This window comes from Butyrivibrio sp. MC2013 (assembly GCF_000424585.1).
Taxonomy (GTDB): domain Bacteria; phylum Bacillota; class Clostridia; order Lachnospirales; family Lachnospiraceae; genus Butyrivibrio.
Map to the genome: position 1 here is coordinate 1 of NZ_AUKE01000007.1, position 115,343 is coordinate 115,343.

Annotated in this window: 88 protein-coding genes, 1 tRNA gene and 1 rRNA gene (1 of these 90 running past the window's edge); 12 read left to right on the forward strand and 78 right to left on the reverse strand. The window is 45.0% G+C overall.

Annotation, left to right across the window (positions count from 1 at the left end):
- From G636_RS0104665 to G636_RS0104750, 18 genes are all read right to left on the reverse strand, one after another.
- Positions 1-156: ribosomal RNA gene (locus tag G636_RS0104665) — 16S ribosomal RNA — on the reverse strand; the annotation flags it as partial.
- Positions 157-528: 372 nt separating this feature from the next.
- Positions 529-1,752, reverse strand: a complete 1,224-nt coding sequence (locus tag G636_RS0104670; protein ID WP_026507087.1) for a DUF5711 family protein — start codon at positions 1,750-1,752, stop codon at positions 529-531.
- Positions 1,753-1,846: 94 nt separating this feature from the next.
- A complete protein-coding gene (locus tag G636_RS0104675) occupies positions 1,847-2,914 on the reverse strand; it encodes an aldose epimerase family protein (protein WP_026507088.1) in 1,068 nt (355 codons plus the stop codon).
- A 12-nt stretch (positions 2,915-2,926) separates the two neighbouring features.
- A complete protein-coding gene (recR, locus tag G636_RS0104680) occupies positions 2,927-3,526 on the reverse strand; it encodes a recombination mediator RecR (protein WP_026507089.1) in 600 nt (199 codons plus the stop codon).
- Positions 3,526-3,888 (reverse strand): YbaB/EbfC family nucleoid-associated protein, encoded by a 363-nt coding sequence (locus G636_RS0104685; protein ID WP_026507090.1) that lies wholly within the window; start codon positions 3,886-3,888, stop codon positions 3,526-3,528. Before G636_RS0104685 ends, recR begins: the two co-directional genes overlap by 1 nt.
- Positions 3,889-3,901: 13 nt before the next feature.
- Positions 3,902-5,797, reverse strand: a complete 1,896-nt coding sequence (gene dnaX / locus G636_RS17320) for a DNA polymerase III subunit gamma/tau (protein WP_081668268.1) — start codon at positions 5,795-5,797, stop codon at positions 3,902-3,904.
- 176 nt (positions 5,798-5,973) lie between these two features.
- Positions 5,974-7,194, reverse strand: coding sequence for a GGDEF domain-containing response regulator (locus tag G636_RS0104695; protein WP_026507091.1), 1,221 nt, complete (start codon positions 7,192-7,194; stop codon positions 5,974-5,976).
- Positions 7,195-7,527: 333 nt separating this feature from the next.
- Positions 7,528-8,043: a flavin reductase family protein gene (locus G636_RS0104700; protein WP_026507092.1), complete on the reverse strand. Its 516-nt coding sequence runs from the start codon at positions 8,041-8,043 to the stop codon at positions 7,528-7,530.
- 73 nt (positions 8,044-8,116) lie between these two features.
- Positions 8,117-8,203: transfer RNA gene (locus G636_RS0104705), tRNA-Ser, on the reverse strand.
- Positions 8,204-8,251: 48 nt separating this feature from the next.
- A complete protein-coding gene (locus G636_RS0104710) occupies positions 8,252-11,611 on the reverse strand; it encodes an SbcC/MukB-like Walker B domain-containing protein (RefSeq protein ID WP_026507093.1) in 3,360 nt (1,119 codons plus the stop codon).
- Positions 11,608-12,306 (reverse strand): DUF4194 domain-containing protein, encoded by a 699-nt coding sequence (locus G636_RS0104715; RefSeq protein WP_026507094.1) that lies wholly within the window; start codon positions 12,304-12,306, stop codon positions 11,608-11,610. The genes G636_RS0104710 and G636_RS0104715 overlap by 4 nt, the downstream gene beginning before the upstream one ends.
- A 5-nt stretch (positions 12,307-12,311) precedes the next feature.
- Positions 12,312-13,778, reverse strand: a complete 1,467-nt coding sequence (locus tag G636_RS0104720; RefSeq protein WP_026507095.1) for a Wadjet anti-phage system protein JetA family protein — start codon at positions 13,776-13,778, stop codon at positions 12,312-12,314.
- 20 nt (positions 13,779-13,798) lie between these two features.
- Positions 13,799-14,878, reverse strand: coding sequence for a hypothetical protein (locus G636_RS0104725; protein ID WP_035778812.1), 1,080 nt, complete (start codon positions 14,876-14,878; stop codon positions 13,799-13,801).
- A gap of 18 nt (positions 14,879-14,896) precedes the next feature.
- Positions 14,897-16,240, reverse strand: coding sequence for an MBOAT family O-acyltransferase (locus tag G636_RS0104730; protein ID WP_196803032.1), 1,344 nt, complete (start codon positions 16,238-16,240; stop codon positions 14,897-14,899).
- A gap of 186 nt (positions 16,241-16,426) precedes the next feature.
- Entirely contained in the window at positions 16,427-18,196 is a 1,770-nt protein-coding gene (locus G636_RS0104735) for a glycoside hydrolase family 2 protein (protein WP_026507098.1), read from the reverse strand.
- A 34-nt stretch (positions 18,197-18,230) separates the two neighbouring features.
- Positions 18,231-19,157 carry a carbohydrate ABC transporter permease gene (locus tag G636_RS0104740; RefSeq protein WP_035778814.1) on the reverse strand — a complete coding sequence of 309 codons (927 nt, stop codon included), beginning with the start codon at positions 19,155-19,157 and terminating at the stop codon, positions 18,231-18,233.
- 27 nt (positions 19,158-19,184) lie between these two features.
- The gene (locus tag G636_RS0104745; protein ID WP_026507100.1) at positions 19,185-20,132 is read right to left on the reverse strand and encodes an ABC transporter permease; all 948 of its coding nucleotides are present in this window, start codon (positions 20,130-20,132) and stop codon (positions 19,185-19,187) included.
- A gap of 125 nt (positions 20,133-20,257) precedes the next feature.
- Positions 20,258-22,033 carry an extracellular solute-binding protein gene (locus tag G636_RS0104750; RefSeq protein WP_026507101.1) on the reverse strand — a complete coding sequence of 592 codons (1,776 nt, stop codon included), beginning with the start codon at positions 22,031-22,033 and terminating at the stop codon, positions 20,258-20,260.
- Positions 22,034-22,457: 424 nt separating this feature from the next.
- On the opposite strand from G636_RS0104750, the gene G636_RS19870 reads away from it, so the two are divergent.
- Together G636_RS19870 and G636_RS0104760 are read left to right on the forward strand one after the other, a co-directional pair.
- Positions 22,458-24,053: a glycoside hydrolase family 43 protein gene (locus G636_RS19870; protein WP_242826919.1), complete on the forward strand. Its 1,596-nt coding sequence runs from the start codon at positions 22,458-22,460 to the stop codon at positions 24,051-24,053.
- 249 nt (positions 24,054-24,302) lie between these two features.
- Complete coding sequence (locus G636_RS0104760) at positions 24,303-24,968, forward strand: ThuA domain-containing protein (RefSeq protein WP_035778817.1); 666 nt, start codon at positions 24,303-24,305, stop codon at positions 24,966-24,968.
- A gap of 31 nt (positions 24,969-24,999) precedes the next feature.
- Here G636_RS0104760 and G636_RS0104765 read toward each other — a convergent pair whose 3' ends face one another.
- From G636_RS0104765 to G636_RS0104785, 5 genes are all read right to left on the reverse strand, one after another.
- Entirely contained in the window at positions 25,000-26,307 is a 1,308-nt protein-coding gene (locus G636_RS0104765) for a glutamate-5-semialdehyde dehydrogenase (protein WP_026507103.1), read from the reverse strand.
- A gap of 59 nt (positions 26,308-26,366) precedes the next feature.
- Positions 26,367-27,779 carry an AAA family ATPase gene (locus tag G636_RS0104770; RefSeq protein ID WP_035778850.1) on the reverse strand — a complete coding sequence of 471 codons (1,413 nt, stop codon included), beginning with the start codon at positions 27,777-27,779 and terminating at the stop codon, positions 26,367-26,369.
- Positions 27,780-27,922: 143 nt separating this feature from the next.
- Positions 27,923-28,939, reverse strand: coding sequence for a UDP-glucose 4-epimerase GalE (gene galE, locus G636_RS0104775; RefSeq protein ID WP_026507105.1), 1,017 nt, complete (start codon positions 28,937-28,939; stop codon positions 27,923-27,925).
- Positions 28,940-29,080: 141 nt separating this feature from the next.
- The gene (locus tag G636_RS0104780; RefSeq protein ID WP_026507106.1) at positions 29,081-30,310 is read right to left on the reverse strand and encodes a UTP--glucose-1-phosphate uridylyltransferase; all 1,230 of its coding nucleotides are present in this window, start codon (positions 30,308-30,310) and stop codon (positions 29,081-29,083) included.
- 127 nt (positions 30,311-30,437) lie between these two features.
- The gene (locus G636_RS0104785; protein ID WP_026507107.1) at positions 30,438-31,598 is read right to left on the reverse strand and encodes a GH25 family lysozyme; all 1,161 of its coding nucleotides are present in this window, start codon (positions 31,596-31,598) and stop codon (positions 30,438-30,440) included.
- Positions 31,599-31,951: 353 nt separating this feature from the next.
- Here G636_RS0104785 and G636_RS0104790 point away from each other — a divergent pair, with 353 nt between their 5' ends.
- Both G636_RS0104790 and G636_RS20460 read left to right on the forward strand, forming a co-directional pair.
- Positions 31,952-32,353, forward strand: a complete 402-nt coding sequence (locus G636_RS0104790) for a hypothetical protein (RefSeq protein ID WP_026507108.1) — start codon at positions 31,952-31,954, stop codon at positions 32,351-32,353.
- A gap of 6 nt (positions 32,354-32,359) precedes the next feature.
- On the forward strand, positions 32,360-33,037 hold the full coding sequence (locus G636_RS20460) for a hypothetical protein (protein WP_026507109.1): 678 nt from the start codon (positions 32,360-32,362) through the stop codon (positions 33,035-33,037).
- Between the two features lie 103 nt (positions 33,038-33,140).
- Here G636_RS20460 and G636_RS0104800 read toward each other — a convergent pair whose 3' ends face one another.
- The 5 genes from G636_RS0104800 to G636_RS0104820 form a co-directional block, all read right to left on the reverse strand.
- On the reverse strand, positions 33,141-34,019 hold the full coding sequence (locus G636_RS0104800) for a carbohydrate ABC transporter permease (RefSeq protein WP_026507110.1): 879 nt from the start codon (positions 34,017-34,019) through the stop codon (positions 33,141-33,143).
- 74 nt (positions 34,020-34,093) lie between these two features.
- Positions 34,094-35,002, reverse strand: coding sequence for an ABC transporter permease (locus G636_RS0104805; RefSeq protein ID WP_026507111.1), 909 nt, complete (start codon positions 35,000-35,002; stop codon positions 34,094-34,096).
- An 18-nt stretch (positions 35,003-35,020) separates the two neighbouring features.
- On the reverse strand, positions 35,021-36,649 hold the full coding sequence (locus G636_RS0104810) for an extracellular solute-binding protein (protein WP_081668270.1): 1,629 nt from the start codon (positions 36,647-36,649) through the stop codon (positions 35,021-35,023).
- Between the two features lie 15 nt (positions 36,650-36,664).
- On the reverse strand, positions 36,665-37,699 hold the full coding sequence (locus G636_RS17330; RefSeq protein ID WP_051226529.1) for a cellulase family glycosylhydrolase: 1,035 nt from the start codon (positions 37,697-37,699) through the stop codon (positions 36,665-36,667).
- Between the two features lie 10 nt (positions 37,700-37,709).
- Complete coding sequence (locus G636_RS0104820) at positions 37,710-39,215, reverse strand: sulfatase-like hydrolase/transferase (protein ID WP_026507113.1); 1,506 nt, start codon at positions 39,213-39,215, stop codon at positions 37,710-37,712.
- 128 nt (positions 39,216-39,343) lie between these two features.
- On the opposite strand from G636_RS0104820, the gene G636_RS0104825 reads away from it, so the two are divergent.
- Complete coding sequence (locus G636_RS0104825; protein WP_026507114.1) at positions 39,344-40,180, forward strand: helix-turn-helix transcriptional regulator; 837 nt, start codon at positions 39,344-39,346, stop codon at positions 40,178-40,180.
- A gap of 26 nt (positions 40,181-40,206) precedes the next feature.
- Complete coding sequence (locus tag G636_RS0104830) at positions 40,207-41,346, forward strand: anaerobic sulfatase maturase (RefSeq protein WP_026507115.1); 1,140 nt, start codon at positions 40,207-40,209, stop codon at positions 41,344-41,346.
- A gap of 25 nt (positions 41,347-41,371) precedes the next feature.
- On the opposite strand, the gene G636_RS0104835 is transcribed toward G636_RS0104830, so the two are convergent.
- Positions 41,372-42,928, reverse strand: a complete 1,557-nt coding sequence (locus G636_RS0104835; RefSeq protein WP_026507116.1) for a carboxylesterase/lipase family protein — start codon at positions 42,926-42,928, stop codon at positions 41,372-41,374.
- Positions 42,929-43,110: 182 nt separating this feature from the next.
- On the opposite strand from G636_RS0104835, the gene G636_RS0104840 reads away from it, so the two are divergent.
- Positions 43,111-43,944: a DNA-3-methyladenine glycosylase family protein gene (locus tag G636_RS0104840; protein ID WP_026507117.1), complete on the forward strand. Its 834-nt coding sequence runs from the start codon at positions 43,111-43,113 to the stop codon at positions 43,942-43,944.
- 40 nt (positions 43,945-43,984) lie between these two features.
- Here the strand turns inward: G636_RS0104840 and G636_RS0104845 are convergent, their stop codons facing one another.
- From G636_RS0104845 to G636_RS17340, 9 genes are all read right to left on the reverse strand, one after another.
- Complete coding sequence (locus tag G636_RS0104845; protein ID WP_026507118.1) at positions 43,985-45,877, reverse strand: substrate-binding domain-containing protein; 1,893 nt, start codon at positions 45,875-45,877, stop codon at positions 43,985-43,987.
- Between the two features lie 3 nt (positions 45,878-45,880).
- A complete protein-coding gene (locus tag G636_RS0104850) occupies positions 45,881-47,653 on the reverse strand; it encodes a sensor histidine kinase (protein ID WP_035778820.1) in 1,773 nt (590 codons plus the stop codon).
- A gap of 80 nt (positions 47,654-47,733) precedes the next feature.
- On the reverse strand, positions 47,734-48,744 hold the full coding sequence (gene yjfF, locus G636_RS0104855) for a galactofuranose ABC transporter, permease protein YjfF (RefSeq protein WP_026507120.1): 1,011 nt from the start codon (positions 48,742-48,744) through the stop codon (positions 47,734-47,736).
- Positions 48,741-49,778 (reverse strand): ABC transporter permease, encoded by a 1,038-nt coding sequence (locus G636_RS0104860; RefSeq protein ID WP_026507121.1) that lies wholly within the window; start codon positions 49,776-49,778, stop codon positions 48,741-48,743. Before G636_RS0104860 ends, yjfF begins: the two co-directional genes overlap by 4 nt.
- Positions 49,778-51,277 (reverse strand): sugar ABC transporter ATP-binding protein, encoded by a 1,500-nt coding sequence (locus G636_RS0104865; RefSeq protein ID WP_035778823.1) that lies wholly within the window; start codon positions 51,275-51,277, stop codon positions 49,778-49,780. Before G636_RS0104865 ends, G636_RS0104860 begins: the two co-directional genes overlap by 1 nt.
- 147 nt (positions 51,278-51,424) lie before the next feature.
- A complete protein-coding gene (locus G636_RS0104870; protein WP_026507123.1) occupies positions 51,425-52,462 on the reverse strand; it encodes an ABC transporter substrate-binding protein in 1,038 nt (345 codons plus the stop codon).
- A 507-nt stretch (positions 52,463-52,969) separates the two neighbouring features.
- Positions 52,970-54,187 carry a response regulator gene (locus G636_RS0104875; protein WP_026507124.1) on the reverse strand — a complete coding sequence of 406 codons (1,218 nt, stop codon included), beginning with the start codon at positions 54,185-54,187 and terminating at the stop codon, positions 52,970-52,972.
- A 552-nt stretch (positions 54,188-54,739) separates the two neighbouring features.
- Entirely contained in the window at positions 54,740-58,594 is a 3,855-nt protein-coding gene (locus tag G636_RS20465) for an FIVAR domain-containing protein (RefSeq protein ID WP_035778824.1), read from the reverse strand.
- A gap of 129 nt (positions 58,595-58,723) precedes the next feature.
- A complete protein-coding gene (locus tag G636_RS17340; protein ID WP_051226531.1) occupies positions 58,724-63,520 on the reverse strand; it encodes a CBM35 domain-containing protein in 4,797 nt (1,598 codons plus the stop codon).
- Between the two features lie 258 nt (positions 63,521-63,778).
- Here G636_RS17340 and G636_RS0104895 point away from each other — a divergent pair, with 258 nt between their 5' ends.
- Entirely contained in the window at positions 63,779-65,239 is a 1,461-nt protein-coding gene (locus G636_RS0104895; RefSeq protein ID WP_026507126.1) for a methyl-accepting chemotaxis protein, read from the forward strand.
- 175 nt (positions 65,240-65,414) lie between these two features.
- Here G636_RS0104895 and G636_RS17345 read toward each other — a convergent pair whose 3' ends face one another.
- The 3 genes from G636_RS17345 to G636_RS0104910 form a co-directional block, all read right to left on the reverse strand.
- Positions 65,415-67,970: a glycoside hydrolase family 3 N-terminal domain-containing protein gene (locus G636_RS17345; protein WP_051226532.1), complete on the reverse strand. Its 2,556-nt coding sequence runs from the start codon at positions 67,968-67,970 to the stop codon at positions 65,415-65,417.
- 77 nt (positions 67,971-68,047) lie between these two features.
- Positions 68,048-68,329, reverse strand: coding sequence for a TIGR03905 family TSCPD domain-containing protein (locus G636_RS0104905; RefSeq protein WP_026507127.1), 282 nt, complete (start codon positions 68,327-68,329; stop codon positions 68,048-68,050).
- 62 nt (positions 68,330-68,391) lie between these two features.
- Positions 68,392-69,264 (reverse strand): TIGR01212 family radical SAM protein, encoded by an 873-nt coding sequence (locus tag G636_RS0104910; protein WP_026507128.1) that lies wholly within the window; start codon positions 69,262-69,264, stop codon positions 68,392-68,394.
- 406 nt (positions 69,265-69,670) lie between these two features.
- Here G636_RS0104910 and G636_RS17350 point away from each other — a divergent pair, with 406 nt between their 5' ends.
- Together G636_RS17350 and G636_RS0104920 are read left to right on the forward strand one after the other, a co-directional pair.
- The gene (locus G636_RS17350) at positions 69,671-71,830 is read left to right on the forward strand and encodes a cellulase family glycosylhydrolase (RefSeq protein ID WP_026507129.1); all 2,160 of its coding nucleotides are present in this window, start codon (positions 69,671-69,673) and stop codon (positions 71,828-71,830) included.
- Positions 71,831-72,179: 349 nt separating this feature from the next.
- Positions 72,180-72,464, forward strand: coding sequence for a hypothetical protein (locus tag G636_RS0104920; protein WP_026507130.1), 285 nt, complete (start codon positions 72,180-72,182; stop codon positions 72,462-72,464).
- Between the two features lie 359 nt (positions 72,465-72,823).
- Here the strand turns inward: G636_RS0104920 and G636_RS0104925 are convergent, their stop codons facing one another.
- The 5 genes from G636_RS0104925 to pgeF form a co-directional block, all read right to left on the reverse strand.
- Positions 72,824-73,840 (reverse strand): sensor histidine kinase, encoded by a 1,017-nt coding sequence (locus G636_RS0104925; RefSeq protein WP_026507131.1) that lies wholly within the window; start codon positions 73,838-73,840, stop codon positions 72,824-72,826.
- On the reverse strand, positions 73,840-75,498 hold the full coding sequence (locus tag G636_RS0104930) for a hypothetical protein (protein WP_196803033.1): 1,659 nt from the start codon (positions 75,496-75,498) through the stop codon (positions 73,840-73,842). Before G636_RS0104930 ends, G636_RS0104925 begins: the two co-directional genes overlap by 1 nt.
- 84 nt (positions 75,499-75,582) lie before the next feature.
- Complete coding sequence (locus tag G636_RS17355; protein WP_051226535.1) at positions 75,583-76,236, reverse strand: response regulator transcription factor; 654 nt, start codon at positions 76,234-76,236, stop codon at positions 75,583-75,585.
- A gap of 12 nt (positions 76,237-76,248) precedes the next feature.
- Positions 76,249-78,609 carry a hypothetical protein gene (locus G636_RS0104940; RefSeq protein ID WP_026507133.1) on the reverse strand — a complete coding sequence of 787 codons (2,361 nt, stop codon included), beginning with the start codon at positions 78,607-78,609 and terminating at the stop codon, positions 76,249-76,251.
- The gene (pgeF, locus tag G636_RS0104945) at positions 78,599-79,471 is read right to left on the reverse strand and encodes a peptidoglycan editing factor PgeF (RefSeq protein WP_026507134.1); all 873 of its coding nucleotides are present in this window, start codon (positions 79,469-79,471) and stop codon (positions 78,599-78,601) included. The genes G636_RS0104940 and pgeF overlap by 11 nt, the downstream gene beginning before the upstream one ends.
- A gap of 164 nt (positions 79,472-79,635) precedes the next feature.
- Here pgeF and G636_RS0104950 point away from each other — a divergent pair, with 164 nt between their 5' ends.
- Positions 79,636-80,403 (forward strand): DUF4886 domain-containing protein, encoded by a 768-nt coding sequence (locus G636_RS0104950; RefSeq protein ID WP_026507135.1) that lies wholly within the window; start codon positions 79,636-79,638, stop codon positions 80,401-80,403.
- Positions 80,404-80,536: 133 nt separating this feature from the next.
- Here G636_RS0104950 and G636_RS0104955 read toward each other — a convergent pair whose 3' ends face one another.
- The 19 genes from G636_RS0104955 to fumC form a co-directional block, all read right to left on the reverse strand.
- Positions 80,537-81,715: an aldo/keto reductase gene (locus G636_RS0104955; protein ID WP_026507136.1), complete on the reverse strand. Its 1,179-nt coding sequence runs from the start codon at positions 81,713-81,715 to the stop codon at positions 80,537-80,539.
- A 231-nt stretch (positions 81,716-81,946) separates the two neighbouring features.
- Complete coding sequence (locus G636_RS19340; RefSeq protein ID WP_051226536.1) at positions 81,947-84,763, reverse strand: Ig-like domain-containing protein; 2,817 nt, start codon at positions 84,761-84,763, stop codon at positions 81,947-81,949.
- A gap of 390 nt (positions 84,764-85,153) precedes the next feature.
- The gene (locus G636_RS0104965; protein ID WP_026507137.1) at positions 85,154-86,158 is read right to left on the reverse strand and encodes a helix-turn-helix transcriptional regulator; all 1,005 of its coding nucleotides are present in this window, start codon (positions 86,156-86,158) and stop codon (positions 85,154-85,156) included.
- Positions 86,159-86,220: 62 nt separating this feature from the next.
- On the reverse strand, positions 86,221-87,582 hold the full coding sequence (locus G636_RS0104970; protein ID WP_026507138.1) for an MATE family efflux transporter: 1,362 nt from the start codon (positions 87,580-87,582) through the stop codon (positions 86,221-86,223).
- A gap of 190 nt (positions 87,583-87,772) precedes the next feature.
- A complete protein-coding gene (locus G636_RS0104975; RefSeq protein ID WP_035778825.1) occupies positions 87,773-88,186 on the reverse strand; it encodes a hypothetical protein in 414 nt (137 codons plus the stop codon).
- Between the two features lie 217 nt (positions 88,187-88,403).
- Positions 88,404-88,874, reverse strand: coding sequence for a MarR family winged helix-turn-helix transcriptional regulator (locus G636_RS0104980; RefSeq protein WP_026507140.1), 471 nt, complete (start codon positions 88,872-88,874; stop codon positions 88,404-88,406).
- Between the two features lie 54 nt (positions 88,875-88,928).
- Positions 88,929-89,390, reverse strand: a complete 462-nt coding sequence (fabZ, locus tag G636_RS0104985) for a 3-hydroxyacyl-ACP dehydratase FabZ (RefSeq protein ID WP_242826920.1) — start codon at positions 89,388-89,390, stop codon at positions 88,929-88,931.
- 100 nt (positions 89,391-89,490) lie between these two features.
- On the reverse strand, positions 89,491-90,759 hold the full coding sequence (gene fabF, locus G636_RS0104990) for a beta-ketoacyl-ACP synthase II (protein ID WP_035778868.1): 1,269 nt from the start codon (positions 90,757-90,759) through the stop codon (positions 89,491-89,493).
- A gap of 23 nt (positions 90,760-90,782) precedes the next feature.
- Positions 90,783-91,526 carry a 3-oxoacyl-[acyl-carrier-protein] reductase gene (gene fabG, locus G636_RS0104995; protein ID WP_026507143.1) on the reverse strand — a complete coding sequence of 248 codons (744 nt, stop codon included), beginning with the start codon at positions 91,524-91,526 and terminating at the stop codon, positions 90,783-90,785.
- Complete coding sequence (fabD, locus tag G636_RS0105000; protein ID WP_026507144.1) at positions 91,519-92,472, reverse strand: ACP S-malonyltransferase; 954 nt, start codon at positions 92,470-92,472, stop codon at positions 91,519-91,521. Before fabD ends, fabG begins: the two co-directional genes overlap by 8 nt.
- 1 nt (position 92,473) lies before the next feature.
- A complete protein-coding gene (locus G636_RS0105005; protein ID WP_026507145.1) occupies positions 92,474-93,379 on the reverse strand; it encodes a nitronate monooxygenase in 906 nt (301 codons plus the stop codon).
- Positions 93,376-94,356: a beta-ketoacyl-ACP synthase III gene (locus G636_RS17365; RefSeq protein ID WP_051226538.1), complete on the reverse strand. Its 981-nt coding sequence runs from the start codon at positions 94,354-94,356 to the stop codon at positions 93,376-93,378. The genes G636_RS0105005 and G636_RS17365 overlap by 4 nt, the downstream gene beginning before the upstream one ends.
- A gap of 2 nt (positions 94,357-94,358) precedes the next feature.
- Positions 94,359-95,363: an acetyl-CoA carboxylase carboxyltransferase subunit alpha gene (locus tag G636_RS0105015; protein ID WP_026507146.1), complete on the reverse strand. Its 1,005-nt coding sequence runs from the start codon at positions 95,361-95,363 to the stop codon at positions 94,359-94,361.
- Between the two features lie 42 nt (positions 95,364-95,405).
- On the reverse strand, positions 95,406-96,257 hold the full coding sequence (gene accD / locus G636_RS0105020) for an acetyl-CoA carboxylase, carboxyltransferase subunit beta (protein ID WP_026507147.1): 852 nt from the start codon (positions 96,255-96,257) through the stop codon (positions 95,406-95,408).
- 59 nt (positions 96,258-96,316) lie between these two features.
- Positions 96,317-96,547 (reverse strand): acyl carrier protein, encoded by a 231-nt coding sequence (locus G636_RS0105025; RefSeq protein WP_026507148.1) that lies wholly within the window; start codon positions 96,545-96,547, stop codon positions 96,317-96,319.
- Between the two features lie 187 nt (positions 96,548-96,734).
- Positions 96,735-97,112 (reverse strand): hypothetical protein, encoded by a 378-nt coding sequence (locus tag G636_RS0105030; protein WP_026507149.1) that lies wholly within the window; start codon positions 97,110-97,112, stop codon positions 96,735-96,737.
- Positions 97,113-97,180: 68 nt separating this feature from the next.
- A complete protein-coding gene (locus G636_RS0105035) occupies positions 97,181-97,669 on the reverse strand; it encodes a hypothetical protein (RefSeq protein ID WP_026507150.1) in 489 nt (162 codons plus the stop codon).
- Between the two features lie 188 nt (positions 97,670-97,857).
- Positions 97,858-98,223: a hypothetical protein gene (locus G636_RS0105040; RefSeq protein ID WP_026507151.1), complete on the reverse strand. Its 366-nt coding sequence runs from the start codon at positions 98,221-98,223 to the stop codon at positions 97,858-97,860.
- Positions 98,224-98,366: 143 nt separating this feature from the next.
- On the reverse strand, positions 98,367-99,755 hold the full coding sequence (gene fumC / locus G636_RS0105045; RefSeq protein WP_026507152.1) for a class II fumarate hydratase: 1,389 nt from the start codon (positions 99,753-99,755) through the stop codon (positions 98,367-98,369).
- Positions 99,756-99,902: 147 nt separating this feature from the next.
- Here fumC and feoB point away from each other — a divergent pair, with 147 nt between their 5' ends.
- Positions 99,903-102,284 carry a ferrous iron transport protein B gene (feoB, locus tag G636_RS0105050; RefSeq protein WP_026507153.1) on the forward strand — a complete coding sequence of 794 codons (2,382 nt, stop codon included), beginning with the start codon at positions 99,903-99,905 and terminating at the stop codon, positions 102,282-102,284.
- 2 nt (positions 102,285-102,286) lie between these two features.
- Here the strand turns inward: feoB and G636_RS0105055 are convergent, their stop codons facing one another.
- The 13 genes from G636_RS0105055 to recD2 form a co-directional block, all read right to left on the reverse strand.
- Complete coding sequence (locus tag G636_RS0105055; RefSeq protein ID WP_026507154.1) at positions 102,287-103,213, reverse strand: aldo/keto reductase; 927 nt, start codon at positions 103,211-103,213, stop codon at positions 102,287-102,289.
- Between the two features lie 17 nt (positions 103,214-103,230).
- Positions 103,231-103,635: a (deoxy)nucleoside triphosphate pyrophosphohydrolase gene (locus G636_RS0105060; protein ID WP_026507155.1), complete on the reverse strand. Its 405-nt coding sequence runs from the start codon at positions 103,633-103,635 to the stop codon at positions 103,231-103,233.
- A 141-nt stretch (positions 103,636-103,776) separates the two neighbouring features.
- A complete protein-coding gene (locus G636_RS19345; protein ID WP_051226540.1) occupies positions 103,777-107,556 on the reverse strand; it encodes a starch-binding protein in 3,780 nt (1,259 codons plus the stop codon).
- Positions 107,557-107,852: 296 nt separating this feature from the next.
- Positions 107,853-108,635, reverse strand: coding sequence for a sugar nucleotide-binding protein (locus tag G636_RS0105070; RefSeq protein ID WP_051226541.1), 783 nt, complete (start codon positions 108,633-108,635; stop codon positions 107,853-107,855).
- A 230-nt stretch (positions 108,636-108,865) separates the two neighbouring features.
- Positions 108,866-109,702, reverse strand: coding sequence for a DUF3737 family protein (locus G636_RS0105075; protein WP_026507157.1), 837 nt, complete (start codon positions 109,700-109,702; stop codon positions 108,866-108,868).
- A gap of 158 nt (positions 109,703-109,860) precedes the next feature.
- On the reverse strand, positions 109,861-110,841 hold the full coding sequence (locus tag G636_RS0105080; RefSeq protein WP_196803034.1) for a hypothetical protein: 981 nt from the start codon (positions 110,839-110,841) through the stop codon (positions 109,861-109,863).
- A 64-nt stretch (positions 110,842-110,905) separates the two neighbouring features.
- Positions 110,906-111,409 (reverse strand): hypothetical protein, encoded by a 504-nt coding sequence (locus tag G636_RS0105085; RefSeq protein ID WP_026507159.1) that lies wholly within the window; start codon positions 111,407-111,409, stop codon positions 110,906-110,908.
- Between the two features lie 86 nt (positions 111,410-111,495).
- Positions 111,496-111,843 carry a hypothetical protein gene (locus tag G636_RS17375; RefSeq protein WP_196803035.1) on the reverse strand — a complete coding sequence of 116 codons (348 nt, stop codon included), beginning with the start codon at positions 111,841-111,843 and terminating at the stop codon, positions 111,496-111,498.
- Positions 111,844-112,046: 203 nt separating this feature from the next.
- Positions 112,047-112,562: a hypothetical protein gene (locus tag G636_RS0105095; RefSeq protein ID WP_026507161.1), complete on the reverse strand. Its 516-nt coding sequence runs from the start codon at positions 112,560-112,562 to the stop codon at positions 112,047-112,049.
- A gap of 16 nt (positions 112,563-112,578) precedes the next feature.
- Complete coding sequence (locus G636_RS0105100; protein WP_026507162.1) at positions 112,579-113,148, reverse strand: MotA/TolQ/ExbB proton channel family protein; 570 nt, start codon at positions 113,146-113,148, stop codon at positions 112,579-112,581.
- A gap of 15 nt (positions 113,149-113,163) precedes the next feature.
- Positions 113,164-113,961 carry an AIM24 family protein gene (locus tag G636_RS17380; RefSeq protein ID WP_051226543.1) on the reverse strand — a complete coding sequence of 266 codons (798 nt, stop codon included), beginning with the start codon at positions 113,959-113,961 and terminating at the stop codon, positions 113,164-113,166.
- A gap of 61 nt (positions 113,962-114,022) precedes the next feature.
- Positions 114,023-114,496 (reverse strand): Cys-tRNA(Pro) deacylase, encoded by a 474-nt coding sequence (gene ybaK, locus G636_RS0105110; RefSeq protein ID WP_026507163.1) that lies wholly within the window; start codon positions 114,494-114,496, stop codon positions 114,023-114,025.
- On the reverse strand, positions 114,493-115,343 hold the 3' end of the coding sequence (gene recD2 / locus G636_RS17385) for an SF1B family DNA helicase RecD2 (protein WP_035778829.1). It continues 1,411 nt past the right edge of the window; only the last 851 of its 2,262 coding nucleotides appear in the window; the start codon falls outside the window, past its right edge; its stop codon occupies positions 114,493-114,495. Before recD2 ends, ybaK begins: the two co-directional genes overlap by 4 nt.

The window sequence follows — 115,343 nt, forward strand, 5'->3', positions numbered from 1 at the left end:
CAGTACGAGGCAGGTTACCCACGCGTTACTCACCCGTCCGCCACTAAGTTACTCAAGATTCTGCCGAAGCTTCATCAGCGAGCAACTCCGTTCGACTTGCATGTGTTAGGCACGCCGCCAGCGTTCATCCTGAGCCAGGATCGAACTCTCACTTTAAAATTCGATTCGGTTCAGAATTACACTAGCTGTAATTCTGCTTTCCGTTTACTTTTGGTTTTGGTTCTCTGAAAATAACTTTGCTTCTTACTAGAAGCTTGGAATCTTCAGGGTTGCATTGCTGTTCAGTTGTCAAAGATCATTCTGCTTTGCTTTGTCTTGGCTCTTGTTTCTCGTGAGCCGCAACGTGTTATATCTTACCTCGCCGTCAGCTGTGTGTCAAGAACTTTTTTAATATTTTTTAAAAAGTTTTTTCACACCGTTTTTATCGGCGAGTGATGTTTAGTATAGCATCTGGATAATGCTTTTGCAAGAAGAAATAAATCAAATCATATGTCTTTTTTTAATCCCTCTCAAAGCCTGCTTTTGGGCTCACCTAAGTTCAATCTCTTCTATACTATTCGCGGAGATCATAGTGAACCTGCTCCTGCTCCTACCCGGAAGTAGAGCCTGGATGGGCTTATCAAAACTCCCCTCATATTTCTTGCTTCCATCTAGTCCATATAGTATCCAGTCCCTATCGTTATAGATAACGAACTGATCGTCAGAAAAGAACATTCCTGTATAATTTATATCAAAGGGCATCTCCAAGATCTTGCTACCCTTTGTATTATATACAGACAGCTCATATTTACCCTCTAGACTCCTGCCGGTGCCTATGATCCCTGCATATTCAGAGCTGTAATATATGCTCAATATCTCCTTTTCACCTGTAAGCTCAGTAACGGGATTATTGGGCACATCAGAACCCTTGAAGAAGAGCACTCTGTCATCGGTAACAGCCATATTTGTATCTTCATTAATAAATACATTGAACGGTATCACGTTACCCGGGTACTTAAAAGAGCTGACCATATTATCCGTTTCATTCTGGCCCACATCTCCAAAATTATAGAATGTCATCCTGCTCTCAACGTCATCACCGTTTACACCCAAATATGCGCAGCCTACCAGCTCTCCATCAGGAGAAATACTCACGGAAAGAGGGTATCCGCTATTGGGCATTGTGGCCTTTATGGCAGCCAGCTCATTACCTTTAGAGTCATAGAGTCTGACCCTGCTGATCTCCCCGTCCGAGAGAGTAGCAGCTACTACCCCCTTTGCAGATACTGTAAAATCGTTAATTGGCAGATTAGTAGAGATCTGACCCATGCTGCCTTCTTTGCCTGCCACATATATGGTATTGCCACCGTGGTCTCCCACTGCAGCTGTTTCACCGCAGGTCCTTACAATAGGAGACTGCATCTCATAAGTCACATCCCACAACACACTCCCATCGGGAGCAATACAGCTCATACCATCTTTACTGTATCTGATGGCGTTCTTACCTAGTGCCAACACGGTGGATCCTTCCATTCCGCTAAGAGGGCTTGTGCGAACTACACGCATTTCCGTATAGGATCTGCCTCTCCAATTTATATATATAGCCGTAATAATGGCGACCGTAGCGGCCGCCATCAGTATTCCACGGTAAAAAACCATTACCCTATGGCTTCGGATCTTCTCTTTATAAGAAGGTTCCCCGGCATCTAGTGTTTCTTCCTCTTCCAGTTCCGGGTCTTCTACATAATCTCTGAAATTTCTAACCTGCGCCATTATCATCCTCCATGCCCGCATCAAAGGGTGCCGGCATATATAGCATGGGACCCTGCATTTATTATCTCAGGATCCCACGCCTTAGTTTTTATTCTCAACCGAATTTATATACAGTCTCAGAGTCATAGGGCTTATCAGGGCCAAATACAGGAGTCACAAAATTCTCCTCATTGATAGCGTTGGGATAAAACTGACTTTCAAGACAGAAACCATCTCTTATGGAATATGTCGCCCCATCCTTGCCCTTATGAGTCTCAATAAAGTTACCAATATAGAACTGAAAGCCGGGAAGAGTGGTATATGCATGCATGGTGATCCCTGTTACAGGATTTGTCACACAGGCAAAGCTTCTGAGCGCACTCTCATAACGCCCCTCTTTGTCCACAGCTCCATCCACGCAGAAGTTATGATCATAGCCTCTGCCAAAACGCAGCTGTTCATAGTCTTCAGCCGCATCCCTTCCAATGGGCTTAGGCTGAGTAAAGTCCATAGGAGTACCTTCAACAGGCAATATCTCGCCTGTAGGGATAGCTTCTTCATTATGTACAGGAGTAAAATAAGACGCATTAAGCTGCACTACATGATCCAGTATCTTGCCGCTGTCATGACCGCCCAGATTGAAATAGCTATGGTTAGTCATGTTGATAAGAGTATCCTGGTCTGACTCAGCATGATAATGGATCCTGATCTCGTTATCCTCACTCAGGCTGACTTCAACTGTAAACAATCTGTTTCCCGGAAAGCCCATCTCGCCATCTTCCTGTTCAAGGCTAAATATCACGCCGTTATTGGTCTCTTTAGCTTCCCATACCCTCTTATGAAATCCCAGGTCAATATCTGTGTGCAGATTATGCTTGCCGGAATTATTAACAGACATATGATATGTTCGGCCGGCAATCTGGTACTGGGCACCGTTTACACGGTTAGCACTGGGTCCAATAGTAGAGCCAAAGAAAGGCTCATTGACATAATACTCGTCCAAACTATCATAGCCAAGGACCACATCCCTCTTTGCCCCATCCTTATCAAACACATAGACATTACGAAGTATAGCACCAAAATTAGTCCATACCATTTCCATGCCATTGTTGTTGCTGACATGATACAGATATACCGGTGCTCCGTCTTTGGTTTCTCCAAAAAATTCTCTTTTAACTCCCATATTCCCCTCCAATTACAGTTCTGTCCTGCCCTCTAATGCACGGAGCAGTGTTACCTCATCAATATATTCCAGGTCCCCTCCCACAGGGACACCACTGGCTATCCTTGTCACCTTGATACCTGAAGGCTTGATCAGTTTACTGACATACATCGCAGTAGTCTCCCCTTCCAGACTCGAGCCCGTCGCCAGGATCACTTCCTCTGTATCCTCGGTTTCCAGTCTGGTGATCAGTTCCTTTAACCTGATATCTCCCGGGCCTACGCCCAGCATTGGTGATATAACGCCTTGAAGCACATGATATAAGCCCTTGTATTTGCCCGTCCTCTCATATGCAGCCAGATCTCTGCTGTTCTCCACCACCATGATAGTTGAATGGTCCCTGTTCTCGTTTGAGCATATAGGGCACAGAGCAGAGTCAGTAAGTGTACAGCATTTTTCACAATAATGCACATGCTCTCTGGCATCCGATATGGAATCCGCAAGGCGCTTTACCCTGTCCTTTGGCATATTGATTATGTAAAAAGCAAGTCTCTGGGCAGTCTTCCCCCCAATACCCGGAAGAGAAGACAGCTCATCCACCAGTCTGTTTACATGACCGCTGTAGAGATCCATCAGAAACCAAAACCTCCGCCCAGTCCGCCAAGGCTGCCAAGGCCGCCTGTCATCTTACTCATAGCTTCTTCGCTTGCCTTTTCAGCCTGAGTCATGGCTTCATTAACTGCTGCCACGATCATATCCTGGAGCATCTCCACATCTTCAGGATCTACTGCATCAGGTAATATCTTGACAGCCTTTAACTGCTTTGAGCCTGTCACTGTAGCCTCTACTGCGCCGCCCCCTGCAGCTGCAGTAAATTCTTTGGTCTCAAGCTCCTTCTGATTTTCTTCCATCTGGCGCTGCATGCGCTGTGCCTGCTTCATGAGATTATTCATATTACCCGGCATTCCTCCCGGGAATCCACCTCTTTTACTCATTTATAAATCCTCCTTAATCTTCTTCCTGATCTTCCATTTCTTCTCTGGCCATTTCTTCTGCCAAGAGAACAGCCTCCTGGTCCGGCTCTTCTTCGTCGCTTTCAGAGTAACCAATGATATCTTCTTCCTCGTCCGTCGAAGGAGCTTCTTCATCAGCCATGTCATATCCCTTTAGTCCGCTCAGATCTTCATCAGGAACATCTTTAGTATCATCCGGCTGAGTAGGCGCATCTTCTGCAGCAGCAGCATTCTGAAGAGCCGTATCCTCCTTACTGTCATTTACAGGATAGGCTTCCTCTTCTTCCATCACTATCTCAGCATTGATAAGCCCCTTATCCTGCAAGGTCTCAAGATCTACATAATAATCTTCAAAGGCTTCGCCGTTTCCTAGCACCTTGAAATCCACAGGGACCTGCTTGCCGGTGATATTGCCCAGTTCCTCCATCAGTGCCTCTTTGTGATCCATGATCACCTTGATGCTACTGGTCACATCCCCTGACTGGAATACTACAAGGAGCGAGTCATCTGCTCCCAGGGACAGCCTTGGTCTGTTCTTTACAAACATAGACTTCAGCATGGGATCTTTTAGCTTCTGGGTGATGGAATGAAACTCAGCTACGATCTTTTGTATATCTTCAGGCACTGCCCTGTCAAGCCTTGGCGGCTCTTTACGAGCGATAACAGCTTGGCCTGCTGCCGCAGAAGGCGCTATTGCAACACCCTCCTTCTCAATCCTGGCAACCTGATTTCTTATCTCCCTGTCATGGGACTCCAGGATTCTGATCCTGTCTGTAAGTGCCTCTGTATCATCTCCGTCAGACTCAGGCTTGCAGAGCCTTATGATCGCCATCTCTATGAGTATCCTCTTCTGAGCTGCCAGCCTGATAGACGCAGATAGCTCAGAGAATATCCTGATATATCTCATAATGGTATCTATATCCGCATCCTGGGCCTGCTGCTTTAAAAGCTTTAAATTATCTCTGGATATATCTACAGCATCCTCCATCTCATCAGAAGCCGATACCAGCATCATGTTTCTAAGATACCATACAAAGTCATTGACGAACTGAGTCAGCTCTCCTCCCTGAAGCACCACATCTGCCAGTATGCTGATAGCAGCTGACGCATCAGATCTGTACAGAGCATCAAAAAGAGAACCAAAGACCTGTGTATCTACGGCTCCCAGTACGTCCAATACTCTCTCATAGGTCAGCTCTTCGCCATAATGAAAAGCAATGCACTGATCAAGAAGACTTAAAGAGTCTCTCATAGAGCCGTCAGCAGCTCTGGCTATAAATGACAATGCCTTATCCTCGGCATTGACATTCTCAGCTCTGGTAACCTCCGCCAGTCTGTCCTTTATGGTATCCATGGTGATTCTGTGGAAGTCGTAGCGCTGACATCTGCTGAGTATGGTAATAGGTATTTTCTGTACTTCAGTAGTAGCCAGTATAAAGAGAACATATTCCGGAGGCTCTTCCAGCGTCTTGAGCAGCGCATTAAACGCTCCGGTAGACAGCATATGGACCTCGTCTATGATATATACCTTCTTGCGGGCTACAGAAGGAGAATAGGATATCTCATCAATGACAGTCCTGATATTCTCCACACCGTTATTGGATGCCGCATCCATCTCCACTACGTCCACACACCTGCCCTCAGCTATAGCCCTGCAGGTCTCGCACTCGCCGCAGGGATTGCCTCCTACAGGATTCTCGCAGTTGACCGCTCTTGAGAGGATCTTGGCAACAGAAGTCTTACCTGTTCCTCTTGTACCGCAAAAAAGGTATGCATGACCCACTCTGTCAGAGAGGATCTGATTCTTCAAGGTCGTAACAATATGATCCTGTCCTTTTACATCATCAAATGTAGGCGGACGGAACTTTCTGTATAAAGCTGTATATGCCATTTATTCACCTGTATCTGTAATGGGATTCCCCAGTTAACCTTTCATTCCCAGTCAGTAAATTATAACACATAAGGGGCTCCTAATCGAGTGATAGCCAAAAAGAACAGGCCGCCTTATATATTATTATAAGACGCGCCTGTTCAAATAATTGTCTTTGCTTATTTTATAACAGTTTTTCAGCCTTTAACGATCCCAAGTTCATAATCCTTATGAGTCTTGGACCAGAGAAAACGGATCCTCTTAATAGCCAGATCCCTGTTACCGCCGTCGGTTCCGGTCAGCAATACTGTATATGTGGAATTATCGGACTGGGTGATCACATCGGCCGTCCTCAGATTCTGTTTTAAAAATGACAGAAGCTCCCCCCGGCACTTGTCATTGTTGCAGCCAACATTGGTGACAAATAACACCGACTTGGATATATGGACCCTGTCATTGCTGCGTCCCAAAAACTCAACAATATTATCAAAATCACCATTGCTGACCAGCATAGCTCCGGAATCAGCGTCATCCTCCGAATCCCCCTCGTCAAAGAACTTATAAGAGCCTCTGCCTGATCTCTTAACATCATAGAGTGCTTCGTCAGCACGCTGATAAAGCTCAGCAAAACTCGTAGCATCAGAAGGGCGAAGAGAAACACCAATGGAGACAGTAACATCATATTTTTCCAGGTCTTCATTGGTACGCTCTATGATCCTGCGAAGCCTGGGGACTATGATCCTCCTGTCCACGCAGCCCTTGAAAAAGAGCACAAACTCATCTCCACCAATCCTGGCTGTAATATCATCGCTTCTGCTGAGCCTGCTGATAGTCCTGGCAAATATACAAAGTGCCGCGTCACCTGCCTCATGTCCGAATCTGTCATTAACATTTTTAAAATGATCCAGATCCAGCAGACAGAAGGTCCCTTCCACATCATCAGCAAGAGAGTCAATCTTATTCTCAATATATCTTCTGGTATATACACCTGTCAGATCATCGGTGACAGCCATGGTCCTGAGACTGTTCTGAGCCTTTACCACCCTGATCACATTGTTGACCCTCTGTAATAGTACTTCTGCATCAAAAGGCTTGCGTATATAGTCTGATGCACCATCCTTGAGCACCTTACTCTCAGCATCAGTCCCATCAGAGGATGTAACAGCTATATATGGTATTCCCTTTGTCTTCTCCTCTTCATCAAGCCTGGCCATCATCTCAGTACCGCTCATCCCGGGCATCATTATATCTGTCACTATGAGCATGGGTCTGTGTTTAAGGGCGATCATAATACCTTCCTCGGGAGAAGCTGCGCATTGGCACTCAAAATGATCCTTCAGCTTATTTTTTACATAGTTAAGCTGAACAGGATCATCATCTACTATTAGTATGTAATCACTTCTTCCGGGTATATACATATAAGACCTCACCAGTGCTATATTCTGTCCACACTTATTATTTTATAATCAGCAATATAGATTTCAAGTGTTTTGTCGCGAACAAAGCTTAAGTCGTCTTATAAGAGCACTTACTTGCACCACATTTTCATTATCCACATACAAGTTTTCTACCTTACTTTTTTTCGGATAATTTTTCATCTACTTTAGTTTCCAAAACCACCAATTATATTTATTCAAACATGTTAAATATTTACAAGAAATATTCATTTTCAATACTGGCCATTTAGCCATTCTTTTATAGTCAAAACAGAGCATTAAAAAACGGGCAGCACTCGCTGCCCGCCGGATCATTCATCTCACCAGTATCTTGACTACTTCACCCATGTATATATTGTGAGCATCTCTGTCTGCATAAAACTGATCCGCAATACTCTTGTCCAGAATATCATCTATATCCATGGGAAGCTTGATCAGTTTTCTGCAAAGGATGACTGTCCCCGCTTCATCAATATAGGGAATGTCCTCATCCTCATCAACATCCACTCCAAACCTGCACCCTGAGAGCTTGTCTTCATTTCTGCCCGAAGCCGTTCCCAGATATTTGTATTCCCTGCGATAATTCTCATAATTGAGGAAGCTTATGGAGAAGCCATCGGTAGCATCAAGGAGTTCTCTGGTATACCTGCTATCCCTGATATATATAGTCGCAACATAACGATTCCATATATAACCAAATCCACCCCATGACACAGTCATGGCATTGGTCTTGCCATCAGCAGCTGCTGTTACCAGCGCCATATTATGATCTGTAAACTTGAACTGATTAGGGATTGTATCCTCGACATTAACGGGCTGAAAAAAATGCATGTAATACCTCCTGACAGAAAACTGTTCTTAAGAGAATATATTTGTAGCTTCACTCCAAAAATCATGCATAAAGCGGAGTGGGTGGGATTCGAACCCACGTGCCGGAAACCGACAACCGCATTTCGAGTGCGGCTCATTACGACCACTTTGATACCACTCCCCCTCAGAGTCTGAGCTATTTTATTATATAACCCTGGCCCAGCCCTCGTCAATTCATTTCAGCAAGAGCCTCCTTGTCAAAAAAGCTCTCTACATAGCTGCTCTTATCGTTATACATCATCACAATATCAGTAATATCAGCCTTTGGAGCGATCACCTTTACTTTCTCGGGAACACAGCAAAATATAGGTTGCAGGTCAAAACTCCTTAGCAGATCTATGGAGGCTGCTATCTTGTTTTCATCCATCTTGTTAAAGGCTTCATCCAGTATGACTATTCTCAGCGTATTCTCCTTGTCCGCAGCCCTTACCTTCTGTGCTATAGCAGCAAACATAACAATATAGTAGGGCGTCTGGATACCTGAACCCGACTCATCTCTGATAACATCAGACATATATTTGGTAGAGCCGCCATGATCTATGGACGCCAGATCCAGATGCAGATATGTGCGGTAATCAGTATACATCTCCAGCTTTTTTTCCCTGGATATACGCTGCTCCTGGGTCAGATTCTTCTCGTCCATTATCAGCTGCAGGAGTTCATCCAGCTCCTGCCTGTGAGCCTCTTCAAAGGCACCTGAGAATATGGATATTCCTCCATAGCCCGGCATATCAGGCTCCACTCTTACCAGATTGGGATCCATGAACATATCATAGAAGCGCTCATAGCTCTTTTCTTTTTCGTGGATCAGCTTGTATTTCACATTACCAAACCACCTGGTAGTCAGCACCTCATTTACCGCATCGATCTGCTCCTGAGCCTGCTGGATATTGGCCTTGAGCTTGCCTATAAATTCCACCTTGAACTCGCTGGTAGCCCTTTCTGCAGCTCTTGCTATCTCATCTTCAAAGTTCACAAAGCCGCTTTCTCTGAGCCTTATCAGCTCAGTATCAAACTCTTCATTGTCAAACTCTCTGTCAGGATCAAAGCCTGCAGTCTCCTCCTGATTGTAGAGGCTCCTGAGCCTTCTGACCAGAGAGAAGCGCTTCTGGGAAGAAAGAAGAGCATCCTCTCTCATCTTGTTATGCGCATCCCTGATCTTTTTCAGATTGCCTCGTCTGTTCTGACCGGCATCCTCTCTGATCCAGGGGTCTCCCTCATTTGTCCTCCAGCTTGCGGAGAACCTCGAAGCATCCATAGCTTTCTCTTCCAAAAGCTCATATTCCTCTTTGGCTATGCGGAGCTTCTTTTCTTCGGATTCAATCCTGGCTGCTCCTCTTCCAAGCTCTGTGCCTGCAGCCTCCATCTGAGAGCTTACTTCTTCCATCCTTGCATTCAGACCGGCCAGTTCGTTCTTTAATTCAGCATCCCTTGTTGTATCCACGCTTCCTATCTGACGCAGCAGTTCAAGGGACTCTTCTTCAAGTTCCCTGATATCCTCAGCATGAGATATGGCAGCCGCATAGAAATCCTCATCCGCAAGATACCTCTCCAGCTTGCCCGGGCCTGTTATGGTCATACTGGCTGTGATCTCATCTATTTTTTCTTCAAGCTTTGCGAGCTCTTTTTCAATCTGCTCTGCCTGCTGCTGGGCAGCCCTTCCGCCTATAAAGAGTGCGGGAACAGAATTTTTGCCTCTGGTCACAAAACCCTTGTAGATCAGAAGGTCCCTGGTAATAGAGCACTTGTGTTTATACAGATCCGTAGCAATATCTACCTTGATGATGTAGCCCAGCTTATAGTCCACATAAAGCCTTGCATCTTCATTATCTGTAACTACCTCTTCAGAAAGGGCACCCTTCTCTACATTTCTCTTCCAGCCGCTCCTTATCCTCTCTGCGTCTATGAGTCCGGATCTGTATGCTCTGAGCCTGTCCTTATTTGCCCTGTATATCTCCAGAGCCTTGTCGTAGTATTCTGATGGAATAAGAAGGTCAAACCTTTGGTTATCCAGATAGCCCTCCACGGCATTTTGCCACTCAGGGTCCCTGATCTCCAAAAGGTCTGCCAGGATGTCTATCTTTATTTCCTTATGATAAAAAGAAGATAATTCCTTTTCCAAAAGCTCCTTCATAGCAAGGCTCTCCTTGGGATAGGGCTTTTTATTATCCAAAAGGGCACTTTTCTCCTCCTTAAGAGCCCTTTGCCTCTCCTTAACTTCCTTAAGCTCGGCACCCAGCCTGCTATGATAAGCCACTATCTCCTGGTAGAGTTCGCCCAGCTTCTCATTGGCATCTGCCAGGTCAAAAGATGAAAGAGCTTCTTCAGAAATATTCTGCGCCTTGTCAAGGAGCTCCATATATTCAGAGCCCACTGTAAATCCAGCATTTTCAGCCTGCATCAGGAACATAATAAGACTTCCTGCACGGGATGTGATGGTCTTATGGACTGCTGACAGATTGTCCTCGTAGCCTTTTCTTTTTTCATCCAGATCTTTTTTCTTCTCTTCAAGACTCTTCCTGATCTGGGCAGTATCAGACCTTCCCAGCTCCTCATGTACGTGGCCTATCTTGTCCCTGAGCTTTGTGAGCTTCTCGCTCCTGACCTTGTTCATAGCCCTGGCCTGCTCCATATCCATGGACAGCTGCTCTATAAGCTGAGTGGAAGCCTCCATCTGGCTTTCCAGGATTTTCTCTTCATCTCTTATAAGGGCATAGTCCAGTTTTTTGGTAAGCTCCACGTCCTCGTGATAAAGGGCGTAGCTCTCGCGAATCTTCTCCAGCTTTTCTATACGCCTTCTGGAAGACTCTGCCCTGTCCTTCAGGTCATAATAGTCATGTATGGTGCTGCGGATAGAGCTCAGATCTACATTTTCCGTCACCGAACAAATAGAGTCTGTGATAAAAGAACCTATGTTGAGATTCTCACCTATACTGCAGGATACAGCAGCCTTAAGAAGGGCTATATAGTCAGATCTCACCTGACCATAGGATGCCATGATATATTTGGAATACTCTGTATCTGTATAGAAGCTGTAATTCTCCTCGCCAACATAACTCTTTAGATAGCGCTTTAGCTCCCCTATGGACATGACCACATCATCAAAGATAAACTCATTGTCCGGGATCCCCTTGCCCCTGTATGAAAACCATCTCTCACTTCTTCTGGTATGATCCTGAGGGCAGTCAGCCACAAAGCCGTTGCAAAAGTACCTGTCCTTAACATCATCCTTAAATTCCAGTACAACATAAGAAGTAAAGATGCCTTCGTGACGCAGGAACTTCTCCTGATTATTTGCAGCCCAATAACCATAGAGATACTTCTCTACGTTTCTGGCTGAATGCTTGTCCGCTGCCTTGTTGAAGATACCCTTTTTTCGTCCTGTCAGCACCATCATGGCAGCATCAATGATCTGCGATTTACCCGCCTGATTGGCTCCCGAGAGTAGTGTCACATCTCCCACCGGTATCAAAGTAGGCTCGTCAAACTTGCCCCAGTTATATACAAAAATCCTAGTTAATCTGATCAATTCTCTTCCTCCAATACTTCCATGAGCAGCTCTTCAACCTTTGCAGAAGAGACAAGATGCAGGATCGCCGGAGTGATCCTAAAGACAGTAGCGGGATCCTTCCATTCGCCCTTGCCCTTATCAATGATATTAAAGTGCACCAGGGTCTTGAAATCCGCAGCCATCTGCTGCTTATTGGAGGAGATATCCACCCCCAGATTATCCTTCAAAAAGCGCACAGTCTCTCCCACAGAGGAGGTAATCTGGGAGGCAGTTATGCTGTCAGAATATTTCTTTTGATATATACAGCGCAGAGCCAGAGCTATCCTGGTACTGTTAGTATTAAAATGATACCTTGCTTCGTCAGATTCATTCTCCAGGGCAAAGAGTCCGTTGTCCTTATCATGGACAAGGTTAAAGCCGCCCATCTCAAAATACAAAGACAAAAGGTCATAATTTGCCAGGATAAAGATATAATCCGCATTCCTTGACATCAGTCCCGTCTCTGTCTCATAATCCATCTGCAATACATAGGTGCCGGACAAGAGAATCCTGACCACCCTTTGAAAATACTCTCTGTCAGAAGCCTTAAGACGTGTATAGAGCTCAGTCACTCCTCTGCCTTCCACTTCTTCTATATATCCGCCCCCGGATGAACTGCTCCCCGGAACATCAAAGCCATACTGGCCGTCATCATTGTCCATATAAGTGCTCATCTGATCTATACGACTCCTTCCTTGTCTTCCTTCCTCTCAAAGATCATGTCAGGGACACAGTAGCCCCCTACTTCTATAGTCCTCTCCGATTTTTTGCAGCTGTAGCTGCCGCTGGCAAAGCCGTAGAGCCCGGCCATGATCAAAAGAGTATAATCTTCCTGGGTAAAATCCTCCATCTCCTTTATGATCTCGCCTGTCTCCATGCGTTTTCTTCCATGCATCTTCTCAGCCACATATTTTCTGGCATCTGCCATGGTATAGCCGCCAAAGCTCTTCTCAAGAAACTTCCTGCTGGCATTTTCATTCTTCTCATGATGAGGACGAAGCAGAAGCTTTGGAGCCTCATCTGACTCCTTAGGCCTTGCCACATCACTCCTTAGCGATCTTTCATCCACAAATACACTGTCTGTAGCTGACAAGCTGCCGCAGACTTTCTGCTTGTATTCCTCATCTTCATCCATATGTTTCATGACTCTCACGATCTTGCTCACAATAGAATGATCGCTCCTGAGATTATGGATGACAGCCTGAGTAAAGCGCCTGTTATAATCCGCATTTCTGTCAGTGATCTCATCAATCTTGTCACCGGCAGTCCTGAAGGTCCTGATGATGTAGTCTATCCTTCTTCTGATCTCCAGTACCGCATCCTCTTCATCCATTCCCCTGAGCTTAAAAGACTGATCGCTCCTTGCCATCTGCCTGATCAGATCAGGATCCTTTTCAATCTCTGCCACGATCTTTTGGATATCGCCTCCATAGAGCGCGATGGAATCGGAAGTCTTGAGGGGATGATACCAGGCGTCAATAACACTCTGCTCGCCACCCTCTTTAAACCTGGCTTCCAGCATATCCCTTACATGCTCATCCATTGCATGCTCCCGGTAATATTTGCCTATGAAATAATAGAGATTCCTAAAAGCCTTATTAAGCTCACCTGCATTGTCAGATGCTATCTTAAGGGCCCTTCCCATGATCCCTGCCCTGTGCTCAGATCTTTCGCCCTCTGCAATCCTCAGGACAGCATATGAAGCAAATACATCGCTACCTTCAGCCTCATTCTTGGGCTGAGTCTGATGATAGAGCATCTCCATAAAATCCGAAGCATAATCCGGGATCACAATGCTTTTCTCAAATCCCTGCTTGGAATCCTCTTCCAAAAGCCATCCCCTGCTTATAAGCTTCTTTACGAGAAAAGAAGCCCTCCCCGGCAGGGACGAGAGTTCCTCTGCCGCTTCTACCCCATCCTCTTCATCAAGATCAGCTTCCAGATTGGCAGCCTCAATAGAATTTTCCAGAGAGATCAGTATCTGCTCTTTCAGCTCCTTTTTGTCTATGGTAAGCTTGTCCTCAAAAGCAGCCCTTACCACAAAGAGCGCAGACAGATACAGCTCCTTGTTTGGCGAAGCCAGTATAGTAAAAAAATCCCGCGGAACATTAGAAAAAAAGTTCGCGGACATAGTCTTATAATCCATTCAAACTCCTTTAAATCCCTTTAATAGTTATAGAGCGCGTCATAATCCAGTCCCAGATATAACTCTTCTATATTTGTAAAATAGTCTTCCACATCCTCTTTCATGAGCCTGTGGAAATCCTCTGCCATCCATTCCAGTATCCTGTCGCTGATATCTCCGCTGTAGTGGATAAGATCCGAATAATTATCGTTGTCCATGACAATATCCGTCTCTTCAAAAAATGCAAAGAGATGAACATTATCATATTCTGTCAGCATGGATGCGATCATCTTCATCATCTCAATATGCTTTGTAATTTCGCCGGGCGCCACATGATACACATACCAGTAGGCTCCGGAGAAAGGCGGGAAGAAATAATAGAAATCCACATCAGGATGGGCTTTGACATTGGCAATAAAATTCTGCTCTATACTGTCTTTTAACATCTGCTCTTCCTGATCAGACAGTCCCTTTCCCGACTGAGGGCTCTGCCCCGGATGATCAAGATCCTTCATCACATGCTCTGCTCCCAGAGGCCTGTCCTCCGCAAAGCGCATATAATCATCAAAATCGTCAGGTTTTCCTTCTTTAATAGTCTTCTCCAGGACCCTGGGCACCCATGTGTATATCACCTCTCTGTTGAATATATACTCACAGTCATTAAAAATATTATTATCGTATAAGTAGGAAGGATCCGGAGCATCGGGATTTCTGTAATCCTTGTCCTCCATGGCAAAATTCTGGTCAATGGATCTGATCACCATTTTAAGATCCGGATTCTCTGTAAGGGCTGTCCTTTCCGCATCTGCTATCTCTTTAAAATATCCGCCACCAAAGGTAACCTTGACAAAGTTTCCCCCAAAGAGCCTGTCAGCATCGGAAGCCCTGAAATTCTCGCACATGGAAGTGCCTGTGATAATGGAATCATAATCAAAATGCTTCATGATTCCATCATTCTGACATCTCTCGTTATTCAGGATATAAGCGATCCCTTTTGTGGGCGCATGAAAATGAAACCAGGGATCTATGATGATCACAATAAGAGCCTGAATGATCAGCACTGTCACAAGGACAGTCAGCATATTCTTAAACCATTTCTTCCAGTTAGGATCAGAAGTCATTAGTATTTCTCCACGGAATCAGAATTTAAAATATATAAAGCCTGTAGCCTGGCTTATAAAATTCAGTGACAAAGCAAACAATATGACAGTCCCTGCAGCAAGTAATGCTCCCGGCTTATATTTCCTGTCATATAGATTAGCGGGGATCAGTATCCCTGCCATGACAAATATGTAGATAAGGGGCACCGCATAGTTGAGATGCCTGGTAACTACAGGTATTGAATTAAGACCAAATGATGAATAAAACTCAGGAGACAGATAAAGAGAAAACGCGCCAAACATCTTTTTTAGATATGCCAGAGCATCTCCCATAGAGCCTGCCCTGAAAAATACCCAGCCAATATTTACCATAAAAAAGGTATATAGCCATCTGACAGGAGAGGGCAGCTTATCAGCCCTGTCCCCAAGCAGTCTTTCAAAGACCATAAGGCAGCCATGAAACAGGCCCCATGCAATAAAGGTCCATGCAGCGCCGTGCCAGATGCCGCTTATGATGAATATGATCATGATATTGATCAGAGTCCTTATCATCCCCTTCCTGCTGCCTCCAAGGGGAATATATATATACCTGGTAAGGAAACGGTTTAGTGTGATATGCCATTTCTTCCAGAAATCCTTTATAGACAGTGCCTTGTATGGCGACCTGAAGTTAACGGGCAGATCAATGCCCAGCATCCTGGATACGCCACCTGCCATATCACAATAGCCTGAAAAGTCCAGGTATATCTGTATAGTATAAGCAAGGGCGCAGGCCCAGCTCTCAGCAAAGCTAAGACGCCCTATATCTCCATAGGCAAAATCGGCGGCTCCCGCAAAAACAGGTACCAAAAGGAGCTTCTTTGTCATGCCCACAGTCAGCCATATAAAGCCCGTAGAGAGATCATAGTAATCTGGCTTGCGGCTTTTTTCATCTCTAAGCTGGGAGATAAATTCTCCGTGGAGAGTCACAGGTCCCATGATAAGCGACGGAAAATAAGTGATAAAAAGGGCATATTCCACAAAAGACATATCACAGGTCTCATGCCTGTAAGAATCTACCAAAAAGGCTATCTGTCTGAAGGTAAAATAACTGATGCCCGCAGGCACAAAGATATCCACAGGAGTAAACTCTCTGCCTGATATCATAGCCGCATTTCTTCCTATAAAATCGCTATAGCGAAAAAGTATCAAAAGGACAAGGTCAGCAGATATGCCAAAGAATAACAGTCCCTTCTGCTTCTCTTTTCTCATAAGAGCCCTGCTGCAGATGCCGTTAAACAGCAGGCTGCAGATAAGGACCACAAGCCCCTCCACGGAATAAGTGGCATAAAAAATAAGAGAAGCAGCAAGAAGGACAGGCTCTGCCAGCCTTCTCTGCCCCATTTTATGCAGAACATGATATATAACTACTGTCAGCGGAAACAGCAGCAGCAAAAATCCAAACGAAAGAAAACCCATTTCTCCCCCTTAACTACGGGATTATTTTTTTACCTATCATATGAGTTTAACACAAAAAGAAACGGCTTCCAAATGCCCCCTTCTTAGGGGTAATGGAAGCCGCATCCAGGCTTACTCTACTACTCTTTCATTGATCTCCTTCAGAATAGAAGGCTCAATCTTAAAGTTTCTCTCCATATCCATGAGGCCGTTAACCTCCTGCTGTACATCAGATACCTGAGTATAGCAGTAACCGCATACCATAGGCAGCTCTTTGATGGCTGTTGTGATATCATCAAATCTTTGGATAAATGATTCCTCATCCTTTACCTTATTGCCATAGCCCCAGCCCTGGCCCTTATCAAATGCGATTCCGCCAAACTCGCTTATGATCACAGGCTGTCCCTTGTAGCCATAGCCTTCTGCAAATGCAGGATGGTGACCGCAGTGGAATACCTTGTTTTCAAGGATTTCTTCCCATCGTCCCGCATATCTGTCAAAGAGTACCTCGCCCTTTTCTTCATAATCATGAAGGGTCAGGATATCTGAAATAGTATGCTCCCAGCCGTCATTGACTATTACAGGCCTCATATGATCAAAAGCCTTGGTCAGGTGATAGATAGCCTCTGTGAAGTGCTGCTGCTGTCTGTCGGTCCTGATATGTCTTACGCCCCAGGATTCATTAAAAGGAGTCCAGGTAATGATAGAAGGATGTGAATAATTCTGCTCTACGATCTCCATCCACTCTCTTGTAAACTCAGCTACCTCATTGTCACCAAACTCATACGCTGCTGCCATCTCGGACCATACCAAAAGGCCCTTGACATCACACCAGTAGAGGAATCTCTCATCCTCAGTCTTTTGATGCTTTCTCACTCCGTTATAGCCCATGCTCATGATAGCTTCAATATCCTTTACAAGAGCATTTTCATCCGGAGGTGTAAGATGTGAATCCTTCCAATAGCCCTGATCCAGGATCAGTCTCTGGTATATAGGTCTGCCGTTTAAGAGTATATTGGCATTATCGATCCTGATCTCTCTAAGACCAAAATAAGATTCTACCTGATCTCTTACTTCCTCACCCCTCTTCAGCTCCAAGGTCAGATCATAGAGAGCAGGATTCTCCATACTCCACTCATGTACACCCCAGTCAAAAAGATCGGGACGATTAAGCTCGATCACAAGCCTTGCCTTATTTGCAGCGCATTTTGTGCTTGCCATGTTGATCTCTTTACCCTCAAAGGTCACAAGAGCTGAGAGCTCCAGATCTGAAGTTTCTCTCTTGCAGACAATATCCGCCTCAATGATGACCCTGGCTCCGGGCTGATCAGGAGTGATCTTGAGCCTGCCTATATACTCAGGCGCTGTATATTCCATCCATACGCTCTTCCAGATACCTGTAGTCTGCACATACCAGCATCCAAAGTTCTCTGATATCCACCTCTGCTTGCCCCTGGGCTGACCATCATCATATGTGTCTGCAACTCTGAGGGTCAGGACGTTGCTGCCATCCTTAAGATGATCTGTGATGTCAAAAGAGAATCTGGCATAGCCGCCGGTATGCTGGCCCACATACTCTCCGTTCACCCAGAGGTCTGCCCTGTAATCCACTCCTTCAAAATGGAGCTGGAGTCTGTTGCTCTTATTGGCCTCAAAGTCAATATTTACTGTCTTTTGATACCACACAACACTGTGAGCCTTTTCATCCCCAATACCGGACATCTTGGTTTCATAAGTATAGGGAACCACTATACTCCTGCCAAACTTCTCCTCTCCTGAGAACCAGCCTTCCCTGATTCCCTTGTCCTCATCATCAAACTCAAATTCCCAGCTTCCGTTTAAAAGCTCCCAGTTCTGTCTTACAAGTTGTGGTCTTGGATAGTCCTTTCTGTAAGCGTGCATTTTTTTCTCCTTTATTTTATGATCTTATGATCAGTTATCCTTTAATAGAACCTACGTATACACCCTTAACAAAATATTTTTGAAGGAAGGGATATACACATAGTATTGGCAGAGTAGCTATTACTGTTACGCAATATTTTACAAGCTCTCTATATGCAGTAGCGCCCTGAACGCTATTGATAGATACTCCTCCGGCGCTTCCCACGCTGGACATTGAGGTATCATTCATTACCAGTATCTCCTTGAGCAGAAGCTGCAGAGGATACAGCTCCCTATCTGCCAGGAGCACCATGGCATTGAACCATGAATTCCAGTTACCTACCAGATAATATAGGAAGATAACAGCCAGTACCGGCTTAGACAGTGGCAGTATCACCTTTAAAAGAGTCTGCGCCTGCCCTGCCCCGTCTATGATCGCAGCCTCTTCCAGTTCATAAGGCAATCCCTGGAAACCGGTCCTTAAGATGATCATATTCCATGTATTAAGCGCGGTCGGAAGGATCATTGCAGCCAGATTGTTATACATACCTATGTTCTTCATGATAAGGAACCAGGGTATGAGACCACCACCAAAGAACATGGTTACAGTGATCATGAGCATTACAGGTCCTTTAAAAAGGAGGTCCCTTCTGGAGAGCGCATATGCTCCGCATATTGTAAAAATCATATTTACCGCTGTTCCCAGACCTACATACACAAGAGTATTCTTAAATCCCACAAGAATACTGGAATCCTTAAAGACCAGTCTATATCCGTTAAGTGACGCTTCCCCAAGGGGCTTTAGCAGTATACCCTGATGCTTAATAAGAAGTGACGGATCACTTATAGAAGCAAGTATTACATGAAGTATCGGGTAGAAACATACAAGCGTCAGTATAGTCAAAAAAGAATAATTGATCAGATTAAATAATATGTTGGAAGGTTTATATCTCCCAATCTTGCTCTTTTGCTCTTTTGCCATAATCTATCTCCGTTTCAGCTTCTCTTATCAGAACACATACACATCTGTATGCTTCTTGGCGATCTTGTTGGTGATATACAGCAGCAGGAAATTCACTATACTGCTCACCAGTCCCACAGCAGTAGAGAAGCTGTAGCTGGCCTCCTGAAGGCCTCGCCTGTACACATATGTAGCTATTACATCCGCAGTTTCATATGTAAGTGAATTGTATAAGAGAATGATCTTCTCATGACCTGATGCCATAAGTCCACCTACGGCAAAAATAAAGAGGATCATGATAGTGGGCATGATCTGGGGAATGGTGATATGAATCATCTTTTTAAACCTTCCCGCTCCGTCTATGTCCGCTGCCTCATACAGTCCCGGATCAATAGAGCTCATGGCCGAGAGATAGATGATACTGTCCCAGCCCACATTTTGCCATATACCACTGATGGTATAGATAGGCCTGAACATTGATGCAAATCCTAAAAGAGAACCGTGACTTGTTCCTGTGATCGCATCAACCAGCTGTGTCACAATACCTCCGGGCTGGGTAAAGATGTGGATCATACCACATATTACAACCAGTGAGATAAAATGAGGCATATATGTTATAGTCTGCACCAGCTTCTTGAACTTCATATTCTTAACTTCATTCAAAAGAAGAGAGAGAATGATAGGTGCAGTAAATCCTAAAGCAAGTCCCCAAAGATTCAAAAGGAAAGTATTTTTAACAGTTCTGAAAAAATAAGGTCCCGTAAAGAAGTCAATGAAGTGTTTAAATCCTACATTTTTACTGCGTGCAAATCCAAGAAGGGGTTTAAAATCCTTAAATGCTATAGAGATTCCCCCCATAGGTGCATAGCAAAAAACCAAATACCAAATTATGATGGGTACCAGAAGAAGATAAGCAAACCAGTTCTTTTTAAAGTCCTTTCTGATAGCATCCTTAGTAAATCTCTTTTCCTTTTTCTTTGTCTCGGGTGCTTTCATATCAATCCTTTCATTCAAAGCTGCCCTCCGTTATTTAGCGGCAGCATCAGCTCTGACTGTCCCTTTATTTACGCCCCAAAAGTGCTGCCCGAATTACTTCGGGCAGCACACCCTATTGGCAATAATTAGCGGTTGTTATATCTGTCAAGTGCTGTCTGATAAAGTGCTACAAATTCATCAAGGCCCTGATCCTTTGCATTCTGAAGGAATTCATCATATGCATCCAGATCAAGCTGTCCCATGATGATCTTGGAGAAGTATTCATTTCTCATAGTTGAAAGAACTGTTCCAAGCTCAGCCTCTCTTGCGCTCTCATCTGATGTGAAGCTGATAGGAGGCATGGTAGGTGAATCATCCATAGTTGTTGTCCAGTATTCTCTGATATCTCCGGAGTAGGAGCCTTCAGCTGTGATCAGAGGATTGGAGTTGTGCTCATCACGAATATTTGCAAAGCTGTGGATACGATACTTCCAGATCAGGTTACTAAGAGGCTGATTGTCAGGATCGTTATACATCAGACCTTCTTTGAAGAAATAAGGAAGTCCGTTTTCATCGATGAGATGTACATCACCGTAAGAACCATAGTTGTAGATTTCCCAGCCCTTCTTGGTGTATGCAAAATCCAGGAATGCCATAGCTGCTTCAACATTGTCACACTGTGTTGTGATAGCTGCAGTAGTACCGGTTGACTTAAAGTTCTTATATGTCTGTCTTGACTTGTCTCCCTTATTAAGTACAGGGTTAAGGCATGCTACGAAATCGATATCATTGTCCTCTTTCCAGTAGCCCCACATTGTATCAGGTGAATCCATCATTACAGCACAGTCATCAGAACAAGCCTCAGCCATTCTCTGGTTAAAGTCTGCTGTAGCCCAGTCTGAGTTGAGAAGGCCCTCTTCATACCACTGTCTCATAGTAGCCAGATACTCCTTGGCACCTTCCTGTGCAGGTCCCCACTGAGCTTTGCCGTTATCATCCACAAACATCCAGTCCCAGGCTCCGTATGCACCATTGATGATACCTGTGAAAATCTGGCCATATGTGGAACCATAGTTAAGAGGCTCATTGTAGCCTTTTTCCTTACAAGCTACCAGGAAATCATGAAGCTCATCTACAGTTTCCGGAACAGGCAGACCTGTTGCATCCAGTGCTTCCTGCTTGATCAAAAGACCAAACCAGCACCATTCGTTATAAGGAGCCTCACCGTATACTGCACCGATGATACCGTCATCTGTGATAGAAGTTTTACGTCTGTCTTCATCAGACTGTCTCCATGCTGAATAGTTGGGCATTCCCTCTTCGATAATATCTGTGAGATCAAGGTAAGCACCCTCATTAACACCTGCTGAAATACCACCGGGATATCTGCCTGCATCAATGATGATGTCCGGAAGATCTCCGCCTGCTATCATGGTATTGAACTCTGTTCCTTCTTCACCCAATGTAGGAACAATGAAGTTGAGCTTGATGCCTGTAAGCTCTTCAACCTGTTTAAATACCCTCTGCTCATTAAGATCGCCGCATACAGAAGCAAGGATTGAATTGGAAGGCATCCATACATCCAGTGTTACATCCCCCTGAACAGGGTATGCGGAATAGTCATTAGGGATCACAGTATCAAACACATCTCCCAGATATGTATCATTGAGAGTAGTATTTACAGCAGTGACCTCATCCTCTGTAGGAGCTGTGTTTCCTCTAAGTGAGCTCAGGTCCTCTGCAGGAGCTGCTGCAGGAGTCTCTGTATCAGCATTTGAATCAGACTCAGCTGTGTCCTCTGCTGCAGTCTCGGTCTTTACTGCATCATCCCCACCTTTGTCTGATGCGTCAGAGCCGCATCCTGCTACTGTTCCAATGATCATGGATGATAACAGCAGCATACTGACAAGTTTCTTTTTCATCTTTTTTCCTCCGTTTTCTTAATATGTTGTCTCTACCCGGATACTATCCGGGGCCTTACCTACTGCATTCTTTATCAACACATTTTCTGTTGCTTTATGATTCGATTCTAGAACCCCGGGCATATATTCGTCAATTGTTTAAAACATAATTTTTGTTGTTAGCTTTTTGTGCAATTATGCCAAAAGCCCTTTTTCTTTTTGCGCATTTAAGCTTTTTCCCATCAGTAATTATTGTCCGCCTAACACCGAGCACAAATTTCATGTCAAAAAACTATAGCTTATCGACATATTTTTTGTTATAGTTCTATTATAGCCTTTCAGATACCCCAAACGGCAGATTCAATTTTATCAACATATTTTATGTTTAAGAACACGGGTTACAGACATAATTTCACGCTATATAAGAAGAGGAGCATCTGCTAATATGAAACACAGAAGAAAACGATCCGCTCCTGTCCTTGCAGCAGCACTTCTGATAAGCTGCATGGCAGTCGCCTGCGGCAAAGCGGCGCCTGCAGGGCAAGAACAGCAAAACAGCACGACAGACCAAGCATCTATTAACGAAGAAAGTACATCAGGGGAAAACGATATGGAACAAAGCACCGGAAACTACAACGAAACAATTACACTTCACACAGACTCTTCAGACATTGCATTCAAAAATGATCTGGGCGTTACAGATATAGGAGATCCCTTTATGCTCAGAATCTCCGAAAATGAATATTATATGTACTGCACCTCAGCGCCTAACGGCTTTTACTGCTGGAGGTCCACAGACATGATCCACTGGACAGACAAGAAGATGTGCTATATCAAACAGCCTGATTCCTGGTGTGTAGACTGCTTCTGGGCTCCCGAGGTATGCGAGTGGGAAGGCAGGTACTATATGTTCTATACAGCAAAGAACCAGGGCGGCAGTCTGCGCATAGGTCTTGCCATCTCCGACAGTCCTGCAGGACCCTTTACAGATTATGCCAATAAGCCCCTCATAGATCCCGGCTATGCAGTCATAGATGCCAACATCTTTATAGACGAAGACGGCTCCAAATATCTCTATTATGTAAGGGACTGTTCTGAAAATGTCATAACAGGCATCCATACAAGCCAGATATACGGCGTAAAACTCTCAGACGATATGCTGTCAATCGATGGAGAAGCAGTCCTGCTCACCACTCCTGAGCAGAGCTGGGAGAGAGCTTCCGGCAACTATGTATGGAACGAAGGCCCGGAAATGTTAAAGCATGACGGTAAATACTACCTGGCTTATTCTGCCAACTATTTCGAGGATCCTGCATACTCTCTTGGCTACGCTGTATCTGATTCACCTATGGGCCCCTTTGCCAAAGCCGATCATAATCCCATCCTGACTTCCATCGGCCTTGGCGACGTATCGGGAACAGGTCACCACAGCTTTGTCCCCTCTCCCGATATGAGCCAGATCTGGGCAGCCTATCACAGCCATACCAGTGTCAAAGCACCTTCCGGCAACCGCAAGGTCAATCTTGCCGAAGTCAAGTTTGACAGCGAAGGCAGGATGTTCATAAACGGACCGCTTACCTGCATGCAGCCTGCTCCTTCAGGAAGCCTTGCAACTGATATCTCCACGGACTTCAAGGCCCTGATAGGAGATAAAGAAGCCGGCGCACTTACCGATTCACTCATAGTCAGTCACAGAAAAGGCAAGTACAAGACAGACCCTTCTCTTGTAGCTTCACAGGCTATCGACCTGTCCGGCGGCGAAGGCGAGATTGTGATCAGCAGCAAAGACGCTTCTGCCAAAAAGATCTCAGGTATCGCACTCTATGCAGGAAGCAGTGATATTCCGGAAGGCATTTCCGTGCGCCTGAAATTTTCAGATAACGATTATTCAGATGCATATATTACAGATGATACTAACAGCTCAGTCATAATGCTCTCCTTTGACCCTGTGGAGACAGGTAAGATCACCGTAATACTGAGTTCTGATAACAAAGATATCTTAGAGGTTAGCCTCTCTGAGATCGCAGTTATCGCTAAATAAGCTTTTATCCCTCCTTTGTTAGGTTTACCCCGCCTCCACGTCATGTGCTTTATTGCAAGCTAGTGAAGGAAATACTCTGAAAAAGAAGAAGCCCATCCCATCGGGGACCGGGCTTCTTCTTTTATGCAAAAGCAGCAATAATGCGATATTCTATAATGGCAAAGCTGAGGTATACTATGTATATCATTAGAAAAAATAGTATTATTAAATATGCATTATTAGATGACATTTAAGACTTGGAGAGGAAATATGAGCGAACTGGTTAAAATACTGGTATTATGCGATGACATCTGGCATCCTGCAGAAGTGATAGAAAGAGGGCTGGCAGACCTTGACGGCAAGCTGGCCTCCTTTGACTTTGTCAAAGATCCCAAGGACATTCTGACTCCTGACTTTATCAAAGACTATCCCATTATCATGAACTGCAAGTCACACAATCTCACATCAGGCAACAGCGCAGACTGGTTCGAAAATGGAGTGAGCGAAGTAGGCCCTGCAGAGCTTGAAGAATACGTAAGAGAGGGAGGAGCCATCCTGTCTGTACACGCAGGCAATACCTACAATGATGATCATTCTCCTGACTACGCTGCCCTTATAGGAAACAAGTTCGTCACCCATCCCCCAAGGTGCGAGGTGACCATATATCCGGAAGGAGATCATCCCATCACCCGCGGCATAACACCTTTTACTATCAGAGATGAACATTATGAGATAGAACTCACAGGCGAAGGACACGATGTATTCTTGACTTCCGTTTCAGAGTCCGGCGGCAGGCAGGTTGCAGGTTATACCAAAGAATCAAGAAAAGGCAGGATATGCATCCTGACTCCGGGACACATCCTGTCTGTTTGGAAGGACGAGAATTTCAGGCTCCTTCTTGGAAATGCCATTAACTGGTGCTTAGGCAGTATCTGACAGGGCCCTGCCCCAGGGCATACCAATTATATCAGATCAGATCTTTATGCTTGAAGATCTTCTCTCCCGATGCATATTCAGCTACAATCTGACCATTGCCTGTAAGAGTGTACTTGTAAGTCACAAGGCCGTCCAGGCCCACAGGACCTCTTGCATGAAGCTTACCTGTGGATATGCCCACCTCAGCTCCAAAGCCGTATCTAAAGCCATCGGCAAATCTTGTTGATACGTTCCTGTATACGCCGGCACTGTCCACCATCTGCATGAATCTCTCAGCCTTACGATCATCAGTTGTTATTATGGAATCTGTATGATGTGATCCAAATCTGTTGATGTGACTGATAGCTTCATCAACATCGTCTACCAGCTTAAGAGATATGATCAGGTCATTGTATTCTGTTGCAAAGTCGTCTTCGTTCATGACTTCCATTCCCTGAGCCGCTTCAGGAATGGAAGCTTCCAATATATCCCTGCACTCCTTGGTACCCCTGAGGGTCACTCCTACTTCTCTAAGACGAGCAGCCAGGCGAGGCAGAAACTCTTTTGCGATCTTCCTGTTTATCAGCACTGTCTCTACAGCATTGCAGGCTGCAGGATACTGGATCTTGGCATCTGTGATCACCTTAAGAGCCAGCTCCTCATCCATCTCATCATCTGCATAGATATGACATATACCGGAAGAATGGCCCATTACAGGGATCTTTGTATGCTCCATGATATATCTTACAAAGGAATTGGAACCCCTTGGAATTATCAGATCCACTTCTTCATCACACTCCAAAAGCTCATCTATCTCATTGTGGAGCTCTGCCTGAAGGAGACTCTCTCCGGGAAGTCCTGCTTTCTCAACACTTTCCCTGATTATCTCAAAGAGCACCTTGTTGGTAGCAGCAGTCTCCTTGCCGCCCTTTAATACAGCACAGTTACCGGATTTGATACACAGAGAAGCCACCTGGATCATGGCATCAGGCCTTGCTTCAAAGATAACACCGATCACACCAATGGGCACACTGAGCTTTGTCAGTATGAGGCCTTCATCAAGCTGCCTCTTTAACAGCTGCTTTCCCAGAGGATCAGGAAGCTCACTAAGCTGTTTAAGACCTGCTATGGAATCTCTCATTTTCACTTCATCATATTTCAGACGCTTCATGATAGAGGCCGCAAGACCTGCTTTTGCAGCATTTTCCATATCTATGGTATTAGCATTAAATACTTCTTCTTTTCTCTCCGACAAAAGCTCTGCAATTATCTCCAAAGCCTTATTTCTCTGATCTATGGATGACGCAGCAAGGCCGGGAGCAGCCAGGCTCATCTTCTTTATCTCTTCACGCATATTCATAGGGCAGCTTCCTTTGCTATATCTTATTTTTTGTCATCTGTTATAACATCCGACAGGATTTATTGCAAGAGTTCTCTTACCGTATCCCCATCATAGACCACACTTTTGACTCCTGTAGTCTCAATGAGATAGAGGGCATGAGCTGCCAGATGCTCAGCAGCCTGCTCCAGATCTCTGACGCCTGATACATTCTTAAAGTGTTCTACCACCTGATCTGCGCCATCAGAGCTCACCCTGCATTCATCCTCTGTCAGTTCCATCCTCTTTAAGACCTTTGGCAGGGCAAATCTCAGGAATATCTCCTTTTTCTCTTCAGCCGTATAATCAGGCAGCTCTATAACAGCAAATCGTGTCAAAAGAGGCTCTGATATCCTGCTCTTATCATTGGCAGTAGCCACAGGATATACACCTGTTGTAGGGATCATACATTCCATATAGTTGTCTGTATATCCCAGGTTATCCAGAAGGGTCAGCAGAGCATCGGCAGGATTGCCGGATACCGATTCACTATCTGCCTTATCCAGCTCATTTATGATAAATACCAGATCAGACTGACCTGCCCTTGAAAAAGCTTCCATGATACTGCCGGGTTTGGCATTGGCATAGATACGAGAGCTTCCTGTCAGCTGCTCAGGATCATGGACAGAGCTCATATCAAGGCCTGCCCAGGGAAGGCCCAGTATCCTTGCGACCGCATAAGCTATCTGGGATTTACCGGTACCTGCAGGGCCTATCAGCAATAGTCCATATGCCGGAAGCCTGCCTGTTCTGTTGATCTGAATAATAGTCTCAATGATCCTTTGTTTTACCTTTTCCATGCCATAGAGCTCTTCATCCAGTATTGCTCTGGCTTTAACAGGATCAATAGGCGGGAATAAGCTGCGTCTCCACTGGATATTCATCATCATGGAGAGAGCCCTTTGGGCATGACGCCTCTCTTCCTGGCTCACTTCTTCAGACTTGGCAACGGCAAGATTCCTTCTGGCCCAGCTTCTGATATTTACAGGAAAAGTTCTTCCCGCGCAGTCCAAAAAATCAGTGATACTCTGCAGACTGGTGAGCTTCATGCTGTCATCATCAGCATCCTCCTCTTCAGTCTCCGTATCCCTTACCGCATCTCCGGATAACAGTCTTGCTATCATGTATTGAAGGAAGCCGTCCTGACCGGATAGCTTGCCTGATGGTCCGGACTCCAATTCTCTTATCTTGTATACGCAAAAGACCCCTTCGCGATTCTCTCCTGTCAGCCTGACACTGATCCTGTTGATGCCCAGCCATTTGACAAATTCCACAAACCTGCTGTCTATGCCTGATATATATGCCTTCTCTTCCGGATCCGCACTATCAAATGCAAAAGCCTTTGCAGGATCCATAAATATACCGGTGAGATGATGCTCAAATACCCCATCCTTATCATTCAATGTCAGAATAGGTCTACCCGCATCAACTGTCCTGTCATCGGAATATATCATATTCAAAGAAGGAGCGCTGCCTTTTAAGCCGCGCCCTCCTTTTTTGGAAGATATATTCTTTTTTTCTGAACTGCTGTCATTTGTCTTTGTCTGAGTGTCTTCGCCAAAATCAAAAACTCTTCCCGCCATTCTCTCTCCCAATCTTAGTCTTCATATCCGTTAGGATTATTCTTCTGCCATCTCCAGGAGTCTTCGCACATCTCTCTGATGCCATACTCTGCCTTCCAGCCCAGCTCCTTGTATGCCTTGTCTGCTGAAGAATAGCAGGTTGCAATATCTCCCGCTCTTCTGGGTGCGATCTCATAAGGAATCTTCACGCCATTTGCTTCTTCAAAGTTCTTTACAATATCCAGTACGCTGTATCCCACACCTGTTCCCAGATTGTAGAGAGACAGACCGCTTCCTGCAGCAAGTTTTGCAAGTGCCTTAACATGGCCCTTGGCCAGATCTACTACATGGATATAATCACGCACACCTGTTCCATCGGGAGTATCGTAGTCATCGCCGAATACATTCAGGTGATCAAGCCTGCCCACTGCTACCTGTGTGATATAGGGCATCAGGTTATTGGGGATACCGTTGGGGTTCTCACCAATAGTGCCTGACTTGTGAGCGCCTATAGGATTGAAATATCTGAGCAGTACCACATTCCATTCAGGATCTGCAGACTGGATATCTGTCAGAATCTGCTCCAGCATGTGCTTGGTCCATCCGTAAGGATTGGTGCACACTCCCTTGGGGCACTCTTCTGTAATAGGCACAAATGCAGGATTGCCATATACTGTTGCAGATGAAGAGAAGATGATATTCTTTACGCCATGCTTTCTCATCTCATCTACCAGAGTCAGAGTACCTGTGATGTTGTTGTCATAGTACTCCCAGGGCTTTTTCACAGATTCGCCTACAGCCTTGAGGCCTGCAAAGTGAATAACCGCATCAATACTGTTCTCTGTAAATATCTTCTCCAGATCATCTCTGTTTCTGATATCCGCCTCATAGAAGAGAGGCCTCTTACCTGTGATAGCTTCTATTCTGTCCAGTACCTTCATGGAAGAATTGGACAGATTGTCCATGATAACTACATCTTTGCCTTCAGTCAGCAGTTCCACTACTGTGTGACTGCCGATATAACCTGTTCCGCCTGTTACTAATATTGTCATTTTGTCTCCTCCGTTTGGGATAATCATTTTAATATTACATGGTCACTGGTCACTTACAGCGTTCCCATGACTGTATCCATCTTACTACATATCCCAAACCCTTCAAGATAGCCATGTTATCCAAAGCTGTCATAATGTTGATTACAGTTCTATGCCATTGAGCTTGCAGAGCTCTCTTGCAGTCTCCACAGAATCCACGCCTGTAGCATTCTTGATGGGAGCAAATTCCTTTTCCCTTACTACCTCGTAAGGCAGACAGCTGTCCAGCATATGGATCATATCCAATACCAACTGTTCAAACTTGCATCCGTTGGGCTTTTCAGGCTTTATGAGCTGAGCATTTTCATCTATATAAGGTATCTTTTTCTCCACTACATGGAGAGGGAGCTCCTTTTGAGCTATCTCTTCCAGCTCTTTCTCGTTAAAGAGATAGTTGAGGATAACGCCGTAGTTATATGCAGGATCTCCTGCCTCATCCTTGGCATCCATCATTTCCCCCGAGAGTTCATAATACTCTACTATAGAAGGCTTGCCATCCTCCAGGCACATTACGCCTACCTTTTCATCAGGAGCAGCCTTTCTAACAACCTTGGCACCCACAGATACACCGCTGGATACTGTAGCACCCACAAAGGCGGGATCGCATATCCTCTGCAGCACATTGTCCACTGAGAATATATCCAGCCACTCAATGCCCTCCTCATGTATCAGGGGCAGGAGTCCGGCCTTGATCATAGAAGAGAACCAGCCGGCATTACCATTGGGAGAAGTAGATATACGTCCCTTCTCTTCCATATATACCTTGCCTTCGTAATCAGATGCAGGAGCCATCTCCTGCTTAAAGAAAGTCACCTTATCTTCCGGATAGCCAAAGAAGTCGTGCTCCTTAAGGAATGCCACTGTAGCATCATTATTCTTTTCACTGGTCATGATAAAGAGACGTATATATGTGCCATCCGCAGCCTTTACGCTGTCAAGCAGATTCTCAATGATCCTCTGGAAAATATATACGTGTTTGGTCAGACCTATATCATACATACCCTTGGGATTGTCAGAACCAAGCCTGGTACCCATGCCTCCTGCAAGAAGTACCGCTGCAGTCTTGCCGGCCTTTATCACCTCTATTCCTTTAGCTGTAAACTCAGCTTCTCTCTCTGTGATCTCAGAGCGCTGCATAGCAGCAAGAGGTGTGAATACTCCTCTTTCAGAGCCCTTACCAAGCTCGCTGCATCTCTTAAGAATAGAGAAATCCGTATCCTCGATCTGGGCAAGAAGGGCCTGCTGCCCCGCTGCATCCAGTTCATCATAATATTTCAGGACATGCTCCTGACCATACTTTGCAAGTTTTACCTTAGCTTCTTCAATATTCAAGATGACATTACCCCCTTATTATTTAACTGATCACCTGCAGGCTGCGTTTGACCCTGCAGAGCAACACTGTTTACAATAATTAACCGGCTCCATTCATAATACCATGGTATTGGAGATATGACCAGTTTCAAAGGCCCAGATCCATATCATATGCTATATCCACGCTAAAGCCCTCCGGAAAATCTGTGAGCTTGCCATTTTCATCGAAAGTACACAGAGCCCCCGGATCTTCATAGCTGCCATTTTTCAGCATTCTTCCGTCCCGTCCGAAATAATATACTCCTGTGCCCTTTTTGACAAAGCCGGCGATCATATGGCCATCAGTCTTGTCAAAGGCGTATATATCATCCCCAACCTTCCTGATACCGCCCAGGATCCTACCGCTCTCTGATGCCAGGTAGTTCATGCCTCCTGTGGTAAAGATCCTTCCTCTGATCATCCTGCCATCTCCCCCGTAATAGCAGCCCTCCAAAAAGCCCGTCTGCATCATGCCTTTTTCATCAAAATAGTACTCATCATTTTCAATCAGGCAGCTCCCCACGGCTGCTCGTCCGCCCTTATAAGGGTCCAGATAATAGCTCCCGCTCCCGTCATTGGCCCAGCCCGTCCAGACCTTGCCCGTCGCAGGATCGCAGAAATACCTGCCCCCATCTTCGGGATATACCCATCCCTTTTGCCTGCGAAAATTCCTGTAATAATAACTTCCTCCATCCCTTTGAGCAAAGCCCTCTCTGGGTATCAGACCAAAATAATCAATATACAATCTGTCCAGATCCACCCTGCCCTTTATTCCCGCCACTTCTCCATGGCTGCTGTACTGCCATATGGCATAGCTGTAGGGCATGGTCAGACTGTCAGAATACTGGGCCACCCACTTGTGCCAGCTGGTATCCCCCAGCCTGTTTACAAACCAGTTCCTGTAGGTATATATGACCGGGGTATATCCTGCAGAATATATAACCCTGCAAAAAGTATCCACCAGAGCCTGCAGCTGCGGGGACGATAGGCTCTTTTGACAATCAGCCTCCAGATCCAGCGCCACGGGAAAAGATATTTCAAAAGGCGCCAGCATATTGATGAGGTTATAGCTTTCTGCTTCTATCTGCTCTACTGTCATGGCATAGCTATACCAGTAGGCGCCCACACGCAGCCCTGCCTGCGCAGCTTCTATGAGATTCTCTGCATAATATCTGTCTACAGTTTTAGAAGTCCCCATCCTGACAAAGGCAAAGCTCTTGCCACTTCCTGCCACCTCCCGCCAGTTGATATCACCCTGGTAATGAGACACATCTATACCTTCTGCAATAACTGCCGCCCGGACAGGTAAAGCATAGGACAGCTGAGGGCTGGATATTAGCAGTGCAAACAGAGCGCAGAGTAGCCTCCTATGCCTCTTACACCTATTCCTTAGTAATAATATGCTTTTTATCATATTCCGGCCCAAAGCTATGATATCTCTCGCCCCCCTATCGTTTTAATACATATATTATAATCTATATTTCGTCTGTATTCACCTAAGGTCTCTTACGATAGGCGCCTTCTTTGCAGCCATGTTTGCGCCGGGCCTAATATATCCTGTATACTAATGATAGAGGAGTTTTGCCATTTACTATTATTTTGAAATGGCAAGAAAGGAAGCTTATGAGAAGAAAACCCGCACGAATTCTTACAGGAGTATTTGTAGCTGTTACTGTTCTCTCCATAGGAGGGATCGTATATACATTTGAGGACTTTAATTATGCCAGAGAAGAGATATCCTATGAAAAGGATTATCTTAAGGAATTAAAGACTATGGCCGCCGAAGAAGAAAGCTATATCAAGGAAGAGATCGACGGTCTCAAAGAGGAAAAGGATCAATATCTTACCGACTACGAAGAGCTTGTCAAAGAAAACAAAGAGCTGGAAAAAGAGGTTGAAAAGCTCTATGACAAGGCCACAGTCGAAAACCTCCGCGAGCTCTATACCTATGAAGAGCCGGAATATGACGAAGACGGCTCAGAAGCTGACATGGATGAAGATGATGAGATGGATACGGAGGACTAATATATTATGAGAAAAAGAGATATCAGGGTCCTGGTAACAGGAGTTATTGCAGCATGCTCCTTTGGAGTATGTGCCTATATGGGGATCACAGTACTCACTCTTGACTGGCAGCTTGAGCGCCTGTCAGCCAAGGAGGATTCCTATTACGAATCAGAGATCTATACCGAATATGACAATGTTCTATCCGAGCTGGACAGCGCTTCAGCCAGATATGATAATGAATCTGCTTACAACGAAGAGCTGAATTATTATATAGAAAATATCGGAGAAGAGCTCGATGATGAGGAAGAAGATGATGAACTCTTAGAAGATGAAGAGCTTGAAGATGAGGAAGAAGGCGAGGACGAAGAAGATATAGACGATACCTTAGAAGATGAAGATACAGATGAGGACAAATCTTCCAAAACAAAGTCTAATAGCAGTTCATCCGGTAAAAACACACTATCTGAAGATATAGAAGACGATTCCTACGACGATTCAGACAGCGAATTCTTCGAAGAAGACGAGGAAGACTTCGAAGACTATGATGACAGCGATGATGATTCCGTCTTTGAGGACGATGATGACGATGAGTCTCTCCCTGACGGAGTACTGGACTATGACGAGGACGGATGGCTGGATGAAGACGGCGAATTCCACTGGTTTGAAGAAGAGGGCTATCCTTCCTGGTATACAGGTGCTTAACATTAGGCCCTCAGGCCGCGCATTAGTCTCCGTTATATGATCAAAGGCTCCCGGGCCGCTTATCTTTATGATAAATGCAGTCCGGGAGCCTTTTTATGTCTTATCAGCCCTTTACAGCGCCGACCATGATGCCTTTAGTAAAGTGCTTTTGTATAAAGGGATAGAATATCAGGATAGGTACACTTGCCACAATGATCAGTGCGTACTTCATAGTCTCGCCCTGCATTACCTTCTCGTACATTCCCGTAAGATCGCCGCCCACTGCTTCCAGACTGTTCTGAAGGAGTATCTCTCTAAGGACGATCTGCAGAGGATACAGACTCTCTTTTCTAAGATATATGATGGCATTAAAGAATGCATTCCAATGCTGTACCGCATAGAAAAGAGTGATGACCGCTATGATGGATCTGGACAAAGGAAGCACCACCTTCATAAGGATCTGAAAATGACTGCAGCCGTCAATAGCCGCCGCTTCCTGAAGTTCACCGGGAATGCTGGACTGAAAGTAATTCTTCATGACCAGCATATTATAAGTGTTGAGCGCATTTGGTATGACCATGGCCCAGATGGTGTCAGTAATACCGATATTCTTCACTACCAGATATACTGGTATCATGCCTCCTCCAAAAAGCATTGTAAAAGATACCAGGAAGGTGAGAAGCGTTCTGCAGGGCATATCTTTTCTGGACAGAGGATATGCGCAAAGTGTGGTCAGTACCAGATTGATCATGGTTCCAAGGACCGTATAGAGGATCGTATTGCTATAACCCCTCCAGATCTTGGTCTCTTGAAGCACCATCTGATATGACTTTACATTAAATCCCACAGGCAAAAAGGTGAGCTTTCCTGCCAGCACCGCTTCCGGCTTACTAAAAGAGGCTATGATAACATAATACAAGGGATATGCCACAACAAAGAGTATCAGTACGCTGATCGTGATTATCACCAGGTCAAATACTTTGTCGTTAACGCTCTTTTTCATTTCTACCTCACAGTCAATCCTCCGGCAAGGTCTTCTTATGGCGTATCATTTTGATAGCCGTTTTATCCTGGATCTTACCAAAGGCTTATTTCAAAATACTTTTTGCAGATCTTATTAGTCAGTATGATAAGCGTAAGATTAATTACCGAGTTAAACAGTCCCACAGCCGTTGCATATCCATAATTACCCTGCAGGATACCCTGTTTGTAAACCAGAGTAGATATGATCTCACTGGATCTGATATTCAGATCATTCTGAAGAAGATATGCCTTTTCAAATCCTATAGTCATCACCTGGCCGATCCTGAGGATCAGCAGCGTTACTATAGTAGGGCTGATACCGGGAAGAGATACATGTATGATCCTGCCAAGCCTGCCTGCGCCGTCTATCTTGGCAGCCTCGTAGAGCTCCGGATCTATACCCGCCAGTGCCGCTATATAAATGACCGAATTCCAGCCGCTCTCCTGCCATATATCCGACAATACATACACCGCTTTAAAATACTTATTTGATTCCAAAAAGCCCACAGAATCAAGGCCCAGGAAATTAAGGAATGTATTGATCACTCCGTATTGAGGGGACAGGAATAGATAGAGCATACCGCACAATACCACAGTGGATATAAAGTGAGGCACATAGGTCAGATTCTGCAGGACCTTTTTGAAATGCATGCCGGGAAGTTCATTTAGTATGATCGCCAGTATGATAGGGATGGGGAAGCCAAAGATAATTGAGTAGAGACTTATAGAAACTGTATTCCATATAATATCTCTATTATAATATGAGGAAAAGAACTGTTTAAAATATCTAAGCCCCACCCAGGGACTGCCAAAATATCCCAGCCTTGGATTGTAATTCTTAAAAGCAAGCTGGATACCGTACATCGGTACATAGCAGAACACTATGTACCAGATGAACGGGATCATAAACATCACCAGCAGCTGCCATTTTGAAAGGACTTTTTTTCGAAATGACTTTTTCATGCCGCTTAAGCTTCTCCTTTATTTAAGCTTGTCATATGCTTCCTGATAAATGGAAACCCACTCGTCGATTCCGATATCTTTCAGAGTCTGAACATAAGTGTCCCACTCATCGAAGGAAGCCTCGCCTCTTATAAAGAGCGCTGTCTGAGTCTTCATGTAGCTTTCAAGGTCTGTCCAGAGTACTGTCACTCTGTCATTTACTTCATCTGTGAAAAGGGGTGCGGAATAGATATTCTCAGGAACACAAGGATCCAGTGCCACCTGTGCTGCAAGGGTATTTGCAGAAGCGATAGCTTCGCAGTTTACCTCATTTACCAGCTGAGGAGCTCCGCCGCCGGGCCAGATAGTAAACTTACCAATCTCTGTACCGCTTCCGTCAGGGCTGTCCAGGATACCGTCATTGTATCTGGGAAGACCATCCTCATCAAAGTACATATTCTCACCTTCTACGCCGTAACGAAGGAGTATGGATCCCTCATCACTGTAGAAATAGTCTATCCATCGAAGAGCTGCTTCAGGATATTTGCAATCACAGCTAATAGCGAATACACCATTATCTCTTGCTATGGGAGCTGACTGTACATACTGCTTGTCAGCCACGCCTGTAAAGGGAGCTATGCCTATATAGTCCGTGGAATCAAAAGCATCATCTGCCTGATTAAAGAAGAGTCCAAGAAGCTGTCCCGATGCTTTGGAAATATATTTTGCATATTCCTGGGTAAATATCTCTTCATCAATAAGGCCTTCTGCATACATGTCATGAAGCCACATGAGCTCTTCTTTAAAGGAATCATCGGTAAGATATGTGCTCACAGTATCATTCTCTACTTCAAGCCATGTATCAAACTGCCACTGATGTCCCCATACACCTGCAAATCTCCTGATCAGAGTCTGTGCATCGGAAGCGCTCATAGGCACTTCATCATTGGTACCGTTTCCATTAAAGTCCACACCCTTAAAAGCTCTAAGTACTGCTTCCAGATCTTCTATTGACTTTGGAACATCACAGCCCACCTGATCGAGCCACTTTGTATTGATCCAGAATTTCTCATCTCTTGCAGCTGTCAGATCGATAAGAGCAGGCAGTGCATATATATGTCCGTCAGGAGCTGTGATCCTGGAGAGAATAGCAGGATTCTCTTTGATATGCCTTGACATGTTGGGCGCATACTCTTCCAGCATATCCTCCAGGGGAATTAGGATTCCCATAGAGCCGTACTTTACAATCTCTGAATTAGACAGAAATGCTCTGACAAATACATCATCATAATCGTCGCTTGCCCACATCAGGCTCTTCTTCTCATCATAGCCTTCAGCAGAAAGGACATTGGTAAAGTCCAGTTTAATGCCTGTCATCTCCTGGTACTTTTTCCACATAGCCATTGTATCCCAGGGCTGCTGTACAGAGCCCTGCTGGCCAAATACACGAAGGGTGATCTCTTCGTTTACAATAGGAAAACCTTCCTTGTTGACAAGATCAGCTTCAGCTTCGGTGCCTGATCCTGAGTCTGATGCAGTCTTTGCAGTCTCTTCAGATGAGATCTTTGCATTATCAGCATTGTCAGAGCCGGCATTTCCGCAGCCCGCAAGGCTTCCTGCAAGAATACCCATACATAAAAGCGTCGTTACCAATAACCTTTTTTTCATTTCTTGCCTCCATTCTTACATTTTTATACTATTGCCCTTAAGTTCCAGATCATCCTTGTACCATTTAGGAGGATATGGATACTCCTTCACCTCTTCATTTTTGCCGGATATTTTACTAAAATCCTCACGGCTGTACACTAACCCGTCCTCATGAAAGAGTCCGTTGATAGTACCATTTATCCTCTGCTCAGGCAGATATGCAGGCTTGACCATGAGTGACCAGAAAAAGGACCCTATACCAACTTCACTGATGATATCTGCAAGAGATGCAAGGCAGGGCACTTTGTGCTCATCCGGTATATCTGCCTTACCCCAGCCGGGGCCGCCCTCTCTTAGTCTCTGCCATTCTGTTATCCAGCAGGGCTTTCCTATTACAGATTCCAGGTGCTTTGCATATTCAAGCTCTTTTCTAAAGTCTTTGGTATCACTGGGGAAATTATCATGGAATTCATATATATCAAGAAGGTCTGCAAAATAGAGATTATCTCTAAGGCTTATGCAGCCCATGGTCAGAGGCACAATGCCCTTTTGGTCAAAGACATATTCAGCTATAAACCTTGCAAATTCCAGGTTCCCCTTCTCAATATGAGGCTCGTTCATGATCTCTATCGCCAACAGCCTGTCATCGTCTCTGTATCTGTCCATAAACTCTTTCAGATAAGGAATGACCTCACTAAAGCGTTCCCTGTCATGCTCTATCTCCGCACCCGGAGAACGTACACATACTGCTGTATACGGATCCCTGTTCACTCCTGTCTTATCATTAAATTCCAGACCGCAATCTTCAAATAGTACCGGCATGATCCTGATTCCCTTTCGTTCTGCCAGCTCCAGGATAATATCTATTTTTTGGAAGAAATCCATGGAATTTTCGAGATAGTAATTGTAGCTTAGAAAAAGCCTGAAAGCATTGATGCCTGCCGCATTTGCATAACCCATGTCCCTAGCGATTTCCTTATCATCAAACATGGTAAAAGTCTGATAAGCATTGTATACTCTGGAAGGAAAATATACTGCCCCTTTAACTGAACTATAATAGAAATCCTCCATTTTGATCCCCCTAGTTTTTCTCATCCTTTGTTGTCTTTTTTCTAACAGCCTCCGTCATTTCAAGACCTGTATCATAGTCCAGCTGCCTGGGCTCATATTCCTCATTAAGCCTTTGCCTGGTATAACCATCATTGGCCCAAAGAGGATTTTTATCTTTTCTCCATGTCCTGCAACTCCACTGATAACCTCTGTAGAGATCCCTGGTATCGTTCATGTGCTCCAGCAGAGCATCATGGAGCTTGTCCCTCTCCCTCGCATAGCTCTCATCATTTATGAGATTATTTACTTCATAAGGATCCTTCTCCATGTCATAGAATTCATCAGTATCCAGAAGATGTATGACCAGTTTGAACCTCTTTGATATGGCAGCCCTCATCATCTGCAGACCGCCAAAGCCGTCATGATCCACTTCATATCTGGTAAACTCGGTAAAGACCACATCGTTGATCTCTTTATCAGTGTCATAGATCTGGGATAGGATGCTCCTCCCCTCCAGGCACTCAGGAACAGCGACTCCCATATATTCCAGGATAGTAGGTGCCAGGTCTATGTGAGATGATACTGCCTCCACCACCTTTCCCTTTTCTCCGCCCTTTATGATAAGGGGCACATTGGCGATCTCCTTATATGCAGCAGCGTTCTTCATCTGAAGCTTGTGGTTACCCAGCATATCTCCGTGATCTGAAGTGTAGATCACCATGGCATCAGGAAGCTCTTCCCGGACTTTATCCAGGACCCTTCCTATCTCATGATCTACAAAGCTGTTGCAGCCAAGAAAGAGCGATAGCTGCCTGGAAGGTTTATTGATCTCATCTGCGCTGCTCTTTATAGCATCTCCTGCCCACAGCCTCTGCATCAGGGGCTTATTCGTGAGATCATCCTCATAATTGGGATTGTCATCAAATCTAAAGCCCTGATACATGCTGTTATAAGGAGGAGGGCAGAGGCACGGGCCGTGAGGCTCGTCATAAGAGACAACCAGTAGAAAATCCTCATCCTTGTATTTATCTATAAAATCCACTGCCCTGTTGGAACATCTGTGAGCATATGTAAAATCTGCCGTCATGTCCTCATCAAATGCTGTATCCGATGACCTGGAACGTACCCTGTCCTTTGCCGGAAGCTCATCCAGGTACCTTCTCATGTCATACCAGTACTCTTCATCCCAGCCCTCAGGGCATCTTCCGTTCCCAAAATAATCACTTCCATCCAAGTGCCATTTACCTATATAACCACAGTGAATGCCATTATCACTGAGGCGCTGTCCTATTGTCTTGACATTGTCACCCATAGCAATGCAATTGGTGACCATTCCATTAGTGTGTGGGAAAGTACCTGTAAAGATTGCAGATCTTGATGGACCGCATACAGGCTGAGCAGTATATGCATTTTCAAATCTGATGCCTTCTGCGGCAAGCCTGTCCAGATTAGGCGTATGCATTTTTTTGTTTCCATAACAGCCCAGCATATCTTTTCTGGTAGTGTCAGTCATCACAAAAACAATTTGCTTTTTCACGTCAAAATCCTCTGTTTATGCTGTTGTCACTCATCTCTATATGATATACAATAATCTCTGACAGACTTATATACAATTGATTATTCCGACATTAATATGGACATTTCTGCTGTGAACGGAGAGAGTATATGATCGACATTTCAGGACACCTTAGAGATTACAGACTAGAGATAGGTTTTGAGAATCACACTGTTCCCTTGGAAGTCAACTGCTGTGGCCAGCAAAAATTTCTAACAAAGGATTTCACCAAAGTGAGGCTAAGTGGCAGGCTTGACTATCAGATCATCTATGTTGCCCACGGAAGCGGCATCTTTACAGCCGGCGGAATACAGCAAAGGGTGCCTGCAGGCAATATCGTACTCTATCGCCCCCACGATCCTCAGATATATTCCTATTCATATAAGGACAAGACCTGTGCCTATTGGATCCACTTTACAGGTAATGATATAGAAGGACTGCTGGATCGTTTTAATATCCATTCAGGCTATATAGGAGACAGCATCCAGATCAAGAACACCTTCCAGGAAGCCATACTGGAGCTCCAGCTCAGGAAGACCGGCTACAAAGAGATCGCCAATGCCTGTTTTCTAAAGCTCCTGGCCCTGATCCAGCGCTTTTCGCAAACAGAGAGCTCGGATCTAAAGAGCGACTTCAATCTTGAAAGGCTTATCATCCGCCTGAACCAGAGTTATAATCAGCCCTGGACAGTACCTGACATGGCCAGGTTCTGCAATGTCAGCGAAGGATACTTTTCCCACAGCTTTAAAGAAAAGACAGGGCAGGCTCCCATCAAATACCTTATCAATCTTCGCATGGAGAAAGCCAAATTCCTATTATCCGAAAGTGACATGTCCATCTCTACCATAGCTTCTTCCATCGGCTATGCAGATGAACTCTACTTTAGCAGACTGTTCAAGAATACCACCGGCGAATCACCCAGTTCCTATAGAAGGAATCTGACCTAATATTACAGATAATTATTGAGGATATCATGAAAGCTATTAATCTTTTGGTAAAACCCGCATCAGGCAATTGCAATATGAATTGTGATTATTGTTTCTATTGTGACGAAGCAAATAAAAGGACTAATTATTCCTATGGGATGATGGACATATCCACCTTAAGGAATGTGATCCGAAGGACCCTGCTTCATGCAGAAGGCGCATACTCCATAGCTTTTCAGGGAGGAGAGCCAACGCTCTCAGGAATAGGATTTTTTGAAGAAGTTATCAGACTGATAAAACAGTACAACAAGAACAACTGCGCTATACATATCGCCATGCAGACCAACGGTTCCCTGATAGATGACAAATGGTGCCGTTTTATCAAAGATAACAATATACTCATGGGGCTGTCCGTTGATGGCACAAGGGATATCAACGACCGCTACAGGCATATCAGTTCTTCAAATCAATCTGCCTATGACAGGGTCCTTGCAGCCTCTTCTCTGTTTGATAAATACGGTGTTGATTACAATATCCTGACGGTGGTCCACAGATATACAGCTCTTAATATCAGGGAGATATACAAGCAGTACAGAAATAGAAACTGGCATTATCTCCAGTTCATAAACTGCCTGGATCCCCTGGGCGAAATAAGAGGTCAAAAGGAATACTCGCTGACCCCCGATGTCTACGGCAAATTTCTCCTTGATCTATTTGACCTGTGGTATGAGGATAATAGAAATAATACAGCTCCTTATATCAGACAATTTGAAAACTATATAGGGATCCTCCTTGGATATATTCCTGAATCCTGCGAACAAAGAGGCACTTGCAGCAGTAATTATGTCATCGAAGCAGACGGTTCTGTCTTTCCCTGTGATTTCTATGCCATAGACGAATACAAGCTTGGCAATCTATGCACAGACCGCCTCGCAGATATAGATGAGAGGCGGTCTAAGCTTAGGTTTATAGAACGTTCCAAATATCTGCCCTCCAAATGCCGGGAATGCAAATGGCTGCGCCTGTGCAAAGGAGGCTGCTATAGAAGCAGATTTTCAGATAGCTTTGCCGCAGATAGTGGAAATATCCACGGCCTCAACTATTATTGCGACTCATATCAGTACTTTTTCGAAAATGCTATTGATAGATTAGAAGAAATCGCCAATAAGCTAGTTAACAGAAAATGATCCTACCAGACTAATACTCCACTTATCAATGCTGGATCTCTCCGATCTCCATATGAAGGTCGTGCTCACTGGCCATTGGTATCAGCTCTTTGTCAAAGTCAGGACGCAGCTGCCATCCATCAGCGTTTATGACCATGATATTGTCTGTATCCATGGTGCAGGCAGGCCAGTTACCCGTCTTGTTAGTCTCAGGAGACCCTGTCCTTGCAAATGCCATTACTGCGCCGAATATACTATCTTCAAGCTCCTGCCTCACATCCTCGTCCCAGGTATAAGGACAGAGACATGTATTAGCAAATACATAGGGTATATCCGCGCAGTGCCAGGGAGTCCTTCCTCCGTCTACAGGCATGTCCACATTGAACATATAGCTATAGGTCCCTCCGGGGCAGATAGCTGCTCTGTCCAGGATATATTTCTGCTCACCTTTTCTAAATATTGTATCCAAAGTGTACAGGTCTACAGGATTTCTCTCGGGATAAGCCTTCTCAAATTCTTCAAGGAGTTTTTCCAGAATTTCCATAGGTTCCTTCTTTCTCCTAAAGATCTCTCTTAGAAATGCTCTGCCCTCCTCCGCTGACATATTTCTCTTATCATAGGGCATATGTGCAAAGGAATAGAATTCTCCAAATACGCTTCCCACCATGAGCGGTACAGAAGCAGACTCTGATCTAAAGCCGTAAATAACAGGATCTCCCCTGTAGAAGGAGTTGACATGAGGATTCTGCCCAATGCTTTTCCCTGCCTTCATGAAAGCTCCGCTAAGCTTATTGTAGGAAGAGATAAGAGCATGAAGCTCCACTGTTTCCAGTTCCTTTATATCAGAAAGGCCCAGGTCCTTCATAATAGCCTCTGCAAGTCCTTTCTCGGTGTCAGTGCAATCACAAAGAGTACCTGTGATGACACCGCTCATATTGATACCTCTGGAAAAAAGGCCGTCTGCTTCATGCATCTGAAGAAGGCAGGTGATCTTGGCACCTCCTCCTGACTGTCCAAACAAGGTCACATTATCCGGGTCCCCACCAAAGTATCCGATATTATCCCTGATCCATTTAAGAGCACAGATAATATCATCCATTCCTGCATTACCTGAGTTTTCATATTCAGGTCCAAAATCTGACAGATCAAAAAAGCCCAATATATTCAGCCTGTGGTTAAGAGATACCACTACCACATCTCCCCTCTGGGACATATTGCCTCCCTCATAGGCCAGCTGCTCAATAGATGATCCTGCAAAAAAGCCGCCGCCGTGAAGCCATACCATTACAGGCCTCTTCTTATCATCAGCATCAGGGGTCCAGATATTCAGATTCAGGCAGTCTTCATCCTGGGGCCAATAACGGTGGGGTACCAGCACTTCTCCCCCTGGCCTGTCATTGGTAAGTAGGGGTGCCACATATCCGTAATTACTGGCATCAAATTCCTCTTCATATACATATGGCTGGGGCCTGTGAAACCTCTGTGCCCTGGCATAGGTGATACCCTTGAATACAAGGCTGCCGGCTTCCCTGTAGCCCCTTATTTTTCCCGCTTTGCAGCTTACCAGATTAGCCTTATTATCATATTCAAATGTTCTCTTCACAGATTCTCCTCCATTTTTTCCGGGATTTTTGTTTAATTAGATAATGATATTTTTTCATGCAAACATTAAAATGATTAATCGAAAGGGCCACCAAGGCCTATAATCCATTATACAACCAGGCATCCTCTATGATAAGCACCGCATCCATATAGAATGCTATATATGACAACAAGGGAAACAATATGATAACAATAGATAATGTCAGAGAACTGGATCTTGAACAGATTGCCGACAGCGGTCAGTGCTTCAGGTGGCAGCGCATAGATGAAAACTGCTACCGCATCATTGCCAAAGGGAAGGTCCTGCTGGCTTTTAAGCACAGGGGCTCAAATTCTCTTAGGCTGGACTGCAGTGCTGATGAATACGAGAAGATATGGAGAGGATATCTTGATATGGATACTGATTATGGCAGTATCATATCCTCTATCCCTGCAGGGGATCTTTATCTAAAGAATGCAGCAGCAGCCTTTAAGGGCATCAGGATCCTTCGCCAGGATCCCTGGGAGACCCTGATCACTTTCATCATATCCCAGAGAAAGAATATTCCTGCCATCAAGGCTTCTGTAGAAAAGCTCTGCAGCATAGCAGGCCCTGTCATAGGATATTCCCAGGACGAGGACTTCCACGCCTTTCCCACACCCAAGGCTCTGGCAGCCCTGTCCGAAGAAGACCTGAAGGCCTGCAGCCTGGGCTACAGAACTCCTTACATCCAGAGAGCTGCCAGAGCCGTACTTGACGGAACTTTTGATCCTTACATGGCTTTTTCGCTGCCTGATGAAGAGCTCTTTGACAAGCTCTGCTCACTCCACGGCGTGGGCAAGAAGGTAGCAAACTGCACCATGCTCTTTGCTTACCACCGTATGGACAGCTTTCCCATAGATGTGTGGATGGAGAGGATCAGGGACAGACATTATCCTGAGGGCTTTAACACAGATAGCTACAGACCATGGGGTGGCGTCATGCAGCAGTATATGTTTGCCTACGAGAGGCTCATAGGTCAGGATAAAGAATTTTAATGTTACTATGAGCAGTCGTAAGACTGTGAATAGTAACATTTTAATATATTCTCTTACTGATATAATCCTCTGCTATCAGCTGGTCATATACCTTTTCTTCGGTTATGATCCTGAAAGGCATCTGCTTGTGGCAATGAAGATCTCTGATGGCTTTCATCAGCTGATCTCCGATAACGGGATTACATTCTACAGCACAGCTAAGCTCTCCCTTGACCATAGCCTCAAAGGCATCCTTGGTAGCATCTACAGATACTATCTTTACATCCTCATCAGGCTTTATCCCATGCGCTTTCAGTTCTTCGATCGCGCCCAGGGCCATATCATCATTTTGAGCAAATATGATATCTATATCCCATTCATTTTTTTCTAAGTATTCTCTTACAACCCTGCGTCCACCTTCAAAAGTAAAATCTCCATGAGATGAATAAGCAATGTAATAAGAAGGATTATCTGCCAGAATTTCTCTAAATCCCTTGCCTCTTTCTTCTGTAGGGGATGCACCTTCATTACCCATGATCTCCATGATAGCTTTCTTGCCATCATCAGTCTTAACATTGTCCCTGATCCAGCGCATGGCTCTTCGGCCCTCTTCCATAAAGTCCGCACCCAGGTAAGTTGTAGTCAGATTCTCCTCTCTGTCCTCTACGCTTACATTTCTATCAGACATGATCACAGGTATGCCTGCTGCCTTGGCCTCTCTTAGCACTTCATCCCAGCCTGTCTCTACAACAGGAGACACTACTATCACATCCACGCCCTCTTCTATAAAGCCCCTGATAGCTTCAAACTGTCTCTCCTGGGACTGATCTGCGATCTCCATATGGAGATCTATATTGAATACCTTGGCAGCCTCTTCTATGGATCTGGTATTTGCCAGTCGCCAGTTACTCTCCTGTCCTACTTGAGAATAGCCTACCTTGATCGTTTCTCCGTCATCCGCTACTGCTGCATTCATCAAACTTAGATTCTCATCAATATTTTCCGCTGTTATGAGATAGCTGCGCAGGATCACCTGCTTGGGCACACCGCTTTCCTTATGCAATATGGACAGGGCATAATCTATAGCCTCCTTACCTCCTATGGGGCAGGATACTGTAGCCTTGAGCCTTCCCTTGGATACCAGGTCTATTCCTTCATCTGCGCCCTTAAAGCCGTCACAATCTACGATCATGACTTTGTCTTCAAGCCCCAGATCCCTGACCGCATCGCACACTCCAAGAGCCATATTGTCACTGTAAGCAAAAATCACATCGCTTTTTTCTATTATGCTCTTGGCCGCTATGATCATATCATAAGATGCATCCTTGGACTCAGCACCCAGGTAGAGCTTCTTGACATTGATATCAGGATAGTCACGGATGGCATCCCTAAAACCCAAGAGTCTCTCAGAGCCCTGGATCGAAGTAGGGCTGCCGGAGAGTTCTACAACATTCCCCCCTTTATCTCCAAGTAGCCCTGCAATATAGCTTCCGGCCTGCTGCCCGATCACTTCGTTATCGGGACCTATATAAAGGGTATAATCAAAGCCCTCTACCGCTCTGTCCATTACTATGACCGGTATACCGCTGTCATAGACCTCTTTGATCTTGTCTCCCATTTCCACCTCATCACAGGGAGATATGATGAGGAGATCTATGCCATAGCCTATAAGATTATCTATATCCTGCAACTGCTTATCTACGCTGCCCGTGGCATCTGTGGTTATGACCTGTATATCAGGGCTCTTCTCAGTCTCAGCCCTTAACTCATTTATCAGGGCTATCCTCCACTCTTCGCGCATGTTAGCCTGGGAGACTCCTATGATAGAAGCTACGCCCTCCCTGGAGCCTCCATCCTTGGAAGGACTTACATGACAGCCATAAATGGCGATAGTCATAGCCATTATCACAAGGAGCAATATCAATTTAGTATAATTCTTTTTGCCCTTTTCCATAGATCAGCCATTCTCTCCTTCGAAGGGTATGATGATCGAGATCTTGGTTCCCATATCCTGGGCACTTTCCACATCTACCCTGTAATTATCCTTATACCTGAGCTGGAGCCTTTCTCTTACATAGTAAAGGCCAAAACTCTGATTGTCGTCCACATAGGGAGATTCAGTTCCTGCGCCGGTCCTAAGGAGCGCCCTTAGAGAATCCCTGGTCTGCTCGTCCATGCCCTTGCCGTCATCTTCTACCGACATGCGTATATTGTCATCCACACGATGCACAGATACCTTGATATGCCCGGTTCCTCTCTTTAGCTTGATGCCATGGTAGATAGCATTTTCCAGCATAGGCTGGAGTATGAGCTTGGGAACATAGGTCTGCATACATTCTTCATCTGCATCTATTTCAAAAACGAGTTTATCCTCATATCTTGTTTTCTGAACATACAGATAACTGGATATATAATTGATCTCTTCCTTGATGGTAATATAATCTCTTCCATGACTAAGGCTGATCCTGAATACACTGGTCAGCGCATCTACCAGGTGCACAATATCCTTGGCGCCATGTTCTCTGGCCATCCAGTTGATCGTATCCAGTGTGTTATAGAGAAAATGGGGCTTGAACTGCTCCTGTACGATCTTGAGTTCTGCCTTTCTCTTTTGGTCTTCTTCCTGCCTTACTCTGTCGAGGAGCTCTCTGATCCTGCCTATCATATGGTTAAAGGAAAGGCCCAGATCATTGATCTCATCATTGCCCACGCTTTCATACTGAAGATTAAGATTGCCCTCTTCAGTCTGCTTCATAAGATCTCTAAGTCTCTTGATAGGTCTTGTGATCGTATCCGATACCCACAAAGACAGATACTGCACAAGTATAAGGGTTGCAAGCAGCATAGCGCTGTACAGAGTGATCATCCTGTTGATATCTCCCATCAGTTCATCATAGGAGATCACACTGACAGTCTTCCAACCCGTCTTATCCGAAGTCTTGAACCTGACCAGATAGCGTCTGGGGCCTATGGATACGCTCAAAGTCTCATTCTCATCCTTTAGCCAGTCAGGGCGTATTCTGTATACCACATCATTGATAGGTGTGTATACCATGTGATCCTCTTCATCCAGGACGAATACAAAGCCGTCATTGCCCACCTGAGAATCCATGATAGCCGAAGAGATGATGCTATGGCCGATATCCATCAGCAACACGCCCTCTACTTCATTTGTACCCTCTTTGTATACAGCTTTGACCATTGAGAATACATCATCTACTGAATAGCCCACATCTGTGGTGATATTCCTGCCTGTAACCGTAGATATCATCTTGATGGAAGAGGGATCCTCCAAAGCTGCCCTGTACCAGGTCTCCTTTTGAAACGAATCTCTTGATACCCTGGTCATGCCTGTGCTGATATACCTGTCTCCCGAATATGCATAGAGGATACCTGCTATCTCATCGTACCTTCCCATGATATTCTGCATGGTCCTGCTCACATCCATGATCTCTACAGGTCCGCCATTATCCAATCCTCTGCAGCTTATCTCATCTGACAGCGTCATGACAAGCTTATCCAGATCTTCTATGTAGGTATCCAGAGTCTGGCTGACCTGTGTTACCGTCTGAGAGGTACGTTGAGTCACATTCTTCCTGGCCTCCCTCACGGAAAAGATGATACCCACTATTCCCACAAGCACAAAGGGGATGAGTGCTATGAATACCTGAGACAGAATCAGCTTGGTCCTGATCCTTGTTATTTTGAATCCTGTCTTAGAAATATTCATTACACTCATCCCCGATATTATATTGTTTGCTGCCCCTATAAGATACAGGGGCAGCATTACTCTTTAGTCTGACCTGATGATCAGGCAGCTGCTGCAGCCTTACCCTTTAGGGCCTCTGCTCTTACTGCGATGATCCTCTGTACTACGATAAAGAAGCAAAGGAGTCCTGCAATAGTAACCTTTGTCCACCAGGTGTTAAGGTTTTCATAAGTAACAATGGTCTGGATGATACCCTGGATCATTGCACCCACAGCAGTACCAAATACAGATCCCACACCACCTGTGAGAAGTGTGCCGCCAATTACAGCTGAGGAGATCGCATCCAGCTCCATACCCATATTCTGCAGACCGTAACCTGCCAGTGTATAGAAACTAAATACCACACCTGCAAGAGCGGCGCAGAAACTGCTTATAATATACGCTCCAATCTTGGTCCTTGCAACATTAAGACCCATAAGCTCAGCAGACTGCTCGCTGCCGCCTATAGCATATACTGCTCTTCCAAAGGCTGTCTTTTTAAGGACAAAGAGAGCAACTGCAAGTACCAGTGCGAATATCAATACATAATAGTATATCCTACCGTTAAGCGCTTTGGAATCCCCAAGCCTTATCTGGATCCTTCCCATAGCCATAAACTTAAAGAAGGGATCTGTGATCGGTATTGAAGCTTCACTGATGACCACGCACAAGCCTCTCATCAGGAACTGTCCCGCAAGGGTCACGATGAAGGGCTGAAGCTTGAAATAATGGATCAGGCTTCCCTGCACAGCACCTACCACTATACCGATGATCAGTGCAACAGGAATTACCACATATGAAGGCACGCCATGCTGCAGGCAGTATGCCATAAATACTCCGGTAAAAGCTATGGTTGATGATATTGAGATATCAATGCCGCCGGTGATAAGTACAAATGTGATACCGATACCTGCGATCATCAGGTATGCATTGTCATTAAAAAGATTAAGGAATGTGGATAATGACAGGAAATGCTCATACCTGACAGATCCGAATATAAACATGACCAGGAATAATGCAATGGTCATTGTAAGAGATACATTCTTGATACGGAGTTTTTTTAAGTCTTTCATACCGCAGCTGCCTCCTTTCTCTTACCAGCCAGCATCTTGCCCAAAGAGAGCTTGAATTTGCTGGACTGGGACAGGCAGATCACGATGATGAGCACTGCCTTTAATACTCTGATATATGCTGCAGGAACACCCAGAGCCAGTACTGTTGTAGTGATACTCTGCACTATAAGTGCTCCGATCACGCTGGAGAAGATAGAGAATCTGCCGCCCATAAGATTGGTACCGCCAATGGCAACTGCCAGGATGGCATCCAGCTCTATATTCAGACCTGCATTGTTGCAGTCAGCTCCTTTGATACCTGCACTTTCAATGAGACCGGCAACAGAAGCAAAGGCTCCGGAAATCGTGTAGATCGCCAAAAGATAGATATCTACCTTGATACCTGCAAACTTGGAAGCCAGAGGATTACATCCAATGGATTCAAGGAAAAGACCAAAGGCTGTCTTGGTAACAAATATAAGGAGCAGTCCTACCAGGAAGATCACGATATAAAGAGGAAAAGGAAGTCCCAGTATATATCCGCCGTTGATGAAATAATACGCATCAGAGGTGATAGTGATGATCTTACCATTGGTGATCAGCTGTGCGATACCTCTTCCTGCAACAAGTAGTATCATTGTAGCAACTATAGGCTGGATCTTGATCTTGGATACCAGAAAGCCGTTCCAGAGGCCGCAAAGTATACCGGCGCATACAGCCAGGATGATAGCCATTGCAACGCTTCCATTCAGTCCCGGAAGGAGATTACCCTTGATCACGCTGCAGGCGATGGCTCCGCTTATAGCCATAACTGAACCTACAGAGATATCTGTTCCACCTGTTGCCAGTACCATTGTCATACCTGCTGCCAGGATCATGAGCTTACCGCCGTTTCTGAAGATATCAATGATCCTTCCGTAGAAGTGTCCGTCTACTATAGTGATCTTTAGAAATTCTCCTCCTGTCATTATTGTATTAAAGAGGATAATGGCCAGGAATATCATGACCGGCCAGAAGGCCTGATTTTGTGATAATTTGGATAATTTGCTTTTCATCAGTCATTTCCTCCCGCCATTATGTGCATTACCGCAGCTTCATTTACATCTTCGCCTGTCACTTCACCGGCTTTTTCCATATCCTTCAGTACCACGATCCTTCTGCAGCATCTGAGTTCTTCATCAAGCTCAGATGAGATAAAGAGCACCGCCATACCTTCTGCTGCCAGGTCTATTACTATCTTCTGTATCTCAGCCTTGGTACCGATATCAATACCTCTTGTAGGCTCATCCAGCATAAGAAGCTCCGGTTCTGTTGCAAGCCACCTTGCCAGGATCACCTTCTGCTGATTACCACCTGACAGATTCTTGATCAGCTGATCTGCATCAGGAGTCTTGATCTCCAGCTTCTTTATATACTCATCTGCGATCTTCTGTGCTTCCTTCTTGCTGATTTTCTTGAAGAGCCCCTTCTTGGCCTGCAGGGCCAGTGCAATATTATCTCTGATAGAAAGATCTCCTATGATACCTTCCGTCTTTCTATTCTCAGGACAAAAAGCCAGGTCCTTCCTAATTGCATCAAGAGGGTGAGACAGATGTACTTTTTCTCCGTTTATCTCCAGCTCTCCTCCTGTTACCTGATCTATTCCAAAGAGTACTCTAGCTGTTTCCGATCTTCCGGATCCAAGGAGTCCGGACAGACCCAGTACCTCACCTTTTGCGATTGACAGATCCATATTATTGATGCTGCCCTGGTGGGTTACATTTTTCATGGAAACAAAAACATCCCCTGTTTTAGTCTTTTCCTTATCACTTTGGCCCTTCTGCAGTGTCTGGTTCAGTACTGCATAGTCCTTGCCTATCATCTTGGATACCAGTTCAACCCTGGGAAGATCGCTGGTCTTGTAGGTACCAACATAATGTCCGTTCCTAAGGACTGTTATCCTGTCTGTTACTTCATATACCTGATCCAAAAAGTGAGTTACAAATATGATTCCCATTCCTTCGGATCTGAGTCTCTTCATGATATCGAAGAGCTTGTCTACTTCAACCTTAGACAGCGAGCTTGTAGGCTCGTCCAATATCAGGACTTTTGCCTGAATATCACTGGCTCTTGCTATAGCTACCATCTGCTGTACAGCCACGGAATAATTATCCAGGCTCTTATTTACATCCAGTTTCAGATCAAATTTCTCAAGAAGCTCCTGCGCATTCTTTGCCATAGCATTCCAGTCAATTGCTCCCATTTTGGTCCTGGGGGCCCTACCAATGTAGATATTCTCTGCAACAGACAGATTGGGGCACAGATTTACTTCCTGATAAACAGTAGATATGCCAACCTGCTGAGCTTCGTTTGTGGATTTGGGATATATCTTTTTGCCTTCCAGTTCTACTTCTCCCTTGTCCCTTTCCTCAACGCCTGTCAGTACTTTTATCAGGGTAGATTTGCCCGCACCGTTCTCTCCCAGAAGTGCATGGATCTCTCCTGCCTCCAGCTCAAACTGAACATCATCAAGGGCCACTACTGCTTTACCGAAGGACTTGGAGATGCCTTTCATTGTTAAGAGTTTGGTTTGACTACTCACCCTTTCGCCTCCTTTAAAAAATCCGCTCCATTGAATCAACGGAGCGGATTATTTTAGTTAATAATCAGTAATATTTGATGCAAGAATTGCTCCATTATTCTATCTATCACAATCCTTTTATCAATATGCTCTATCGTCAATAACGTCTGCAGCAATATCTGATGTGAATACTCCGTCAACTGACTTAACCCACTTTTCAACGCTCTCTCCAGCCTTAAGCTTTGCAGCTGTCTCGAAGAAGAGGGGTCCAAGAAGAGGATTACACTCTACTGTGCAGTTAGCTTCGCCGGCTACCATAGCCTCGAAGATACCCTTTACGCCGTCAACAGATACTGTCTTGATGTCTTCGCCGGGCTTAAGGCCTGCTTCCTTGATAGCTTCGATAGCACCAAGTGCCATATCATCATTGTGTGCATATACGCCTACGATATCAGGATTGGACTTAAGGAATGACTCCATAACTTCCTTACCCTGTGCTCTTGTGAAATCACCTGTCTGAGAAGCTACGATCTCGATATCAGGATAGTTAGCTGCGATCTCTTCGTCAAAGCCTGTCTTTCTGTCTGTAGCTGCAGAAGCACCAACAGTTCCCTCAAGCTCTACGATCTTACCCTTGCCGCCGATAAGCTCTGCCATGTTCTGTGCTGCCAGCTTACCTTCCTCGATGAAGTCTGAACCGATGAATGTAGCATAGAGGCTCTCGTCAACATCTGCTGTTCTGTCCAGGAGAATGATCGGGATGCCTGCATCCTGAGCTTCAGCAAATACCTGATCCCAACCTGTCTCAACAACAGGTGCAAGACCGATAACATCTACATCCTGCTCGATGAAGCTCTTGATAGCCTTGATCTGGTTTTCCTGCTTCTGCTGAGCATCAGCAAATTTCAGTTCAACAGTATCAGCATGCTCTTCAGCATATGTCTGGATAGACATTGTCTCAGCATCTCTCCAGCCGGACTCCTGTCCTATCTGAGCAAAACCAACTACCAGCTTGCCGTCTGAAGCAGAATCATCTGCAGTATCATCTGCAGCATCGCCAGCGGGAGTAGCTTCGTTCTCAACAGTAGCTTCCTCTTTTGCAGCTGTGCTGCCGCAGCCTGCAAGTGATGCAGCAACCATAGATGCGCACAGAATAGCGCTCAATAACTTTCTTTTCATGTTACCCTCCTTATTCACCCTTGGCCCCTGGGGCCTTTTGTTTGTTTACAATAGTGATTTTAGGGCAGATAAAGATAAATGTATTTAGAATGGTTTATCGAGATTTTACATTTTTTTAACCAGGGAATTTTATGAGGAAGGTGTCAAAAGTTCCTTTTGACACCTTATGACTAACGGATTGTTCCGTTTCTTCGAAACTCTCACAATCCTAAAACATTCGCAAATCCGCACTACGTGCTACTTTGCTCATGTTTTGCGGGTCATAAATTCATATTCGATTTCGAGCAAGCTCGAATCGAAATGACTTTTGACCCTTACGTCATTTTATAAAAATGATTAATAAAGTGAAGGATTTGATGCAATAATACTAGCGGATCACGATTTTTCACGTAAAAAAAGCCTCTCGGGATATTATCTCCCGAAAGGCTCCTATAAGTATATTTATATAGTATTTTTAATGATATAGCTATGAACTGCTTTTTGTACCTGATCCTTTCGGACAAGAATCTAGTTCTTATCCTTGATAGACTGTCTGTAATCAATAGGGCTGATGCCCAGCTTCTTTTTAAATACAAGACTGAAGTACTGCTGAGAAGTATATCCCACTCTTTCTGCCACTTCATATATCTTGATAGAATCGTCATGAAGAAGTATGGTTGCCTTTCTCATCCTGAGACTGGTGAGATAATCCACAAAAGTGCAACCGGCTTCCTTTCTGAACATACGGCTAAGATACGGAACTGACAAGCCGATCTCATCTGCCGCCTCCTGAAGGGAAAAATCCTCTCTGGAATAGCTTCTTTCTATAAGATCTATAACCGCTTCCATTACATTGGACATTCCTATGCTGCCTGATGCGTCCGACAGAGCCTCCTGATAAGATGCAGCTATATTTTCTACTCCGCTTCCCGTAACCGCTGAGACCGCGGATTTTACAGGAATTATACCCGGCAGATAGTTATTGTATTCACTGATCTTCTCTTCCAATACAGCGCTCTCCTGCGCAGGAATGATGAGCACCAGATTGCCCGACTCATCTCTGCACCTGCTCTCAAGAGCAAGAGACGCAAACATTTCCAGAGCTATATTCTCTGATACAAAGTAGAGAAGGTCTTCATTCCACTCGCTGCTCACCTCTTCAGAGGGTCTGGGATCGGTACGTACCAGCAGGAGATTATAAGGATCGGGGATGCTGATGCCCAGGTACTCACATTCCTGTCTGATCTCATCCCCCGAAAGCCTGCCGTCGAGTATCTTCTTAAAAAGGTCAGTCAAGAGAAGCTCTCTGCTTTCATGCATCTTCTCCCTTGCCCATTCCAGATATTTCTTCTCCAGTTCTTCTCCGCTCCTCTGGCTCAGCGCTGCCCTGATCCTTCCAATGAGTTCGTCAAACACTTCTTCCTGAAGAGGCTTTAGCACATAATCAAACACCCCAAGACTCACTGCTTTTCTTGCATAATCAAAGAGATCATAGCCTGTAATGATCACCACCAGGGCTTCAGGATAGAGCTTTTTCAGCTCTCTTATAAAGTCCAGGCCGTTCAAAAAGGGCATATTTATATCCACAAAAAAGACATCTACCGCTGTAGACTTTGCTTTTTCAAGCGCGATCTCGCCGTCCTCAGCTTCAGCCACCAGTTCAAAATCATCATACTCTCTGAGAAAACTTATGATCCCCCTTCTGATCATGGGCTCGTCATCAGCTACAAGTGCCCTGTACTTCATGATACCCTTCCCCCCGATAAGATTGATTGAATAAGAATAATGCTATTACATCATACCTTCATTAAAGACTGACCGCAAGATAGCACAAACGTATCATGATATAAAAAAAGCCCCGTCGGGCTTTTTCTTTGTGTGAGTTATTGGATATTTTCTGATGAGTCTCTTCACTGTGAGTACAGTGCATGTGCCACAGGGAATGGCCATTTCTGAGCAGAGATTAAGGGTGTGGTAAATAAGAAATAAATATAAAGGACCACAAAAACGATCAATAATGGTGTAAATCACAAATACACGTTCTACCTCCCTGTAAAAAGGACCTCCTGTCCCCGCTGCATCCTGCATGCTACGTGTATCTTTCGACTTCCCTGTCGACATGAACAGATTATCATATCCCTCATATGCCATGACCTAAACTGCTCGAAATGCATTTTTTACTACATCGAAATTTCGATATTATCATTATCAAAAAAGCGCCACAAGGATTTCTTCCCCATGGCGCCTTCTTTTCATATGTTCATAATCTGTGTATCGCCGCTAAATCATCTCCTGCCATTAACGGAAAAGCTTAAAGATTGACTTAACGATCCGAGTCACTACTTTAACTACTACCTTAACAACCGCCTTTACGATCTTACGGATAGGATTTGAAGGCTTCTGAGGCTGCTCAGGCTCTGTAGGTTCGGGATCTGTGGGCTCAGGGTCTGTAGGTTCAGGATCTGTAGGATCAGTGGGCTCAGGATCTGTAGGATCGGTGGGCTCAGGATCTACAGGCTCTTCAATAGGCTCTGTAGGCTCGGGATCTGTAGGATCTGTAGGCCCAGGTTCTACAGGCTCTGAAGGATCAGGACCAACAGGCTCTTCTTCTACAGGCTTCTCATCGCCAAGCTCGATCACAAGGGTCTTTGTGCCCTGAGGAACCATAACTGTACCTGCAGCTCTGTCGATACCATCTACCAGTCTTACGCCATCAGCTAACACCTCTGCAATGTTATCCTTGATAGCGATAAGCTCAGCGCTGTAAGGTACATCAAGCACATCACCTGTAAAGCTGATAGTGATCTTATCCTCTCCGCCTTCCAGACGATAACCTGTCTTCTTGCCGCCGCATACGGATACGTCTTTGATCTCAGTTACCTTGCCCTGTGTTGTCCACTCAGCAGGGATACCACGTCCGATGATGATCTTGTCTCCGCTCTTTTCTGCGATAAGTGAGTCAAAGAGCACCTTGGTAGCTGTGGACTGTCCCCACATATGCTGACAGGATCCACCGCCACCTGCTGCATGATCTCTATCCCAGGGAGAAGCAGAATTTGGATAGTTAACGCCTTCCCACCATCCAAAAGGTCCGCTCATGGACTTATCGATCATAAACTCATATGCCTTGATACCGGCATCTCTGTAGGCTTCTCCTCTAAGTGCAGATGAGCCATAACCTGCATTGTATGCAGATGAATAATATCCGTGAGGATATCCGCCAAAGTTGTAGATAGAATCACTTACAGTGGATCTTCTGTCAAAACCATGAGCATATGTATCATCTATAAGAGCGATCATATCAGAGCCTTCCTGATCTGCACCATAGAGATATCCATCCCATGCCCAACGTCCAAAGAGGAACATTGAAGCCCAGTTACCGTCTCTTACGTCTCCTCTTGCACTGTTCTCAGTAGGAAGATTCATATCAATTGAAAGATAAGGATAGTCATACTTTTCCCTCATTGCTTTCTGAGTCTTCTCTACGCTTGCAAGAAGGTCAGCATAAAGCTCATCTGCCCACTTGCTCTCTGCCATATACTTCTCATCAGCAGTTGCCTCGTAGAGCTTGTCGCAAAGATAACCATATGTAGTAAGTCCTGTTAACGCACTCCAGTTATCAATGAGCCAATAGCCATGAGAGTCAATGGCATCTGTCTTTTTGATGATACCGCCTGCAGACATATCTCTGTCAGATTCCACCATGTGAGTATTGGCTTTGATAGTCTCATATTCCTGGATTATAAAATCAAGGTCACCGGTCTTGTCCAGATAAAGAGCAAAAGGCCAGCTGTATTTCCACTTGGCATCATCATACTGAAGCTTTGCAGGAAGAGTTCCCAGATACTCCTTGGCATATGTGAAATCACCAATTGTAAGGAGAGCTGCTACAATACCGATAGTATCATGGTCAAACATGATATCATATCCGTTCTCGCCTACGTGAAGCTCCTTGGTAACTGTACCATCAGCATTCTTTACATCATCCCTTATGAGAAGTGTATAGATAAAGCCTGCCTTGTATGCATTGATAAGCTCCTTGTTTGGAAGCTCTGTGATCTCTGCGAGAGGCTCAAGTCTGTTATTCCAGTAGTCTCTCATGAGATCATAGTTTTCATCAAGACTTCCAAAAGTAAGAAGAGTCTCATCTTCAGGATAATCATAATCGCCGTCAAATCTGTCAGCGTAGATCGCATAATCTCTTACTACAGTCTCTCCTGCCTCTGCATATACAGCATTTTCAGCTGCATCATTGATGGGAGTAAGAGTAGAAGATACAACAGGAAGTGCCTTCTTCTCGTCTGTAGTATTGGTGACAGTCATCCTGGAGTAAGCAACTTCATAGTCATTGCCATCAAGCTCATGCTTTACAGCAAAGTTCTCAACCTTAACATCAAGGCCGTCCTTTGAATACTCACTTACAAATGCAGGCAGATATCCTTCTGCATTGTACCAGCTGATCTTGCCGGGGATATCTCGTACGCCAAAGGATACCATCAGGTCGCCTCTGTCCCTTAAGCGATAGCTTCCGTCGATATATGCGATGGGAGCATTAAGGTCACCCTCCCAACCAAAGCTTGCTACCAGGCCGGATGCAGTATCATAAGTGAATTTACCGTCAAGCTTTGCAGCAAGACAGGCATCTATCGCGCTCCTAAGAGCATCTTTTGCAGCATTTATCTCTTCTGTAGTAGCTTCTGCATCAGCATATACTGCTTCAGCATTTGCAATAGCCTCTTTGAGAGCAGATACTTCTTCAGCTCTGTAGCCTGAGAAGTCAATCCTCTTTGCATTCTTTATAACATTTGCAAGAAATGTACGTGCACAGTCTTCCATATTTGTATCGCTAAGGGCGATACCGCATACTGTTACATTACCGTCATTAAGATTGCTGTGTGCTGTGAGCTTTACCAGAGCTTCAATATCTGCTCCTGCCGGTACAGCTACAGAGAATTTCTTCTGCACTGCAGCTCCGACTGCGCTGTAATTCTCAGTGTACTTGACTGCGCCATTTGCCTTGATAGTAACGCTTGCAGCGCCTTCCCATACACCTGCTACAAAGCTCAGCAGCTGAGCGCTGTCAGCAGCTTTCACATGAAGCTTGTAACCCACTTCGCCATCTTCAGGGATCTGAGGAGTCTGGAATTTTCTTCCAAAGAAGACCTTGCCCCTTGTAGTACCCTTATTCTCAGCCTTGACGCTGCCGTCTGTCCAGGACAGGCTCATCTTGCTGTCATAGAAGGTACCATAATTGCTATCCTTCAGATAACTGATCTCCAGGCCGCTTCCGCCCTGTTTTCTGTCATCCTGCTCGCCGTCCTTGAACATCCAGTCTTTTGTTCCTTCGGCTGTCAGATCCATAACAGATCCTGATGTTACTACTCCGCTGTCTACCATGATCTCAATATCATTCTCCACAGGCTCCTGGGGATCTTCGATCTCTCCGGGCTCCTCAGGGCTTGTCTCCTCCCCTGCCTTCTTAAGAGCTACGCCTCCAAGAGTCACATTGCCCCATTCGTTAGTAGTACCTGTAAGTCTTACTGTAGCATTTACGGCATCTCCTGCAGCGATCTCCACTGTATAGATTGTGATCACTGCGCCGTGGCTGCTCAGACTATTAGTATACACTTCACTGTCATCTGCTGTGATCTCGATGTCACAGGATGCCTCCCAAAGACCTGCTGCAAAAGACAGAACTCTGTCTTCATCAGCTGCATCCACGCTAAGGCTGTAGCCTACGCCATCCTCCAGAACACCCTGATCCGGATTCTGGTTGCCATATACTGCTGCTTTGGTCACATATTCGGCACTCTCTATAGCAGAGCCGTCGCTCCAGCTGTATGACAGTGCACTGTCACCTGCTTCATTGATCTTGTGTACTCCGGGAAGAGCCTCATACATGATCACCGGCTCTTCGATATTTTTTCTGGCGGATATGCCGCCGCCTGCCAGATGCAGCCAGTCGATGCTGCCTTCTGCTGTCAGGTTCATGTTGTCCCCCGGCGAAGCAACAGTTGTTGTTACTGTTGTAGCTTCAAGAGGCTCGGCTGCCATGGCAGCCACGTTGCCGGATCCAAGAAGACCAGCTATCATTCCTGCACTAAGGACATAGCTTAATCCTTTGGACCATGGGCGTCCTTCTTTTTTACCCATTTTACCCTCCTGTTTTTTTAGTACAACTCCCATAATAGTTGTATTTTTGGTATAAAAATGCGCCTGCCATAATAGCAGGCGCATAATTATCACCGCATGATAAAGCTTACGGCTTAACCGCTGCCACTATTACCAGAAAAGATGGAAAATGCTTCTGATAATTCTGGATACTGTCTTAACTACCTGTTTTACGATCTTCTTAACGATCACTACAACAGGGCTGACAGGCTTAACGGGTTCTTCCGGCTCTTCGGGTTCTTCCGGCTCTTCGGGTTCTTCCGGATCCTCTGTGCCGGGCTCTTCGGGATCTGTAGGCTCTTCTGTTCCGGGCTCCTCGGGATCTTCGGGATCCTCTGTTCCGGGTTCCTCGGGATCTGTAGGCTCTTCTGTGCCGGGTTCTTCAGGATCTGTAGGCTCTTCAGGGTCAATAGGCTCCTGAGGATCTTCAGGTTCTGTAGGCTCAGTCTCCTCAGCAAGGAAGAGATCGATATAGTCGAAGTTTACATCGCCTGCATGTCCTGTGATTGAAGAACTGTTAATGAAGGATATTGTACTGGTTCCCTTCTTTAGCTCAAGCTCGATAGATGCATTGTCCCAAGCTTCCCATGAACCTGTCTTAGGGAATACCATTCCTTCGATATATTTACCATTAACGAATACTGCAGCTACCTTCTCTTCTACATCATCGCCATGTCCGTTTGCATAACGTACATCAAACTTGTATGTTCCGTCTTCAGGAACTGTTACTGTAAGTCCGATACAAGCGCTTCCGTTGAACATTCCGCCTACGAAACCGTCTCCTGAATATCCGATATGATCGGTATCCATTCTTGCGCCGCTGGACAGGACTGCTTCTTCTGCTTCGTATCTCTTTACGTTCTCTTCAATTGATGTATAAGGTGATTCCTCACCGGATACTGTTGTAGGATATCTGTTAACATCCATGTAGTCATAGTTAACATCACCCTTAAGTCCATCAGCCTCTTCCAGTCTGTTCATGAAGGAGATCTTATTTACACCTTCTGTGAGCTCTGCCTGGAATGTAACTGTTCCCCATGTATCCCAGTTACCTGTTGAAGGAAGGTGTACAGGGCTTATAGCCTCGCCGTTGACCTTGGTCACAGCTGCCTTCTCTTCGCCGCTGCCGTTGCAGTATGCCAGTGTTACATCATATATACCTGCCATATCAGACCAGATAGCAAATGTGATAGTAGCATCGCCCTTCCACATTCCGCCTACAAAGCTCTCGCCTGAATAGCCCTCGTGATCTGTTGCTGTCTCAGCACCGTTATCCAGTGTTGCCCTCTCAGCCTCATATCTTCTGACTGTCTGATCATTTACATAATCATAAGGATCATAGGGTTCAGGGATCCTGGGATCTGCAAGCTCATACTGGCTTCCATACTCAGCATAATCATCAGCTGACTGAGGATTCTCAATATCCCTTACTTCCTGAGGCTCCATGTAAAGGCCGCCGTCTACGCTAAAGAGCTGACTGTCTTTGCCTTCATCTGCTGCTACGCAGATCTTTGCACCGGCAGTTGTAGAATCACCGATAACTGTCATTACCATCTTCTGACCATTTGCAGAAGCATCTCTGTTGATCAGCTTGTAATATCTGCCGGACTTCTCCAGCTTCCACTGCTGAGCCAGATCATCAATGTTCTCATCAGCTGTTACCAGTGTTCTATATGTTGTTCCATCTACAACTTCATCTCTAAGAGAGATTCTCTTGCTGCCATATGTTCCCTTGAAGGACCAGTAGCCGTTGCCCAAATCTACCAGCTTCCACTTCTGGTTATTGTTTCCAAGGTAGCTCCACAGGTGTACTTCCTTACCTGCTTCAGGTGAATAGCCATCGATATCCAGAGACATCTGGCTGTTCTTATCCTTTACCACATATACTTCACCGGAGATGAGCGGTGCTACCTCAACTGTTCCTGCACCGCCTGCGAACTTGTCGATGATCAGCTCATCTACATTCAGACGACCTGTATCGCCTTCATCCACACGAACTTCTACGGTGTTCTTGCCGCCCCTCAGATAAAGCTCAGTAGTGATCTCATTCCATGAATCCCATGAAGATGTTGCAGGAAGTGACAGCTGCTTTACCTTCTGATCATTTACATAAAGTGAGATTGTCTTATCAGCATCAGCTACACCTGAATATCTAAGTGTTGCTGTATGTGTACCTGTTACTGCTATGCTTGTGTTGAACTTCAGGAAGTTGCCCTGAGACTCAAATCCGCCTACAAAGCCTGTTCCATCATAGTAAAGGTGGTCAGAGCCTGCCTTTACGCCCTTCATTGTGCCGTTCTCTGCCTGATATGCCCAGGGAAGTCTTCTAAGGATATGAAGTCCTGTCATATCTGCGCTCTCGCCATCAGCCTTTACAAGATCAATCACATTGGAACCTCTGGAGAGTCTTACTGTCGCAGTAAGCTTACCTGCAGTAGTCCTTAGTTCAGGCCTGGATACTTCCGCGCCATTTACAGTAACCTTAAGACCATTTCCGGCTTCACCCTTAAGGTCAAATGTCACATCATAGATTGCTTCAGCAGGAGCATTTACTTCAAAGCCCTTAAGACCTGCAGCAGCTACTGTCATCTCTTCCTCTGCTTCTTTAACAGGGATCTCTTCTTCCTCTTCAGTAGCTTCCTCTTCAGCAGCTTCTTCTTCAGTAGCTTCCTCTTCAGCATCCTCTTCTGCTATAGCTTCAGGAACCTCGGATTCTTCAGCTTCTGCTTCCGGAGCTTCTTCATCATTTTCTTCCTCGGCCTCTGCATCCTCTTCTTCGCCATCTTCCTGGCTTGCTACAAGGAGCTTTACGCCGTCAGCTTCTGCAGCCTCTACAGTCTCATCTGCTTCTTCTGCATCCTCAACTACTGCAGCATCTTCAACTGCTGTATCCTCAGTTTCTTCCTCAATGGAATTGTCAGATACTGTTTCTTTAGTTTCTTCTGCTTCCTCGACTGCTGCCAGCTTGGAACGTGTGTCCTTAATAACGGCAGGTGCTGCATGCCTTGCCGAAGCTGTTGCTGTCTCGGTTACAGTGATGAAATCATATCTAACGTCTGCCTTGTTGGCTCCGTTTTCTTTTACATTTCTGTATGTGATGATATTCTTGCCGGCATTCAGATAGAGGTTGTCGATCCTGCTGCCGTATACATCCCATCCACCAGTGGGGAAGAGTGCACCCTTCTTGATCTCTTCGCCGTTTACATAGATAGTAGCGTGCTTCTCGCCATCTGCATAAGAGAAGCCATCAGCATAGCTCAGCTCTACTGCATAGCTGCCTGCTACAGGAGCATCTACTGTGAAGCTGATAGCTGCATCATCACCGAACATGTTGCCTACGTAGCTATCGCCCTCATGCTCGAAGCCTGCGCCATTCTCAAACTCAGCGTCCTCTGCTTCATAGCGGACAGTCTTTGTTACTGTCATAGAGTCAAGAGCCAGTGTGCTGCTACCGTTTACAGATACTCTTACGGTGTTGCTGCCCTTCTTCAGCTCTACTCCGTATGCCTTCTCAACATCAAAGTCCACTTCATAATTGCCATTAGGTGCAAATACTACGTCTCCTGAGCTCTCGCCGTTAACTGTAAGCGCTGCTTCTACCGTATCGCCGATGTTGTTGTATCTAAAGCCCAGAGCATATACTCCGTCTTCGTCCGCATCTACATCAAATTCGATATAGCCTTCGCCGTCCTGATCAAACTTCATATCGCCTGAACCGGAAGCCTTGGCTGTGTTATTGTACATCTTCTTGGATACTCCGCCGTAGTTTGCATCTTCAGCTTCGTATACATCAGTCTTGATCTCGCCTGAAGGCAGATCCAGTACTGTATCTGGATTGGAAGGAATACCAAGATTGATCTGTCCGTTATCTGTCCAGTTTACGATCTGAGCACTTACTCGTCTGTCAGAGCCTGTCTGTCCGCCGATAGGACCACGGTGATAGATGAGCCAGTCCTCTGTTCCGTCGGGAGACTTTACAAAGAGTGGTGATCCGGGACCAAATACAGAGTTCTCATCAGATCTTGACATGATAGGGGTTGTGGACTTCTTCCAGTTGTCCTCATTCATCACGTCTGTATCCAGATCACATACTGACAGTCCTACGCCGTAATTATCATTTGTAAAGGAGCTTACGGAATATGCAAAATAAGCCTTACCGTCATGCTCTAGAAGTGCGCAGCCCTCATCAATGTTGCCGCCGTGCTTTTCCCAGTCGTATGTAGGTCTTGCGACTGTACACTCAGGACCTGTCAATGTCCAGGGATTCTCCATCTTAACAATGGTAGGACACTCATTGAACTTGGTATTGCCGGGCTCACTTACTGAGTACTCATACTTGGTGTATGTAAAGTATCTCTCGCCTCCGATGCTGATAACACCGCATGCAAGTCCGTAGCTCTCTGTGTTCATCAGACCTGCCTTCTCAGATGCATTGCCTTCGAAGTCATCAACATTTGTATTGCTGCCTTTTTCGATCCATTCGCCGGTGAAAGGATCTGCGGACGTGTTCTCAAGAACGTAGCTGGAAGGGTGTCCATAACCAAAGTCGTTCTCGGTACTTGATGAATAATAGATGTACCAGGCACCGTCTAATCTGTATATATAGGGTCCCCATACGAAATAATTCTTATTGCCGTCCTTATTGCCTGTCCTGGGATTCTTCCATACAAGATGGCTTTCAGCTGTTGAAAGCCCCAGAAGTGTCTCGCTTCTCTTGATGTAGATATTGTTGTCCACACCAAATCCGGAGTAAAAGTATCCATCCTCGCCCCTCACGATGGTAGGATCCGCTCCGTTCATAAGCGGGTTAGTGTACTGACCGGTTACCGCAGCCTGTGCAGGTGCAGCAGGTATGCCGGTAAGCGCCAGCGTCAGTGCCAGTGCAAGACTGATGATCCTGCTTTTCATTTTGCTATCCCTCCCCTACAGAGTTTGAAAATAATATTAGCTACTGTTTAGGTATACCGCACTGGAGCAAAATGATTAATAAAGGCTTTTGACTTTTGCTTGGAATAAATTTACTTGTCTTGATAAAAATTTTCATCAAGAAAAACAACGACATTTAGTTATAAATATCAACTTTTTGATGTATATTTCCGAAAATGCCAATGGAAACCGCATGTTTACAAAATGTTTACCCATACAATCAAAACGGAGGTCTGATCTATGGAATCAAAACTCACTGACAGCCAAAGAAAACGAGTAGATAAACTTCTAAAGATCATTATATTTGTTGTGAGTTTTTTTGGCTTTGTAGGCCTTATGGCCCAGCTGACACAATCTGATCTTGCTCCTTTTCGGAGTATAATTCCTCTAGCTTTCACTATTCTCAATATTTTATTCCTGCTGATCCTGATCTTTACCCGCAACGACAAGATATATTTCCATGAAAGCCTGGCTTATTGCTTTGTATATTCTCTTATGTTGCTTCTTGGCCAGAGTAATACAGCTTTCCCTTATCTGATCCCTCTTATGATCGTACTTGTATTCTATATGGATCATACGCTGATAAACATCATATGTGCTGCGTTCCTGATCATCAATATAATAAGAGCTGTCCTGAACGCTGTACAGCTTGGTATCGAAAATGCCATTGAAGGCATCATGATAGAGATCATAATATCCATTTTGATAAGCCTGGTGATCATCCTGGGAAGCAGGATGCTGGAGGATTTCATTGCAGAAAACATAGATGCTATCAAAGAAGCTTCGGAAAAGCAAAAAAATCAGTCTGACCATATTCTTGCCATGTCATCCCAGCTTAGTGATAAGATCATCCTCCTCAAAGACGAGCTGGACAATATTGGAGAAGATTCCGTCAGACTCAGCCAGTCCATAGATCAGATAGCCCGGGGTAATGAAGAAAACCTCTCTGCCATATCAAGGCAGACCCAGATGAGCAATAAGATCAAGGATGCACTAAGCTCTACCCAGTCCATTGCAGAAGAAGCTGCCAAAGACTCTTCGCATATGGAAGAACTGCTTGAGCAGTCCATGTCAGTAATAGAAAAGCTGGTAATCCAGACCACAGAGACCACCAAGGTGGGCGATGCCATGAAAGATGCAGCTCAGAAGCAGCAGAGCTTCTCTGACGATGCAAAGAAGATCACAGATATGATCCTGAGCATATCCTCCCAGACCAATCTCCTTGCGCTGAACGCTTCCATTGAGGCAGCAAGGGCAGGTGAAGCCGGCAGAGGCTTTGCAGTTGTAGCAGGTGAGATTGGCGGTCTTGCAGAACAGACCAAGAATTCCACCCAGCAGATCACCACTCTTTTGGATGAACTGGCTGTAAATGCCAATGAAGTATATGAAAAAGCTGGAAAGACTGTCGATATGGCGCTTGAGCAATCTGAACTGTCAAATGATACCAAAGAAAAGCTCACCATCGCCAGAGAAAAAGCGACCAGCCTTCAGAGCACCCTTGCCACTATTCAGAAAGATATGTCTAACATCCAGTCTTCCAATGATGAACTGGTAGATAGCGCCGATGCTCTTTTGGCCACCAGTGAGGAATTTGTAGCTACTACATCCGAAGTAAGGGAAATAGGCAAGAGAAATGTGAAGAACGTGGACAATTCCAGAGAAATAGCAGGAAAAATGGCAGAAATTACAGGAAAGCTCTGATACTAATAAAAAGATCATATGTGCTTAAAAGTAATACAAGAATACATATCTATAAAAGCAAAGATCGCCGGAAAAATAGTCTTTCCGGCGATCCTATTCATAACAATATAGTTTTTTATAACTCTGATCAAATACACATTTACAGAATATATCTAAATCAATTATTTATAAGCTATCAGCCTGCATTTTCAAATCGGATGCAGTCAAGGCGCACATCCGGTCCGCCCTCCTTTGTATTCATCAGCTTGAACTCGTAATTACCCTTTTCCAGCATCAGTGTTACAGGAATATCCTGATAATCTGTCATTGACTGGGTAGCTGTGATAGGTACCAGTTTCTTTTTGGCAGCTCCATCATCTGTGATAGAAGGTGAGTCATAGTAGATCTCCATGCTGCCGCTTGCGCCGTCACTTGCCACTATGAAGTGAACAGTATAATTGCCGCTCTCAGGCAGGTATATATCCCACTTGGCATTTGCCCATTCACCGTCAAAGCTGTCAGCATAAGAGATATTGTTGGCGCTTCCTGTTGTTACCAGATAAGAATCAGGCAGGAAGTTCTCACCTTCTACAGTATAATCACAGGTAGACAGGTCTATATATCCCACTTCAGGGCCTGCATTTTCTTCAGGCTTTGCGGGTTTTTCGCCTATCACTGCAGTTCCCTCTTCTTTAATAGAACTGCCGTCTTTCCTAAGGCCTGTTCCATAGTTAAAGAGTACTACAGAAGGATCCTCGTGCTTCTGCTCAATACCTGCAGGATACCAGGGCCATGTATAGGTCAGTGTACCTGTGAAATCCTCTTCTCCAAAGAGAACCTGTCCTACACCTTCTCCCTCGGTTCCGGGGAACCATGCTTCCACAATGGCATCTGCCTTGTCAACATATTCGTCTATTGCTACCGGACGACCTGTCAGCAGGATGATGATAACAGGGATGTCCATATTCTGGCTTTCAAGCTGCTCAAACATATTATCAAGCGCTACCCTATCTACTCCGTCTATAGCAAGAGTTGATGCACTTCTGTCACCTGCTGTCTCAGCATAGGGGCTCTCACCCACTACAGCGATCACAGCCTGAGATGCAGGATCTATCTGTGATCCGTTAGCTGAATAATAGAACTTGCTGCCCTTTGCCTTTGTAGCTTCAACAAAGCCTGCTATAAGCGTGGTTCCCTGTGTGCAGTTACCCTGCTGGCCCTGCCAGGAGATTGTCCAGCCTCCGCACTGTGAACCCATATCATTGGCCTTTGCACCTACCACTGCAATATCAGTCATATCGCCAAGGCTCTCGATCACAGTCTTGTCACTTATCTTATCATTCTTGAGTAGTACCAGTGACTCTCTGACAGCTCTTGCAGCCACTTCCCTGTGCTCAGCTGAGCCTACGCTCTCTTTAAGAGAATCCTCCAGGTCCATATGATCCTTTTCTTCAAATAGGCCTGCTTCAAACTTTACTCTGAGAATACGTGTTACAGCATCATCCAGTCTTTCCTGACTAATGCTGCCATCATTGATATCATCTATAAGATATCCCAGTACCTGTTTCCAGTCATTGGGCTCCATGAGCATATCAACGCCGGCATTTACCGCATTTGCGATCTTTTCCGCATAATTTTTGCCGCTTACCTGAGCTACGCCGTTATAGTCACCAATCACATATCCGGTAAAGCCAAGCTGTCCCTTAAGTACATCTGTGAGAATATGTCCGTTTTCATGGCACTTGAGACCATTTACACTGTTATAGGAGGCCATGACAGTCCTTGCGCCTGCATCTACAGCTGCCTTGTAGGGAATGATCAGGGTGTTTTGGAGGAGATCCTCAAATTCGTCTTCATCCATGACCACATCTCCCTGGTTACGTCCGCCTTCTGTATATCCCTCACCTATAAAGTGCTTGGCAGTAGCAATGACACCGTTCTGATCCATATATTCACCGGGAGTCATACCGGCCTGAGCTCCCTTTACAAAGGCTGCAGCCAAAGGAGCGATATCTTCTGCTCTCTCACTAAAGCCTTCATAGCTTCTGCCCCAGAGCTCATTTTGGGGATTACCCAGTGTAGGGGCAAATATCCATCTGATACCATCGCATCTGGTCTCTGCTGCTACTATCTTGCCGTATTCTTCCATCAACTCTGCATCCCCTGCAGCGCCCATGCCTATATTGTGAGGAAAAATAGTAGTTCCATAGATATTGGAATTGCCATGTACGCAGTCTGAGCCATAAATAAGCGGTATAGCAAGTCTGGTCTCAAGAGCTTCATCCTTGAGCTCATTTACTCTTGCTGCCCAGTCCTCTGTCATATTGCCTGTCCTGGGAGCAGATCCGCCTCCGCTAAGTACTGAACCCAGTGCGTATGTAGCCACATCACCTGCGGACAGAGCTGCCTGCTCGGCCTGGATCATCTGTCCGGCCTTTTCTTCTACTGTCATCTGTGACAGCAGTGCCGCTACCCTTGTCTCTATATCCTGGGAAGCATCCATATATACGGATGTATCCGCCTCGGAAACAGTAGTCTCCTCTGCTTCCGTTCCGGAGCTTTCTTCTGCTGTTTCTTCCGGAGTCTCTTCTGCAGTTTCTACTGCTTCCTCTTCGCTATCTGGCGCTTCCTTGGCGGGCGCACTGCAGCCCGTCTGGCCTGCAGCTATCATCAGAGCTGCCCCAAAAGCTGCAGCTCTGAAAGCCAAAGACTTTTGTCCCTTTGACTTTGTTATCAGTTCTTTTAGTTTCATTAAGTATTAACCTCCCTTTTTGCCTTTCTTATATATGCAACGATCATCCAAAAAATCAGATGATCATCCATAGGCGCTTAGTTTTCTGCTGCCTTTTCTTTTCTCATCTTAACCAGCAGCTTGTCTATTGCTATAGATAGCTGATCAGGGCAGGATGTAGGCTTAAAACCGCACTTGATACCCCTTATCTGGTCTGCTACTTCTGTGGCAGGTCTTCCAATGGCCAGTCTGCTCACACCCTGAGTATTGCCTGAGCAGCCATTTGTGAAGCGAACATCTCTTATGATCCCTTCATCATCTATTTCCACATGTACCTGACTGGCACAGGTTCCCATTGTTTTGTAATCGATAGTATTCATTATCTTTCCTTTCTGATATATCTGTTTTTAGTTTTTACTACTGCTTATTGTTTTATCTGTTTCTAGGTCTCGCGAAGTTTTCTGTTTATGGTATTGAGGACCCTCTTCTTGTCCAGTGTCCATAGCGGCGCTATTAGTATCTTCCTGGGGCCGTCCCCTGTCATCCTGTGGATAACTGTATCCTTTGGCAATATGGATATGCATTCCCTTATAAGGTCAGCATATTCCTCCAGACTCATCATAGGCCAGGGGGCACTATCATACTCCTTGGCCATAGCCGTTCCCTCCAGGATCTGGAGATTCTGGAGCTTGATACCATCAAGGGGAGGATCAAGCCCGGCCAGATATCTGACAGTATCCAGCATATCCTCCCTGGATTCTCCGGGAAGTCCCAGGATCACATGGACTATGACAGTGATGCCACAAGCCTTTAGCCTTCTATACGCATCTTCAAATACAGGAAGCTTATAGCCTCTGCAAATCCTTTCAGCGCTGCGCTCATGTATGGTCTGAAGACCCAGCTCCACCCATACGGACTTTATATCCCTGAGCTTTATGAGCATCTCCATGATCTCAGGTCCCAGGCAATCAGGCCTGGTGCCTATGGACAAGGCAGCCACCTCAGGCCTTGTGATCGCTCTCTTATAGAGGTCATAGAGCCTAATGGGATCTCCGTAGGTATTGGTATATGACTGAAAATAGGCTATAAACCTGGACGCATCCGTCTTGGCTCTTATCCTGCTGATGGCTTCCTCAAACTGCGAATCAAGGTCGCCTCTTGCAGCAAAATCTCCCGATCCCAGATCAGAACAAAAAGTACAGCCGCCATATCCCACAGTCCCGTCTCTGTTAGGGCAGCCGCAGCCTGATGTAAGAGACAGCTTGTATACCTTTTCGCCAAATTCTTCCTTCAGGTAATCTGATAATCTCTTCAACTGTCACCTCGCTCCAAGAATGTATATGTCATGATACACATTACAGACTGCCATCTGCAAGTAGCTTTTGAGTCGATAATCAGCCACAATTGATTATGCATTAAAATTCTTAAATTATCATCTGAAATAATCCCAATTAATCGAAACGTTTTTTGTAGAGCTTTCACAAAATTACACAAGTAATCTTGTTTGTTTGAGTAATATATGATAGAGTACAATTTAATAAAAACGTTTTTATTTTACTTTTCTGCAGGGGAATGATTGGTGAAGGTCAATATTTTACTAGTCAAAAGAAAGGAATGAGAACAAAATGGGGAAATTTAAACATCTAAAAAGCGTTACCGCTGCTGTAACAGGGGTTATTATGGCAGCAAGTCTTTTCCTTAGTCCTATACCAGGAGGGACAATGAAAGCAAATGCAGCAATCACTTCTTCTTCATTCTTGAAGGCAAATGGCAAGAATCTGAGAAACAACTACGGAAACGGAGATATTGTGAATCTCCGAGGAACCAATGCGGGCGGTTATCTGGTCCAGGAATTCTGGATGACCCCCACAAACTCCTCTTCAGGAGTCAGCTGTGAGATGGATATCTACAACAAGCTCACATCGCGCTTTGGCGAAAGTCGTATGAGAGAGCTCATAAAGACCTACCAGGACAATTACTGGACCACAAAGGATTTTGACAATTGCAAGAATCTGGGTATCAATTGCATACGTCTCCCTTTTTGGTATATGAACTTTGTTGATTTCAACGGCAATTACATAAATGGATGCTTTGACAGACTGGACTGGTTCATCGATCAGGCAGGCCAGAGAGGCATCTATGTCATACTGGATTTCCACGGTGCACCCGGCTCACAGAACGGAAGCGATCACTCAGGTGTAGACGGCGGAGATAATAAGCAGGGAGCTTCACAGTTCTTCTTTGGCAATAACGCTTATAACAATCAGCAGCTCTATTATGATATCTGGTACAAGATCGCTCAGCGCTATAAGGGCAATCCCACAGTAGCAGGCTACGACCTCTTAAATGAGCCCTTCTGTACCTACAGATATAATTCAAGCTACAGTGCAGACCAGCTCCACTCCATGCTCTGGGATATCTACAACAACGCTTACAATGTGATCAGAAGCGCAGATCCCGACCATGTGATCATCATGGAATCTGTATGGGATGCCATAGATCTGCCCAATCCTTCCAAATATGGCTGGACCAATGTCATGTATGAATATCATAACTATCTCTATGATGATTATGACAATGCAGCAGGAAAGCAGATCACCAACATGCAGAACAAGATAAACGGCATCAATAATGCCAATTATAATGTTCCCAGCTATATGGGCGAGTTCTGCTACTTCAACAACTTAAATGCATGGAGTCAGGGCCTGGCTCTCCTGAATAACTCGGGTCTGAGCTGGACCAACTGGACCTACAAGGTAACAGGCTCCAATAACAACTGGGGTCTCTACAATCAGAACGTGACAAAGGTCAATGTCTCCACCGACTCCTTTGATACCATTAAGAGCAGATGGTCCAATGTGGGCACCTCATCTATCAATAGCGGCCTTGCAAATACCATGAAGCCTTACCTTGCAGGCACTGTATCGGGTTCTTCAGGATCAGGCTCTTCAAGCGGCTCTACAGGCGGTTCCTCATCATCACTCCCCGCTGCCGGCATTGCGGACGGTGAGTATTATATCCAGGCTACTGCCAGCGGCAATATTGTATGCGCAGATAACACAGGTGCTTCTCCCCTTGCTGCCATCCGTTCAGGCTACGGCGGTGCATGGGAGAGTATATTTATAGTAAATAATTCTGACGGAACAGTATCCTTCAAGTCCGGAGCTAATAATAAGTACGTATGCGCAGTCATTGACGAGCAAAACCAGCTCCTGGCCAGAAGCGCTTCCATAGGCACCTGGGAGAGATACAAGCTGGAAAAGATAAATGACAACGAATTTGCCATCAAGGCTGTAGCCAATGACAAATACGTATGTGCAGATCAGGATAACGGCAACACCTTGTATGCAAACAGAGATTCCGTAAGCGGCTGGGAGAGCTTCAAGATCTATGCTGTAGGCTCATCTGCAGCTGTAAACACAGGCTCTTCCTCAGGAAGCTCTTCTTCAGGAAACGCTTCCAACTCCTCAACTATCCTTAGTGATGGTGAGTATTATTTCAAGGATAGTCAGGGACTTGTAGTATGTGCTGAAAATACAGGCGCTGATCCCCTTGTCGCAAACAAAAACAGCTGCGGCGGTGCATGGGAGACTCTTGTTATAGTAAATAATGCTGACGGGACCATCTCTCTTAAGTCCAGAGCCAATGACAAGTACGTATGTGCTGTAATTGATGAGCAGAACCAGCTCCTGGCCAGAAGTGATTCCATAGGTACATGGGAGAAATACAATCTGGAAAAGATATCAGACGGCAGCTATGCTTTAAAGGCTGTCGCTAACGGCAAATATGTATGCGCCGATCAGAACAAGTCCTCAGTGCTCTATGCAGACAGGGATTCTGCAGGCGGCTGGGAGACCTTCAGTATATACAAGATTAATTAAGGAATCCGCTCATTTGCTTCGCAAATGGCTACTTCCGATGGTTGAATGATCTACACTAAGAGATAATACGAATTGCTTCGCTGCTAAAGCAGCTCTCGCAATTCTACAAACATTCGGAATCCGCTCATTTGCTTCGCAAATGGCTACTTCCTCATGTTTGTTGGGTCATAAAAGAGGCCTATGATGCAAGCGAGCTTGCTCATAGGCCTCTTTTTGACCCTTATCTTATCAAAATCCACCAAATGGTGGACGATTTACTTTTTCCTTTTTGCTAGTATGATAAATGTCTTATCTGAATAAGCTCCAAGAGCCCCGTCAGATAAGCAATACGTTAGAAGGAGGTGAAGTGATGGCGACCATTGAACAGATTGCAAAAGAAGTAATTCAGGGTAAATGGGGCAACGGAGCCGAGAGAAAAGCCAAGCTCACGGCTGCGGGTTATGATTACGACAAGGTTCAAGCTCTCGTCAACTCACTCTTAAAGAGTGATGCACCGGTCAAGTCTATTGACGACATCGCACGAGAAGTCATCAAAGGCAACTGGGGTAACGGTGAAGAGAGAAAGAAAAAACTTACAGAAGCAGGCTATGATTATTCTGCTATACAGGCAAAGGTTAATCAGCTTCTGAAGTAAATAGCTTAAGGCATTCCACCAGGTCACGGACAATTATATAACTATCAACAACCAAACCTTATTGAACTTATATATTCTAATAACAACTCCGTACCGGAAGGGATCAAAGCTTAAGCTTTTATTATAAATGTAACTATCAACCAAACCCAAAAACCTAGATCAAAAGCAATACACCTGATCATTTTCAGGTGATCACCATCTTGGGTTCCACCCAAAACCCAGGATAAACAGGTCTTTATGGTTCACCCAAACCATTCGTAAAGACCACTACAAACAACCAAACCCATAAGAAAGAACTGACTTTGATACCCTCATAAGTCAGTTCTTTTTCATTTCCCTCTTAATGGATTATCAAAATCCTACCAGTCTATATCCACAGCGTTTTTCATGGGAAGACTTATTATGATCACAAATTCTTCGCCTGTCTCAATAGTCATAAAACCGCCTATATCTTCAACCTTACGTCTCAGCGATGATAAGCCTCCACCTTCCTTTACAGGTTCATCCGGCTTATTGCCGTTATTACGAAATTCTATAACGTGATAGCCGTTCTCATCCCGGATATCTATCATGATCTTTTTGCCGCCTGCGTGACGCACTGTATTGGTAATACACTCTCTGATCGCAGCTGATAGCACCTCTCTGTCATCCTCATCCTGTAGCCTGGGTCCTGTGATCTCTATCTCCAATCCCAGTTCGCCTCCCAGCCTGATGATATCTGCAACAGCATCGATCTCGTCATCCTCTGTTGCTTCGCCCATCATATCTGAGAGGGTATCCTCCCAGAATTCCAGCATCTCAGCCTTCTCGTTATCCTCAAACTCTTTCTTCATATATTTGGAAGACAGGAGTATGCAGGTACCCATCCTGTTATGGACCTTCATCTTGGCATTTAGTATCTCCTGCTCCCTTGTTATGGATGCCACGTTTGAGGTGATACGCCTTAGCTCCTCTTCCATCTCCTCAAGCTCCCTGTTCTGATCCCGGAGCTTTAGGGCATTCTTATAGAGCCCTGTAATATCCACCGCAGTCAGCTGTATATATCTGCGTTCACCATTAGTCTTTATCTCTCCGGTCTTAAAGCTCCACACTCTCCCGCTTTGGTCCCTGTATAGCAGATCATCCCTGTCAGAGATGAGATCCGCAACAGCTATATTCCCTTTTAGCTTCCTGAGAGAGCTGATAAACTCATCCAGAGTCATAAAGCCGTGGTCGCAGACTTCATATAACAGATCGTAAGCTGTCCTGTTACTGAGCATGAGCCTGCCCTTCATGTCAAAAAAGCTCACACCCAAAGGAAGGTTGTCACCTACCTCTCTTATTGTATTTATTTGAGAAAGCTTATCCCTTAAAAAGCTGAATAATCTAATGATCATTATAGGCCTGCTCCCCCAATCTCCTTACTGTATAGGTATATACCTTCGCCCTCATCCTCCATTGATGCATAGTCATCTTCTGTAGGGCCCATACCCTCCTTGAAGCACAATTCCACAAGGAGCCTGTGATGATCAGCCTCCTTACCAAGACTTAGATATACCGATCTGATATTTCTATAATATCTGAGTATGATCACAAAGAAGCTGTCAAAAGACTCACACGCATGATTAAAGAGCATATTTTCAGGCACCACATAATTTATTGCTCCCTTTACTCCAAGAGCAGAAAGGGATGACAGCATTTCCAAAAAAGACAGCTTAAGTTCTCCCGGAGGTATCCTTCCTCCGGATTCATATACGAATAGAAGATTATTTCTTCTTTTAACATACGTGCCAATAACGGTCATCCTCTCCAGCAGCGTCTTTTCTTCTTCTCTGTCATCAGTATCAGCCAGCATCCTGGTAAGGTTCTGCAGTTCCCTGATATATTCCAGGCAGTCCTTTTGCATCAGCGAATAGAGACGGTTTTTCTCCTCAAGAGTCTTTTTTCTGTAACGGGATCTGTACTCCTCTCTCATGGTCACATTTCTGTCCTTGAGAGTATCTGCGGTATTGCTCAGCTCGTCTATGAGTCTGACGGCCCCTGTGATATCCTCTGACCAGTATACTCTTCCCCCGCGGACAGTTCTGCACATCATGCGTCTCCCTCCGGGCAGGATACAGATATCACCTTCTGCATAATCCGATATATAGGATTCCAGCCCGGCAAAAGTGTCTGATCTTATAAGGCAATTACCTTCCATATCATGTATAGACATAGGGGTCAGAGAATGCCTTATAAATGGCTCATAACCTTTGACAGATGCTATGAGCCTGTTGGCAATGCAACTCTCCACCACCATCATGGTCAGATATGCTATTACCACAGAGAAATCATGTATCCTGAAGCTGTCCCTTATCACGCCAAAGGCATAGAAAAATAGATAAATAAGACTAATGAGCATAAGTGCCCCGGGGAACCAGAGCCTGTTCCAGTCTCCTTTTCTAAGGCAGTATACAGCCAATATCCCTGCTGCTCCCACCAGGCAGGCACAGCACCACTGAGCCGCCAGATAGTAGCCCCAACCCGCTTTGTAGCCATAGAGTTCCAGATCACTGTAGAGAGCCATTCTGTCTGCACCTATGGTACCCACTGCCTTGGACAGGACTCTATGATGTATCTCATTGGTCATGATCAGGGCTACTATAGCCATCGTAGTCAGGCTGATCATATTCTCCACAGCTCCGGCTTTGCGAGTAGAGGGAGCAGGAGACAATACTGCAAGCTCCAGACTTAAGGCAGCTATCCCTATTACTATTATCAATTCTCCATATAACAGGAAACGTATTATATTTCTTCCGTAGGCATAATCTATGCTTCCTGATAGAGCCTCATTCACAATATGGTCTCTGATCCAGCCCAGGAATATCAATATGATCAGAAACAGCGCTATCCATACGCTGCAGTCTCCGGCCTTCCTTTGGGATATGCGTATCCTGCACATCCAGCCCCATATGATCACTATGATCATAGGGATCATATACCCAAAAGCTGAATAGATATTGTCGGTTCCTCCTGCTTGTACGCCCAGGCGGTAGCATATACAGGATAGGATCATCAGTATATGTACGGGAATATAAAAGACCCTGCTTAATTTATTTTCAGTCTTTGGCAGCTGCACTTTGACTTTCACCCCCGGTCATCAGCCCTGATCTTCTACATCCATCAGATGAAGGTCAGGTATGGCAAGTCTGGCATTTGCGGCCAGTATAGCCAGTTCAGCCTTATTATCACAGCCTGTTTTTCTGCACAGGTGCAGCAGATGGGTCTTGACTGTGGATTCCTCCACACACATCTTCTCAGCCATCTTTTTAACGGATACGTATTCTATAAGCTTATAGAGGCAGTCTATCTCAGCTGCAGTCAGATCTGAAAGTCTGGCCTGTCCCAGCATGACATCCAGATTCCTGTCCGGATATACGGATTCTCCCTTCATGGTCCTGTCCATGATATCCACCAGATTCTCAGGGCTTAGTTCCTTGAGCCAGAAGCTGTCAGCACCACACTCTCTTGCCTTATCAAAGGCCCTGAGGTCGGTATATGAAGTAGTGATGATGATCTTGATCCCGGGATGCTTTTCCTTGATCAGTCTGCAGGCTTCCAGACCGTTATATTCCCCGGGCGTATTGATATCCATCAGGATCAGGTCCACGCCGGCCGAATCTGCAAATACCACTGCATCATCACATCTTGACGCAGTCCCTGCCAGGCTGTATCTGTCTGCTGCATCCTGGATATCAGACCTGTATGCCTTTTGTATATTCCTTTCATCATCCGCTATAAGTACTCGTACCATATCATTCTCCGTTTAGTTCATCAAAGTGATCTCTTTGATATTTGTTATTTCTTTTTCTAATGTTTTACATGCTATTTCTATTTCTCCCAGATCCATCAATACATCCTGCTGGGTTGCTTCCTTTGCGATCCTTTTGCAGATAGTGCCAATATCTCCTAATGGATTGCTGACACGATGAGAGAGATCATAACCAAATACTGCCGTTTCATTGGCTCTTCCCACCGTCAGTCTGTCATCCATATCTTCATTCATCCTGTCAGCGAAGAGCTTTTGCAGCATACATACTGCAAAGAAGAGCTCCGCCACTCCCATACAGATATCCGGGACCGGTGTAAACAGCTGCATTAGAAGTCCTACAGGAAGTGATATAAAGCCTATCATTGGGATTATATGCTTTTCCGTTTTTTCATCTTTTTTTCTAAAATCCCTTAGAAAAGCGCCATATAGGATCACTGCGGCAGACACTGCCACAAGCTGAGACTGCAGATAGATATTATCCCTGACAGACTCAGATCTCACAAGGCCTATCCTGATCTCCGGCCTGCACAAAAAGTGTACGCCTCCCATAAAAAGGAAGATAAAGAGATAGTAGAGCCTTCCAAGCCTGTGCCTGTGAGTGGACATTATATATGTGGCCAGTGAATAGAAGCTAAAGAGGATCATGGCTGTACCTGTTACCAAAAAGAGGCTCCTCTCTGACAGACCGGTCTCTCCCATCCTGCCCCAGCTGAAGTTGTCATGGCTCAGAGCCTCGGCCACTATAAACATCAGTATCATAGCGCCGCTTAGGTAGAGATAGAAATGCCATAGCCTGGTCAAGCGACTTGGTCTTTCCACCTCGCTCCCCGTCCAAGGGTCCCTTATCAGCTTTGTTATGGCCTTTGCTCTGTTTGCTGAGCTTTCATTTTTATCATCTTTGATAATATTTCTGATCTCGCTTTTGATATAGTTTTTGTAAATCCCCTTCCTATATCTGCCATCCCTATCAGGTCCCTTATCATCTTTGCCTGTAAGAGACAGTATCTGCTCTCTGATAGCTATGGCCTTGCTGCGGACCTGCGCCGCATCCGTCCTAACTACTGTATCGATGGCCCTTCTACGGATATTTCCCGATTTATCTATTATCTGATCAATAGGTTCTATGAGATCTCTCGATGCATTATCTATAAAAGCCTTGCCAAGCCTTGCCTGCTGCCGCCTCTTCTCCATGTTTTCAACATCTATCATCAGCCTCTTTCTGGACCATATGATAGTGCAGACGGCAAATACTATCATGCCTGCTGCCATGCACTGTCCCATCTGAAGCTGGGGAGCAGATAGGAGAAGTATTATCTCTACCAGTCCGCCTGTCAAAAAGAATATATACCCCCTGAGCATCCACTTGAGCTCTGCTCTGAGCTCCTTGTCCCTAAAGACTATCCAGAGGGTAGTGGCTATTATATATATAGCCAGACTGCCTATCATGACATAAGTGACCGGCAGCAGCTCCATCCAGTCTATTCCAAAGCCATATACTATAAAGAACGATACTATATAATAGATAATATATGCGCAGAGCAGTAATTCTGAAATCTTGTGAAACTTGTGCCGCTCTGATTCATCTACTAATAGCAGTGCCGGAGCACATATCATCATAAGGGATATAAATTCCAGAGCATGGCTGGATGAGAGGTTACCCCAAAATGACGGGACAGATCCCGACTGCACTATGAGCCACATCCCGCTGACAAAAAAGAGCGCTCCCATATAGGAATATATCCTTTTGGAAAAAAGCCTGTTGCCGGCAAACAGTCTCATAAAAACAGTGCCTATGCCTGTAATCAGCATAAAAAGTCCCGTTGTCACAGAAATATAATAGTTGTTGATAATATGATCTATGATAGCCTGCCTGCTTCCTATATAGCAGGCGCCCAGTATTCCTTTGTAGACGGGAAGCCTGGTAGTAAGGCATAGACTTGCCCTTCTCCCCTCTATACCTTCAGGGAGCTTTACTATCCTTCTGCCGCCAAAGGAAACAGGAGTCTGTAATAGTCCTTTGGCTTCATGGAACTCATCAACTACCTGCCCCTCTATCTCAAATACTGCTTCCTGAAATGAACACTTGTAGCAAAAGTAGCAGTTCTCAGGAATATCTCCCGTAAAAGAAAAGTGCCATATGACAGAAGATGCTCCTTTACAGCTGATATTGGCAGGAGAAGAGAGATCTTCTATATATTCTCTCTCCCCGTTCGGATATAGGATCTCTGCTGTAAATCCCGTATCCAAAGCCTGAAAATAGCCCTGGGAATCTTTTATTCCTCTTCCAAAATCATCTGTTAAGAGATAGATCATTATAAGCAATACTACTATGCCATAGAAGATCTTAAGCTTCACTGATATTATCCCCCGGATCGATCATGATAAATGCTGCATTATTTCCCCTCTTATCCCCGGCATATCTGTGTGAAAAAAGGTAGCCCGGATTGCACCTTGTGCATATGTCAGTCACCTCTATAGCTCCGGCTCTTACTCCTTCTTCTAACAGAGTCTCTTTGATTGCAGCCCACAGACTTAGAAGATATTTACCATCTGATTTGAGACGGATAATATTCTCTGTCCCTTTAAATCCTGATATAAATACGTCAGCCACATCACTGCTTACTTCATAGCAGTCCGGACATATAGAAGGCCCGATGGCAGCTATTATGTCTGCCGGATCAGTCCCATATGTCTCATGCATCTTTCGCACGGCCTTTGCAGCTATCCTGCCTGCTGTACCCTTCCAACCGGAATGAACAAGGCCCACAGCACGATGGACATGATCTGCCAGATATACCACAGGGCAGTCTGCGTGATAGCTTGTAAGGATAAGGCCGGGAACATCTGTGATAAGTCCATCCGTGTCTGTATAAGCATTCTCGCCCCTTATACCTCTTCCAGCATCCTCCGGCCCTGCAACAGCGATATTAGTGGTATGAGTCTGAGCTGTGAGCACAAAGCGGTCAAGATCCCGTCCTACCCCCAATATCTCTCCCATTCGCATGAGATTCTCATCAACACAAGCAGGATCATCTCCCCTGCTATAGCTGTAATTGGCTTCTCCATAGATCCCTTTTGATATGCCTCCCACTCTTGTGGTAAAAGCATGACGGATCCAGCCTGAATCCTCCAGAATGGGAAAGGTCAGGTATTCCATATTATTATATATTTTTTGCCTGATAACAGGCCCGTTATCTTTTCTTGTAATATTTCTCATGATCCTCCTTTGTTACTGCTCAAGATATGCTTATGAGCAGCAACAATCTTCGCCCTTATAACTCTACCATGCACAGGAGCTTAATGCCATATCCCCTTTCATTGCACACGGTATTATCTGGTAGTATACTGTAACAATATCAGGGATATATGGAGGAAAAAGAGATGAAATATATATTAGCAATAGGAAACAGCTTTTCCAGAGATGCCACAGCCTATCTCTATGATATCTGCAAAAGCCTGGGAGAAGAAGTAAACGTAGTAAATCTCTATATAGGCGGCTGCAGTCTGGAGAGACACTGGGACAATATAGAACATGACAAAGCCGAGTATCAGTATCAGGAAAATGGAATAGAAACAGACAGATATGTATCTGTCAAAGAAGTCCTTCACAGACAGAAGTGGGATTATATCGTGACTCAGCAGTCCAGCCATGACAGCGGTTGGCTTGATACCTACGAGCCCTTTACAGGTCTTATCCTGGATTATTTAAAGAAAGAAGTGCCTGCTGCCAAGATCCTCTTCCAGCAGACCTGGGCATATGAAAAGGACAGCGATCACGGTTGCTTTATCAGATATAACAGAGATCAGGAAGAAATGTACAGACGCTCCTGGCAGTGCTATCACACCATCACTGACAAGTACTCTCTTCCTCTCATCCCCTGCGGAGATGTGATCCAGAGCCTCAGAGCCCAGAGCCCCTTTGATTATGATCATGGCGGAAGGAGCCTTTGCAGAGACGGTTTCCATATGCATTATATCTATGGAAGATACGCCCTGGCTCTTACCTGGGCAGGCTTCATCCTGGGCATTGATGTTTTAGGCTGCAGCTATGTTCCAACCCCCTATGAAACTGATGAGAAGGCAGACGAGAGCCTCCTTAAGATAGTCAGAGAGCAGGTAGCAAGCACACTCACAACATCCGGTGTATGATCTGTTACTAGAATTATCAAGATGTCAGGGGCAAAAGCAAATTGCTGCTTTCTAATGTTTTGCTGGTCAAAAAAGGTCATAATGCGATTTATTAAAGCTAATCGCATTATGACCTTTTAACCCTTACGTCACATCAATAATTTAGTATCTTCTTGGCAATCGGCACTGCAATCTTGTATATAGGATTTTCCATCCTCTTCTTGACATTCTCCAGCTCTTTTCTAATCTCCAAATGCTGAGGACAATGCTGCTCGCACTTGCCGCACTTTACACACAGGGAAGCGTTGGTCTGCACCTTCCTGAGGCTGGTGCACATGATATATTCCCTCATAGCATTGATAAAGCCGTCTGTATAGCTCTGGTTATATATTGCAAAATTAGTCGGTATATCCACTCCCTTGGGACAGGGCTGGCAATAGCCGCAGCCTGTACAGCCCACCTTGATGCTCTTTTCAAGGACTGCCAGAACCTTCTTGTATGCATCAAGCTCTGTCTCTGAAAGGCTCCCCGGCATAGCTTCAGAAGCAGTCCTGACATTCTCGGATACCTGCCTTATATCATTCATACCCGAGAGCACCACAGTCACTTCAGGATGATTCCATATCCATCTAAGCCCCCAATCCACATTGGTCCTGTCAGGATCCACCTTCTCAAATTCTCTCCTTGCTCCTTCCGGAAGATTAGCCAGTCGCCCTCCTCTTAAGGGCTCCATGATCACCACAGGGATATCCCTTGCAGCTGCGTATCTAAGGCCCTCGATTCCCGCTTGGGAATGCTCATCCATATAGTTAAACTGTATCTGGCAAAAGTCCCAGTCATAGGCATCAATAAGGGCTTTAAAGGGAACAGTCCCTCCGTGGAAGGAAAAACCCACGTTTCTGATCCGGCCTGATGCCTTTTTCTGTTCCAGCCAGTCCTTTACCCCCATCTCACACAAACGCTGCCAGGTATTGGCATCATTGAGCATATGCATAAGGTAATAATCTATATAATCTGTCTGGAGCCTTTGAAGCTCTTCGTCAAAGAATTTATCAATATCACCCGGCTTTTTGATCAGATAATGAGGGAGCTTGGTCGCAATATTGACCTTATCTCTGATACCATATTTTGCCAGAAACCTGCCAAGGCACACCTCGCTTCCGGGATAGATATAGGCGGTGTCATAATAATTGACGCCGTTTTGATAAGCCTCATACATTTCCTTTTCCGACTTCTCCTGATCTATAGCAGTACCCTTCTTGCTAAAACGCATACAGCCGTATCCAAGAGCAGACAGCTTGTCACCATTTTTTTTATTTTCTCTGTACTGCATGATCCCCTCCATTCTCCGTCTGAGAAAGCTTATTAAATGCCAGATTCATGTTCTCACGAAACACGCAGTAAATGCGTGTTTCTGAAGGTACGTCTAATATATATACATTATATAATTTCCTAATGAAAACAAATAGCATTTATTTGACAAAGTAAAAAGCAATAGAAAAATCCAAAAGGATCTTACTATTGCCATTTGAGAAAAACACTAAATATTTAGGAGTAAGCTAATTTAATTACTGGGTGCAACTGCCTTAACAGTGCACTTTGCTTTTTTGCCGCTGCCATCCAGAGCATATACGGTTATGGTACAGCTTTTCTTTTTGGAGGCGGCATCTGCTGCAATATAGATATTACCGCACTGATCTACTACTGCAACGCTCTCATTGCTGCTGACAAATTTGAGACTCTTATTAGTAGCATTCTCAGGAAGGATGGTTGTTACATCTATATGTCCATATGAGCCATATGCCAGCTTCATGCTTCTGGCGCCAAGCTTAATGGTCTTAACAGGGATATTGACATGTACATATATGCCTGTCATTTTGCCGCTGTCTACAGTCTTTGCGCTAATATATGCAGTTCCCTGGCTCTTGCCTGTTACTACGCCGTTCTTGACAGTAGCTACTTCAGGATTGCTGGACTCCCAGATGACTGATTTATTGATCGCATTTGTGGGAGTGATCAGTGCCTTGATGGTATATTTCTTCTTTACAGGCAGCTCAATAGTACCTGTGATATATTTCTTCTTGCTGTTAGCAAGCTGTATGCCTTCTACAGCTTTGCCGACCTTGATCTTGCAGCTGGCCTTCTTGCCTGTGCCATCACTGGTCCTTGCTGTGATGACTACGCTTCCTTCGCTAAGGCCTCTTACATTACCATTGTAATCAACAGTTGCTATCTCAGGATTACTGCTGAACCATTCAACCTTGCTCTTATCTGCCAGAACAGGCTTTACGGACATTGCCAGAGTCTTTACATTGCCTACGCCCAGCTTGTAGCTGCCGGGGCTTACCTTTACCTTCTCAGTCCTGCAGATCACATTTATCTCTTTGTACTTAACTATCTTACCGTTATCTGCTTTTGCATAGATAGTGGCCTTGCCCAGCTTACCTGTGGATACTACCTTACCCTTGGAATTAACAGTCAGGATATCAGGATTACTACTCTCCCATGTCACAGTCTTATTGCTGGCATTAGAGGGCTTTACAGTAGCCTTTAATCTTGTAGACGGTTTTGCAGTCTTACTGGTGATATTCAGAGTGCTCTTACCTGTGAGGGTCAGAGAATCTACGCTTCTTGTGATTCTGATCTTGCAGCTGGCCTTCATGGTCTTATCAGGAGATGTTGCAGTGATTGTTGCCGTACCGGGGCCCTTGGCTGTTACCTTTCCTTCGCCATCTACCACTGCCACCTTCTTGTTGGAGCTGGACCATGTGATTTCACTAGCGGAGCTTACAGGATCTATCTTGCTGCTAAGAGTGATAGCCGGAGCTGTATTGGCACTGGTGATTTCCATTGTCACCTCGCTCTTGTCAAGGCTCAGTGACTGTGTCTGCTTCACTGCTTTGCTATTAACCTTTACAGCCTTGGTCTTGGTAGCGCTTATTCCACTGATGGCCGCCTTAACTGTTGCGCTTCCCGATTTAAGAGCATTTGCTCTTCCACTTACTGAATCAATGCTCAATATGCTGCTGTCAGAGCTTGACCACTTCATCAATCCGGAAGCAAGAGTAGCATTAGTATATTTTGAAGTACCATAGCTTGACTTACTCTGTGCCGTAACTGCTACAGAATAAGTCGCAGTATTGCCAGGCTCTAGTTTGTCAGATCCCTGGATACTGCCAATTGTGATATATGAGCTGGACATCTCAATAGCCGGAGATGATTTGCCCTGGAATGAATCCTTATCCTGTCTTAGTCCGCTCTTATATGTCAGCTCTGCTGCTACAGCTGTCCAGTTGTATACTTCACCTTCAGCTGCAAATGCTGCAACACCGATAGCTGTATATCTGGTGCTGATCAGACTTTCATAGTGGCCTGTCTGACCGGTATTTTGGCCCTTCTGTGTCTTATTGATATAATCGTTCTTCTCATCATAGAACTGCTTGATACCGGCCATAAGAGCTCTTGAGCCCTCTGAGTTCCATGCAAGGTCCTCTCCCCATGCCTGCTCGCCCCAGGGAGACTTTACACTAAAGCAGCTCTCGCCATTGGGCCTTGTATGGCTGATATTCACATTGGCTTCTGCTGCCCTGGTCCTTGCTATAGCCTCCATGTCCTTGGACCATACAAGAGGCTTGTAATCAGCGGCAGTAAGCTTCTTACCTGTATTAGGATCTTTAAGACCCAGGTTGCAGGCTTCCTTCCTGATCCTGTTGATCTCAGCCAGGATCGTGGAAGCTGATTCTGTATAATAATGTCCGGGAATATTTACTTTGACATTGCTGCCCTGAGCTGCAAAGAGATCTGCACCTGCAGCATCTTCATCTGCTATAGCAGCACCATCGTCGACAATAGAACCTGACAGATCATAGGACTGTCCTGCAAAGGGCTCCTCTGTTTCTGCCTCTTCAGAGCAAAAAGAACTCTCTTTTTTATCTTCTGCGATCGCACAGGGATCAGCTGATTCATCATCAGAGGGCTCATCTGCAGCGCCTCCTTCATTTTCCTCGTCTTCTAAGGCCTGATCTTCATCGCAGACAGATTCGTCTTCAGCTTCGGTCACTTCTTCATCTGCAGCATCAGAGGAAGGGATCTGGTCAGCTCCTTCATCATCAGCATTTCCCTCGTCGTATGCAGGAGCAGATTCTACACTTTCATCATCTATAGGCTGAGAAGTTTCCTGATCGGAAGCCTCGCCTGCCTCATCATCTGCATTTACATCAATATCTTCATCAAATATTTCAGTTTCATCATCTGCAGTCATATTTGTTACAGCTTCTGTAACAATGGTACTGTCAGCTTCTGCTGCCATCACCACACTGCCACCTACAGGTTGTATAGTTATCATTGCTGTCATCAGCAGTGCTAAAACGCTCTTCTTCATGTCATAACTCCTTTGATGCAAAAACATAGCGCAACCTTATTAACTATACTTTATAGATGATTTTATTTCAATTATGTATAATGCACTTTTTTCAATTTTGTTTACAAATTACAAAAACAGACGTATTCGTGTAAGATTTTATGTCATTTATTTATAGCAAGAGCCCTTTCTACTATATTAAAGGTATATTTTTCCAAAAAGAATACATATTTGTATATTACAAATATACTTATTATAGTATGTACCCTCCTATTATATTAAGAATATGTTTCCGGGCTGCATAGTCCTTACTCCAGTAAAAAAGCTTGCAGAGGGGATGCTGCCCCGATCTGCAAGCCAATATATTACAAGTATTAAAGACTATAAATAGGTAGAATTACCTGCTCTCTCCTATTTATTACCGGCTCGACTGACAGCCGCCAGAAAGTCTCTGGTATATTTCTCCAGTTCGGTCACAACCTCCTCAGGTCCCATTATGCTCACTCCGCTCCCAAGGCCAAAGAGCCAGCCAAAGAACTGTGGAGACACATTAACATTTACACTCACATAGCTCTCGCTGTCAGTCAGCGGCCTGAAGCTTATATCTTTACCGAATCTGTCAATGAATATACCGCAGAGGCTGTTATCCAGCCTGATCCTGACCTTCTTTTTCTCGCCTCTGTACATGCCAAAGGTAGCCTTGGAATAATCCCTCATATCCAGGCTGTCAAATTCTTCCTTGCCCTCTCTCATCTCATCCACAAGGGCGATCTTCATCATCTTGTCCACTCGGTAGTGCTTGATCAAATGAGCAGGGCTGTCATAAGCCACCAGATAGTAATTCTCATCATCCCATATAAGAGCCCAGGGACTGACAGTGATATTGTTGCCATCATGGGTGGGGATGAGTCTGCCGTTTATATCCCATCTGTAATATTTGAAGCTGATCTTCTTATTGGAGCCTATAGCCGTATAGATATCATCCACATTGTAATAGACACTCTCATTCATGGTCTTGACCCTGTCGCCCACATACACCTGGCGCTGAAGGGACCTGGCCTGATAGTCACTGACCAGGGTCTTGACCTTGGCAATAAGCGCAGATGACTTATTCCTGGTAATAAACTTGGATGACAATATGGCATCTATGAGGAGCTTGACCTCTGCCAGCTCAAACTGCCTGCTGCCCACATGATAAAAGGTCTCCTTGCCTATCTGCTCCTTGATGACCTCCACTCCCAGCTGCTCCATATCCTGCAGGTCACCATATATACTCTTTCGCTCTGCACTGATACCATAGCCTTCCAGCTCTCTCAGGATTTGAGGCATGGTCAGACTATGCTCATCATCTGTCTTCTCCAGCATGATCTTCATCAGATATGTGAACTTCAGCTTCATATTAGCGCCTCTGGGCATAATGACCTCCTGCAGTCAGAATCCATTTATATGTAGGGATATATGTCATAAGCATTAGCTTCTCATCCCGCCTTGTCCTCAGATGGCAGTTTTTTAAAATACAAAGCCATAAAAACAAGGGTCACAGGAAAAGAAAGAACTACTGATAAGGGCTGAGCTTCCTGTATACCCGATAGTCCCCTGAGCCTTGATAATATAAGAAGCAATGGAATCAAAAGGAGGCCACTTCTAAGGGCCGATAGAAGAGATGCACCAAGCCTTTTACCGGAGCTCTGATAAGTCATTTCTATGATCATAGTAACCGGAAATAAAAGGTTGGCCATAGACTGCAGCCTCAAAGCTCTGGCTCCCACTGCTATGACCTCAGGATCGTCCCTGAACACACCTACGAGGTACTCAGCATTGATAATAAGAAATATACAGCCCATTATGATAATGCTCTCTGTGAGTAGCGCTGTAAATCTAAAGCCCTTTCTGATCCTGGAATACTTGCCCGCGCCGTAGTTAAAGGCACATACCGGCTGAAAGCCCTGGCCGATGCCAAGAGCAAAGGCAAATATAAAGAACACGATCCTGGACACAATACTCATACCTGCTACTGCCGGATCGCCGTAGGGCCTGCAGCAGAGATTGAGTATCACTGTAGTCAGACTGTTAAGTCCCTGTCTGAGGAGACTGGGAAAACCTGTTGTCATGATCCCTATATAGCCTTCAGCCCCTATTTTCAGAGCCCTCTTAAGACTCAGCTTCAGCTCAGTCCTGCCTGACAGGAACATAAAGAGCAGTATGCACCAGCTGACAAACTGGCTGACAGCGGTAGAGAGCCCTGCTCCGTGGATGCCCATATTCAGTTTGAACATCAATATATAATCTCCGCCCATGTTAAGGACTGCGCCTGTCATCAGTCCCACCATACCAAGGGAGGCCTTGCCCTCATATCTAAGTACATTATTCATGGTAAGAGAGCTGCTCATAAAGGGCGCTGCCACTAATATATAGCTGATATATATTTTGGCATAGGGCGCGATAGTAGGAGTGCTGCCCAGAAATAGGACAATATCATCTATGAAGAAAAATCCAAAGAAGCTGATCAGTGCTCCGCAAAAAATAGATCCAAAAAAGCCACCGGATGCATAAAGAGATGCTTTATCAAGGTCTCTTGTCCCCAGCGCACGAGACAATATACTGCCCGATCCCTGACCAAACATAAAGCCAAAAGCCTGTATGATAGCCATAAAACCAAAGACTATTCCCACCGCTCCGCTGGCGCTGGTGCCAAGCCTCCCCACAAAGGCTGTATCAACCAGGTTGTAGATATTATTTACAAGCATAGAAATAACGCTGGGCACAGACAATGCCAATATCAATCTGTGCACCGGCGTTGTAGTCATTTTAATATACTGTTTTGATGCGTTTGCTGCCATATCTCCTCCGGCCAGTTTTCATATTCTTTTACATTTATTATTTATCCTGTAAGCAAATTCCGCAACCACTTGCCGACTTGCTGCCACAAAAAAGGTCCGGTTTCTGAAGGACATTCAAAAACCGAACCTTTCTTATGCTTTTGACAGTAAAAGCTTTACCTTATAAAACAAGGACGCATCCATCACATGATCACATGTGAGCGTTGATAAGATTATCAACTACAGGGATGTTGATAGTCTGAAGCTTAAGAGCCTTTACGATCAGGATAGCAAATACGATATCCTTAAGGATGCTGACCAGAGTGGTGAATACAGCAAAGAGATTGCTTACTACCGGTACATATGCTCCTGCTCCGAATACATTAACTACGGACAGGATCCAGTTAAATGCATCAGGGAACAGACCGATCAGAAGTGTCAGCATACTAAAGCAGGCAAGTGTAGCTGTAGCCTTTACTGCTGTTCTTCTAAGCCACTGATTGTTCTCAAAAAGCAGGATATATCCCAGCACAATAGCAGATGCAAGATATCCTCCAAAGAGCGCTGCTGCATAAGCGAATGCTCCTACCATTCCGATTGATACTCCAAGTCTTGTTCTTTCCATTTGTATAACTTCCTCCGTTCTTTGCTTCAACTATCTGAAGCCTTTTAATAACAAACATTAGACATCTTACAATGTTTTGTCTTTCATTACAAGCACTTTGTATAATATGTATTTTTGACTGAATTTTTTGCATAAAAAAGCTGCAAAGAGACATCTCTCAATGCAGCTAGATATACCACAGCTTTAACTTTGTAAATGGCCCGAATTTACCAGCGGCTCATTTATCCAACCTATCAAAGTATGTATAGTCCTTGATATCGATCTCAGGCATCAGTTCTTCATTTAATATACTGAGCATCTCCTGGAACTTCTTGTAATCTTCCTTGGAGAAACGCTTCTGGCATCTCTTCATGATCAGTTCCAGATAGTCCTGGTTGATCTGCTTGTAATCCAGATATTTCTGGGTAGGCCTTAGATGATATTCTCTCATATCATCATTTGATCTGATCTTCTCCACATATCCCTTCTGAAGCAGGCACTTGACTCTGTGAGCCGCATTGGGGGATGAGATATCCACTGCCCTGGCAAACTGCGCAACAGTGGGTTCGCCCAGCCCCATGATCACTTCCATGCTAAAGGATTCTACTGTTGATAATGTAGCTTCCCTGTTCTCAAATCTGGAGAATACCTTCATATAGAAGTGCAGGCGAAGCTTGTCGTAAATCTGACTTATTGCATTGTTTTCCATTACTCGTTCCTTCTGTTAGTTTATGACTATTGACCCTTAAGTCATATCATAACACTAAATCAGAGAAAAAGTAATCTCCGCTTTTACTGCGCACTTGCCATCAAGCAGTGCTTCAGCCTCTGCAACGCCTACAGGGCCTTTACTGCGCAGCATCCTGCACCTGAGTTCCAGCACGTCTCCGGGTACTACCATGCGCTTAAATCTTGCATTCTTTATGCCGCCAAAGACTGCGATCCTGCCCTTATTTTCAGGCAGGCTAAGGGCAGCTACCGCCCCTGTCTGAGCCAGAGCCTCTATGATGAGGACCCCGGGCATAATGGGGCGCCCCGGGAAATGTCCCTGGAAAAAGGGCTCATCCATAGATACGCACTTTCTGCCCACGGCCCACTGGCCGGGCTCATGGTCTAATATCCTGTCCACAAGGGCAAAAGGATATCTGTGCGGCAATATAGCAGCTATCTCTTCTGCGCTTAGCTCTTTTTTATCGGTTCTGCTTATCAGCTCTTCTTCTAGCAACCCTCTTTACTCCTTATCTTTTTATAGCTAATCCTTTGACCCATTCGCATTCTTTGGAAGGTTAAACTCGCAAACGCTTCGCTTTTTGCTCGTTATAAATTTACTCATCAGCCTTTTTGAAAATCAGGCATGCATTATGTCCGCCAAAGCCCAGGGAATTGCTTAGCGCATATTTCACATCAGCTTCAATGCCCGATCCCGGCAGGTAGTTCAGATCCATACCCTCCTCAGTCTCTTTAAGTCCTGCTGTGGGAGGAAGGAAACCTTCCTCCAGCGCCTTAACGGCAAATACCGCTTCCACGCCGCCTGCGCCTCCAAGGAGGTGTCCTGTCACAGACTTGGTACTTGATACATAGAGGTTATCTCTTGCATCTCCAAATACCGCTTTGATAGCAGCAGTCTCATATCTGTCATTGAGACTGGTGGATGTTCCGTGAGCGTTGATATATCCTATATCATCAGGGCTGATACCTGCATCCTTTATAGCAAGCTCCATGCATGCAGCTCCGCCCTCGCCGCCGGGAGCAGGGGAAGTGATATGATATGCATCACAGTTACTGCCATAGCCTACGATCTCTCCGTAGATATGGGCACCGCGCGCCTTGGCATGTTCGTATTCTTCCAGAAGCAGGATGCCGCTTCCCTCACCCATTACAAAGCCGTTTCTGTCCTTGTCAAAAGGAATGGAAGCTCTCTTTGGATCATCAGATTCAGACAGGGCTTTCATATTCTGAAAGCCTGCTATGGCAAGGGGTGTGATGCTGGCTTCAGTACCGCCGCATACAAAGGCATCTTCATAGCCGTCCCTGATCCTGATAAAGGCATCACCTATAGCATTACTGCCGCCTGCGCAGGCTGTAACAGGACAGGAGCACATGCCCTTCAGGCCATGAGATATAGCGATCCTGGCTGCAGCCATATTACTAATGGACATAGGTACAAAGAAGGGACTGATCTTGCTGTTACCCATGCTCTCCAGTCTGCCATGCTGCTCTTCAATATGATCTATTCCGCCTATTCCGCAGGATACGATCACACCTATCCTTGAAGGATCAATGGCTGTCACCTTTGACTTGTAGTCATAATCTCCGTCTCCGCACAGCCCGGAGTCTTTAATAGCTTCCTCGGCTGCATACAGCGCCATCTGTGTAAAGCGGGCCATATGCCTGAGTTCCTTTTTCTCAAGTCTTGATGCGGGATCAAAATCCTTGACCTCTCCTGCCACCTTAACCTTAAAATCCGTAGTATCAAAGCGGCTGATATAATCAATGGCGCATCTGCCGTTTTTTACATTATCCCAGCTTTCATTTACATCCTTACCTGTGGGATTGATAGTCCCAAGACCTGTTACTACTACTCTTCTCTTCATTGTCATAATCTCTTTATCCTCTATCAGAACTGCATTCCTCCGTCTATGCCTATCACTTGTCCTGTTATGTACGAGCTGTCAGGTCCTGCAAGGAAAGTTACCAGACCTGCCACATCCTCGGGAGTACCCATTCTCTTCATAGGTATAGAAGAGAGGATCCTGTTTCTGGCCTCCTCAGGCAGCACAGCTGTCATATCTGTTTCTATCATTCCTGGAGCTACTGCATTGACTGTGATATTCCTGGATGCCAGCTCCTTGGCAGCGCTCTTTGTCAATCCTATGATACCGGCCTTGGATGCAGCATAATTGGCCTGCCCGGCATTACCACATATGCCCACTATGGAGGACATATTGATGATCCTTCCCGATTTTTGTTTCATCATGGGCCTGGTCACCTTCTGCATCATCATAAATGCGCCTTTTAGATTGGTATTATATACAGCATCAAAGTCATCAGCGCTCATAGCAGCCAGGAGCTTGTCTCTGGTGATCCCTGCATTATTTACAAGGACGTCCACTCTCCCGTTAATGGATAGAGCCGCATTTAGAAGATCATCTGCAGTTTTTTCAAGGCCTATGTCACCCTTTACCAGCATGACTTCTATATCGCCGCCTGCTTTCTGGCATTCTTCCATAGTCTCTTTTGCTGCAGCATCATTGCCTGCATAGCCCAGGACCAGGTTGTATCCTTTCTTTGCAAGGGCTACTGCTATAGCTCTTCCTATTCCTCTACCTGCACCTGTTACAATAGCGCTAGCTTTATCCATCTAGTTCCTCCTCGCTTACCATGATAAAGGCCTTCAGATCATCTGAGCTCTCAAGCGTGATGCACTCTATATCATCAATGCCCTTTTCCTTGGCACAGCGCTTTACAAATCCTGTCAGAGCCTTACCCGGACCTATTTCTACAAAGCGCCTCACACCATTGTCCAGCATGTAATTCAGAGTCTGGGTCATCTTTACTCCGTTTTGTACCTGAGCTGTCAGGAGATCTTCTACCAAGTCAGACTCATTTCTCTCACATCCTGTGAGATTAAATACAACAGGGATCTGTTCATTAGAAAATTCTATTTTAGAAAAATAGTCCTTTAATTCTTCTCCCGCTTTTTGCATAAAGCTTGTATGAAAAGGGCCGCTTACCTTAAGGGGCACGCACCTTTTAGCACCATTTTCCTTTGCAAGCTGCGCAGCTTTTTCTACTGCAGCCTTTTCGCCGCCTATTACTATCTGTCCGGGGCAGTTATCGTTGCATATGCTGGCTACGCCCTGATCCAAAGCCTGGTCCACGCAGGCCTGAAGCTCGTCTCTTGTAAGCCCCATGACAGCAGTCATTGCAGCTTCTACCCCCTGGGCAGACCTTGTCATGGCCTTACCTCTAAAGGCTGCAAGCTTTATAGCTTCCTCGTAAGACCACACACCTGCTGCCTCCAGAGCAGAATACTCTCCAAGAGACAGGCCTGCCAGGATATCAGCCTTTATACCTCTTGCCTTTAATATCTCATTGATACCGCAGGCAAAAGCCAGCATACAGGGCTGGGTATATTCTGTAAGATTCAGCTGCTCATCCGGGTCTTCAAAGCAGATCTTCTTCAGGTCAAAATCCACTTCCGCGCTGTCAAATACTTTTCTAAATTCCGGGTAATCTCTGTACAGGTCTTCACCCATACCCTTGTGCTGGCTACCCTGGCCGGCATATAGAAATGCTGTTTTCATATCAGGCAATTCCTTCCATCAATTCTTCAAATATTGCTTTTACAGGCCTGATCTCCTTGATCTGGCCGCATGTCTGACCTGCCATGAGACTTCCTGTATCCACATCCCCGTCAAAGACTGCGCGCCTCAGGCTTCCAAGCGTATACTTCTCAAGTTCCATCATATCCGCCCCTTCCTTTTCCCTTCTGAGGTACTCACGGGACATCTTGTTCTTAAGTATACGTACAGGAGCACCGCCTATCCTGCCTGTTACTATAGAGTCACTTCCTTTGGCCTTTATCACTGCCTTCTTGTAATTCTCATGTATAGGACATTCTTCAGATGCCAGTAGGCAGGTTCCCACCTGTATGCCGCAGGCTCCAAGTGCTATCGCAGCCTTTACCTGCCTTCTGTCTGCAATACCTCCTGCAGCAACTACCGGTATGGATACTTCGTCCACGGACTGGGGCAGAAGGGTCATAGTAGTCATTTCTCCTATATGGCCTCCACTCTCACAGCCTTCAGCTATCACTGCATCTGCGCCGTTTCTCTCCATATATCTGGCCATGGACGGCGCTGCCACAACAGGTATCACCTTGATCCCTGCGCTTTTCCATTTGTCCATGTATTTGGCAGGATTGCCTGCTCCCGTTGTGACCACCTTTACTCCCTCTCTGATCACGATATCTGCAAAATCATCTGCAGCCGGATTCATGAGCATGATATTTACACCAAAGGGCTTGTCAGTCAGACTCCTGCACTTTGCTATCTCTTCTTCCAGCATAGCCGGAGTCATACCGCCTACGCCTATGAGTCCCAGCGCTCCAGCCTCTGAGCATGCTGCCGCAAAAGGACCTGTTGCTATATTTGCCATGCCTCCCTGTATAATGGGATATCTAGTCCCCAGGAGCTCATTTAACATTTTCATACGCTTCCTCCACGCTGATCTGCGCATTTATATCTGTCTGATATTTTTATCAGCACTCCTGCCCAGGTCAGACCTCCTCCAAAGCCCACCAGCATAAGCGTGCTGCCTGCTCCGGCGCCTCTTGTCTCAAGGAGTTCATCCAGAGCCATGGGCACTGATGCAGCGCTGGTATTACCGTACCTGTCCATATTTTTATAGAAAAGAGACGGGTCAAGCTTCATTTTTCTAATGCAATGATCCAGTATCCTGGCATTGGCCTGATGGCATACAAAAGCATCAACATCAGCAAGTTCTATCCCCGACTTTACCTTTAAAGCATCAATACATTTGGGTATTGCATCTACGGCAAATTTGAATACCTCCTTGCCGTCCATGCCGATCCTGCTCACTTCAGGGCCCGGGCCTGTGACTGTGATCTCATATCCTCCCCTGGCCCCAAGTACGCTTTCATACAGTCCTTCATCTGCAGCCTCTGCCACAACAGCTCCTGCGCCGTCCCCAAAGAGGACGCAGGTATTCCTGTCTGTCATGTCAATGAGCCTGGACAGCTCTTCGCAGCCTATGACCAGAGCATAGCGCCCCCCTGTAGATGATAGGAGTCCTCTGGCTACTTCAAGGCCATATATAAATCCGCTGCAGGCCGCATTCACATCCAGTACAGGTATATCCTCCCTAAGGCCCAGCCTCTTTTGGATCACACAGGCCATGCTGGGAGTGACATAATAACCGGATATGGTACCGCATACCACGCAGTCTATCTCAGAGCTGTCTATCGCAGCAGATGTTATAGCCTTTCTGGATGCCTCTTCTGCCAGACTGTAGGCGTCTTCGCCCTCATCGCAAAAGCGCCTCTCTTTGATGCCCGTCCTGGTGCTTATCCATTCATCACTGGTATCTACCAGGCGGGCCAGATCATCATTGGTCACTCTCTTACCTGCCAGAGCCCTGCCTGTTCCCAGTATTTCTAGTTTCTTCATATTTACCCGATCTTTCTGTATTTCATCTGTCTGTCAGCCTTGACCTGATTAGGAGTCATAGCCATCAGTTCCTTAAGATGGCGCTCAAGGGCGCTGTCCAGCTTCTTCATCACATATTTATAATCCCTCTGGGCTCCTCCCAGGGGCTCTTTTATCACTTCATCAGCCACGCCGCATTCCTCAAGATCTGCAGCTGTGAGCTTCATCAGCCTGCATGCCTCCTTGCTCCTTGATGAGTCCTTCCAGAGTATGCTAGCAAAGCCTTCGGGGCTAAGTATGGAATATACTGCATTTTCCAGCATCAGCACCCTGTTGGCCACACCTATAGCCAGAGCTCCGCCGGAATTGCCCTCACCTGTGACCACAGAGATCACAGGCACATGGAACTGGCTCATCTTGGCCAGGTTTACAGCTATAGCTTCACCCTGTCCATGCTCCTCTGCTTCTATCCCGGGATAAGCTCCCGGAGTATCTATAAATGTGATGATGGGCCTGTGAAACTTCTCTGCCTGGTTCATCAGTCTCAGAGCCTTACGATATCCTTCCGGGCAGGGCATGCCAAAATTATATTCCATATTTTCTTCTATACTGCGTCCCTTACGGTGGCCCAGCACAGTAACAGGTATCCCGTGAAATCTGGCTATCCCGCCAAAGATACTCTTATCTTCATCAAAGAGATGATCGCCCTTTTGCTCAAAGAAATCCGTAAAGAGTCCGTCTATAAAGTCCTCCACATGAGGCCTGGTATTTAATCTGGCCAGATATACCCTCTCATCGGGAGTGAGATTCCTACTACCTCCAAGAAGGTCCTTTCTCAACTCTTTAAGCCTTTTAAGCTCTCTATTGTGAGCATCCAGTATGGAATATCCGTCCATGCTCTCTTCCATGACACAATCCGAGCTGCATACAGCATCCACCAGTTCGCCCGTCTCCAGAGTCATTTCCTCTTCCAGATCCGATATCTCTTTATCAAGCTTACTAACCTTGTCTAATATGATCTTGATCATTTATGGCCTCCCGGATGATGATCGATCAATAGAGATCATCAATCATTTCTTATGAAGTTCAATGAGCCTTAGCAGCGTATCCCTCATCTCGCTCCTTGCCACTATCTTGTCTACAAAGCCATGGGATTCCAGATATTCACTTCTCTGAAAGCCCTTGGGGAGCTTCTTGTGTATGGTCTGCTCTATGACCCTGGGCCCTGCAAAACCTATGAGAGCCCCCGGCTCGGCAAGGGTAATATCTCCCAGCGACGCAAAGGATGCTGTCACACCGCCCGTAGTGGGATGTGTCAGATAGCTGATATAGAGCCCGCCTGAAGCATTAAATTCTTCTATGGCAGCTGCAGTCTTAGCCATCTGCATCAGAGAATATATGCCCTCCTGCATCCTGGCTCCTCCACTGGCCGAGAAGATAATAAGGGGCGTATGCTTCTTCGTAGCATACTCCACAGCTCTGGTCACCTTCTCGCCCACAGTACTGCTCATGCTGCCCATAAAGAAACGGCTGTCCAGCACTATCACCGTTACCTTATGACCACCTATCCTGCCCCTTGCTGTGACCACGGCCTCTTCAAGGCCCGTCTCCTTCCTCTGGGCGCTGATCTTTTCCCTGTACTCAGGAAAATCCATGGGATCGGTAGCCTTCATATCTGCATTTAACTCCCTAAAGCTCCCCGGATCCAGTATGAGAGAGAGCCTGTAGTGAGCACCTATACTCCTGTATTTACCGCAAACAGGACATACATAATAGTTTTTCTTCCAGTCCTTCTTAAGAGAGCGTCTGCTGCAGGCTTTGCACTGAATAAAATCGGGATAGGCCTCCCTTTTGAAGATATGTTCACCCAGTTCCTCCCTGGCTTTGCCAGGTAAAGACTTGCTAGTTAGAAATGAAACCATTGTAATCTCCGTTATCCCAGTCGCAACTACCGGCGTCTGTTATCAACAATACCCGGTCATTACTGCTTAACTGTAGCTATAGCGTCCAGAATGTCCTGAACAGTATGAAGCTTTGCTACTTCTTCATCAGGGATCTTCACTCCCAGCTTCTCCTCAATCTCCATGTGAAGCTCTACGATAGAGAGGGAATCTGCCTCCAGATCCTCAACAAGATTAGCCTCGGCTGTGATCTTATCCTCATCTGCTCCAAGAATGTCTGCTATGATTGGTCTGAGTTCATCTAAATTCATTTTAGTTGTCTCCTTTTTATTTAAATATTGTTTAGGTAAATCTGTTTGAAATAGTATAACAGCTTTTTCATATTGTCAAGAGGTGACTCACGGGGACGTTTCATTTTGACTCACCAGCAAACAAAAAAGAGCCGCGTAGCGGTCATTACCGCTTCGCAGCTCCTTGACAGGAATTATATGCTTTATCTTACGCAGTCTTCGCAGCTTTAGCTACAGCACTTCTCTCTTTGATTGTCTTCACAAAATACCTGTTATACGCAAAGGCCTTAAAATGAAAGGATCCTCCCTGCCATTTGAATCTGAGATTAGCCAGGACAGGTATATCATTACCCTTAATCTCTTCCATCTCAGACATAGGAATATCATACAGCAACTCTTTGATCTTGCCACTTATGCCTGCATAATCAGCATTCCATATAAGAAATCTATCCTTATTGATTCCAAAACATACAAGGCCATATGACCCATCCGGCAGTCTCACAGCATTTGCATAACTGAACTTCCTGTCATCGTCCAGCATCCCCTTACTATAAAGCTCTTCTACCTGTTCCTTAACACTACTCATTGTTTTCCTCCAGTTTCCATAAATAATATATATCCTCATGATAAAAAGAAACTTTTATCATAAAAGAATCACTCTGTAACTCCCTCACAGTAAGTAAACGACTCCACAACTTTCCCAATTTCATAGACTTTGATATCAACAGTTTTCTCGCCGTTACTACTGTATCTTTTTTGGATATCATCCAAATATTTCGATAGTGTAAAGAAGAATACAGACTCTGCACCAGTCGCAGTTTTTGCTGCTTCTTTTTCATGAACAACAAGCTCATAAACAAGGTTACCTTCCCTGCCTCCATATGTCGAAATCGGAATCATATCTATTCCCAATGACAAAGAAGGTAGTGCAGATAAAAGCTCAGCTTTCTTGTCTTCAGCAGCCTGTTTTGATGCAAACAATCCTATTGTTTCCGTATGATCCCCAAGGTTGTTATACAGCCTCGAAAGCTTGAATTCATTTCCTTTAGAAAAATGTTTATTAACCATTCTGAACACGACAATTACCACAAGTGCACTTATAAGCCATGTATTATTGGTGATTAACTCTGCAACAGTATTCATTTGATTCCTCTCTATTCTATGCTTTTATTTTGTTATTATTTACAAGTATCCATCTAATCCGATTTGATCTCTCTTTCGATAATTGTCTCAGTCACTTATAGTTATGGACTGAGACAATTATCATTCATTTTTATAAAGAAAGCCTCTTATTTTGCCTCTCATATTATTGTCAAATCATCACAACAATGTTATCTCATATACAATATTTCAATATTACCATCTACAAAGCCTGTTCCAACGGCCGTTAATCCCTTTAAAGAACTGGCATATTTTCCTTTCTCGAGATATTCCTTAATGATTTCTATCACGTTTTCAAGAACAACTTCCCATTCTTCATCTGACTCCATTGTAAACAGGTTCTCTCGAGAGCCAAAGTTGGTAATTTCATCACATGCCCAATCCTCATCTTCTTCGTCAAAAGATCCTGTGCCCACTATTTCGATCGACCAGTTATTTCCAGTTTCTTCGTAGATATTAAAGTTAACAGCAACAACCTCTTGCGGAATCCCTTTCTTTAAATAGCCATTTAGCCACTCTTCAAATAGCAAATACATTCAGAAAACCTCCTTTTGTTTCTTTGTGTTTTCAACCAATTACATCGATTTTTGCAAACGAAAAGCCTGTCAATTTTTCTTAACTCAGACACAGGATGTGTCTCTTTCATGTTCAGAAGTGCATGGATGCACTTCTATGAAATTCATTCTCCGGCCATTTCTTCAGGGTGGAATACTTCGTCAAAGGCTTCGGGCGTCATATAGCCCAGCTCCACGCAGGCTTCCTTCAGGGAGATGTTCTCTTCCAGGGCCTTATGGGCGCATCTTGCTACGTTTTCATATCCGATATAGGGATTCAGCGCAGTTCCCAGCATCAGGGATCTGTGCAGGTTCTCGTGCATCTTTTCCTTATTTGGTGTGATGCCTACTACGCAGTTATTGGTAAAGGACAGGATAGAATCTGCCATCAGTCTTGCTGACTGGATGAAGTTATATGCGATCACAGGCAGGAATACATTGAGTTCAAAGTTGCCCTGGGATGCAGCAAAGCCTATAGCAGCATCATTGCCCATGACCTGCACTGCCACCATGGTCACCTGCTCGCACTGGGTAGGGTTGACCTTGCCGGGCATGATGGAGCTGCCGGGCTCGTTTTCAGGGATGTGGATCTCGCCCAGTCCGCAGCGGGGGCCGGATGAGAGCCAGCGCACGTCATTGGCGATCTTCATCATATCTGCAGCCAGAGCCTTGACAGCGCCGTGAGCAAATACGATCTCATCCCTGGAAGTCAGTGCATGGAATTTGTTTTCAGCACTGGTAAAATCAGTTCCCGCAAGAAGCGCAGCCTTAGCTGCTACCAGCTTATCAAAGCCCTTTGGTGCATTAAGTCCTGTACCCACTGCTGTACCACCAAGAGCCAGCTCTTTTAAGGGCGCAAGGGAGAGCTTTATCATCTGTATATCTCTCTCAAGAGAACTCCTCCAGCCGCTTATCTCCTGGGCAAAAGAGATCGGCACTGCATCCTGCAGATGTGTACGACCGCTCTTTACTATGCCTTTGTTTTCTTCTTCCAGCTTCTTAAAAGCTGTTACCAGGGTCTCCACTGCAGGTATCAGCCTGTTTTCCAAAAGCAGTACTGCCGATATATGAAGAGCAGTAGGATATGTATCATTGGAAGACTGGCTCATATTCACATCGTCATTGGGATGAAGGAGCTTCTCGCCTGCTATCTCATTGCCGCGTCCTGCTATGACCTCGTTTACATTCATATTGGACTGAGTGCCTGAGCCTGTCTGCCATACAACCAGAGGGAAATTATCGGAGAGCCCGCCTTCTCTTATCTCGTCGCAGACCTTTGATATCACATCCAGCTTGGCCTCTGTCATTTTCTCAGGCTTAAGCTCATGATTTGCCATGGCCGCAGCCTTTTTTAATATGGCAAAAGCCTCTATGATCTCACAGGGCATCTGCTCCAGGCCCACACCAATAGGGAAATTCTCATGACTTCTCTGGGTCTGAGCTCCCCAGTATTTGTCTGCGGGCACCTTCATTTCGCCCATAGAATCGTGCTCGATACGATAATTACTGTTCATTTGATGATCTACCCTCTTTTCTATTTATTCATGCTATCTATAGTAATAACAGAAAATAGTATAGCACACTTGAAAAAATTTATTATTTCTTTATAATTTGATATGCCTAACACTTGTTCGGATAAGAATATTTTACGGAGGATCACCATGACGTTAAGAGATCTAAAGATAGGTGAATACGGAGAAGTAACCACAGTAGGAGGCACAGGCGCTCTCAGGCAGCATTTCCTTGACATGGGAGTCATCCCCGGTGCAGAGCTCAAAGTAGTCAAATACGCTCCTATGGGTGATCCTATAGAAATATTGATACATGGATATAAGCTTACACTCAGGCTGACAGAGTGCGAAAAAATAGATATTAAACCCATCAAATCTTTTTCCAACATAGAGGAAGAGGACGATCCTGTCAAAAAGACATCTGAATCTCTTACAGATGCAGGTCAGAAAGCCTCTCCCCATCCGGGCCTTGGAGAAGGCGGCAAATACCATCCCAAGGGAAGCGGCAGCCCTCTTCCCGAGGGCGAGATCATCACCTTTGCCCTGGTAGGCAATCAGAACTCCGGCAAGACCACACTCTTTAACCAGCTCACCGGCTCCAATCAGCATGTGGGCAACTTCCCCGGAGTCACAGTAGACCGTAAGGACGGTCCCATCAAGGGTCATCCCGGCACCATGGTCACTGACCTGCCCGGCATATATTCCATGTCTCCCTATACCAATGAAGAGATAGTATCCAGAAACTTTGTGATAAAGGAGAGGCCAAGGGGCATCATCAACATCGTAGATGCCACCAATATTGAGCGTAATCTCTACCTGACCATGCAGCTCCTTGAAATGGATATCCCCATGGTAGTAGCGCTGAACATGATGGACGAAGTTACTGCCAATAGCGGCAGCATAGATATCAATGCAATGGAGGAGATGCTGGGAGTACCTGTGGTACCCATCTCCGCTGCCAAAAATGAAGGCGTGGACGAGCTCATAGATCACGCCATACACGTAGCTTACTATCAGGAAAAGCCACTTAAACAGGATTTCTGCGATGAAAACGATCACGGCGGACAGGTACACAGATGCATCCACGGCATCAGCCACCTCATCGAGGATCACGCTGCCCACGCCGGGCTTCCTCTTCGTTTTGCCACCAGCAAGGTGATCGAGGATGACAATCTGATCATCGACCAGCTGGCCCTGGACAGCAATGAAAAGGAGACCATAAGGCATATCATCATCCAGATGGAAAAGGAGCGAGGCCTGGACAGAAGTGCATCCATAGCAGATATGCGCTTTGCCTACATCAGCAAGGTCTGCAAAAAGACTGTGAGAAAGCCCCATGAGAGCAAAGAGAGCCTACGCAGCGAAAGGATAGACAGGATACTCACAGGCAAATATACGGCAATCCCGGTTTTCTTTATCATCATGGCGCTTATATTCTATCTCACATTTAATGTGATAGGAGGCGGGCTCCAGGGACTATTAGAAACCGCCATTGACAGCCTTAGCGGCATTGTAGACGCGCTCCTTACAAGAGCAGGAGTAAATGAAGCCATACATGGCCTTATCATAGATGGTATATTTGCAGGCGTGGGCGGAGTACTGAGCTTCCTACCCATCATCGTGACCCTTTTCTTCTTCCTCAGCATGCTGGAAGACAGCGGTTATATAGCAAGAGTAGCCTTTGTCATGGACAAGCTCCTGAGGAAAATAGGACTGTCAGGAAGGAGCATAGTCCCCCTTCTTATTGGCTTTGGCTGTACTGTTCCCGCAGTCATGTCCAGCCGTACCCTGCCCAGCGAGAGAGACAGGAAGATGACCATCATCCTTACTCCCTTTATGAGCTGCACTGCCAAGCTGCCAATATACGCATTTTTTGTAGATGCCTTTTTCCCCAGATACAAAGCACTGATCATGGTAGGACTCTACATGCTGGGCATCGTGCTTGGTATAGCCGCAGCCCTTTTTGCCAAGATATTCACCTTTAAGGGCGAAGCTTCTCCCTTTGTAATGGAGCTGCCCAATTATCGTATACCCGGACTGCAAAATGTGATCAGACTCCTTTGGGACAAGGCCAAAGACTTTATCACCAGGGCCTTCACCATAATCTTTATGGCTACCATCATCATCTGGGTATTGCAGACATTTGACATAGGACTGAATATAGTAACAGATTCCAGAAACAGTATATTGGCAATGATATCAGGTTTTCTGGTACCCATTCTTCGTCCCGTAGGGCTTGGGGACTGGAAGATCGCAACCTCACTTATCAGCGGATTTATAGCCAAGGAAAGCGTAGTATCCACCATGGAGGTCCTCTTTGAGGGCAATGTGACTGCAGCACTCTCACCTGTGAGCGCAGTATGCCTTTTGGTATTCTCGCTCCTCTATACCCCCTGCGTTGCCGCCATCGCTTCTATCAAAAGGGAGCTTGGCAGCAAATGGGCACTGGCTGTTATACTGGCACAGTGCTCCATTGCATGGCTGGCATCTCTTGTGATATATGTGACAGCGATCATTATCGGTATCGCATGACATCAGGGCAGGAACTTGCCTGAAGCCAGGTATAGCTCATACCATTCGTTGTGAGTCAGGTCTACCTTAGATGCATCGCAGAACTCTCTAAGGTGATCCGGATTCATAGTGCCTGCTATTGCCTGCATCCTGGCAGGGTGTTTGAGAATCCAGGCAATAGCTATGGCTGTCTTTGACACGCCGTATTTATCAGCAAGCTTTTGCAGAGCTGCATTAAGCTCAGGGAAATCCGGATGATCTATGAAGCATCCACCGAACATGCCAAACTGAAGGGGTGACCACGCCTGGATAGTGATATCATGTAATCTGCAATAATCCAGCACACCATAATCCCTGTTGATAGACATGTCTGTAGTCATATTATTGAGATAGAGCCCGCCGTCTATGAGCTGGCTCTGCTCAATGGACAACTGCAGCTGATTGAAGAGTATTGGCTGCTTTACATATTTTCTAAGAAGCTCAAGCTGTCCGGGAGTAGTATTGCTGACTCCAAAATATCTAACCTTGCCGGATGTATGGAGCTTATCAAAAGCCTCTGCCACTTCCTCAGGATCAAAGAGGAGATCCGGACGGTGCAAAAGCAGTGCATCCAGATAGTCCATCTGAAGTCTCTCAAGTATCTCATCCACGCACATTAATATGTCATCCCTGCTCCAGTCAAATTCCTGACGGTCAAAGTGAAGACCGCACTTACTCTGGATGAAGATATCCTCTCTCCTGATACCGGTAAGAGGAAGAGCATCTCCAAATCTCTTCTCAGCTTCACCATCGCCATAGCAGGTAGCATGGTCAAAGAAATTGATACCAAGCTCATGAGCAGTCTTAATCATGCCTGCTGCCTCATCTACTGACAGAGCAGGCATACGCATACATCCCATAATGATCCTGGATACATTATCAGGACCGTTTACAATATTCGTCATTTTCATAGCTTTCCCCCTTTTATTCACTTCATCAGTTCCTTGATCCTGGGAAGCAGTACCCTGTCCGCAGGAAGCCATCCCAGGCTCTCCAGGTCATCCACTCCTACCCAGACGGCAGCCTCATGCTCAAGGAGCTTTGGCTCACCACAAGCTATCCTGCATATATAACATTCCATAGACAGGTGGAAGTCGGGATAATCATATTCCACAGTATCCAGATAATCGCCTACTTCTATCTCGATATCCAGCTCTTCTCTGATCTCCCTTATAAGTGCCTGACGGGGAGTCTCCCCTTCCTCAAGCTTGCCTCCGGGAAATTCCCAATAGCCTTCCCAGCCTCCGTAGCCTCTGCAGGTCGCATAGATAACAGGGCGTCCGGATTCATCTTCAGATCTTATTACTGCCGCTGCTACTTCTACTGTTTTCATAGATTATCCCTCCACTTCCATACTACCATTTGAGCGGCTTCCTGCACAGACCAAAAAGCTGCTGTAGAAAGTTATTTCTACAGCAGCAAGTTATGAAGGTATTATATCTGAACTTACAAGAATAATGCATTAGAAAAAACATCAAGCAGATCTTCTTCTCAATTTGAACAAGTATCCAGCTACTCCTGCTGCAATTGAAAGAATTATTGCACTTACAGCAGCAATGATCCCTACAGTATTAGAGTCCGAGATGATCAAATCGCTCTGTGGTGTCTCCTCATCGCTTATATCTACTATTTCTTCATCATACTCCTTTGCTGCTTCAAGATCGTCATCCCCGGTCATCTCCAGGTCATCCACGGTTTCTGCAGATTCTTCACTATCGGTAATATCATCAGGCCCATCTTCAACATCAGGATCTACACTAGCCAGCAGATCATCGACGTTTTCATCCTCTTCGTCTGTTTTCACTCTCACTGCCTTTTTAGAAGATGATCCGGATGTAGCTGTTTTATCAGTAGCTACTGTATCTGTGTCATTTACAGATACAGCCGGTACATCAGATTTTTGAGATGTGCTTACATCTGTATTTTCATTTACATTTCCGCCGGTAGTATTACTATTAACTGAAGAGTTTGAGCTTTCCTGATTACCTACGTTAGAAGATCCCTCATTAGAACTACTATTACCGGAAGAACCACCAGCTGTTCCATTGCCATTACCGGAATCTTTTTTCGGCTTATCTTTAGAAGGATTATTTTTATGATCCTCATCGGAGTCATTACCGGGTTCTATCTGACCATTATCGTCGCCCTCAGCAGGATCTGCATCATCCCAACTAAGAGTAAAGAGGGGTGCATCATCCTTCCAAAGCTCGCCTGTCACGTTGCTTACTTTAAGACCTTTCATTGTTCCAAAGCCCGTGCCGGCTCCGCCCGGATAATACTCATGAACAGCTGTTACTGCTCCGTCTACTGTGTTATTGTCGAAGCTTACATTAGTAAGATCATTTCCACATTCTATTGTTATAGCTGTTCCTACGGAGTCAAGTATAAGATTGTCATTTACAAAAACAGCTTCATTCATGTTACTGCCTGACATTCTGGTAGAGGACCAGATCCATATGGCTCCTACAGGGTAGCCTTCATCTATCTGCATAGAGCCGCATCTGTCCAGCTTGTTATTTCTGACAGTGACAGGAGCTGTAAAACCCTTTGCGGTCTGGAATTCAGAGCCTACCGCTATACCTGCACCGTTAGCAATAGTATCTGCAAGATAATTATCCTCAATGACGAAATCACCACCTCCATATATGGCAATAGCATTTGCCAGAGTGGGTACCGCTACGGTGTTATGTACGATCCTGTTATCATAGCAGTTTGCCAGCCAGGGCCAGCTTGCAATAGCATCATCTCCGGTATTTCTAAGATGATTATTTCTAACGACTGCGCCGCTTGTTCCGGAGCAGAGGTTGATACCATCCGCATAGGTATTTCTGATCCTGCAATTCTGGATGAGCAGGTTTTCGGTATTACAGCTCCATACACCTACCTTGGTATGTTCTACCCAGATACCATCTATAGTAACATTTCTGGCAGCTGATCCGTTTCCTTCTATAGCAGCCAGGTCTCCTGCATCATCACGTATTCTCGAATCTCCCAGGATCGCAAAATTTCTAAACTTTACCGTTCCGCTATACTTAAAGCCAGCACCCTGTCCTTTAAGATTACTATACCAGTAACCTGCACCTCTTATAGTTATCCCCGCTATATTAAGGGGCTTTTTTTCTTTCAGATCAAAGTCACCTGCAGGTATCCACACTTCCTTTTTAGAAAGCATAGCTTCTTCTATTGCAGCTTCAAAAGCGGCTCTGTCATCAATTCCGTCCCCGGGTATAGCGCCATGATCTGTTACTGATATGCTGCCTTCAGGCTGAATGCCAGGTGCAGCCACCTTCTCTGTCTCCATCAGATCTATGATATAGTATTCCGCATTATCCCCGGCATCCTTTTGCAGCCTTACCTTGCTTCCTGCAGGATATGTATCATCCAGAAGGAAATGTATCTCATCATAGAACCTGTGAGGTCTGCCATCTGCTGGTCTGTTGAAATAGGGATATGATCCATAGACCCATGAATAAGCTGAAGTCAGCTCCATATCCTTTATCTCAGAACCATTGATATACAGGCTAAGAGTATCTTGCAGGCCCGCACCATCCATGCTGTCCGGTATGGAATAGCGAAGAACTATAGCATTTGCTTCCTCTTTAAGAGTGAATTCCACATATTCTCCGCTATCATCGAGCCTTACAGCACTCCTGCCGCTGGCTTCTGACTGAATATCTGATGAATAAGCACTGCTCTTTGGCAATATTACTCCACTTGTCTCTGCTTCTTCAGCTTCATAGCTTATATAGGGAGCTCTTGCCCCGTAACCGTCATATACTATTACCGTATCATCCAGATCGCTATTGGGTCCTTCCTCGCAGCCATCATCATAGTCGTCCAGAGCTGCAGCTGCCATAGCTGCCTCCGGGCTGTCAAAGACTTCCTCTGTAGGGATAGTATACACAAACGCAGGATCTGATATCACCGCTCCATTTGGCATCTGATTTACACCATCGTTGAAGATTATCCCAAACTTGTTATCAGCTGAAATATCAGATGATCTTACAGGCACTGTGACCTTCCACCAGTTTTCGCCTATTTCCGCCGCTCTACTTGCGGGAGTGCCCGGCCAGGAAGCTCCAAGAGTAGCCTTATCATCCCCTGTGATCTTATAGGTGTATGCATTGATATCGCCCCAGCCTCTGCTGTTATAGAAATAGACCACTGCAAGCTCACTTTCATCCACCATTCCGCAGGCTGCCTCTGCTTCAAAGGCTGATCCATATACTGCTCCGGAACCTGTCACGTAGAGGCTCTGCTCAGAGGACAGCAGGAGCTCTGTCCTCTCATCCTGCGCATCCAGGTTAAAGAATATGATGTTAAAGGGAACAGTAGCAGGCACTGTGATCTTATACCATCTATCGCCCAGCTCAGGAGCAGCAACAGGTGACTTACCAGGCCAGCCTCCCAGGGCTTCACCGGGATTGCCGTATACATAGACACCCATATTCTCCCAGTCGTTGTTATTAAAGAGATATACAGTGGTCTCAATATTGATGCCTGAGGATATCTCCGCAGCATCGCGGCTTGTATATACAAGCCCATCTCCGGAAAGGGTAGCATAGTTATTATCGTTATTGGTCACCACTACAGGATCCAGCTGCCTTTGTCCATTGTCGCTGAATATCACATTTATTGGATCTGTAAGTGCATTGGCAGGTATATATGTCTCCCACCAGTTGTCTCCAATATCAGATTTTGTAAGCTTCAGCCCCGGCCAGCCCACGCCTGCCACTGAGCTATCATTTATATATGCATAGGCATATACTTCTTCAAAAGGTTCTGCAGCTTCAGAATAGTTAAAGAAATATACTTTTGTTTTCACACCTTCCATATGCTCCAAGAGCGCTTCTTTGGATGTAAAAGATGCAGCATCAGGACTGACATAAATATGGTCAGCAGAAGGAAGATACAGCTCTGCCCTCTCGCTGTCATTGTCCTTGTTATAGAAGATGATACTAAAGGGCGGAAGCTCTCCTACTTCCACCTTAAGCCATTTATCTCCCAGTTCACTTGCAGCTGCAGCGGTGGTATTACCCCAGCCGCCCAGTAGCTCACCCTTATCACCGTATATGTAAGCTCCTACGCTTCCCCAATTACCGGCGTTGTAGAAATAGATACTAGAAGCCGGGGCCTTAGTGTCACCCAGACTTTCAGCATTTACATCTGATGTTGCGGGCAACGCAAATGCCAGCAACACAGTAAGCAGAAGAACGAATGCCATAACCCTTTTTTGCAATCTTCCCCTTCTCATTTGATCCTCCTTTTTCTGATATGCCAATCATTATTTTTAGGTTAACGCGTTAACCTATGAGAGGTTTTTTGATTAACCTGTTTATTTTGCCGATTAAACTCCGCCTCTAATTTATTGGCTTTTAACAGCTTTTTTATCCCTATATCTATGGTTAATCGCTAAACTTGTTTAATCGTAGCTCAGCTGTTATTTATTGTCAATTTGCATTAATGCACAAAAAACTTCTGCCCAATTTGAGCAGAAGTTTTAATAAGCTTTTAGTAAAAACTACGCAATTATTCTTTTTTACTGCAGTTTCAGATCACACCATAATCCCTTGCACATTTCATAAGACCATTCTCCACACCACTAAAGAAGATGTCATATGAAGCAGCCTTACTGCAGTCCATCCAGAGATTATGAGAAGGCTCCGAGTCGATAAGCTCAGTATCCTTACCAAGCTTTAGAAGATAATCCTTTGTAATATCATAGAAAGATCTGTCAGTCTCACTGCCATAATTATAAGCGCCGCCGGGAAGAAGGGTAGTCTTTAAGATATTGGACGCCACTTCCTTTAGATAAGTCACACCTCTGTAGTCCTTGGAGCTAAAGTAAAGAGGTCCTTTAGAATTTAAGAGGAGCATAAAGTAGTTGCTCCTAGCCTCATAATAATCATACATCCACTCTGCTCTTAGCATTACAGCATCAGGAGATATATCAAGGACCCGCTCTTCCATTTCTATTTTTTCTCTGGCATAAAGATTGGCAGCCTTTACCTCATCTTCTTTATAAGGCCCGGGCTCGTCCATACCGCTATATACCTGGTCAGAGCTAAAGCACACCAGCTTCCTCTTGCCCGCCGCCTTTGCCAGATACACAGGTATCTGCACATTTGCATAATAGGACTCATCAGGGTGAGCCTCGCAGGTCCCTATATCAGACATAGCTGCTGTATGGATGATGACATCAGCGCCGCTCTCTTCTACTATGCGCCTGATATCCTCTTCGCTCTTTCCCCTTAGGGACGGGCATGCTATGACCCCTGGAAGTTCAGCAATCTTATGCCCTACAAAGCCACTTGCACCAGTTAGTAAAATCATCTCCATGCCCCCCTATTAATCTATACATTCTTGGATAAATAATCCAAGAATGTATGCAAATAGGCCATTTATAAGCAGCTAAAGCTGCTGGGCCTATTTGCCAGATTCATGTTCTCACGAAACACGCAGTAAATGCGTGTTTCTGAAGGTACGTCTAATAACATATGCACTTCTATGCCGTCTGTTATAAGGATATAACTCGGCATGCCCAGAAATGCATGGATGCATTTCTATGCCGTCTGTACCATTCCCTTAGCCTCAGGATCATCCATTATCAGCTCGCCCACAGAAGGAACTGTGATTTTGCCGCTTCTGGGATTCTTTATACTGATCATAGGGCTGTTGATCTCGGCATATACATCAGATTTTTCAAAAGCAAGATCAGCTTCTAACATCTCGCAATTTATAAGCTTTAGATTCTTGCAATAGCACAGAGGCTGAGTGCCTATGATCTTGCAGTTCTCGAAAGTTACATTCTCGCAGTACCATGCCAGATATTCACCCTTGATCACAGAGTTTTTGACCAGGACATTTTTGGCATGCCAGAAGGAATCCTTGGTATCAAAATTACAATTGTCAAATACGGAATCCTCTATATACTGAAAAGAATATTTACCCTTGAGCTTTACATTATCAAATTTGAGATCAGTAGATCTCATCATAAAATACTCGCTGACTGCAGATGAATCCTTCATACTGATATCATCCACAGACCATCCAAACTCAGGAGAGATGATATCACAATCCTCGATCCTGATATCAGAGCACTCTCTAAGAGCCTTGATACCATGGAGCTTGCTGCCTGTGATCACAGCATCTTCTGTGTACCAGAGGGCTGCTCTGCAGTTCTCAGTCATCTCGCAGGATTCGATGCTCAGTCCCTTATCATGCCAGAAAGGGTATCTAAGGTTAAAAAAGGAGTCAGCAACCTCTATATTCCTGCCTTCCTTAAAGGCGCTTTCGCCATCTGCAGGGCCGTCAAAGCGGCAGTTTTCTACGCGAACATCCTCGCATCCGTAGAGTGCGCGCTCCTCATCAAAGCTTTTATTTTGAATTATATCTTTCATATCTTACCTCCAATTCTCTCTCATTCTACCACCTTTTACGCAAAAAATGCCTCTTGGAGATATTAAAAGATTGTAAAATTATATATCGCGTTATTTATTTGCACGCAATACAAAGATGATTCCTTGCTATATCCGGAAGTTTTCCTAAAGAGCTCTTATCACTCATTAATCTCAAGACTGTCAATGACGTAGCGTATATCATCGGTGATGACCTTATCATTGACATACATATGGAGCATCACACAGATGCCTTCATCTGCAGGAGCAAAAGCAAATTCCGCTCTGTAATTATTATACTTTGCCACATAATGATCCAGCTTCAGTCCTGACCTGTTTACACTTTTTTCCGTAGGATATCCCCACTTGGTGGGATTCAGTATAGCAAAGTCCTCTTCGGGACAGATATTTGTGATAATAGCCTTCTCAATATCCTTCCTGTCTGTCTTATCATTATTCACTTCCAAAAATACATTGTTATCAAAATAGAAAATGATTAAGAGATCTGCTGCATCCGAAGAAACCCTGTCTCTGATACTATAAATCTTACCGCAGTCTGCTGCCTCTATCATTTGATTAAAGTATCCCTTTTCCACGTCTGATACCAGCTCCAGATCCTTCCAGGAAGCAGGGATTATATAGCTTACTATGCCATCAGCCAGGGTGACCTTCAGGCCATCATTGTCATCATAGGATCTTCCGTTATATATATATCGGTCCTTTGTAAGACTATTATCTCCCTTCGAAATATGATCCACTTCCAATAGGAGCTTATCAGGCTTTTTCTTATCTATCTGCAGTCTTCCGTAGGCTGTCACATTTACAGGCGCTGTCAGCTTTTCTATTTCACTTTTATCGCTTATCTTTAGCTCTATGCTGGCAGAAGAAGAGACCAAGGTTGCAGTCTTATTATTCTTGCCAATCTCAGTGATCTGCCCGCTTAGCACTATGGCATCATCATCATATTCATCATAAGCCCTGCTGATATCTGCAGACATGTCAGCGGCTATATCTTCTATGTCAGCAGCATAATACACAGGATATTCCTCCAGATCCAGCTTTGGCGGATTCTTATGAAAGCCTGCTGCCGTAGTCATAAAAAGGGCCATCATAAGAAGAGCTATTAGTTTTATTTCTTTCATTTTTCTATTTTTAGTCATCCATGCAGCACCTTCAATGATCAACATAAGTTTATAGTTTGTCTGTTTAATTACGAATATCAGAGTCAGCTGATCTCTTCTCTCTTATCCTGATCTTCTTGTCATTTAGAGATCTCATGATCATGCTGTATATCTGATAATCCGCATAATCGTCTTCTAATATTACGCTCTGGCTTCCATCATATATAGCGCCAAAACGGGGTTCAAAATCTCCCTCAGAAACCACTCTGCCGTTTATCCTGATCTCCTTTGCCCTTATGCTGATAGTCAGTTCCTTATCATGGGGATCAGGCTTTATCTGAAGATTATTGTCAGTCACGTCCTGACTACTGTCATCTTCACTTCCCTCATCAGTATCATCAATTGGTGCAGGGATCCTGTCAGCATCGAATTTCTCAGCGCCGCCCAGTATACTGCCCAGATTTACAAGGCGGTTATCCTTTTCATCCACGCTCCTTAGCTTTATTTCAAACCAGTCTGCAGCTACCAGGAGAGACCAGCAGGCGATCATGGATATTAATAATATTATTATTTTTCTTATCTTTATCATGAATAACACCTATCAGACATAATAGTCATTGCCAGATATCTGAGAGATCTTAGGCCACCTTTACTCTTTTGCTATGTCACATATACTTATGGCTGCCTGATCTCTTCTATTTCACTCCTGTCAGCACCTGCTTCTTCCAGCATTTCCATAAGAGCTGAGTAGGTCTCTTCCAGGGCATAATCATCGATCACTCTTATCTTATTCCCGCGGGACAGGGCTTTAAATATCATATCCTTTATATCACTGATATCGCTATAGCTGCTCCCATTTATTTCTATCCTGTCCAGATCAACAGTTATTTGTAATATATCACTCTTCTCCCCGCCACCCTCATCTTCAGACATATCTTTCTGCACAATATGCTCTATGCTATCTTTTATTTTGCCATAGTCTGTATCCAGGTCTCCAAGGCCATTTATATAGATATTTTTCACAAGGCATCTGACAACAAATAGAATCAAAGCTGCTATGATAAATAGCATTATAAATGCACTTCTTGCAGTTATGTTTTTATGCAACCGGTTATTTTTTGGTATGAAGATCATAAAAAACAAAATCAAGATGATCAGTATTATGATAGCTAAAAGATTGTAATTCATTTTCCAATTCCCTGCCGAAGCATTTTAGAAGATCATTATCACTTATCTGTTCTAAAAATATTGTTATACTTTTCATGAAGTTTTGACAGATATTCATCCAATTTCTGATAATCCCTGTATAGTATCTGATCCTTATCAAGGACTATCAGCACCGGTTTATCCTTCCATTCAGCAACAAATGTGTCGAGCTCTTCTTCTACACGCTTAAATGCTTCATCCTCTTTTTCAGGAATGATCACAATATCTTCTATTTCGGTCTCATTATTTCTGATCAGCTTAAAGTGTCTGATCCTTGGATTATCCGAATCATAAGACGCAGATAATGTTACATAGGATATGATGTCTTCCTCATTTTCCATAGCAGAGAGCTGATCTTTCACGGCAATGTTTTCAGCCACGCAAGCATCCAGCTCTTTTCGCATATCGGCTGTCTCAGCCTTGCTCTCTTTTGTCAGAAGGGTCTGATTGCACATGACCACCATCAGGATTATAAATATCACGTCCAAAAGGGGAGTCAGATCCAGATCTCCACCTCGTCTACCTATTTTTCTCATAATCATCCTTTATCTATTAATCTTTGATCAGATTATTCAGATCGATGGCATTGTTAAAGAGTCTGTCTATTTCTTCAAAGTGAATTTCTATTTCATTTACTGATCTTTCAGGAGAAGAATATACATAGATCTTAAGAATAAGTGATGCTACAAGGCCTACAAGCGTGGAGCTCAGAGCCATAGAAAGAGATGCATATAAATGAGTAAAACTTTCTTCTGCGCCGCTGACCGCAAGGCCTGATATAAGTCCCCATACTGTTCCCAAAAGCCCCGCCATTGGAAGAACTGAAATGAGATTAGACCATCTTATAAATTCCACGAGCTGCTCATTAAATCTCCTTCTGATTGGCTCAAACTTGTCTCTGCTGATCCTGGTCTCAGACTGCCTGCTAAGATCTCCTTTTGCATCCAGCCTAATCTCGCTACTGGTACTATTGTACGCTTTCTCGCTGTCCTTACTAATAGATTTCAATTCCTTGTTAACCTTTTTCAGCTTGTTAAAGATCACGATTGCTCCCATGATCATCAGCGCGTCGATTATTATTTCAATAAGACTCAGCTGTTTTATGAATGTTATAATAATCATCTCTCTATCTCCTCATCATTTATTATTATTGGGACTGGGAATTGCTTTATTAGATAATACAGGTGCCACCAGGACAGTGCCGCTTCCCCTGTATACATTGACAAGGCCCTCTCCTGCTGCCACAGAACCCACAAAGGTAGCCGTGGTCCTCTCAACGGTAAATTTCAGATCTCCGCTCCAGGCTATGGCCATATTTCCATCTATCTTCACAGTGTCATCATCCAGCCTGATCTCTATAAGCTCACTCCTTGGAACAGGGCATTCAAGAGCCACCAGTCCCTCTCCAGTAAGCTTTGTGTTGATCAGACCTTCTCCTCCCAGGACTGCCGATGACACATTGCTCCTGGCACTGAGTCTGATATCCACACTGTCCTCACAGGCCAGGAACATACCGTCCTCTATTACCATTTCGCCGCCCCAGTCAGCCAGATCTTCTATGAGAATATATCTGAAGCTAGGCTCTAGTACCAGTATGCCTTTACCTGTATACCTGGGTTTGATCGTAGATTCTCCCGTAACCCTGGCGCTGACAAATTTTCTGACCAGGTCCCCCGCTCCCGCTATATCAGTCTCAGCCTTCAGATCTCCTATCATCAGCTGCATGCGCCCCTTTTGAGCTATCACACCTTTATCATAATCAATATTCGCTGTCAGCTGCCTTTTTCTCACATCCATCAGAGATTCAAAATAGGCTTTCTGAGCTCTGTCTGATTCCACGGACAGATCTTTCTCATATTCAACTACAGAGAATATACCCTTTTGGACAGTGACTTTTTTGGCCTCTGTCGTTTCAAAAAGATTGGTTGTGATCATATATCCCCCATCAATCACAGATTTTATATATTCTTGGATAAAATATCCTTCTTCCTGCGACTTATACGATATCAGCCACCACGGCTCCCGATACCTTCATGAGCTCATCCGGTGCCAGCTCGATCTGACATCCTACTTTTCCCGCGCTTACAAATACCTTCTCATAGGAAGGAGCCGTTTCATGTATAAATGTCTTAAACTGCTTCTTCATACCTATGGGTGAACAGCCGCCGTGTACATATCCGGTCAGTGGCAGCAACTCCTTTTGCTTTATCATACTCACCGATTTTTCGCCTGCTGCCTTTGCCGCCTTCTTCAGATCCAGCTCTGCTTCCACCGGTACCACAAATACATAATAGCTTCCGCTCTTACCCTGAGTCACCAGGGTCTTAAAGACCTTCTCTGTATCTTCGCCAAGGATCCCGGCTATTTCCGCTCCGGAAAGAGTAGGATCCGCTTCATAGGAATGACTCTCATATGCTATCTTCTTGCCATCCAGCACACGCATTACATTGGTTTTATCTTCTTTTTTCATAAGTTTTTTATATCAGTTTCCAGTCTTTCTTTCAAGAGAGTATTTCTCTTTGTCACAGTCACATTCCTTACTGCATAGGAAAGGGCTTTTCGGCTTCCTATGACCAGCATTATCTTTTTGGCCCTGGTGATACCCGTATAGATGAGATTTCTCTGGAGCATAACATAGTGGTTCATGAGAACCGGCATCACCACTATAGGATATTCACTGCCCTGGGCCTTATGGATAGTGGTGGCATAGGCATGGACCAGCTCGTCAAGCTCAGTCACATCATACTCCACCTGCCTGTCATCAAAAGATACTGATAACGTCCTGTCATTTTCATTAACCGACGAAATGATTCCTATATCACCATTAAAGACTTCTTTGTCATAATTATTCTTTATCTGCATCACCTTATCATCAGCGCGAAATGCAAATCCGCTTCTTCTAACACACGGCTTTGGCATCATGCACTTGCCCTTGCCACGCAAATAGACTTCTTCTTCAGGAGGGTTGATCCTTTCCTGAAGAGCCAGATTCAGATTGGTAGCCCCCACCACACCTCTTTGCATGGGAGTCAGGACCTGGATATCCGTGGGCTTTACATGATAATATGCGGGAAGCTTATGGCTTACCAGCTCCACAATCCTGGACACCGTATCCTCCGGATCTTCATCTTCTATGTAAAAGAAATCCGTCCCCTTAGAATTAGAAATATCAGGCATATGCCCTTCATTGATCCTATGGGCATTCATAACTATCCTGCTCTCCATAGCTTGCCTGAATATCCTTGTAAGTCTCACCACAGGAAAAGCAGCAGATTCAATGATATCTCTAAGTACATTCCCTGCACCTACAGAAGGAA

Excerpts from the sequence above, each read along its gene's own strand:
- G636_RS0104670 (WP_026507087.1), bottom strand. The coding sequence starts at position 1,752 with ATGGCGCAGGTTAGAAATTTCAGAGATTATGTAGAAGACCCGGAACTG.
- G636_RS0104675 (WP_026507088.1), bottom strand. The coding sequence starts at position 2,914 with ATGGGAGTTAAAAGAGAATTTTTTGGAGAAACCAAAGACGGAGCACCG.
- recR (WP_026507089.1), bottom strand. The coding sequence starts at position 3,526 with ATGGATCTCTACAGCGGTCATGTAAACAGACTGGTGGATGAGCTGTCT.
- G636_RS0104685 (WP_026507090.1), bottom strand. The coding sequence starts at position 3,888 with ATGAGTAAAAGAGGTGGATTCCCGGGAGGAATGCCGGGTAATATGAAT.
- dnaX (WP_081668268.1), bottom strand. The coding sequence starts at position 5,797 with ATGGCATATACAGCTTTATACAGAAAGTTCCGTCCGCCTACATTTGAT.
- G636_RS0104695 (WP_026507091.1), bottom strand. The coding sequence starts at position 7,194 with ATGTATATACCCGGAAGAAGTGATTACATACTAATAGTAGATGATGAT.
- G636_RS0104700 (WP_026507092.1), bottom strand. The coding sequence starts at position 8,043 with ATGCATTTTTTTCAGCCCGTTAATGTCGAGGATACAATCCCTAATCAG.
- G636_RS0104715 (WP_026507094.1), bottom strand. The coding sequence starts at position 12,306 with ATGAGCACTTATATGGACAATGATGACGGCCAGTATGGCTTTGATGTT.
- G636_RS0104720 (WP_026507095.1), bottom strand. The coding sequence starts at position 13,778 with ATGGATTATAAGACTATGTCCGCGAACTTTTTTTCTAATGTTCCGCGG.
- G636_RS0104725 (WP_035778812.1), bottom strand. The coding sequence starts at position 14,878 with ATGACTTCTGATCCTAACTGGAAGAAATGGTTTAAGAATATGCTGACT.
- G636_RS0104730 (WP_196803032.1), bottom strand. The coding sequence starts at position 16,240 with ATGGGGCAGAGAAGGCTGGCAGAGCCTGTCCTTCTTGCTGCTTCTCTT.
- G636_RS0104735 (WP_026507098.1), bottom strand. The coding sequence starts at position 18,196 with ATGCACGCTTACAGAAAGGACTATCCAAGACCACAACTTGTAAGACAG.
- G636_RS0104740 (WP_035778814.1), bottom strand. The coding sequence starts at position 19,157 with ATGGCAAAAGAGCAAAAGAGCAAGATTGGGAGATATAAACCTTCCAAC.
- G636_RS0104745 (WP_026507100.1), bottom strand. The coding sequence starts at position 20,132 with ATGAAAGCACCCGAGACAAAGAAAAAGGAAAAGAGATTTACTAAGGAT.
- G636_RS0104750 (WP_026507101.1), bottom strand. The coding sequence starts at position 22,033 with ATGAAAAAGAAACTTGTCAGTATGCTGCTGTTATCATCCATGATCATT.
- G636_RS19870 (WP_242826919.1), top strand. The coding sequence starts at position 22,458 with ATGAAACACAGAAGAAAACGATCCGCTCCTGTCCTTGCAGCAGCACTT.
- G636_RS0104760 (WP_035778817.1), top strand. The coding sequence starts at position 24,303 with ATGAGCGAACTGGTTAAAATACTGGTATTATGCGATGACATCTGGCAT.
- G636_RS0104765 (WP_026507103.1), bottom strand. The coding sequence starts at position 26,307 with ATGAATATGCGTGAAGAGATAAAGAAGATGAGCCTGGCTGCTCCCGGC.
- G636_RS0104770 (WP_035778850.1), bottom strand. The coding sequence starts at position 27,779 with ATGATATATTCCGATGACAGGACAGTTGATGCGGGTAGACCTATTCTG.
- galE (WP_026507105.1), bottom strand. The coding sequence starts at position 28,939 with ATGACAATATTAGTAACAGGCGGAACAGGTTATATCGGCAGTCACACA.
- G636_RS0104790 (WP_026507108.1), top strand. The coding sequence starts at position 31,952 with ATGAGAAGAAAACCCGCACGAATTCTTACAGGAGTATTTGTAGCTGTT.
- G636_RS20460 (WP_026507109.1), top strand. The coding sequence starts at position 32,360 with ATGAGAAAAAGAGATATCAGGGTCCTGGTAACAGGAGTTATTGCAGCA.
- G636_RS0104800 (WP_026507110.1), bottom strand. The coding sequence starts at position 34,019 with ATGAAAAAGAGCGTTAACGACAAAGTATTTGACCTGGTGATAATCACG.
- G636_RS0104805 (WP_026507111.1), bottom strand. The coding sequence starts at position 35,002 with ATGAAAAAGTCATTTCGAAAAAAAGTCCTTTCAAAATGGCAGCTGCTG.
- G636_RS0104810 (WP_081668270.1), bottom strand. The coding sequence starts at position 36,649 with ATGAAAAAAAGGTTATTGGTAACGACGCTTTTATGTATGGGTATTCTT.
- G636_RS17330 (WP_051226529.1), bottom strand. The coding sequence starts at position 37,699 with ATGGAGGATTTCTATTATAGTTCAGTTAAAGGGGCAGTATATTTTCCT.
- G636_RS0104825 (WP_026507114.1), top strand. The coding sequence starts at position 39,344 with ATGATCGACATTTCAGGACACCTTAGAGATTACAGACTAGAGATAGGT.
- G636_RS0104830 (WP_026507115.1), top strand. The coding sequence starts at position 40,207 with ATGAAAGCTATTAATCTTTTGGTAAAACCCGCATCAGGCAATTGCAAT.
- G636_RS0104840 (WP_026507117.1), top strand. The coding sequence starts at position 43,111 with ATGATAACAATAGATAATGTCAGAGAACTGGATCTTGAACAGATTGCC.
- G636_RS0104845 (WP_026507118.1), bottom strand. The coding sequence starts at position 45,877 with ATGGAAAAGGGCAAAAAGAATTATACTAAATTGATATTGCTCCTTGTG.
- G636_RS0104850 (WP_035778820.1), bottom strand. The coding sequence starts at position 47,653 with ATGAATATTTCTAAGACAGGATTCAAAATAACAAGGATCAGGACCAAG.
- yjfF (WP_026507120.1), bottom strand. The coding sequence starts at position 48,744 with ATGAAAGACTTAAAAAAACTCCGTATCAAGAATGTATCTCTTACAATG.
- G636_RS0104860 (WP_026507121.1), bottom strand. The coding sequence starts at position 49,778 with ATGAAAAGCAAATTATCCAAATTATCACAAAATCAGGCCTTCTGGCCG.
- G636_RS0104865 (WP_035778823.1), bottom strand. The coding sequence starts at position 51,277 with ATGAAAGGCATCTCCAAGTCCTTCGGTAAAGCAGTAGTGGCCCTTGAT.
- G636_RS0104870 (WP_026507123.1), bottom strand. The coding sequence starts at position 52,462 with ATGAAAAGAAAGTTATTGAGCGCTATTCTGTGCGCATCTATGGTTGCT.
- G636_RS0104875 (WP_026507124.1), bottom strand. The coding sequence starts at position 54,187 with ATGAAGTACAGGGCACTTGTAGCTGATGACGAGCCCATGATCAGAAGG.
- G636_RS20465 (WP_035778824.1), bottom strand. The coding sequence starts at position 58,594 with ATGGGTAAAAAAGAAGGACGCCCATGGTCCAAAGGATTAAGCTATGTC.
- G636_RS17340 (WP_051226531.1), bottom strand. The coding sequence starts at position 63,520 with ATGAAAAGCAGGATCATCAGTCTTGCACTGGCACTGACGCTGGCGCTT.
- G636_RS0104895 (WP_026507126.1), top strand. The coding sequence starts at position 63,779 with ATGGAATCAAAACTCACTGACAGCCAAAGAAAACGAGTAGATAAACTT.
- G636_RS17345 (WP_051226532.1), bottom strand. The coding sequence starts at position 67,970 with ATGAAACTAAAAGAACTGATAACAAAGTCAAAGGGACAAAAGTCTTTG.
- G636_RS0104905 (WP_026507127.1), bottom strand. The coding sequence starts at position 68,329 with ATGAATACTATCGATTACAAAACAATGGGAACCTGTGCCAGTCAGGTA.
- G636_RS17350 (WP_026507129.1), top strand. The coding sequence starts at position 69,671 with ATGAAAGCAAATGCAGCAATCACTTCTTCTTCATTCTTGAAGGCAAAT.
- G636_RS0104920 (WP_026507130.1), top strand. The coding sequence starts at position 72,180 with ATGGCGACCATTGAACAGATTGCAAAAGAAGTAATTCAGGGTAAATGG.
- G636_RS0104925 (WP_026507131.1), bottom strand. The coding sequence starts at position 73,840 with ATGATCATTAGATTATTCAGCTTTTTAAGGGATAAGCTTTCTCAAATA.
- G636_RS0104930 (WP_196803033.1), bottom strand. The coding sequence starts at position 75,498 with ATGATCCTATCCTGTATATGCTACCGCCTGGGCGTACAAGCAGGAGGA.
- G636_RS17355 (WP_051226535.1), bottom strand. The coding sequence starts at position 76,236 with ATGGTACGAGTACTTATAGCGGATGATGAAAGGAATATACAAAAGGCA.
- pgeF (WP_026507134.1), bottom strand. The coding sequence starts at position 79,471 with ATGAGAAATATTACAAGAAAAGATAACGGGCCTGTTATCAGGCAAAAA.
- G636_RS0104950 (WP_026507135.1), top strand. The coding sequence starts at position 79,636 with ATGAAATATATATTAGCAATAGGAAACAGCTTTTCCAGAGATGCCACA.
- G636_RS0104955 (WP_026507136.1), bottom strand. The coding sequence starts at position 81,715 with ATGCAGTACAGAGAAAATAAAAAAAATGGTGACAAGCTGTCTGCTCTT.
- G636_RS19340 (WP_051226536.1), bottom strand. The coding sequence starts at position 84,763 with ATGAAGAAGAGCGTTTTAGCACTGCTGATGACAGCAATGATAACTATA.
- G636_RS0104965 (WP_026507137.1), bottom strand. The coding sequence starts at position 86,158 with ATGCCCAGAGGCGCTAATATGAAGCTGAAGTTCACATATCTGATGAAG.
- G636_RS0104970 (WP_026507138.1), bottom strand. The coding sequence starts at position 87,582 with ATGGCAGCAAACGCATCAAAACAGTATATTAAAATGACTACAACGCCG.
- G636_RS0104975 (WP_035778825.1), bottom strand. The coding sequence starts at position 88,186 with ATGGAAAGAACAAGACTTGGAGTATCAATCGGAATGGTAGGAGCATTC.
- G636_RS0104980 (WP_026507140.1), bottom strand. The coding sequence starts at position 88,874 with ATGGAAAACAATGCAATAAGTCAGATTTACGACAAGCTTCGCCTGCAC.
- fabF (WP_035778868.1), bottom strand. The coding sequence starts at position 90,759 with ATGAAGAGAAGAGTAGTAGTAACAGGTCTTGGGACTATCAATCCCACA.
- fabG (WP_026507143.1), bottom strand. The coding sequence starts at position 91,526 with ATGGATAAAGCTAGCGCTATTGTAACAGGTGCAGGTAGAGGAATAGGA.
- fabD (WP_026507144.1), bottom strand. The coding sequence starts at position 92,472 with ATGAAAACAGCATTTCTATATGCCGGCCAGGGTAGCCAGCACAAGGGT.
- G636_RS0105005 (WP_026507145.1), bottom strand. The coding sequence starts at position 93,379 with ATGAAAATGTTAAATGAGCTCCTGGGGACTAGATATCCCATTATACAG.
- G636_RS17365 (WP_051226538.1), bottom strand. The coding sequence starts at position 94,356 with ATGAAGAAACTAGAAATACTGGGAACAGGCAGGGCTCTGGCAGGTAAG.
- G636_RS0105015 (WP_026507146.1), bottom strand. The coding sequence starts at position 95,363 with ATGATCAAGATCATATTAGACAAGGTTAGTAAGCTTGATAAAGAGATA.
- accD (WP_026507147.1), bottom strand. The coding sequence starts at position 96,257 with ATGGTTTCATTTCTAACTAGCAAGTCTTTACCTGGCAAAGCCAGGGAG.
- G636_RS0105025 (WP_026507148.1), bottom strand. The coding sequence starts at position 96,547 with ATGAATTTAGATGAACTCAGACCAATCATAGCAGACATTCTTGGAGCA.
- G636_RS0105030 (WP_026507149.1), bottom strand. The coding sequence starts at position 97,112 with ATGAGTAGTGTTAAGGAACAGGTAGAAGAGCTTTATAGTAAGGGGATG.
- G636_RS0105035 (WP_026507150.1), bottom strand. The coding sequence starts at position 97,669 with ATGAATACTGTTGCAGAGTTAATCACCAATAATACATGGCTTATAAGT.
- G636_RS0105040 (WP_026507151.1), bottom strand. The coding sequence starts at position 98,223 with ATGTATTTGCTATTTGAAGAGTGGCTAAATGGCTATTTAAAGAAAGGG.
- fumC (WP_026507152.1), bottom strand. The coding sequence starts at position 99,755 with ATGAACAGTAATTATCGTATCGAGCACGATTCTATGGGCGAAATGAAG.
- feoB (WP_026507153.1), top strand. The coding sequence starts at position 99,903 with ATGACGTTAAGAGATCTAAAGATAGGTGAATACGGAGAAGTAACCACA.
- G636_RS0105055 (WP_026507154.1), bottom strand. The coding sequence starts at position 103,213 with ATGAAAATGACGAATATTGTAAACGGTCCTGATAATGTATCCAGGATC.
- G636_RS0105060 (WP_026507155.1), bottom strand. The coding sequence starts at position 103,635 with ATGAAAACAGTAGAAGTAGCAGCGGCAGTAATAAGATCTGAAGATGAA.
- G636_RS19345 (WP_051226540.1), bottom strand. The coding sequence starts at position 107,556 with ATGAGAAGGGGAAGATTGCAAAAAAGGGTTATGGCATTCGTTCTTCTG.
- G636_RS0105070 (WP_051226541.1), bottom strand. The coding sequence starts at position 108,635 with ATGATTTTACTAACTGGTGCAAGTGGCTTTGTAGGGCATAAGATTGCT.
- G636_RS0105075 (WP_026507157.1), bottom strand. The coding sequence starts at position 109,702 with ATGAAAGATATAATTCAAAATAAAAGCTTTGATGAGGAGCGCGCACTC.
- G636_RS0105080 (WP_196803034.1), bottom strand. The coding sequence starts at position 110,841 with ATGAAAGAAATAAAACTAATAGCTCTTCTTATGATGGCCCTTTTTATG.
- G636_RS0105085 (WP_026507159.1), bottom strand. The coding sequence starts at position 111,409 with ATGATAAAGATAAGAAAAATAATAATATTATTAATATCCATGATCGCC.
- G636_RS0105095 (WP_026507161.1), bottom strand. The coding sequence starts at position 112,562 with ATGAGAAAAATAGGTAGACGAGGTGGAGATCTGGATCTGACTCCCCTT.
- G636_RS0105100 (WP_026507162.1), bottom strand. The coding sequence starts at position 113,148 with ATGATTATTATAACATTCATAAAACAGCTGAGTCTTATTGAAATAATA.
- G636_RS17380 (WP_051226543.1), bottom strand. The coding sequence starts at position 113,961 with ATGATCACAACCAATCTTTTTGAAACGACAGAGGCCAAAAAAGTCACT.
- ybaK (WP_026507163.1), bottom strand. The coding sequence starts at position 114,496 with ATGAAAAAAGAAGATAAAACCAATGTAATGCGTGTGCTGGATGGCAAG.